Raw genomic sequence first — 111,995 nt, 5'->3', positions numbered from 1 at the left:
GTCCGCGCCGTGTTGAACTGGCTGCAGAGCTGGCGCCAGCGGCAGGAGGAGCGCCTGCTGCAGAACCGCCCGATTCCCGAGCCGCTGTGGCAGTACACGCTGGCGCGTCACCCCTTCCTCGCGCGGCGATCGGACGCCGACGTGAACGAGCTGCGGCGGCTCACGACGCTCTTCCTGGCCCGCAAGGAATTCACCGGTGGGGGCGGTTTTCTCGTGACCGACGAAGTCGCCGTCGCCGTCGCGGCCCAGGCCTGCGTGCCGGTGCTCCGGCTGGGTCTGGCGATGTACGACGGCTTCGTCGGGATCGTGATGCACCATGACGAGGTGGTGGCCCGCCGCGAGGTGCTGGACGAGGACGGCGTGATGCACCACTACGACGAGGTGCTGGCCGGGGAGGCCATGGAGGGCGGGCCGGTCACCTTGTCCTGGCACGACGTGCAGCTGGGCGAGGAAGCGGCCGAGCTGGGCTACAACGTGGTGATCCACGAGTTCGTGCACAAGATCGACATGCTGGACGGCGAGGCCGACGGCATCCCGCCCCTGCCCGCTGCGGCGCGCCAGGCCTGGGCCGACTGCATCGACGCCGACTACGAGCGCTTTTGCGACCGCGTCGACCGCGGCCGCCCTACCTTCCTGGACCCCTACGGGGCCGAAGGCGTGGACGAGTTTTTTGCGGTCGCCGCCGAGGCGTTTTTCGTCGCGCCGATCGCCTTCCGCGACGAACACGCCGCTCTGTATGCCCTGTTCCGGGGCTACTTCGGCCAGGATCCCGCGGCCTTCTGAGCGCCGGCGGTGAAGAAAAAGGCCCCTCGCGAGGGGCCTCGGGGTCGGGGCTGAAAGGCGTCAGGCGGTGGCCGGCTCAGCCTTCGGCTTGTCGCTCTTCTTGCTCGGCTGGATATCCAGCACGACCTCTTCCTTGTCGTCCAGATCCACGGTCAGGCGCCCGCCGTCGACCAGGCGGCCGAACAACAGTTCGTCGGCCAAGGCCCGCCGGATGGTGTCCTGGATCAGGCGTTGCATCGGCCGCGCACCCATCAGCGGATCGAAGCCCTTCTTCGCCAGGTGCTTGCGCAACACGTCGGCGAAGGTGACCTCGACCTTCTTTTCCGCCAGCTGACTTTCAAGCTGCAGCAGGAATTTGTCGACGACCCGCAGGATGATCTCCTCGTCCAGCGCGCGGAAGCTGACCATGGCGTCCAGCCGGTTGCGGAACTCTGGGGTGAACAGGCGCTTGATGTCCGCCATCTCGTCGCCCTGCTCGCGGTGGTTGGTGAACCCGATCACCGACTTCTGCATGGTTTCGGCTCCCGCATTGGTCGTCATGATGATGATGACGTTGCGGAAGTCGGCCTTGCGACCGTTGTTGTCGGTCAAGGTGCCGTGGTCCATCACCTGCAGCAGCACGTTGAAGACATCCGGGTGGGCCTTTTCGATCTCGTCGAGCAGCAGCACCGCGTGCGGCTTTTTGGTCACCGCCTCGGTCAGCAGGCCGCCCTGGTCGAAGCCGACATAGCCCGGAGGCGCACCGATCAGGCGGCTCACCGCATGGCGCTCCATGTACTCGGACATGTCGAAGCGGATCAGCTCGATGCCCAGGATATAGGCCAGCTGCTTGGCCACCTCGGTCTTGCCGACGCCGGTCGGGCCGCTGAAGAGGAAGGAGCCGATGGGCTTGTCCGGTTTGCCGAGGCCCGAACGCGCCATCTTGATCGCGGCCGCCAAGGCGTCGATCGCAACGTCCTGCCCGTACACCACGCTCTTGAGATCGCGGTCCAGGTTCTTCAGCTTCGAGCGATCGTCGTTGGAGACGCTGGCCGGCGGGATGCGGGCGATCTTGGCAACGATCTCCTCGACCTCGAGGCGTGTGATGGTCTTCTTTTGCTTGCTCTTGGGCAGGATGCGCTGAGCCGCACCGGCCTCGTCGATCACATCGATGGCCTTGTCCGGCAGGTGCCTGTCATTGATGAACTTGGCCGACAGCTCTGCCGCCGCCTGCAGCGCGTTGAGGGCGTACTTGACGCTGTGGTGCTCCTCGAAGCGCGACTTGAGGCCTTTCAGGATCTCGACCGTCTGCTCGACCGAGGGCTCGACCACGTCGATCTTCTGGAAGCGCCGGGACAGCGCGGCGTCCTTCTCGAAGATACCGCGGTACTCGGTGAAGGTGGTCGCGCCGATGCACTTCAGGTTGCCGGAGCTGAGCGCCGGCTTGAGCAGGTTGCTCGCGTCCAGCGTGCCGCCCGAGGCAGCGCCCGCGCCGATCAGCGTGTGGATCTCGTCGATGAACAGCACCGCGTTGGGCTGGTCCTTGAGCGCCTTGAGCACACCCTTCAGGCGCTGCTCGAAGTCGCCGCGGTACTTGGTGCCCGCCAGCAGCGCGCCCATGTCGAGCGCGTAGACGGTGGAATCGGCCAGCACCTCGGGCACGTCGCCCTCGGTGATGCGCCAGGCCAGGCCCTCGGCGATGGCGGTCTTGCCAACTCCGGCCTCGCCCACCAGCAGGGGGTTGTTCTTGCGGCGGCGGCACAGCACCTGGATGACACGCTCGACCTCCAGCTCGCGGCCAATCAACGGGTCGATCTTGCCTTCGCGCGCCAGGTGATTGAGGTTCTGCGTGAACTGCTCGAGCGGCGAGCCCTTGCCTTCGCCCTCTTCCTTCTCGCCCTCGCCACTGCTCGTGCCGTCACTTGATTTGGCGGGCTCGGGCGGGTCGGACTTCTTGATACCGTGGGCGATGTAGTTGACGACGTCCAGGCGCGTCACACCCTGCTGGTGCAGGTAGTAGACGGCGTGCGAGTCCTTCTCGCCGAAGATCGCCACCAGCACATTGGCACCGGTAACTTCCTTCTTGCCGCTGCCGGTCGACTGGACGTGCATGATCGCGCGCTGGATCACGCGTTGGAAGCCCAGCGTCGGCTGGGTATCCACCTCGTCGCTGCCGCCGACGGTCGGCGTGTTCTCCTTGATGAAGTGCGTCAAGCTCTTGCGCAGATCATCGATGTTGGCCGAGCAGGCCCGCAGGACCTCGGCGGCCGACGGGTTGTCGAGCAAGGCCAGCAGCAGGTGTTCCACGGTGATGAACTCGTGGCGCTGCTGGCGCGCCTCGACGAACGCCATGTGCAGGCTGACTTCAAGTTCCTGGGCAATCATGCGGCCTCCATAATGCACTGCAAAGGATGCCCCGCGCGGCGCGCGGCGGCAAGCACCATTTCCACCTTGGTCGCGGCAACGTCCTTGGTGTATACGCCACACACCCCCCGGCCCTCATGGTGGATCTTCAGCATGATCTGCGTCGCGGTCTCGAGATCGCGATGGAAGAACTGCTGCAGCACCATCACCACGAATTCCATTGGTGTGTAGTCGTCGTTCAGCATGACCACCTGATACAGCCTCGGTGGCTCCACCTTGGATGACTGTCTTTCTAGGATGACAGTTCCCTCCCCCCCATCAGGCAGCGAAGGCTGGTTGGGCGGCTGCGGGAGCTTCGGGGGAACGGGACTGTCGCTGGGCATGAATCGATTCTATCGAGTTGATCAGTGCCGGTTTCGACTTCGGCAATTGGTGGCAAGTCACAAAAGGTCAAGTGCCATCGTTTCGTCACGAACGCTCACCAGCTGCCTTTTTCCGTCCTTGACATGCCCCCAGGCGGCGCCGAGAATGCTTTGAGAAAAGGAAGTGCCCGGGGAGGAATCAATGGGTATAGGCATCGTCAAGTGGTTCAATGACGCCAAGGGCTTTGGTTTTATTGAACCAGAAGAGGGCGGCGAAGACGTCTTCGCACATTTCTCTGCCATTCAGATGGATGGCTTCAGGACACTGAAACAGGGCTCGAAGGTGACCTTCGACTTGGTGCAGGGTCCCAAAGGCAAGCTCGCTCAGAACATCCAGTTGCTCGAACCCCGAGCACCTCGGGGAGAGCGCGGGACCCGCCCGCCCTCGACTTCGGAGCCCGGAGCTGCAGCTTACGCCGACTGAGCCCGCCGTGTCGTTTCATCCGCGGCGGCCGCCTCGTGCGGCATGAAATAAGCCCGCTTCTCGCGGGCTTTTGATCTCCTCGGGATCCGGTCCGGAGCTGGGTTGCTCCGCGGCGCCGTCGAGCGAGATGGCTCTTTCAGCGTGCCAGCGTCTGTTACAGCATGTCGTTCCTCGACGCCGCAGCTTCGAAGGCTGCTGTTTCTGCCTGAATTCCAGACAGGTTTCACGGCAATGCCTCGAGCACGTCGTGCCCTCGCGGCTTGTGCTGAGCGCGGTGCTTGCTGCGCTGTTTCGCGGGCTCCTGGCGCGCTTGACCTCCGAGCGTAGAAGAAAAAGCCCGCCGGAAGCGGGCTCTTCGGTCGCAGCTGGTCAGCTTGCTTACATGTTGTCAATCATCACTTGACCGAAGCCGGAGCAGCTCACCTGGGTCGCGCCGTCAAGCAGCCGGGCGAAATCATAGGTGACCTTCTTGCTCAGGATGGCCTTTTCCATCGAGCTGATGATGAGGTCGGCCGCCTCGGTCCAGCCCATGTGGCGCAACATCATCTCGGCCGACAGGATTTCGGAACCGGGGTTCACATAGTCCTTGCCGGCGTACTTGGGCGCCGTGCCGTGGGTGGCTTCGAACATCGCGACCGAGTCCGAGAGGTTGGCGCCGGGGGCGATGCCGATGCCACCGACCTGGGCTGCCAGCGCGTCGGAGATGTAGTCGCCATTCAGGTTCAGGGTCGCGATGACCGAGTACTCGGCGGGGCGCAGCAGGATCTGCTGCAGGAAGGCATCAGCGATGGCGTCCTTGATCACGATTTCCTTGCCGGACTTCGGATTCTTGAACTTGCACCACGGGCCGCCGTCGATCAGCTCGGCACCGAACTCCTTCTGGGCCAGGCCGTAACCCCAGTCACGGAAGCCACCCTCCGTGTATTTCATGATGTTGCCCTTGTGCACCAGCGTGACAGAGGGCTTGTCGTTGTCGATCGCGTACTGGATCGCCTTGCGAACCAGGCGCTCGGTGCCTTCGCGCGAGACCGGCTTGATGCCGATGCCCGAGGTCTGCGGGAAGCGGATCTTCTTGACGCCGAACTCCTTGATCAGGAAGTCGATCAGCTTCTTCGCCTTGTCGCTCTCGGCTTCGTACTCGATGCCGGCGTAGATGTCCTCCGAGTTCTCGCGGAAGATCACCATGTCGGTCTTGTGAGGCTCCTTCACCGGCGAGGGCACGCCCTTGAAGTAGCGCACCGGCCGCAGGCAGACATAGAGGTCCAGCTCCTGGCGCAGCGCAACGTTCAGCGAACGGATGCCGCCGCCGACCGGGGTCGTCAGCGGGCCCTTGATCGACACCACGTACTCCTTCAGGACCTGCAGGGTCTCCTCGGGCAGCCACACATCGGGGCCGTAGACCTTGGTCGACTTCTCGCCCGCGTAGATCTCCATCCAGTGGATCTTGCGCTTGCCGCCGTAGGACTTCGCGACCGCGGCGTCCACCACCTTGATCATCACCGGAGTGATGTCGAAGCCGGTGCCGTCCCCCTCGATGTACGGAATGATGGGTTGGTCGGGAACGTTCAGGGAGAAGTCCGAATTGACGGTGATCTTCTGCCCACCCTCGGGCACCTTGATGTGCTGGTACATGTGAGAAAGCTCCGCGCGAACGGGTTAGAGAAATCTTGTAGAACCGGCGATTCTAAGGCAGCGCAGCTGTCGAAGGACTTGCACAACCCCGCTTGCCTAGCGGTGGCGCGGCGGGCAGCCCGGCGACACGGCCGCTTCAGGCGCAGAACTGCGCCAGCGGTCCGGTCATCAGGGTGTGGCCCAGTGCCCAGGCCGAACTGGCCGCCAGCGCCAAGCCGCCGACGCGGATGCCCCAGCCGCCTGCCGCCGCGGCGCGGGCCGGGCCGCCAGCCGTCGTCAGCCGCCGCCACAGCAGCGGCCCGAGTTGCAGCCCGACGCCCGAGCCGAGGCCGAAACCCACCATCACCGCCCCGCCCTCCCAGGGCGTGGACGCCAGCGAAGCCACCATCAACGCCGAATACAGCAGGCCGCAGGGCAGCAGCGCCCACAGCAAGCCGGCGACCACCGGCCAGCGCCGGCTGTCCAGCCCCAAGGTACGGTGCCGCAGCCCTTGCCAGACGCGCCCGGCCAGGGCGTCGAGCCAGGCCGGCTGCCGGCCCAGCCAAAGCAGCGCCAGCCCCAGCAGGACCACGGCGAGGTGGAACATGGCCCAGAACGGCTGCAGCACGACCAGCTCGCGTGCGCCCCAGCGTAAGGCCTCCGAGGACGATGCGATCACCGCACCGAACAGCCCGTACCCGCCCAGCCGGCCGAGCTGGAAAGCCACCGGGCGCGAGGCGCTGCAGCCCAGCGTGGCGCTGGCCGCGCCGCACATCGTGGCGCAGTGCGGGCTGCCCGCGAGGCCCATCAGCAAGCCGGTCATCCACAGGGCGGTCTGCATGCTCGGAGCCTCAGATGACGCGCGAGAAGCGCTCGCGGCAGCGATCGGCCTGCAGCTGCCGGTCGAACACCATCGCAATGGCCCGCACCACATACCAGCCGGCCGGGCTCACGCGCAGCCCATCGGGCTCGATCGAGAGCAGGCCTTGCTCCACCAGCGGCGCGAGCCGCTCCAGCTCGGCGGCGAAATAGGTGCGGAAGTCGATCAGCCAAGCCAGCTCGACCGACTCGAAGGCCACCGCCCCCTGGCACATCAAGGCCATGATGACCGCACGCCGCACCAGGTCATCGCGCTCCAACGCCAGGCCGCGCACCACCGGAAACTGCCCCTGACGCAGGCTGTCGTAGTACTCGTCCAAGGTCTTGGCGTTCTGGCTGTAGGTGGCGCCGATCCGTCCGATCGCCGAAACGCCGAGGCCGATCAGGTCGCAGTCGGGCTGGGTGCTGTAGCCCTGGAAATTGCGGTGCAGCCGGCCCTGGCGCTTCGCCACCGCCAGGCTGTCCTCGTGCAGCGCGAAGTGGTCCATGCCGATGTAGTCGTAGCCGGCCGCCTGGAAGGCCTCGATGGCCGCCCCCAGCATGCCGAGCTTGGCGGGCGCCGGCGGCAGCTCTGACACTTCGATGCGGCGCTGCGGCTTGAAGCGCTGCGGCAGGTGCGCATAGGCATAGAGCGCGATGCGGTCAGGCCGCAGACCGGCCACCTGCTGCAGCGTGCGGGCGAAGGAGGCGGCGTTCTGGCGCGGCAGGCCGTAGATCAGGTCGACATTCAGCGATTCGAAGCCCAGCGCGCGCGCCGAGGCCATCAGCGCCGCCACGCTCTCATACGGTTGGACCCGGTGCACCGCCTTCTGCACCTCGGGATCGAAGTCCTGCACGCCGAAGCTGAGCCGGTTGAAGCCGAGCGCGCGCAGGTGGGCCAGCCGCTCGGGCGTGACGGTGCGCGGGTCGACCTCGATGGAGTATTCGCCACCCGGCGCCAGGCGGAAGGCTCGGCGCAGGCCGTCCATCAGCCGCTGCAGCTCGGCGTCGCTCAGGAAGGTCGGGGTGCCGCCGCCCAGGTGCAGCTGCGACACCGCCTGCCCGCTGCCCAGCACGCCGACATGCAGGGCGATTTCCGCCTCCAGCGCGTCGAGGTAGTCGGCGGCGCGCTCGTGGTGCCGGGTGATGACCTTGTTACAGGCGCAGTAGTAGCAGACCGACTCACAGAAGGGGACGTGGACATAGAGAGACAGCGGCGCCCGGCTGCCGCCGGTGGCGCCGACGCCGGCCGCCCGCTGGGCCAGTGCCTGGCGGTAGTGCCCTGGTGTGAAGGCTTCGACGAAGCGGTCGGCGGTCGGGTAGGAGGTGTAGCGCGGACCGGGCACGTCGAAGCGGGCCAGCAGTTCGGGCGTGAGCAGGGGGGCAGCGGTGTCCATGGGGATCGACTGTGCCCAAGGTGGCCTCGGCCGGCCTTGACGTGGCTCAAGCCCGGTTCAGTCGCCGACGGAAACAATCGATGCCTACCCTGAGGAAGATCAATGGAGTCCGATATCCCCTCCCCCGCCCCTGCCGCCTCCGCTACGACGCTCAAGGTGGCGTGCTCGAGTTGCAATCTGCGTGAACTCTGCCTGCCGGTGGGCATGTCACGGCCCGAGCTGGACCGGCTCGACGCCCTGGTCGCCGCACGCCGGACGGTCAAACGCGGCGAGAGGCTGTTCCAGGCCGGCGAGCCCTTCCAGGCGCTCTACGCGGTGCGCACGGGGTTTTTCAAGACCTGCGTGTCCTCCGAGGACGGCCGCGACCAGGTGACCGGCTTCCAGATGGCCGGCGAGCTGCTGGGGCTGGATGCGATCAGCCAGGACCGCCACACCTGCGACGCGGTCGCGCTGGAGGACTCCCAGGTCTGCCAGATCCCCTACGCGCGGCTGGAGGAGCTGTCGCGTGAGTTCACCGAGCTTCAGCACTCCTTCCACAAGATCATGAGCCGCGAAATCGTGCGCGACCATGGCGTGATGCTGCTGCTGGGCAGCATGCGGGCCGATGAGCGGGTCGCCGCCTTCCTGCTCAACCTGACCCAGCGCCTGCAGGCGCGCGGTTTTTCGCCCACCTCGCTGGTGCTGCGCATGACACGCGAGGAGATCGGCAGCTACCTGGGCCTCAAGCTCGAGACGGTCAGCCGCACCTTCTCCAAACTGCAGGAAGACGGCGTGCTCGAAGTGCGCCAGCGCCACATCCGCATCCTGGATCTGGCCGGCCTGCGCGCGCTGCTCAACAACAGCAGCGCTTGTTGAGCCAAAGCGCCTCGGCACCCGTCAGGGTGCTGAGGCGCCAGGACCTCAAGACGCCGGCGGCCGCGGGCATGCGGCCGGCCGACCATCCACCGGCAACGGGCAGCGGTTCACCTCGAACGGCGACATCGCCAACAGGCAGGTCAGCGCGCTGGACAGCATCGCCGCCCCCCAGAAGACGAAAAAGGCCAGCGTGTAGACCGCGCCGGGCGACAGCTCCAGCGGTCCCTGCGCGAAGCCGTGCAGGTCCTGCGGATCGACCACCGCGAACACCAGCATCTCCAGCACGCCCGCCACCAGGAAGGCCGGCCAGGCGATCCACATCAGGCGCGGGCCGAGGCCGGCGCCCCAGACGGTGCCGCTGCTCATCGCGGCTGCTCCCCGGGCGCCGGCACCGGCGTGGCGGCATGGTTGCGCGCCTGCATCGCCGGGCGCAGCCCCTCGGGCGGCACCGCGGCCGCCTCGCCGGCTGACTGGCGCAAAGTCTGGTTGATCTCGATGCCACGGCGGTAGTAGTCCTCGGCGAGCACCGGATCGGGCCGCGTGACGGCGATGATGGTCGTCGCGACGCCGGCCAGCACCACGGCCGCCGGGCCGCCGGCCACCAGCCACATGGTGGGTTCGCGCCACCACCGGCGTGCGGCAGGGCTGGCAACGATGGCTTGCTGGGTCATGAGCAACTCCTGGGCGCCGTCAACGCGGCACGAGAAAGGTGGACTTCTCCTGGACCGTGCGCGCGGCATGCTGCGCGTCGCCCAGGCGTTCGATGTGGAAGCGGATGGGACTGGATCGGCCCTGCAGGTCGAGCGCCGCCTCGGGCGGCAGCTGCACCCGCACCGCGACCCAGCGCGCCTCCGCCGGGCCGACCTCGACGGTCGGCTGCGAGGCGACCGCCAGGCCCGGCAGGCCCTCGGCCGCGATGCGGTAGCGCTGCGGCGCCTCGGTGCCGTTCATGATCTGCAGGCGGTAGACGTTCTCGACCCGTCCGTCCTCGACCAGTCGAGCCAGCGCGCCGCGGTCGCGGACCACGTCGACCTTGAAAGGCTGGCGCAGCGCGAGGCTGGCGACAAAACCCACCGAGACCGCCAGCAGGATGGCACCGTAGATGAGCACCCGCGGCCGCAGCACCCGGCGCAGCATCTGGGCCCGGCTCCAGCCTCCGGCGATGCCGTTTTCGGTGGAATAGCGGATCAGCCCGCGGGCGTAACCCATCTTGTCCATCACGTCGTCGCAGGCGTCGATGCAGGCGGCGCAGCCGATGCAGTCGTACTGCAGGCCGTTGCGGATGTCGATGCCGGTCGGGCAGACCTGCACGCACATCGTGCAGTCGATGCAGTCGCCCAGGCCGAGCTGGCGCGGATCGGCCTTGCGCGAACGCGAGCCGCGCGCCTCGCCGCGCGCCGTGTCGTAGCTGATGACCATGGTGTCACGGTCGATCATCGCGCTCTGGAAGCGCGCGTAGGGGCACATGTACTTGCACACCTGCTCGCGCATGTAGCCGGCGTTGCCGTAGGTCGCGAAGCCGTAGAACAGCACCCAGAACCACTCCCAGGGCCCGAAACCCAGGGTCAGCGCTTCCTGCGCGAGCGTGCGCACCGGCGTGAAGTAGCCGACGAAGGTGAAGCCGGTCCACAGGCCGATGGCGATCCAGACCGCCTGTTTCGCGCCCTTGCGCCACAGCTTCTCGATCGTCCATCCGCCCTGGTCCAGCCGCATGCGGGCCAGGCGGTCGCCTTCGATGTGGCGCTCGACCCACAGGAAGATCTCGGTGTAGACCGTCTGCGGGCAGGCATAGCCGCACCACAGGCGGCCGGCCACGGCGGTGAAGAAAAACAGGCCCAGGGCCGAGATCACCAGCAGCGCCGTCAGGTAGATGAAGTCCTGCGGATAGAGCACCAGGTCGAAGATGTAGAAGCGCCGCGAGGCCAGCTCGAAGAGCACCGCCTGGCGGTCGTTCCACTGCAGCCAGGGCAGGCCGTAGAACACCAGCTGGGTGATCCACACCAGCGCCCAGCGCCAGGCGGCGAACCAGCCCGACACCGAACGGGGGTAGATCTTCTGCTGCTTCTCGTACAGCGACACCACCTGGGCGCCGCCCTCGCCCGCCACGGCCGCGACGGGCCGGATCGGGATCGTGCGGTGCTTGCCTGCGCTCACAATGGACCTCCCTTGCCTCGCCTTACTTCGACGCGGCCGCGTCGGCCCGCTCGGTCCGGCCGTTCGACATGCCCCAGACGTAGGCCGCCAGCACGCGGATCTGCGGCTCGGTCAGCTTGTCGCCATGAGCCGGCATCTGGTTGGACTTGCCGCTGTTGATGATGTTGACGATGGCCTGCTCGCCCCAGCCGTGCAGCCAGGTGCGGTCGCTCAGGTTGGGTGCACCGAGGGCCGGGTTGCCGCGGCCGCCCGGCCCGTGGCAGGCCGCGCAGGCGCCGAACTTGTCGCGCCCCTTCTGCGCCGCGATGGTGTTGTGCGGGCTGCCCGACAGGCTCAGCACGTAGTGGGCGAGCTGGCGCACCTCTTCAGACGTGCCGACCGCGGCGGCCATCGGCGGCATGTTGCCGTGGCGGCCCTTGGTGATGCTCTCGATGATCTGCTCGTGCGAGCCGCCGTAGAGCCAGTCGCTGTCGGTCAGGTTGGGAAAGCCCTTGCTGCCGCGCGCGTCCGATCCGTGGCACTGCGCGCAGTTGTTGACGAACAGGCGCTCGCCGATGCCCATGGCCTGGGCGTCGCCGGCCAGCTGCCTGGCGTCCTTGGCCTCGAAACGTGCATAAAGGGGCCCGAGCTCCTGGCGGGCGCGCTCGACCTCGGCGCGGTACTGGCCTTCCTGCGACCAGCCGGTCGTGCCCTGGTAGCTGCCCAGGCCCGGGTAGAGCGCGAGGTAGCCGAAGGCGAACACGATGGTCAGCACGAACAGCCCCATCCACCAGCGCGGCAGCGGGTTGTTCAGCTCGCGCAGGTCGCCGTCCCAGACATGGCCGGTGGTGTCGTCGTCGGACATCACCTTGCGCCGGCTCGCCACGATCAGCAGCGCCAGGCAGGCGAGCACGCTGAGCACGGTCACGACGGCGATGTAGACCGACCAGCCGCTGTTGAAAAAATCACTCATGAAAAAACTCCTGCAGTCCTGTCCTACTCGGACTGGAAGGGAAGCGCCGCGGCTTCCTCGAAGCGGCTGCGGTTGCGCAGGGCCCAGGCCCAGGCGCAGATGCCGGCGAAGACGGCCAGCGAGACCAGCGTGACCGCGGTGCGCAGATCGTTGACGTCGAAACTCATGGCTCCAGTGCTCCTCACTTCAGCGCGGTGCCCAGCACCTGCAGGTAGGCGATCACCGCCTCGATCTCGGTCTTGCCCTGCACCGCCTCCGCGGCGCCGGCGATGTCGGCATCGCTGTAGGGCACGCCCACCTTGCGCAGCGCGCGCAGCTTGGGCGCCATCTGCGAGGCGTCTACGGGTTGGCTGGCCAGCCAGGGATAGGCCGGCATGTTGGACTCGGGCACCACGTCGCGCGGGTTCATCAGGTGCACCCGGTGCCACTCGTCGCTGTAGCGGCCGCCGACGCGGTGCAGGTCGGGACCGGTGCGCTTGGAACCCCACTGGAAGGGGTGGTCGTAGACGAACTCGCCGGCCACCGAGTAGTGGCCGTAGCGCAGCGTCTCGGCACGGAAGGGCCGGATCATCTGCGAGTGGCAGTTGTAGCAACCCTCGCGGATGTAGACGTCGCGCCCGGCCAGCTGCAGCGGCGTGTAGGGCTTGAGGCCCACCACCGCCTCGGTGGTCGACTTCTGGAAAAACAGCGGCACGATCTCGACCAGGCCGCCGACCGAGACCACCAGGATGATCAGCACGATCATCAGGAAGTTGTTGGTCTCGATCTTCTCGTGCGAGAAGCCGCCGTCCTTGCCGTGGTGGCTGTTGTTGCTGCTGGGGGTTCCCATCTCGATTCCTTGCTGCTTGTCCGGAGCTTCGCCCTCAGGCACCGACCGCGGCGATCTGCACGCCGGCCGGTTCCTCGCGGCGCTCGCCGCGGGCAGTCATCCAGGTGTTCCAGGCCATGATCAGCATGCCGCCCAGGTAGAGCAGGCCGCCGAGCAGGCGCACGACATAGAAGGGGTAGGTCGCCTTGACGCTCTCGACGAAGCTGTAGGCGAGCGTGCCGTCGGGGTTGACCGCGCGCCACATCAGGCCCTGCATCACGCCGGCGATCCACATCGCGGCGATGTAGAGCACCACGCCCAGGGTCGCGATCCAGAAGTGCAGCTCGATGGCGCGCACGCTGAACATCTGCTTCTGCCCGAACATGCGCGGGATCAGGTAGTAGAGCGAGCCCATCGTGATGAAGCCCACCCAGCCCAGGGCGCCGGCATGCACGTGGCCCACGGTCCAGTCCGTGTAGTGGGACAGCGCGTTGACCGTCTTGATCGACATCATCGGCCCCTCGAAGGTCGACATGCCGTAGAAGGACAGCGAGACGATCAGGAACTTCAGGATCGGGTCGTCGCGCAGCTTGTGCCACGCCCCCGACAAGGTCATGATGCCGTTGATCATGCCGCCCCAGCTGGGCGCCAGCAGGATCAGCGAGAACAACATGCCGACGGACTGGGCCCAGTCGGGCAGCGCGGTGTAGTGCAGGTGGTGGGGGCCCGCCCACATGTAGGTGAAGATCAGGGCCCAGAAGTGCACGATGGAGAGCCGGTAGGAGTACACCGGCCGCTCGGCCTGCTTGGGAATGAAGTAGTACATCATCCCGAGGAAGCCCGCGGTCAGGAAAAAGCCCACCGCGTTGTGGCCGTACCACCACTGCACCATGGCGTCCTGCACGCCGGCATAGGCCGAGTAGCTCTTCCAGAAGCTCACCGGCATCGCCGCGCTGTTGACGATGTGCAGCAGCGCGACCGCCAGGATGAAGCTGCCGAAGAACCAGTTGGCGACGTAGATGTGGCGCACCCGGCGGATGCCGACGGTGCCGAAAAACACGATGGCATAGGACACCCAGACCAGCGCGATCAGGATGTCGATGGGCCACTCCAGCTCGGCGTACTCCTTGCCGCTGGTGTAGCCCAGCGGCAGCGAGATGGCGGCGGCGACGATCACCGCCTGCCAACCCCAGAAGGTGAAGGCCGCCAGCTTGTCGGAAATCAGCCGCACCTGGCAGGTGCGCTGCACGACATAGAAGCTGGTCGCCATCAGCGCGCAGCCGCCGAAGGCGAAGATCACCGCGTTGGTGTGCAGCGGGCGCAAGCGCCCGTAGCTCAGCCAGGGGATGCCGAAGTTCAGCTCGGGCCAGGCCAGCTGGGCGGCGATGAAGGCGCCGACCAGCATGCCGACCACGCCCCAGACCACCGCCGCGATGGACAGCTGACGCACGACCTTGTCGTTGTAGCTCACCGGCACGGGGGTCTTGTTGGATGTCGAGGCACTCATTGAAGACTCTCTCGTTAGCAATAGGGTCATTCTTCGCGAGCGCCCGCGAGGCGGGCTTGATCGGCGTCAACCCGGGCCGGCTCCGGCGCCTTGTCGTCCCAGAGAATGCGCTCTCCTTCACGGTCGACGTTGTCGAACTGCCCGCCCCAGAGGGCCCAGGCGAACAGCGCCAGCAGTGCCAGCACCAGCACCACCGACAGCGGCACCAGCAGAAACAGGATGTCCATGAACGTCAGGCGGCGAGCGCCGCAGGCAGGGCCGCGTCAGGCGCGGCGGGAGCAGAGGTCGGGCCGGTGACGGCGTTTCGGGGGACGCACGCCAGACGGGCGGCGTTGAGCACGACAAACAGCGAACTCGCGGCCATGCCCAGACCGGCCAGCCAGGGCGGTAGCAGCCCGAGCAGCGCCAGCGGCACGCACAGCCCGTTGTAGAGCGCCGCCCAGGCGAGGTTCTGGCGCATCACGCGCAGGCAGCGCCGCGCCAGGCGGCGCGCGGCCACCAGGTCGGCCAGCCGCCCGCTCAGCAGGGTCAGGTCGGCCTGCGCCTGCGCCAGCGGCGCGCCCTGCCCCATCGCGATGGAGACGTCGGCCGCGGCCAGCACCGGCGCGTCGTTGATGCCGTCGCCCACCATTGCGACAGCCTGTCCGCGCGCCTGCACGGCCTGCACGGCGGCCAGCTTGTCCTCGGGGGTCGCGCCGCCCCGGCAGTGCGGAATGCCGAGCGCAGCAGCAACGCGCGAAGCCGCCTGCGGGCGGTCGCCGGACAGCAGCAGCAGTTCCACGCCGTCGGCCCGCAATTCGGCCAGCGCCGCGCGGGCGTCCGGGCGCAGGTGTTCCTCGAAGTCGAAACGCGCCACCGCTTGCCCGTCGACCGAGAGCCAGGCGAGCGGACCGTCGAGGCCCGCCAGAGACACACCGGGGCAGGCGAAGGCTGCCGAGCCCAGGCGCCACTCGCGCCCCCGGGAGTCGCGGCCGGAGAGGCCCTGGCCCGGCATTTCCTCGATCGCATGCAGCGGCAGGTCCGGACGCGCATCGGCGGCGGCGCCGGCCTCGCGCACGGCGCGCGCAACCGGGTGCAGTGAAGCCGATGCCAAGGCTGCCGCCAGCGCCAGCGCCTCGCTACGCGGCCGGCCGTCGAACAGCTCCAGCTGCGCCAGCGACAGCCGGTCCTCGGTGAGCGTGCCGGTCTTGTCGAAAACGAAGCAGCGCGCCCGGGCCAGCACTTCGAGCGCTTGCAGCCGCTGCACCAGCACGCCGCCGCGCGCCAGCGCCCCGGTGGCGGCGAGCAGCGCCGAAGGCGTCGCGAGCGAGAGCGCGCAGGGACAGGTGACGATCAGCACCGACACCATCACCCAGACGGAGCGCGCCGGATCCACCCACCACCAGGCGACACCGGCGGCCAGCGCCAGCAACAGCACCCCCCAGAGGAAGGGAGCGGCGATACGGTCGGCCAGCCGGGCCAGCTCGGGCCGCTGGGTCGCGGCGCGCTGCATCATCGCGACGATCTGCGCGTAGCGGGTGTCTGCCCCGGTGGACACGACCTCGACCAGCACCGGCGAGGACAGGTTGAAGCTGCCCGCCACCACGCCGTCGCCCGCGCCGCGCAGTTGCGGGCGCGATTCGCCGGTGAGCAGGGCCTCATCGACCTGCGCCTGTCCGTCGAGCAGGCGAGCGTCGGCCGGGAAGGCCTGCCCCGGACGCACCCGCACCCGGTCGCCCACGCGCAGACGGTGCGCCGGAACCGGCTCGACGCTGCCGTCGGCCGCCAGACGCTCGACCAGCTCCGGCAGGCGCTGCATCACGCTCTCCAGCACGCCGGCGCTGGCCGCGCGGGCTCGCAACTCCAGCGCCCGGCCGCACAGCAGGAAAAACACGAACATGGTGAGCGAGTCGAAGTAGACCTCGTGCCCGAACACGCCGCCGGGCTCGAAGGTGGCGCCGGTGCTCACGACAAAGGTGACCACAATGCCCAGCGCCACCGGCACGTCCATGCCGATGCGCCGCCGCGCCAGGTCGCGCCAGGCGCCGCGCAGGAAGGGACCCGAGGAAAACAGCAGCACCGGAATGCTCAGCAGCCAGCTGGCCCACTGCAGCAGGCGCACGATGTCGGCACTCATCTCGCCGGGGCCGGCCACGTAGACCGGCACCGCATACATCATCACCTGCATCATGCAGAAGGCGGCGACAAACAGCCGCCACAGGGTGCGGCGCTGCTCGACGCGGCGCTCGCTCTCGGCCTGCAGCGACAGGGCCGGCAGGGCCCGGTAGCCGGCCGCCGCGACCGCCGCGGCGAGCGCCGAGGCGCGGGTCTGCTGCGGGTCCCAGCGCACCCGGGCGCGCCGGCTCGCGGGGTTGACCTCGGCTTGCAGCACGCCGGGCACCCCCAGCAGCGCCTGCTCGATGCTCAGCGAGCAGGCGGCGCAGTACATGCCCTCGATCGCCAGCACCGAGTCGCCCACGCGTGGACTGTCGGTCGGCGCACTCCAGCGGGTGTAGCGCTCCAGTTCGAGCGGGTCGTCCCAGGCGGCGGCCTCGGTCGCGGCCGAAGGATCCGGGGGAAGCTTGGGTGACAATGAGGGCGCAGCGTGCAGTGATGCCATGGTGTTTCCGCGGGACCCGATGACGGGCCTGCGATCAGGACAGGCCGACTCTAGGTGCTCCCTCTTCCAACCGACATGACCTACATCAAGACGCCGATCCCCTTGCCCACCCCGCGACTGCGACGTTTTTCACGCTCGCTCGGCGCGCTCGCGCTGGCGCTCGTCGCAGCCGGCACGGCGGTGGCCGACGGCCGCCCGCAGAAGCTGCCCGCGGTGCCGCTCACGGTCGGCTTCCAGGTGGTGCAGGCCGAGGTCGCGCGCACCCCCGAGCAGCGGGCCACCGGGCTGATGTACCGCAAGAGCCTGGCCCACAACGAAGGCATGCTGTTCGTCTTCGAGGAGCCCGCCACGCAGTGCTTCTGGATGAAAAACACGCTGCTGCCGCTGTCCATCGCCTTCCTGGACGAGGCCGGCCGGGTCGTGAACATCGCCGACATGCAGCCGCAGAGCCTGGATTCGCACTGCTCGGCGCAACCGGTTCGGTTTGCGCTGGAGGTCAATCAGGGCTGGTTCGCCAAGCGCGGCATCAAGGCCGGCTTCCAGATCAAGGGCCAGCCCTTCGCCAAGCCTTGAGCACGGCGGACGGCCGCTTCAGGCCGGCAGGGAGACCGTGAAGCGGGTGCCCTCGATCTCGGGCCGGCTCTGCACGGCCAAGGACCCGCGCATGCCCTGAACCACCTCCTTGACGATGGCCAGCCCCAGCCCGGTGCCGTCGGGCCCCCGCGTGTCGGCCCGGTCGCCGCGCCAGAAGGGCTCGAAGATCAGCTGCCGCTGCGCCGGCTCGATGCCGGCGCCATCGTCCTTCACCTCGATGTCCAGCCCGCCCTCGCGCGGGCGCACCCGCAGCTCGACCGTTGTGCCGCCGTAGCGCAGCGCGTTGTCGAGCAGGTTGGACACCACCTCGGCCAGCCAGACCGGGTGGGCGCGGGCCCAGCACGGGCCGTCGGGGGCATCGAGCGAGACCAGCTTTCCCTCACGCGAGGCGCGCAGCAGCAGCGGCTCGGCCGCGTCGCGGATCACCGGCAGCACGTCGATGGGCTGCAGCTCGCCGGAGGCGAGGTTGCGCAGCGCGGCGTCCGAGCGCGCCAGGTTGAGCAGCTGACCGATCAGCCGGCTCATGCGCTCGGTCGAACCCACCAGGGCCTGCAGCATCGCCAGCGTGCCGGGGTCGGTCCCCGCATTGCCGCCGAGGTCGTGCTGCAGCTCCTGCGACAGCACGCGGATGCCGGCCACCGGCGTGCGCAGCTGGTGCGCGGCGTCGGCGACAAAACGGCGCTGAAGCTCCACCGAGCGGGTCACGTTGGCGAGCAGCTCGTTGATACGCTCGATCAGCGGCACCGCCTCGGCAGGCACCTCTTCGAGCGCCAACGGCCGCAGGTCGTGCGGCGCGCGGCGCGCCACCTCGCCGGCGATGCGGCGCAGCGGCGCCACGCCGCGGCGTATGCCCCAGGCCAGCAACAGGAAGGTCAGCGTCCCGAGCGCCAGCGTCGGCAGCAGGATGGCGACCTGCACCTCGCGCACCAGGTCGGCCCGCTTGCGCTGGGTCTCGACCACCACGACGGTGACGAACTGGTCCAGCATGGGCGAGCGGATCGAGTACATCGCGCCGCGCACCAGCTCGTCGGCATACATCGCGTCGAAGACCTCGGGCCGTTCGAAACTGCCGCTGCGGTCCTGCGGCATCGGCAGCCCGGCGACGCCGGCCAGCACCCGGCCCTCGGCATCGCTGACCATGAAGGCATTGCGATCGGCGCTGTCCCAGGCCAGCATTTCCTGGGTCTGGGTGCTCAGCTCCAGCAGCGGGCCGCGGTCGGTCCAGTGGACCTGGGTGGCGATCGCTCCGGCCTCGTCCTGCAGCGTGCGGTCGTAGGCAGTGCCGCCAGCATAGCTGGCGAGGCGGAAGGCGCCGTAGGCGGCCAGGGTCGAGCCGAGCAGCCAGACCCAGATCAGGGGCACGAACAGCTGGCGCCGCAGGCTCGGGTTCATGGCGGGCAGCGCTGCGGGCGGGACGCGACGACGGGCGCAGCGGCGCCGGTCCTCAGTCCTGCGTGGGGGCCGGGGCCGCCGGGGCGCTGACCTCCATCAGGTAGCCGAAGCCGCGCACCGTCTTGATCGTCACGCCCAGTTCGGCGAAGCGCTTGCGCAGCCGGTGGATGTAGACCTCCACCGAGTTTTCGCTGAAGTCGGTCTCCCAGCTCGACAGCGTGGAGACGATGTGGTCCTTGGGCACCACCCGGCCGGCGCGTGCCATCAGCAGCTCGGTGAGCGCCTGCTCTCGCGGGCTCAGGTGCACACGCTCACCGCGGTGCCGCAGCTCGCGGTGGCGCACGTCCAGCTCCAGTTCGCCCAGCACCAGGCGGTCCTCCGCGCGGCCGGCGGCGCGGCGCTGCAGCGCGCGCAGGCGCGCCAACAGCTCGGGCAGGTCGAAGGGCTTGACCAGGTAGTCGTCGGCGCCGCTGTCCAGGCCCTCGACCCGGTCACTGAGGTCGTCGCGCGCGGTCAGGATCAGCACGGGCAGCCGGGCCCCGCGGCTGCGCCACTGGCGCAGCACCTCCATGCCGTCGCGGCGTGGCAGGCCGAGGTCGAGCACGGCCAGGTCGTACTGGTTGATCAGGCCCTCGGCACTGGCGGCCATCCCGTCGGCCAGCACGTCGACCTGCCAGCCCTCGCGCTGCAGGGCCCGTGCGACGCCAAAACTCAGGGCGGGGTCGTCCTCGACCAACAGGATTCTCATCGTGGTGTGGGGCCCTTGGGGGCCGTGTCTCGCTGGGGCGGTATTGTGCCGCGCGGGGCCGGTGGTGCCGCGCGGGGCCGGTGCGGCGGCCGCCGGGGCCGCCAGTGTGCACCCGAACGGGGCAGACAACAAGGCAAAAGGCCGGCATCAAGCCGGCCTTGCGCCAGGAAAAAACCTGCTCAGGCGAAGTTCGCCTCGGCGAAGTCCCAGTTCACCAGGCTGGCGAAGAAGGTCTCGACGAACTTGGGGCGCAGGTTGCGGAAGTCGATGTAGTAGGCGTGTTCCCACACGTCGACGGTCAGCAGGGCCTTGTCCTGGGAGGTCAGCGGCGTCTGGGCATTGCTGGTGTTGACGATGTCGACCGAGCCATCGGACTTCTTGACCAGCCAGGTCCAGCCGGAGCCGAAGTTGCCGACCGCGCTCTTCGAGAAGGCTTCCTTGAAGGCGGCATAGCTGCCCCACTTCTTGTTGATCGCCTCGGCCAGCGCGCCCTTGGGCTCGCCGCCGCCGTTCGGCTTCATGCAGTTCCAGAAGAAGGTGTGGTTCCACACCTGGGCCGCGTTGTTGAAGACGCCGCCGCTGGAGCTCTTGACGATCTCCTCGAGACTCTTGTCGGCGAACTCGGTCGCGCTGGTCTTGATCAGGTTGTTGAGGTTGACCACGTAGGCGTTGTGATGCTTGCCATAGTGGAACTCGAGCGTCTCCTTGCTCATGTGCGGTTGCAAGGCGTCCATCGGGTACGGCAACGGGGGCAAGGTGTGTTCCATCTCTCTTGTTCCTTTCTGTGGGTGGGGTGGTCTGGGGAGCTGCGATTGTAGGCACAGCCTCATGACCCTGCCACGTGCCGCCGACTTCAGGACGAGGTGCCGCGCACCTCCGCCTGCAGGCGCCCGTCGGCCAGCAGCGCGTGAACCGTATCGCCCGGCTGCACGGCGCGGATGCTGGTGAGGGCCTCGCCGCGCTGGTCCGTCAGCAGCGCGTAGCCGCGCTGCAACACCTGCGCCGGGTTGGCGCTTTCGAGCCGCGCGCCCAGCGCATCGAGCCGGCCGAGCCGCGCCTCCCGGCACACCAGGACGGCGCGCTGCAGCCGCGCCGCGAGCGCGTCCAGCCGCCTCGCCTCGCCCTGCTGGAGCACCGCGCGCGAGCGCTCGAGCCGCCCGGCCAGGTGCTGCTCGCGCTGGCGCGCCAGCTGCAGGCGCTGCCCCGGCGCGGCGGCGAGCGCCTGCTGCAGGCGGTCGATCTCGCGGTGCATGCGCGACAGCACCTGGGCCGGTCGCGCCAGCCGCAAGGTCGCGTGGTCGAGCCGCTGCGATTCGCGCTCGACACGCCGGTCCACCGCGCGCTGCAGGCCCTCGTGCAGCGTCTGCAATGTCGCCAGACAGTCGTCGCGCAGCGGCGCCACCAGCTCCGCGGCGGCCGTCGGGGTCGGCGCACGCAGGTCGGCAACGAAGTCGGCGATGGTGAAGTCGGTCTCGTGACCGACCCCGACCACGACCGGCAGGCGGCAGCCCGCGATGGCGCGCGCCACCGACTCGTCGTTGAAGGCCCACAGATCCTCCAGCGAGCCGCCGCCGCGGCAGACGATCAGCGTATCGACCTCCGCCCGGGCATCGGCCAGCCCGATCGCGCGCACCAGTTCGCCGGGGGCCTCGGTGCCCTGCACGCTGGCCGGGTAGAGCACCACACGCAGGTGCGGTGCGCGGCGCGCCAACGCGCTCAACACATCGCGCAGCGCAGCCGCCTTGAGCGACGTCACCACGCCGACCGAGGCGGGGTGACGCGGCACCGACCGCTTGACGCTGGGGTCGAACAGGCCTTCGGCCTCCAGCCGCGCCTTCAGGCGCAGGAACTGCTCATAGAGCGCGCCCTGCCCGGCCGGTCGCATGGCCTCGGCCACCAACTGCAGGTCGCCACGCGCGTTGTAAACGGCCAGCCGGCCGCGCACCTCGACCAGCAGGCCGTCGCGCGGCTGGAAGTCGAGCATCGCCGCAGCCCGACGGAAGATCGCGCAGCGCACCAGCGCCGGCTCGACAGCGCGGTCGTCCTTCAGCGAAAAGTAGCAATGACCGCTGGGCGCACGGCTGAAACCCGACAACTCGCCCTGCACCGTGACGGCGGCAAAGCGGGCTTGCAGGGCATCGGCGACGGCGTTGAGCAGGGCCGCGACCGTCCAGACCCGGGGGGCGGAACGCAAGCCCGTCGGTGCAGGCGAGCGCAAAGAATCGGAGGGGGAGGTCATCGGGAAAGCAAGCCAGGAGCGGGCTTAGAACTCCACAACCGCGCCAGCACTGGGTTTGCGGGCAGGTTTGGCCGTCACAGACCTGTCATTTACGTGCAAGTTGTTGATTTTATTCAATTTTCTTCTGCTCACTCATGCAGCATTTTATTCCAGGGCCTGAAATGACGGGCGTTTGCGGCCCGTCGAAGCCGGTTGCCCACAAAGTTATCCACAGCAAAAGTGGATGTCTCGGAAGCCCACGTCCCGCCCGCCGGAAGCTCTTCCTGCGCCGACGGCGTGGGCCGTTTGAGAGCTCCGCGCGCTTCGCGCCATAATCGCCCCCACTTGTTTTTTCACCCACGAGGGGACGTGCTTGTTTGAGATCATCTTAGCCGCGGGCTGGCCGATTTATCCCTTGATCCTGTGCTCCGTTGTCGCGCTGGCGCTGATCATCGAACGATTCTCCAGCCTGCGCGAGGCCAAGGTCGCGCCCCCGAAGTTGCTCGACGAAGTGCTCACCGTGACCCGCAGCAACCTGCCCTCACCGGACGTCGTCAACAAGCTGGCCGAGAACTCCGTGCTCGGCCGCGTGCTGGCGACCGGACTGCGCGCCGTGATCAACGAGCCGCGCATCAACGAGGCCAACCTGCGCAATGCCTTCGAGAGCGCCGGCCGGGCCGCCATCCACCGCATGGAGCGCTACCTCAACACGCTGGGCACCATCGCCGCGGCCGCCCCGCTGCTGGGCCTGCTGGGCACCGTGATCGGCATGATCGAGATCTTCGCCTCGCAGGGCGGCGCCGGTTCCGGCAACCCGACCCAGCTGGCGCACGGCATCTCGATCGCGCTGTACAACACCGCCTTCGCGCTGATGATCGCGATCCCCGCGCTGATGTTCTACCGCTACTTCCGCGGCAAGGTCGACGAGTACGTGCTGGACCTGGAGCAGGCGGCCGAGCGCATGGTGCCCCACTTGCTGCGTTTCACCGTGCAGCGCTGAAGCCGCCCGAGGAGCCGCCATGGCGATGAACTTCCACCACCGCCGCAGCGAGGAGCCGGAGATCAACCTGATCCCCTTCATCGACGTGCTGCTGGTGATCCTGATCTTCCTGATGCTGTCGACCACCTACTCCAAGTTCACCGAGCTGAAGGTGAATCTGCCGGTGGCCGATGCGGAGAAGCTGCGCGACCAGCCCAAGGAGATCATTGTCTCGGTCTCCGGCGATGGTCGCTATGCCGTCAACAAACGCCAGGTGGACGGACGCAGCGTCGATAACCTGGCCGCCGAGTTGCGCGCCGCGGCCGGCCAGGCCAAGGACCAGGTCGTGATCGTCTCGGCCGACGCGACCGCCGCGCACCAGAGCGTCATCAACGTGATGGATGCGGCACGCCGGGCCGGCCTCAGCCAGCTCACCTTCGCCACGCAGTCATCTTCGGCCGGCGCTGCGGCGCGATAACCCGGCCTTCCGGTCTTGACCGACACCCCCGGCTGGCAGCAGCGCATCGAGGCCGCCTGGCTCGCACGCGGACCGCTGGCCTGCGCGCTGCTGCCGGTCACAGCGCTGTATGCGGCCCTGGTGCTGCTGCGGCGGGCGCTGTTCGCACTGGGCCTGCTGCACCGCGAAGCGCTGCCGGTGCCGGTGATCGTGGTCGGCAACGTGATCGCCGGCGGCGCCGGCAAGACCCCCACCACGATAGCGGTGGTGCAGCACCTGCGCCGCCGCGGCGAGCACCCGGCCATCGTCTCGCGCGGCTACGGCCGCGAGAGCTTCGACATCACTTTCGTGACGCCACACAGCCGAGTGCGCGAGGTCGGCGACGAGCCGCTGCTGATGTGCCTGCGCACCGGGGTGCCGGTGGCCGTCAGCGCCGACCGTGTCGAAGCCGCACGGGCGCTGCTGACCTGCCACCCGGAGACGACGGTGATCGTCTGCGACGACGGGCTGCAGCACCTGCGCCTGGCGCGCGACATCGAGGTGCTGGTGTTCGACGAGCGCGGCACCGGCAACGGCTGGTGGCTGCCCGCGGGGCCCTTGCGCGAAAGCGCAGGACGCCGCGCCGACCTGGTGCTGTACAACGCGCCGGCCGCATCGACAGCTCGGCCCGGCTACCTCGCCCGGCGCCGGCTCGGCGAGGCGGTGCCACTGGCCCGGTGGCGGCAAGGCGCCGAGCGCGGCCTGCCGCTCGCCTCCCTGGTGGCACGGCGCGTGCTAGCTGTCGCTGCAGTGGCGCACCCGCAGCGCTTTTTCGGCATGCTGAAAGCCGAGGGCCTCGCGATCGAGCGCTGCCCGCTGCCCGACCATCACGACTACGCCAAGCAGCCACCGTGGACCGGTTGGCCCGGCGAAGTGGTGCTGGTCACCGAAAAGGACGCCGTCAAGCTGCGCGACTGCGACGACCCGAGGGTGCATGTCGTCGCGCTAGACTTTGCCCCCGAGGCGGCCTTCTTCGCGGCGCTCGACGCGCTGCTGGCAGGCCGCTCCAACGCATAAGGAAGACTATGGACACCCGCCTGCTAGAACTGCTGGTCTGCCCCGTGTGCAAGGGCCCGCTGGAACATGACCGCCAGGCCCGCGAGCTGATCTGCCGGGCCGATCAGCTCGCCTACCCGGTGCGCGACGGCATCCCGGTGATGCTGGAGAGCGAGGCGCGAGAACTCGATGCGCCGGTGCCTGCCACCGTGGCCGGCGGAGCGGCTGCATGACATTTACCGTACTCGTTCCCGCCCGACTGGCCTCCACCCGCCTGCCCAACAAACCGCTCGCCGACCTCGGCGGCCTGCCGATGGTGGTGCGCGTCGCGCAGCAGGCGCGCAAGAGCCGCGCCGAGCGGGTCGTGGTCGCGGCCGATGACGCGCGCACCGTGGAGGCCTGCAAGGCTCAGGGCATCGAGGTGGTGCTGACGCGCGTCGACCATGCCACCGGCAGCGATCGCCTGGCCGAGGCCTGCGAGCAACTGGGCCTGGACGGCGCCGACGTGGTCGTCAACGTGCAGGGCGACGAGCCGCTGATCGAGCCGTCCCTGATCGATGCCTGCGCCGAGGTGCTGGGCCGTTGCATCGGCTGCGTGATGAGCACCGCCGCGCACCCGATCGACGACATCGCCGAATTCACCAGCACCAATGTCGTGAAGGTGGTGTGCGATGCGAGCAGCCGCGCGCTGTACTTTTCTCGCGCGCCGCTGCCCTGGTGGCGCGACGGCTACCGGGACGGCGTGAACGCGCTCAGCGCCCCGGCGCCGCTGCGCCACATCGGCATCTACGGCTATCACGCCGGCTTCCTGCGGCGTTTCCCCTCGTTGTCCCAAAGTCCGCTCGAAAACGTCGAGTCGCTGGAGCAGCTGCGCGTGCTGTGGCACGGCGAGCGCATCGCCGTGCATGTGACCGACATCCGCCCGGGTCCCGGCGTCGACACACCGGAAGACCTTGCCAGGGTAAGAGCGCACTACGAATCGCTGAACCTGTAAGCGTGCCCAAGGGGGGCCATGGTATCCTCGCCCCCAATCAGACGCGGGGCGTCTACGCGCGGCCTGTCCGCGCGCGACCCTGCCGTTCACCATCATTAAGAGGAACCCATGCGATTGATTCTGTTGGGCGCGCCCGGCGCAGGCAAAGGCACGCAAGCGGCATACATCTGCCAGAAGTTCGGCATTCCGCAAATCTCCACCGGGGACATGCTGCGTGCCGCCGTGAAGGCCGGCACCCCGTTGGGCGTGGCCGCCAAGAAAGTGATGGATGCCGGCGGCCTGGTGAGTGACGACATCATCATCGGCCTGGTCAAGGAACGCATCGCCCAGCCCGATTGCGCCAAGGGTTTCCTCTTCGACGGCTTCCCGCGCACCATCCCGCAGGCGGACGCGATGAAAGCCGCGGGCGTCAAGCTCGACTACGTGCTCGAGATCGACGTGCCCGACGAGGCCATCCTGGAGCGCGCCACCGGCCGCCGCGTGCATGTGGCTTCCGGCCGCACCTACCACGTCAGCTTCAATCCGCCCAAGGTCGCGGGCAAGGACGACGTCACCGGTGAGGACCTGATCCAGCGCGAGGACGACACCGAAGCCACGGTCAAGAAGCGCCTGGACGTCTACCAGAGCCAGACCCGCCCGCTGGTCGACTACTACTCCAAGTGGGCCGCCAGCGGCGACGCCGACGCGCCCAAGTACCGCAAGATCAGCGGGCTGGGCAGCGTCGAGGAGATCACCGCGCGGGCCCTGCAGGCGCTCAGCTGATCGGGTCGCCTCAGCTGTCGACGGCCGCCGCTTCGGGCGGCCGTTTTCATTTCGGCCGGCTGCTTCACGCAGCCGGCGGATGCCGCGCCGCGTAGGCCGCCAGCGCGAGGTGGACATCCTCGGGGATCGCGACGGCCTTCATGCTGTCCAGCGAGGTGCAGACCAGCACCTGCCGGGCGCGCATGCGCGGCTCGTCGCCGCAACGGCAGCCCAGCTCCAGGGTGATCGAGCCGGCGCCGAGGCGCTCCAGCGTCAGGCCCAGCGCGACCCGCTCACCCATGCGGCTGGGTGCGGTGAAGTCGCTGCTCAGCCGCACCGTCGGCAGGCCCAGGCGGCGCGGTCCCAGCAGGTGCGCATAAGGCAGCCCCAGGCCTTCGGTGAACCAGTCCTCCACGAGGTTGTTGAGCATCACGAAGTACTGCGGGAAAAACACGATGCCGGCCGGATCGCAGTGCGCGAAGCGGATCGTGAGTTCCCGCTCGAAGGCATGGCGCGGAGCGGGCCACACCGGGGGTTTCTCGAACACGGGCATGGCAGACCTTCCTTCTCCTCCTGTGGCGATCAGGCCTCGGGCAGGCCCAGCGGCAGCGTCGATGCGGCCGCTCCGGCAGCTGCCGGCCGAGGCTGCGAGACAGAGGCTGCAGGCGGCACCTCGTCCGCGTCGTTCTCGCCCAGGAAACCGCCGCTCTGGTGCGCCCACAGACGCGCATAGAGACCGCCTTGAGCGAGCAGGCTGCGGTGGTCGCCCTGTTCGACGATACGCCCCTGGTCGAGCACGATCAGTCGGTCCATCGCGGCGATGGTGGACAGGCGGTGCGCGATCGCGACCACGGTCTTGCCTTGCATCAGCTGGTAGAGGCTGGACTGGATCGCGGCCTCGACCTCCGAGTCGAGCGCGCTGGTCGCTTCGTCGAGCAGCAGGATGGGCGCGTCCTTGAGCATCACGCGCGCGATCGCGATGCGCTGGCGCTGCCCGCCCGAGAGCTTGACGCCGCGCTCGCCGACGTGGGCCTCGTAGCCGTGCCGGCCCTTGGGATCGTGCAACTGCTGGATGAAGTCGTGCGCCTCGGCGCGCCGCGCTGCGGCCACCATCTGTGCCTCGCTTGCGTCGGGCCGCCCGTAGAGCAGGTTGTCGCGCACCGAGCGGTGCAGCAGCGAGGTGTCCTGCGTCACCATGCCGATCTGGGTGCGCAGGCTCTCCTGCGTGACGGCCGCGATGTCCTGTCCGTCGATCAGGATGCGGCCGCCCTCGATGTCGTAGAAGCGCAGCAACAGGTTGATCACGGTACTTTTGCCGGCGCCCGAGCGCCCCACCAGGCCGATCTTCTCGCCCGGGCGGATGTGCAGGCTCAGGTCGTCGATGACCGGCTTGTCGCCGCCGTAGCCGAAGCTCACGTGCTCGAACCGGATCTCGCCCCGGCTGACCTGCAGCGGCTTCGCGTCGGGCCGGTCCAGCACGGTGTGGGGCCGCGCCAGCGTGCTGATGCCGTCCTCGACGGTGCCGATGTACTCGAACAGCGAGGCCATCTCCCACATCACCCAGTGCGAGATGCCGTTCAGGCGCAGCGCCATCGCGGTGGCCGCCGCGACGGCCCCCACCCCCGCCTGGCCGCGCGACCAGGCCCACAGCGCAACGCCGGCGGTGGCGACGACCAGGCCGATGGTCAGCACGTGGTTGACGATCTCGAAGGCTGTGACCAGGCGCATCTGCCCGTGCACCGTGACCATGAACTCCTGCATCGCGCTGCGCGCGTAGGCCGCCTCGCGCCCGGCGTGCGAGAACAGCTTGACGGTGGCGATGTTGGTGTAGGCGTCGGTGACCCGGCCCGTCATCAGCGAGCGGGCGTCGGCCTGCTCCTTGGCGACCCGGCCCAGGCGCGGCACGAAATAGCACAAGGCCGCGACGTAGCAGGCCAGCCACGCGACGAAGGGCAGCAGCAGCCAGGCATCGAAGCCGCCCAGCACCGCCAGCAGGGTGACGAAGTAGATGATCACGAACACCAGCAGCTCGGCGAACACCATCCAGGTGTCGCGCACCGCCAGTGCGGTCTGCATCACCTTGGCCGCGACCCGTCCGGCGAATTCGTCCTGGTAGAAGGACAGGCTCTGCGTCAGCATCAGGCGGTGAAAGTCCCAGCGCAGCCGCATCGGGAAGTTGCCGGCCAGGGCCTGCTGCTTCAGCATGGCCTGCAGCGCGACCAGCGCGGTGCTCAAGGCCAGCACGCCAGCCAGCGCCAGCAGGGTGCGACCCTCCTCGGCCCACAGGCGCGCGGGCTGCACGCGGGCGAGCCAGTCCACGATGTTGCCCATCATGCTGAACAGCAGCGCCTCGAAGGCGCCGATGCCTGCCGTCAGCAGCGTCATGCCGAACAGAAAGGGCCGCATGCCGCGCGTGCAGGCCCAGATGAAAGCGAAAAACGCCTTGGGAGGCGTCTGCGGCGGTGCATCCGGATAGGGATGCACCATCTTCTCGAAAGCGCTGAACAAGGTGGCTCCGTCGGCAAGGGGGACCCAAAAGGACGCCGGCGCACGCTGAGGGGAATGGCGCGGTCCGGACGGGGCGGCCCGCAAGCGTAGCGGAACTCGGCGCCCTCTGCAGCGCCCGGCCGGCAGGCCCCGACATGAGCAGGCCGCCCGCTGGTCGCCCCGAGCCGCCAAGGATCGGTCACAATTGACGTTTACGTCAACGTCAAGGCCGTCACAGCGACGGCGGTCCAGCACAGCGGAGTTCGAGCATGGAGATTCAAGGCAAGGTATTCATCGTGACCGGGGGCGCCTCGGGACTGGGCGAAGGCACGGCGCGCATGTTCGCGCGCGAGGGCGGCAGCGTGGTCATCGCCGACTTGCAGGCCGACAAGGGCGAGGCCCTGGCGCGCGAGCTGGGCGGCGCCTTCGTGCGCTGCGACGTCTCCAGCGAAGCCGACGGCCGGGCCGTGGTCGCGCGCGCGACCGCGCTCGGCAAGCTGGCCGGGCTGGTCAACTGCGCCGGCCTGGCGCCGGCGGCCAAGACCGTCGGCAAGGACGGCCCGCATCCGCTGGACCTCTTCGCCCAGGTGGTGACGGTCAACCTGATCGGCAGCTTCAACATGATTCGTCTGGCCGCCGAGGCGATGTGCCGCAACGAGCCCGAGCCCACCGGCGAACGGGGCGTGCTCATCTCCACCGCCTCGGTGGCGGCCTACGACGGGCAGATCGGGCAGGCGGCCTACTCGGCCTCCAAGGGCGGCGTGGTGGGCATGACCTTGCCGATCGCGCGCGACCTGGCGCGCAGCGGCATCCGCAACATGACGATCGCCCCGGGCATCTTCGGCACGCCCATGCTGTTCGGCATGCCGCAGGAGGTGCAGGACGCGCTGGCCGCCAGCATCCCCTTCCCGTCCCGCCTCGGCCGTCCCGAGGACTACGCCAAGCTGGTCCACCAGATCGTCACCAACGAGATGCTCAACGGCGAGGTGATCCGCCTGGACGGCGCGATCCGGCTGGCGCCGCGCTGACGCGCCGGCACGCCGGGGTGACCGAGGCGCTGGCGCGCGTAACCCTTGGACACCCCGGCTGGGCAAAGCGTCCTCGTATGATGCCCGCACCCAACGGCGCTCGCGGCATGCCGGGCGGCGCCTTCGATCCACGCACCGAGGACCCCCATGAAGCTGCGCCTGCCGCTCTTTCCCCTGGCCGCCGCCCTCCTCCTGGCCGGCTGCGCCACGACGCCGCGCCCCTTCCAGTACAACGCGCCCGAGCAGCCCGAGGCGGCCTCCGGCTACATCGACAAGCCGGGCTGGGCCACCCGGCGTTTCGCGGTGGCCGCGGCCAACCCGCTCGCCACCGACGCCGGCTACCAGGTGCTGAAGGCCGGCGGCTCGGCCATTGACGCCGCGATCGCGGTGCAGATGGTGCTGACCCTGGTCGAGCCGCAGTCCAGCGGCATCGGCGGCGGTGCCTTTTTGCTGCACTACGACGGCAAGCAGGTCGAGGCCTTCGACGGCCGCGAAACGGCGCCGGCCGCCGCCACGGACCAGCTCTTCGTGGGCCCCGACGGCAAGGCCATGGCCTTCTACGACGCGGTGGTCGGGGGCCGCTCCGTCGGCACGCCGGGCGTGCTACGCATGCTGGAGCTGGCGCACCGAGAGCACGGCAAGCTGCCCTGGGCCCAGCTGTTCCAGCCCGCCATCCAGCTGGCCGAGGGCGGCTTCAAGCTCAGCCCGCGGCTGCACACCCTGCTGAAGGCCGAGCAGCACCTGAAGAAGGACGAGACCGCCGCGCGCTACTTCTACAAGCCCGACGGCGACCCCCGCGACGTCGGCATGATCGTGCGCAACCCGGCATTGGCCGAGGTCCTGCGCGAGGTTGCCCAGCGCGGCGCCGACGCTTTCTACCAAGGCCCGGTGGCGCGCGACATCGCGGCCAAGGTGCAGGGCCACGCCGGCAACCCCGGCCGCCTGACCGAGCAGGACCTGGCCGCCTACCAGCCCAAAAAGCGCGAGGCCCTGTGCTCCGATTGGCAGCAATACCGCCTCTGCGGCTTCCCGCCGCCCTCCTCCGGTCACCTGGCGATCGCGCAGATCCTCGGCGTGATGCAGCAGCTGCCGGCGGTCAAACCGGCGCTGGACGGCGACGTCCCCAGCGCCGAACTGCTGCACCAGTACACCGAGGCCGCCCGCCTGGCCTTCGCCGACCGCGCCCAGTACGTGGCCGACCCCGACTTCGTCGCGCCTCCGGCGGGCTCCTGGCGCAGCCTGATCGATCCTTCCTATCTGAAACAAAGGGCCGCGCTGGTGGGCCCGCAGTCGATGAAAACCGCCCAGCCCGGCCGCCCCGGCGGCGCAGCGCTGTCCTGGGCGCCACAGGCCGAGCAGATCGAGCGCGGCACCTCGCACATCTCCATCGTCGACGCCGAAGGCCGCGCGGTCGCGATGACCACCACCATCGAGGACCAGTTCGGCTCGCGCCAGATGGTGCGCGGCTTCCTGCTCAACAACCAGTTGACCGACTTCTCGCTGGCGCCCACCGACGCCACGGGCCAGCCCATCGCCAACCGCGTACAGCCGGGCAAGCGGCCGCGCTCCAGCATGAGCCCGACCCTGGTCTTCGACAAGGCCAGCGGCCGGCTCCTGATGAGTGCCGGCTCGCCGGGCGGGGCGCAGATCATCCACTACACCGCCAAGACCTTGCTCGCGACCTTGGACTGGGGCCTGAACGCCCAGCAAGCCATCGCGCTGCCCAACTTCGGCTCCACCAACGGGCCCACCCTGCTGGAGGAAAAACGCTTCCCGGCCGCCACGCTGGAGGCGCTGAAGGCACGCGGCCACGAGATCCGCGAGATGCCGATGACCAGCGGCCTGCAAGCCATCCAGCGCACCCCGAGCGGCTGGTTCGGCGGCGCCGACCCCCGCCGCGAGGGGGTCGTGATGGGCGACTGAGAGACGACCGAGGCGCCGATTCGACGCTTGGCGGTGTGCGCCGGGTCGAGAAGCATCTCGGAGTTGCTGGGCAGCTGAAAACCGAAACTACAGGCAAGTAGTTCTACTACATCGTGTGAGAATTTTCGCCTCCCCACAGCAACACGGCTCGTACTTTGACTACATACCCTGCTGATTGACGAGTTGCCCCTGCAAGGCGGCCGCGCTGCGGCGGCGGACGGTCGGTAAACTCCGACGGTGATCCCGCCCGCCTTCAAGCAAGACCTGCTCGCCCGCACCGACATCGTCGAGATCGTCGGCCGCTACGTTCAACTCAAGAAGGCCGGCATCAACTACAAGGGGCTGTGCCCCTTCCACGGCGAAAAAACCCCCAGCTTCATCGTCAGCCCGACCCGCCAGACCTACCACTGCTTTGGCTGCGGCGTGCACGGCAATGCCATCGATTTCATGATCGAGCAGTCGGGCCTGAGCTTCATCGAAGCGCTCAAGGAGCTGGCCCAGCAGCACGGCATGGAGCTGCCCAACGACGACCGCAGCAGCCCGGAGCAGCGCGCCCAGGCGGCGCAGGCGCGCGAACGCCAGCAGACGCTGACCGAGGTGCTGGCCAAGGCCGCCGAGCACTATCGCAAGCAGCTCAAGACCAGCCCCCGGGCGGTCGAGTACCTGAAACGCCGTGGCCTCACCGGCGAGATCGCCGCCCGCTTCGGCCTCGGCTATGCGCCGGAAGGCTGGCGCGCGCTGGCCAGCGCCTTTCCACGTTACGACGACCCCCTGCTGGAGGAGGCCGGGCTGGTCATCGTCCAGGGCGAGGCCGAGGAGGCCAAGCGCTACGACCGCTTCCGCGAGCGCGTGATGTTCCCGATCCGCAACGTCAGGGGCGAAGTCATCGGCTTCGGCGGACGGGTGCTGGACCAGGGCGAACCAAAGTACCTGAACTCGCCGGAAACCGCCGTGTTCTCGAAGGGCCGCGAGCTCTACGGCCTGCATGAAGCCCGCACCGCGCTGCGCCAGAAGGGCTATGCGCTGGTGGTCGAGGGCTACATGGACGTGGTCGCGCTGGCCCAGCTGGGTTTCCCCAATGCGGTCGCGACCCTGGGCACTGCCTGTACCGCCGAGCACGTGCAGAAACTGTTCCGCTTCACCGATTCGGTGGTCTTCAGCTTTGACGGCGACGCGGCCGGCCGCAAGGCCGCCGCACGCGCCCTGGAAGCAGCCCTGCCGCACGCGAGCGACACGCGCAGCGTGCGCTTTTTGTTCCTGCCGCCCGAGCACGACCCGGATTCCTTCGTGCGCGAGCAAGGCGCGGAGGCCTTCGAGCGTCTGGTCGACGAGGCGGTCCCGCTATCGCTCCAGCTGATCGACGCAGCCAGCCAGGGCTGCCGCATGGACAGCCTCGAAGGCCGCTCCCAGATGCTCGCCGCGGCCCGGCCGCTGTGGCAGCTGCTGCCCGACGGCGCGCTGAAGCGCCAGCTGGTGGGCGCGATCGCGAACCGGGCCGAGATGCAGGCGCAGGACGTGCTCGACCTGTGGCAGCAGGCCGGCGAGCGCGGCCGCCCGCGCCGCGAGCCCAACGGCCCGGGGGCCGACGACGGGTTCTTTTCCGCCGGCCAGGAAGCGCCCGACTGGCCCGAACCGCCCCCTCCCCTCGAGGAAGACTGGGCGCCCTCGCCCGCACGCGGCAGCTCGGGCGGCTGGGGCCCGAAGCGCGGCCAGGGCGACTGGGGGGGGGCGCGCCAAGCGCGACTGGCAGCCGCGCGGCCGGGGCGAGCGCTGGCGCGACAAACGCGAGCCCTTCGCCGACGACCCGAGCATGACCGCACCGAAACGCCGTCCGCCCACCCATGCCGACCACGCCGCCCGGCTGGTGCTGGAGCACACGGCCTGGTGGGAGCAGCTGCCGCCCGACGACCACCGGCTGCTGGCCGGCCTGCCGGCCCCGCACGGCCCGCTGTTCTGCTGGATCGAGCAGCAGGCGATGGAGCAAGGGCCTCAGCCCTGGTCGGTGGTGCGCGAGGCCCTGCAGGGACAGGACTTCGCCGCCGTCGCGATCCGCCTGGTCGAGGACGTGATCCCCAGCGAACAGGCCGGCGAGGAGCAGCAGCGCATCGAGCTGCGCATCGCGCTCGAAGAGCTGCACCTCGCCGCCGACCGCGTGGAAGCCGAGCGATTGGCCAAGGACCCGGCTTCGGTCGAGGCCTTGCGCGAGATCCTCGGCCGCCTGGCCGACCGGCGCCGCACCGTCGAGGAGCTGCGCAAATCCCTCAGTCCCCAGGCCGCCCGCTGAGGCGCTGCCGGTCTCACCGCAGGACGACAGCGCCTCGCGCGGCCGTCGCGGCCCTGGACGTCCGGGCAGGAGGTATTTGACTATCTTCTGCAGTGCAACGATAATGGAGAGTTTGTTACACGCGCGGCAAGAGTGACAGCAGCACCTCCGGGCCCCGGCCACCCGCGACACGGGATACATACAGGCCACCCAATTCCCGCAAGGGCTGCCCTCGAAACACGTTCACGCCAGCTTGCCCCAAGGAGCCGACGCTTGACCTCCGACCGGATGACCCCATCTGTTGGATCGAGTGCGATCGGCCCATCCTGCCCGCCAGAAAACCTGCAGCCCGGCTCGAGCCGGGCGCACGCGTTGGCTGACGGCGCCTGAGCCCCTGACCCATCCGAGGAAGTTCATGACCGCGAAGAAAAGCGCCCCCGCCAAGACCGACGCCGTGCCCGCCACCGAAGTGGAAGACAAAAAGAAGAAAGTGACCAAAGCGGCGGCGAAGGACGACAAAGCCAAGGCCACAGCCACGGCCAAGCCGCGCGCCGCCAAGGCCGAAGCGGCGGCGGCGGACGATGGCAAGGTCAAGGCCAAGCGCGGTCGCAAACCCAAGGCCGAGACCACCACAGCCGCCGCCGCGGGCAAGAAGGAAGGTTTTGACGCGGACGAGGATTTCTCGGACGTCGAGGCCGACCTCGAGGGTGAAGGCGGCGACGTCGAAGCCGAGGTGGAGGTGGAGGAAGTCGGCGCCGGCGAGGACAAGCCCAAGGCCAAGCCGCTGCGCATGAAGGTCTCGCGCGCCAAGGAGCGCGCGCTGATGAGGGAATTCGGTCTCGACGAGACGATGCTGACCGATGAAGAGGTCGCCAAGCGTCGCTCCGAGCTGAAGACCCTCATCAAGATGGGCAAGACCCGGGGCTTCCTGACGCACTCGGAAATCAACGACCACATGCCCGAGAAGCTGGTCGAGACCGAGATCATGGACGCCATCGTGTCCATGCTCAACGACATGGGCATCGCGGTCTACGAGCAGGCTCCCGATGCCGCAACCTTGCTGATCGCTGGCGGCAACACCACCACCGCGACCGAGGAAGAGGCCGAGGAAGAAGCCGAAGCCGCGCTGTCGACGGTGGATTCCGAGTTCGGCCGCACCACCGACCCGGTGCGCATGTACATGCGCGAGATGGGCACGGTCGAGCTGCTCACGCGGGAAGGCGAGATCGAGATCGCCAAGCGCATCGAAGGCGGTCTGCAGGCCATGATGCTGGCCATCTCCGCTTCGCCGACGACGATCGCCGAGATCCTGCTGCTGGCCGACAAGATCCGCGCCGGCGAGATGCAGATTTCCGAGGTGGTGGACGGTTTCGTCTCCGAGGACGAGGCCGACGACTACGTCGCCGAGGAGGACGTCGACTTCTTCGACGAGGAAGACGACGACGACGGCAACGGTGGCTCCAAGGCCCTGACCAAAAAGCTCGAGGAGCTGAAGAACGCGGCGCTGAACAAGTTCGACGAGCTGTCGTCGCACTTCGACCGCATGCGCAAGGCCTACGAGAAGGACGGCTACAAGTCGCCTGCCTACAACCGCGCCCAGATGTCGGTCAGCGCCGAGATCATGAGCATCCGCTTCACGGTCAAGATCATCGAGAAGCTGTGCGGCATCCTTCGCTCGCAGGTGGACGACATCCGCCGCTACGAGCGCGAGCTGCGCAAGATCGTGGTCGACAAGTGCGGCATGCCGCAGGAGTACTTCATCAAGACCTTCCCGGCCAACGCACTCAACCTGGAGTGGGCCGAGAAGGAAGTCGCCTCGGGCAAACCTTATAGCCCGGTGATGGGCCGCAACCTGCCGGCCATCCAGGAGTTGCAGCAGAAGCTGATCGACCTGCAGGCGCGCGCCGTCGTTCCCATTGAAGATCTGAAAGAGATCAACAAGAAGATGAACGAAGGCGAGAAGGCCTCGCGCGACGCCAAGAAGGAAATGATCGAGGCCAACCTGCGCCTGGTGATCTCGATCGCGAAGAAGTACACCAACCGCGGCCTGCAGTTCCTCGACCTGATCCAGGAAGGCAATATCGGCCTGATGAAGGCGGTGGACAAGTTCGAATACCGCCGTGGCTACAAGTTCTCGACCTATGCGACCTGGTGGATCCGGCAGGCCATCACCCGCTCGATCGCCGACCAGGCCCGCACCATCCGCATCCCGGTTCACATGATCGAGACGATCAACAAGATGAACCGCATCTCGCGCCAGCACCTGCAGGAGTTCGGCTACGAGCCGGACGCGCCGACCCTGGCCGAGAAGATGGAGATGCCCGAGGACAAGATCCGCAAGATCATGAAGATCGCCAAGGAGCCGATCTCCATGGAAACCCCGATCGGCGATGACGACGATTCGCACCTGGGCGACTTCATCGAGGACACCAACAACACCGCGCCGGTGGAGGCCGCGATGCAGGCCGGCCTGCGCGATGTGGTCAAGGAGATCCTCGACAGCCTGACACCGCGCGAGGCCAAGGTGCTGCGCATGCGTTTCGGCATCGAGATGTCGACCGACCACACGCTGGAGGAAGTCGGCAAGCAATTCGACGTCACCCGCGAGCGTATCCGCCAGATCGAGGCCAAGGCGATCCGCAAGCTCAAGCACCCCAGCCGCTCGGACAAGCTGCGCACCTATCTCGACAACCTGTGAACCGGGGTTGATCGACAACCGGTAACAACTTCGCTTCCGGCACAACGGCTCGCCGTCGAAGACGGCGAGCCGTTATTGCTGGGGCTTGCTGCGAGCTACACTCCTCGCGTTTCGGCCAGCGTTACCCTTTTGCATCGCACAATGACCGCCGCCTCCAGCGACCGTACCGTCATGTTTGCCGACCTGCGTGGCAGCACGGCGCTCTACGGCTCGCTCGGCAATGCCCAGGCGGCGACCATCGTCACCCAGACCATCGCGCTGCTGTGCAACGTCGCGGTCAAAAACGCCGGACGTGTGGTCAAGACCCTGGGCGACGGCCTGATGGCCGTGTTCGACACGCCGCAGCGCGGCGTTGAAGCCGCCTACGAGATGCAGGAGTCGATCAACCGCATCCTGGCCGAGGCCGACACCGACAGCCCGGCGCTCAAGCTCTACATCGGTCTGGCCCACGGCGAGATCGTCGAGGTGGCCGGTGATTGCTTCGGCGATGCGGTCAACGTCTCGGCCCGCCTGCTCGACCACGCCGGTGAGAGCGAGGTGTTGATCACCCACCCGGTGTTCGAAGGACTGCGGGCCCCGGACCGGCAGCGCTTCCGCAGCCTGGAGCGGCTGCACCTGCGCGGTCGCGCCGAGCCCTGCCACGTCTACCGGCTGGAATCGCGCCACGACGACTCCCCCACCTCCACCCTCTTCACCGACTTCACCGACACCTCGTATGCCGACCGCATCCGGCTGAGCTTGGCGGGCGAGTTACCGCGCGGCTTCGGCAGCCAGCAGACGCCGCTGATGCTGGGGCGCAGCCCCGAGTCGACCTTCTGCATCGACGACGCCCGGGTATCGCGCCTGCACGCCCGCATCGAGTGGCACGGCGGCAACTTCCACCTCGCCGACCAGAGCAGCAACGGCAGCTATGTGCGCTTCAGCGGGCGCGCCGAGGTGGTCAGCCTGCGCCGCGGTGTCTGCATGCTGCATGGCAGCGGCGTGATCGGCCTGGGAGCCTCGCCGGCCGAGCCGGGCGCCGCCTGCGTGTACTTCGAGGTGCTGTCGGCCACCAGCCGGTAAGCCGCCGACGGCTTCAAGCACCGAGGCAGTCGGCCAACTGGTTCAGGTCCGCCACCACATGCCGGGTGCCTCCGGGCGCCTCGACCGGCTGGGGATGCACCTCGGGCCGTGCCATCCAGGCCGCCTGCAGCCCGGCGCCCAGCGCCCCGTGCACGTCCAGCAGCAGGTCGTCGCCGACGTGCAGCACCTGGGCCGGCACCGCACCGGCCAGCCGGCAAGCCTCGGAGAAGATGCGGGGATCGGGCTTCGCAATGCCGAAGCCGCGCGCCGTCACCCCGCCCTGGAACCAACGTGCCAGGCCGACACGCTGCAGGTCGGCATTGCCGTTGGTCAGCGCAATCAGCGGGAAGCGCGCTGCCAGCCGGGACAGGCCGGTTTCCACGTCGGGGAACAGCTCGACCCGCTGGCGTTCCTCGAAAAACACTTCAAAAGCGCGCACCGCCAGCGCCGGGTCCTCGCCGGCCTCCGCCAGCGCGCGCGCCAGGCTTTCCTGGCGGATGCGGCTCAGGTCGTGGCGCCATTCGGGATGCTCACGCGCCACGGCATCGCGCAGGCCACGCAGCGCCGTGGTGTCAAAGCGGGCCGCGGTCGCCGGCGCATGGTCGGCGAGCCACTGATGGAGGACCACCTCGGCGCGGGCGATCGCCGGCCAGATCGGCCAGAGCGTGTCGTCGAGGTCCAGGGTCAGGGCGTAGATGGGCGTCAACAAGGGGCATATCCCGAGAGATCAGGCCGCTACCGTACCCGACTTTGAGTCGATTCCTCCGCGGATGGGCAAGAAACCTCGGTCCCGACCCGCCTGACGCAGGGGTGGCTTGACCTATAGTGCGGCGGGGCGCCGCTTGCCCCGCCTCCTGTTGCCCGCATGACCGACGCCGCTCTTCCCGCCGACGAAGCCCAGCGCCTTGCCACGCTGCGCGAACTCCGCATCCTCGATACCGGCCCGGAAGCCTGCTTCGACACCGCCGTGCGCCTCGCAGCCCAGGTGGCGGATTGTCCAGTGGCCCTGTTGACCCTGGTCGATGCCGAGCGGCAATGGTTCAAGGCGACCCACGGCACCAGCTTGCGGGAGACGCCGCGCGCGCAGTCCTGCTGTGCCCGAACCATCCTCTCGGATGCGCCGCTGGTGCTGGAAGACCTGCGCGAGGACGAGCGCTTCGCCGCCAACCCTTTTGTCACCGGCGCGCCCCGCCTGCGCGCCTACGCCGGCGTGCCGGTCAGCGTGGAAGGCCGGCGCATCGGCACCGTCAGCGTGCTGGATACACACGCACGCCGTTTCGACGCCGGCGTGATCGGCCATCTTGCGGACATCGCCCGCCTCGTCAGCGAGATGCTCGAGTCGCGCCTGAAGGAGCAGCGCTGGCGTCTGCAGGAAGCGCGTGTACGCACCGCGAGCCGCGCCGGCAGCGACTGGCTCTGGGAGACCGACGCCGACGGCTGCATCCGCTGGGCCTCGGCGAGCATCGAGGCCCGCACCGGCCAGAAGGCCGAAGAGGAGGTCGGCCGCCCGGCCTCCGAGATCCTGATCCCCCGGTCCGACCCGGACCACCAGGCTTCCTACCAGGCCTACCTGCAGGCCCGCGCCCGGCACGAGCCCTTCTCCAACCTGATCGCCGACCGCAAGACCCCCGCGGGCCTGGTGACGGTGTCGATCAGCGGGCTGCCGGTGTTCGATTCGGCCGGCCACTTCCGCGGCTATCGCGGCGCGACCCGGGTCGTGACCGAGGAGATCCAGGCGCAGCGCAGCGCCCGCGACGCGCAGCAGCTGCGTGAAGCCCAGCTGCGCGATTCGGAAGCACGCACCGCCGCCGTGCTGCAGGCCCTGCCCGACCTCTGGTTCGTGCTCGACGACCAGGGTCGCTACCTGGAATGCGGCGTCACCGAGCGCCAGCAGCACCTGCTCTCGGTGGAGGACGCACGCGGCCGCAAGCTCGACGAAGCGCTGCCCGCCGCGGTGGCCCGCCTGCACCAGGCGGCCCTGCAGCGCGCGCTCGACACCGGCCTGCTGCAGCGGGTGGAGTACGAGCTGACCCCGCTGGACGGTACCCTGCGCACCTTCGAAGGCCGTTTCATGCCGATGTCGGAGCGCCAGGTGCTGCTGCTGGTGCGCGACCTGACCGAGCTGCGCGCGATGGAGCGCGACCTGCAGATCATGCAGCGTGCCATCGAGGCCGAGGCCTCGCTGCCCATGACCGTGGTCGACGCCCTGGCGCCGGGCCAGCCGCTGATCTACGTCAATCCGGCCTTCGAGCGCCTGACCGGCTACCGCCGAGAGGAGATCCTGGGCCGCAACTGCCGCCTGCTGCAGGGCAGCGACACCGACCAGCCCGGGCTGCAGCAGCTGCGGGCCGCCCTGCGCGCCGGCCACTCCAGCACGGTGGTGCTGAACAACTACCGCAAGGACGGCTCGCGTTTCATCAACGAGCTGCACGTCGCACCGGTGCAGGACACACACGGCCGCATCACGCACTTCATCGGCGTGCAGACCGACATCACCCAGCGCAGCATCGCCGCCGACCGGCTGCGCCTGAGCGAGGAGCTGTACCGCTCGGTGGCGCTGTCGATCAGCGACGGTCTGATGGTGGTCACCAGCGCGAGCTTCGTCGTTGCGGTCAACCCGGCGGCCTGCCGCATCCTCGACGCCAGCATGGACGAACTCGTCATGGCCCCCGGCCTGGACCTGCTGACCGAGTCGCTGCACCCGCTGCCGCCCTCGCAGCACCCGGTGACGATGGCACTGCAATCCGGCGAGACGGTGACCGAGCGCGTCTTCGGGCTGCGCCGCCGCGACGGCCAGCTGCGCTGGCTGGGGGTGAGTGCCCAGCCGTTGCGGGTGGCGCCCAACGACAAACCGATGTCGGCCGTGGTGACCTTCCGCGACATCACCCGGCAGCGCGAGGCCGAGCAGGCGCTGTCGTTGAGCGAGCAGCGCTGGAAGTTCGCGCTGGAAGGCAGCGGCGACGGCGTCTGGGACTGGGACGTGAGCAGCGACCGCGTCTATTTCTCGCGCCGCTGGAAAGAGATCCTCGGCTACGCCGAGCATGAGCTGGGTGACGCGCCGCACGAGTGGTCGAGCCGCCTGCACCCCGACGACCTGCCGACCGTGCTGGAGAAGCTCGAGCTGCACATGAAGGACAGCACGCCGGTCTACCAGTCCGAACACCGCATCCGCCACCGCGACGGCCGCTGGCTGTGGGTGTTCGAGCGCGGCAAGGTGGTGCAACGCAACGAGCAGGGCCGGGCGCTGCGCATCGTCGGCACCTATTCCGACATCACCCGACTGAAGTCGGCCGAGCGGGCGCTGCGCGACAAGCAGGCGGTCGAGCTGGCGAGCCGCGCCAAGACCGAGTTCCTGTCGCGCATGAGCCACGAGATGCGCACCCCGCTGAACGCGATGATCGGTTTCTCGCAGCTGCTGAAGTTCGGCGCGGCCGAGGCGCCGGCCTCCCAGGTGCGCCACTATGCCGACCACATGCTGCAGGCCGGGCAGCACCTGCTGGCGCTGATCAATGACGTGCTGGACCTGCAGCGGGTCGAAGCGGGACAGATGTCGATCTCGATCGAGCCGACCTCGCTCCGCAAGACGCTGGCCCAGACGCTGGAGCTGCTGGAGCCCCTGGCGCTCAGCGCCGCCGTCAACTTCGACAACCAGGTCGAGGAGGACGTGACGGTCCTGGTCGATTCCCAGCGCCTGCGCCAGGTACTGATCAACATCATCTCCAACGCCGTCAAGTACAACCGGCCGGACGGCGTGGTGCGGCTCAGCCTGGGCGACCGCCAGGGCGACGCGATCGACATCCGCGTCGAAGACAGCGGCGAGGGCCTGCGGCCGGACCAGCTGGCGCGCCTGTTCCAGCCCTTCGAGCGGCTCGGGCGCGAGACCTCGCCCATCGAAGGCACGGGCCTGGGCCTGATCATCGCCAAGCGCCTGCTGGAGGAAATGGGCGGCAGCATCGAGGTCAGCAGCGAACCCGGCACAGGCACCTGCGTGACCCTGATGGTGCCGCTCGCGGGGCCGGCATCGGCCGGCCCCCCGGCCGATACGCCGGCACCGGCCGAGCAGGCCCAGATGCCGGAGGAAGGAATAGACCACGTGCGCATGCTGTATGTCGAAGACAACCCGATCAACGCACTGCTGTTCGAGGAGGCGATGAAGCTGACCGGCTACATCGACCTGATGATCGCGGAAGACGGCCCGCAGGCCTTCGAGCTGGTGCGCGACTTCCGGCCCGACGTGCTGGTGCTCGACGCCCACCTGCCCGGCATGAGCGGCTTCGACGTGCTCAGGGAACTGCGGGCCCGCCACGGCCTGGCCGACGTGCCGGCCTTCATGTGTTCGGCCGACGCGATGCCCGAGGACATCCAGCGCGCCATGGACGCGGGTTTCCTCGGCTACTGGACCAAACCCATCGAGGTGGCCAAGGTCATCGCCGAGATCGAGCGCGCCTGCCCGCGCCGGCCGCGGGGCGGCTGAAGGGGCCGCCGGCGGCCGCGGTGCCGCTCGGGAATAATTCCTGCTCGCCATCCTGGACTGCCCATGAGATTCCGCCCCGAACCCCCGCATGCCCACGGCCGCGCCGACAGTACCGGTCTGCTGCTGTGCAATCTCGGCACGCCGGACGCCCCGACCGCCCCGGCGCTGCGCCGCTACCTGGCGGAATTCCTGAGCGACCCGCGGGTGGTCGAGATCCCGGCCGCGCTCTGGAAACCCATCCTGCACGGCGTCGTGCTGCGCACCCGGCCGGCCGCCTCGGCCGCCAAATACGCCAGCATCTGGAGCCCCGAAGGCTCGCCCTTGCGGGTCTGGACCGACAAGCAGGCCAAGCTGCTGCAGGGCTACCTGGGCGAGCGCGGCGTCTCGGTGAAGCTGGCTTGTGCGATGCGCTACGGCCAGCCTTCGATCCCGGCCCAGCTCGACGCGCTCAAGGCTCAGGGCGTGACGCGCGTGCTGGTGCTGCCGCTCTACCCGCAGTACTCGGGCACCACCACCGCGAGCGTGATCGATGCCGTCTCGGCCTGGGCAAAACAAGTGCGCCACGTGCCGGAGCTGCGTTTCGTCAACCACTACCACGACCACCCGCTCTACATCGAGGCGCTGGCCCGGCGCATCGGCGCCTACTGGCAGGCGCACGGCCGCCCGGACCGGCTGGTGATGAGCTTCCACGGCGTGCCGCGGCGCACGCTGGCGCTGGGCGACCCCTACCACTGCGAATGCCAGAAGACCGCCCGCCTGGTGGCCGAGCGCCTCAAGTTGGCCGCCGGGCAGTACACGGTGACCTTCCAGAGCCGCTTCGGCAAGGCCGAGTGGCTGCAGCCCTATACCGAGCCGAGCTTGCGCGAGCTGGGCAAGGCGGGCGTGAAGCGGGTCGACGTCGCCTGCCCGGGGTTCGTCAGCGACTGCATCGAGACGCTGGAGGAGATCGCGATGGAGGGCCGCCAGGCCTTCCTGAGCGCCGGCGGCCGGGACTTCCACTACATCCCCTGCCTGAATGACCAGCACGAGTGGATCGTCGCGCTGGCGGCCATCGCGCAGCAGCACCTGGCCGGCTGGCCGACCTCGCCGCCGGACGCGCATGCCTTGGACCAGCAGCGCGAGCGAGCGCGGGCCCTGGGCGCCGCGAACTGAGCCGCGGCGCGCGGATCGTCAGGACGCGAGCGGGGCTGCCGCGCCGGCACGCGCCGCCGCACGGCGCGCCGCCAGGCGGCGCAGCACCCGCGGCATCACCAGCACCAGCACGCAGAGCGCCAGCAGCGTGGCCGACAGCGGACGCTCGACAAACACGCTCCAGCGGCCTTCGCCGATCGACATCGCGTTGCGCAGCTGGGCCTCGGCCATCGGGCCCATGATCATGCCGACGATCACCGGCGCGGCCGGGAAGTCGAAACGCCGCATCAGCACCCCCAGCAGGCCGACGCCGAACAGCAGCACGAGGTCGAAGGCCGATTGGCGCATGCCGTAGACGCCGACCGTCGCGAAGATCAGGATGCCGGCGTACAGCGGCGGCTTGGGGATCTTCAGCAGCTGGGTCCACAGGCCGACCAGCGGCAGGTTGAGCACCAGCAGCATCACGTTGCCGATGTAGAGCGAGGCAATCAGCGCCCAGACCAGCGCCGAAGAGGTCTGGAACAGCGTCGGGCCCGGCTGGATGCCGTAGTTCTGGAAGGCCGACAGCATGATGGCGGCCGTCGTCGAGGTCGGGATGCCCAGCGTCAGCAGCGGCACCAGCGTCCCGGTGACGGCGGCATTGTTGGCCGCCTCGGGGCCCGCCACGCCCTCGATCGCGCCGGTGGTGCCGAACTCCTCCTTGTGGCGCGAGAGCTTCTTCTCCAGCCCGTAGGACAGGAAGGTCGGGATCTCGGTGCCGCCCGCCGGCACCGTGCCGAAGGGAAAGCCCAGCAGCGTGCCGCGCAGCCACGCGGGCAGCGAACGCCGCCAGTCGCTGCCGCTCATCCACAGGCGCGACATGGTGTTGCGGCTCTCGGGCTGGCGGCCCTCGTACAGCACCAGGTACAGCGTCTCGCCGACCGCGAACAGGCCCACCGCGACCAGCACGACCTCGATGCCGTCGACCAGCTCGCCCACGCCCAGCGTGTAGCGGGCCTGGCCCGTGATCTGGTCGAGCCCGATCAGGCCGATCGCCAGACCGAGGAAGAGGCTGCACAGCCCGCGCAAGGTGCTCTTGCCGAGCACCGCAGTGACGGTCGTGAAGGCCAGCATCATCAGCGCGAAGTACTCGGGCGGCCCGAACTGCAAGGCGTAGTCGGCAATGCTCGGCGCGAACAGCGTGACCAGCAGCGTGGCGATCGAGCCGGCCACGAAGGAGCCGATCGCCGCGGTCGCGAGCGCCGCGCCGGCCCGGCCGCTCTTGGCCATCAGGTTGCCTTCCAGCGCGGTCACCATCGTGCCCGTCTCGCCCGGCGTGTTGAGCAGGATGGACGTCGTGGAGCCGCCGTACATCGCGCCGTAGTACACGCCGGCGAACATGATCATCGAGGCGACCGGATCGAGCTGCGAGGTCAAGGGCAGCAGCATCGCCACCGTCAATGCCGGGCCGATGCCGGGCAGCACCCCCACCGCGGTGCCGATGAAACACCCGATGAAGGCCCACAGCAGGTTGACGGGCGTGGCGGCGGTGGCGAAGCCGTTGAGCAGGTTGTGCCAGAGTTCCATGTCAGATCCAGCCGGTGGTCGTGAGGCCCGGCAGGTTCAGGCCCAGCGCCTTGGTGAACAGCCAGTAGGTCGGCGCCGAGATCGCGGCGCCGATGAGCAGGTCGGCCGCACTGCGCGCCAGCGGGGTCGGCTCGCCGCCGGCCCGGCGCAAACCGCGCACCGCCAGCGCGAAAAGCAGCGAGCACGAGACGATAAAACCGAGCCGCGTGACCAGCGCGGCATTCAGCAGCAGGCCGGCTGCCACCCAGGCCAGGCTGGTCCAGTCCGGGCGCGCGGCCTCGTCGTGGCCCTCCAGCATGCGGAAGCCGCCGCTGCGCGCTTCCCAGACCAGCCAGGCGCCGAGGACTGCCAGCGCGACCGCGACGACCCAGGGCAGGAAGTTGGCGCCGACGCCGGAATAGCCGGCTTCCGACGGAATGTGCCTCGCGCCGAGCGCGAGCAGCCCGCCCAGCGCGATGGTGCCGGCGCCGACCAGCTGTTGAGAGAGTTGCTTCATCGATGCAGATCCTGTGGGAGCGGACCGCCCCCGCGGCGCCGAGGCGGCGGGGGCGGCTGCAGGGCCGCGGCCCTGCGGTCTCGTCGAGGCCGGTGGCCTCAGACCATGCCGAGCTTGACCATCAGCGCACGCAGGCGTGCGTGCTCCTCGTCGACGAAGCGGGCGAACTCGTCGCCGGTCAGCAGCGCGGGGCTCCAGTTGTTGGCGGCGGCCGCGTCGGCCCAGGCCTTGGTCTTGGTGGCCCGCGACACCGCGTCGATCAGCTTCTGGCGCTGCGCCGGAGTGATGCCGGGGGCGCCGTAGACACCGCGCCAGTTGCCGATGGCGACGTTGATGCCCTGCTCCACCAGCGTGGGCACGGTGCTGCCGCGCAGGCGGTGCGGCGAGGTCACGGCCAGTGCGCGCATCTTGCCGGCCTTGATGAACTCCTCCAGCTCGGCATAGCCGCTGGTGCCCACCGTGACGTGGCCGCCCAGGATGGCCGCGGTCGCCTCGCCGCCGCCCTTGAAGGGCACGTAGTTCATCTTGGTCACGTCGACGCCCGCCTCGCGGGCGATCATGCCGACGCTGACGTGGTCCACCGAGCCCTTGGAGCCGCCGCCCCACTTGACGCTGGCCGGGTCCTTTTTCATCTGTTCGACGACGTCCTTCATGGTCTTGAAGGGCGAGCTGGCCGGCACCACAAAAACGTTGTACTCGGCAATCAGGCGCGCCACCGGGGTGGCGTTCTCCAGCGTGATGGGCGGCTTGTTCTGCACGATGGCGCCGACCATCACGGCACCGGTGACCACCAGCGCGTTCGGGTCGCCCTTGCTGGCGTTGGCGAACTGGGCCAGGCCGATGGTGCCGCCCGCGCCACCCTTGTTCTCGTAGGTCACCGAACCGGCCGCCTTCGCCTCCTGCAGGGCCTTGCCCAGGCCGCGTCCGGTCTGGTCGTAGCCGCCGCCGGGATTGGCCCCGATCATGATCTTGAAGCTCTCCTGGGCCAGCACCGCAGTCGGCAACAGCGCCAGCACGGAGCCGAGCGCGGCTGCCGAAGCCGTGAGGGCAAGGCGCTGCAGGAAGGTTCGACGCATGGAGATCTCCTTATCGAGTTGTGGACAGAAAGCGGGTGCCACCGGCCGGCATCCCGATTGCGACCTTGGCGCAATGGGCGCATCGTGCGCCCACCTTCGGTGCACCGGGATGAGGGCAAGCCCGGATCCTAGGCCCTGGCCTGTCAGCACGCTGTCGAAACCCTTCGGGCAGCTGTCATTCAGCTGTCAAGGCGCTCCTCGGAAGTGCCGAGGCGGGCCGCGCGGCTTCGTTGCACACTTGCGGAATGAGACTGCTGCTCGTCGAAGACGATGATTCGATGGCGCGCGCGCTGCGCCTCGCGCTGGAGCGCCGCGGCTTCGAGGTGGACCACTGCGGCAACGGCACCGATGCCCTGCAGCGCCTGCGCTTCACCCCGCCCGATTTGACCCTGCTGGACCTCACCATCCCCGGCATGGACGGGCTGGCGGTGCTGCAGAAGGCACGCGCCCAGGGCGTCACCGCGCCCATCCTGGTGCTGACCGCGCGCGGCGCAGTCGGCGACCGCATCCAGGGCCTCAACGCCGGCGCCGACGACTACCTCGCCAAGCCCTTCGACCTCGACGAACTCGAAGCACGCGTGCGCGCCCTGCTGCGGCGCAGCCACGGTGAGACCGAAGCGGCGCTGCAATGCGGGCCGTTGCGGCTGGAGCGCGACTCGGGCGCCTTCTACCTGGGCGACCAGATCCTCGAAGTCACCCCCCGCGAGCAGGCGCTGCTGAAGGCGCTGATGGCCAAGCCCGGGCACGCCTTCCCCAAGGAGCGGCTGTTCCGGCTGGTGTTCCCGATGGAGTCGGCGATCCAGTTCGAGGCCATCGAGGTAGTGGCCTACCGGCTGCGCAAGAAGCTCGCCGGCTCGGGCGTGTCGCTGATCACGCTGCGCGGCCTGGGCTACCTGCTCAAGGCCGACAACAACGGCCGTTGAGGTGCAAGGCGATGCGGCTGCGCCCGCCCCAGTCCTTGCGCCGCTACCTGCTGGCCTGGATCGTCGCGCCGATCGCGTTGTTCGTGGTGGTCGACACCGTCAGCCTCTACCGGCGCGCGCTGCAGTCGATCAACCTGGCCTACGACCGCTCGCTGCTGGCTTCGGCCCGCTCCATCGGCGAGCTGCTGCAGCTGCAGGGCAGCGAGCTGAAGGTGGAGGTGCCCTACGCGGCGCTGGAGATCTTCGAGGCCTCCAACAAGGCCCGCATGTACTACCGCATCGACGGCTTCGAAGGCCAGTTCCTGTCGGGTTTCGAAGACCTGCCGCGCTACCGTGGCCGCATCCCTCAGCAGACCGCCTACCCGGCGCTGGTCGATTTCTACGATGTGCAATTTCGCGGCGAGACCGTGCGCATGGCGGCGCTCTACCAGCCGGTCGCCTCGGCCGAGGCGCGCGGCATGGCGCTGGTGCAGGTGGCGGAAACGCTGGAGGTGCGCGAGAAGCTGGCGCGCGAGATCCTGCTCGACACCCTGCTGCGCCAGGCCTTGCTGATCACCGTCGTGGCGCTGGTGACCTGGACCGTGGTGACGCGGGCCCTGCGCCCGGTGGAGTCGCTGCGCCGCCAGCTGCTGTCCCGCAGCGCCGAGGACCTGTCCCCGCTGCAGGCCGGGGCTGCCCCGCGCGAACTGCGCCCCATGGTCACGGCCCTCAACGACCTGATGCAGCGGCTGCAACGGCTGGTGGGCCACCAGCTGCGTTTCGTGCGCGACGCCTCACACCAGCTGCGCACGCCTCTCGCGGTGCTCAAGATCCAGGTGCAGAACGGTCAGAGCGGCCATGCCGGCGGGGCGGAAACCCTGCAGGCCATCGGACAGACCGTGGACCGTGCCATCGCGCTGGCCAACCAGATGCTCGCGCTGGCCAAGGTCGAGCAGGTGCACGGCGAAGGCCAGAGCGAGCCGCTGGACCTGGCCGAGGTCGTCAGCGAGGTCGCGCTGGAACTCTCGCCGCTGATCGCCGAGAAGCAGCTCGACTTCGAGCTCGATGCCCGGCCCGCGACCGTGCAGGCGCATCACTGGATGCTGCGCGAGCTGAGCCGAAACCTGCTGCACAACGCGATCCGCGAGAGCCCGCCGGGCGGCATGCTGCAGGTGGTGGTTGCCGCCGGAGCGAGTACCGTGCGACTGCTCGTGCGCGACAGCGGCCCGGGCATCGGCGCGGCGCAGCGCGAGCATCTCTTCGAGCCCTTCCACACCGCCCATCCGAACAGCGGCAGCGGCCTGGGCCTGACCATCTGCAGGGAGATCTGTCAGGCACTGGGCGCGCGCATCGAGCTCCTCAACCGCAGCGAGCAGGGTCGTGTCGCCGGTTTGGATGCGGTGGTGGTCTTCCCGGGGGGAGCGACCGCGACACGGGTGCCGGGCTCACAATAGCGCCATGGAAGGTGTTCGACTCGACAAGTGGCTGTGGGCCGCCCGCTTCTACAAGACCCGCTCGCTGGCAGCCGGCGAAATCGAAAAGGGCCGTGTGCAGGTCAATGACCAGGTGGCCAAGGCCTCGCGCGAGGTGCGCGTCGGCGACAGCGTCAGCCTGCGGCAAGGCCATGGCATCCAACGTACCGTGGTGGTGCGGGGACTGAGCCATGTGCGAGGCCCGGCCCCGGTGGCCCAGCAGCTCTACGAAGAAACGCCCGAGAGCCTGCAGTCGCGCGAGCAGGCCGCGAAGAACCGCCGTTTCCTGGCCGACCCTTCGCAGTCCATCGAGCACGGCCGGCCCACCAAACGCGACCGGCGCGAGCTGGCCGACTGGAACCGCTGGAGCGTCAGCGTCGACGACACGGGCGACGCCTGATCCCGAGCGCCGCTCGGGTCGTGCAGCGAAGGGCGGGCGCCTCGTGGCGCCCGCAGCAGATCGTCAGTCTTCGCACTTCAGCCGCGTGGCCCAGACCACCGATCCGGGCCGGCGGCCGGACAGCACCCGTCCCTCGATCTCGACCCGCCGGTCGTTGACCAGCGGCCGCGCTCCGCAGCCTTCGAAGTCCGAGATCCCGCTCGCATCCACCTCGGTGCCCCGCACCAGGAAGGAGGTGAGCCCGGCGAACCGGCTGATGCGCCCTTTCAGGCGCACTTCGCGGAAGTCGGCATCGGCGCTCCGGGAGATGCGGACGCGGCTGGCCTGCAGCACACCCTGCGTGTCGTACACCCCCTCGGCCTGCACATAGGCGCCGTCGGTCAGCGGTCGCTGCGGCGGAACGATTTCCGCCGCGGCGTAGCTGACCGTCACGCCGGCCAGGTCGAAGCGCTTGGCTTGCACGTCGTGCGCACTCACGCTGCCGCCGAGACGAGCCGGCAGCTCGGTGGCGCCGACCATGCGCTCCACGGTGCGCACGCCGGTGGCCGTCAGGACGCCGTCGCGCGGAGCCTCGGACGCCCACACCACCACCCGAGCGCCCGCCGTCGGCTCACGCCCCTGGGGCAACAGGACGGCAGCGCTGCGGTCGACCACCAGGCCGCCCAGCTGGAAGCGGCCGGGGCTCTCGGTGTCGCGCAGGCTGGTGACGACACCCGCGACGCGCAGTGCGGTCGGTGCCGAGCTCAGCTTCTCGATGCGGGTAGCCTGCACGTCGTAGCGCCGTGTCAGGCTGTTGTAGCGGGGCATGCCGTGGACCTCCACGGCGTCGCCTGCGCTCAGCCCGTCCAGACCGGTCACGCCCGCATAGAGGGTAACCGGGCCGCCGTCGGCGTTGTCGTTCTCGAACACCGTCTGGCCCATCACCTCCAGCACCCCTTCAGCCGCCGACACCGCGCTCACATAGCCCACCACGGCCGCATCGAGGCGGATCGAGCGTGCCCGGAACTCGCCGTTCAGACGTTCGAATTCGAGTTCGACGAACTGCCCCAGCTTGGCCTCGGCCGGACGGATGACACCCGGCTCGCGCTCGGCCACCGGCGTGACTTCGTCGTCGTGGAACTCGGTGCCGTCGACGATGACGCTGGCAAAACCGGTCACGGTGCCCGAGCTCTGACTCATCGGTGCGCCTGTGCCGCCCGAGCCCAGCCCCGCACCGCCGCCGCAGGAGGCTGCGGTCAAGGCCAGTACGGATGCCAAGAAAATTGCCCCGAAACGGGGCACGTATTTACTGCTCTTCAACTTCGGTCACCCTTGCTGCGTGCTGTCGTTGCGTGCGGGCTCGCTGTAATAGTAGACCCCGAAACGCATGCGGTGGCTATCGGTTTCCTCCTGGTCGGCCTCGCTGCGCGGCTGGTACTCGCTGGCCATGCGCTGGAAAGCCTGGGCCCAGATGTCGCGTGCGACCTGACCCAGCTCACGCACCGACTGCGCGCTGAGGCCTGCGCCGAAGACGCTCTGCTCCAGGAAACGCGGCTGGTTGGTGGTCAGGTTGTGCACCGCGGCCGACAGGTGGTCGCCGGTGTTGGCCGCCAACAAGGTCGCCAGCTCCTCGTAGTCGGCCGACGGAACGAAGGCCGCCGCGACCAGTTCCACCACATCGCCGTTGATGTTGACGAGGTGCAGCCGGACAAATTCATCGAGCAGGGTGCGAGGGTGGACATCGGAGGAAACCTCACGCGCCAACGCCTCGAAGGACCCCTGCTCGCCGAGGCGGGGCAAGGGCCGCGGGGAACCGTCGTCGTTGCGGTAGCGCGGATCGGTCACCCAGCGGGTGAACACCTGCGATACCAGCGACACCGACTTGGGGCGCAACTCGCGACGCACGTCGCCGGTCAGCGCCCGCACGTCCTTGCGATGGACGCCGGACAGCACGCTCAGCGCGGAATCGGTGGCCCTGCGCCCGCTGCGCTCGATCTCCTCGCGCGCCACCTGCAGGAACACCGACTTCAGCGCGGTCGCAAAAGCGCCGTACTGCACCCCGTTACGGATCAGCCAGCGCGCCACCGGCGCCATCACGGCCATGCTTGCGCGCAGCGCCACGTCCGCATGGCGGTCGCTAGGCGCCACGGTCATCATCGCGCTGGTTGGCGGCCGAGCCGCCTTGTCTGTGCCTATGGACTTGTGCATACCTCTCGTTGGTAACGCCTCCGAAACCAGGTCAAACCCCAGGGCAAACCCGCATTTTCGCCGCTCAGTGTGCCTCAGCCGGCGGCTGCCGCTGGACGGCGGTTGTGACCACCTGAACGGCGATCTTTTCCCACTGCGACAGGCGAATGACAAAGCCGGCAAGATCGCGCAGTTTGCCGGCACAATGCGGTCCCTTCGCCAGCAACTGGCCTTTCGCCGGGGGAATCCGGGACCTCTTGAACTCTCGGACAGTGACCCCATTTCCGGCGTTTTGGTGGGAACGTGTCATGACAGAACCTCAAAATTCTCAAACAAATCAAAGTGCAACGGCGGCCCCGGAAGCCGAGGCGGCCCAGTCCGCACACGGGGTGGCCACGCCCGAGCAGCGCCTGGCCGAACTGGAGATCAAGCACGCCGAGGTGTCCGACGCCTACCTGCGCGCCAAGGCCGAGACGGAGAACATCCGTCGCCGGGCCGAGGAAGAGATCGCCAAGGCGCGCAAGTTTGCCGTCGAGGGCTTCGCCGAGAGCCTGTTGCCCGTCAAGGACAGCCTCGAAGCGGCCCTGGCCGTGCAGGGCGGCACCCCTGAGCAACTGCGTGAGGGCGTGCACGCGACCCTGCGCCAGCTGGTCCAGGCCCTGGAGCGCAACAAGGTGCTGGAGATCAGTCCGGCAGCCGGCGCGAAGTTCGACCCGCACCAGCACCAGGCGATCAGCGTGGTGCCGGCCGATCAGGAGCCGAACACCGTGGTGGCCGTGCTGCAGAAAGGTTACGTGATCGCCGAGCGGGTGCTGCGCCCGGCCCTGGTCACGGTGTCGGGACCGAAGTGATGACGGTGGACGCCGCCCGGCCTGCCGAGGACGACGAGACGCAGGGTTTTTTCGAGCGTTTCGGCATGCGGCCGGTCTCGGCTGTCGGCTTCGATGCCGCGCTGGAGAACGCCGGCGAGGCCTTGGTGGCGGTCTACTTCTGGGGCGAGAACTGCTTCAACTGTGAACAGTTCAAGAAGGCCGCGCTGCTGCGGCACGCGGACATCGCCACGCTGCGGTTGCACTGGCTGCACGCCAACGTCTACAGCGACACCGAACTGGGTCGGCGCTTCAGCCTGCACGGCGTCCCGACCTTCTACTTTTTCCATCGCCGCCGCAAGCTGGGGCGCATCACCAGCTGGCCGGGACTGCCTCGGTTCACCGAGGCAGTCCAGCGCCTGCAAACGCAGCTTTCAAGCGCCGCCGGGGCTTGAAAGCAGGCCGCTTATCCACAACTAGACGACAACCAGATTTTTCAGTTTCAAGGAGTCATCAACATGGCAAAGATCATCGGCATTGACCTGGGCACGACCAACTCGTGCGTCGCCATCATGGAAGGCAACACGCCCAAAGTGATCGAGAACAGCGAAGGTGCCCGCACCACGCCCTCGATCATTGCCTACCAGGAAGACGGCGAGATCCTCGTCGGTGCCTCGGCCAAGCGTCAGGCGGTGACCAACCCCAAGAACACGCTGTACGCCGTCAAGCGCCTGATCGGCCGCAAGTTCACCGAGAAGGAAGTGCAGAAGGACATCGACCTGATGCCCTACAGCATCACCGCGGCGGACAACGGCGACGCCTGGGTGGAAGTGCGGGGCAAGAAGCTGGCACCCCCGCAGGTCAGCGCCGAGGTGCTGCGCAAGATGAAAAAGACCGCCGAGGACTACCTCGGCGAGCCGGTCACCGAAGCGGTGATCACGGTGCCCGCCTACTTCAACGACAGCCAGCGCCAGGCCACCAAGGACGCCGGCCGCATCGCCGGCCTGGAAGTCAAGCGCATCATCAACGAGCCGACCGCAGCCGCGCTCGCCTTCGGCCTGGACAAGACCGACAAGGGCGACCGCAAGATCGCGGTCTATGACCTGGGCGGCGGCACCTTCGACATCTCCATCATCGAGATCGCGGACGTCGACGGCGAAAAGCAGTTCGAAGTGCTGTCGACCAACGGCGACACCTTCCTGGGTGGCGAGGACTTCGACCAGCGCATCATCGACTACATCATCGCCGAGTTCAAGAAGGAACAAGGCGTCGATTTGTCGAAGGACGTGCTGGCCCTGCAGCGCCTGAAGGAAGCCGCCGAGAAGGCCAAGATCGAGCTGTCCAACAGCTCGCAGACCGACATCAACCTGCCCTACATCACGGCCGACGCGTCGGGCCCCAAGCACCTCAACATCAAGCTGACCCGCGCCAAGCTGGAAGCCCTGGTGGAAGAGCTGATCGCCCGCACCATCGAGCCCTGCCGCATCGCGATCAAGGACGCCGGCGTCAAGGTCACCGAGATCGACGACGTGATCCTGGTCGGCGGCATGACCCGCATGCCCAAGGTGCAGGAGAAGGTCAAGGAATTTTTCGGCAAGGAGCCGCGCAAGGACGTCAACCCCGATGAAGCGGTGGCGGTCGGTGCCGCGATCCAGGGCCAGGTGCTGGGCGGCGAGCGCAAGGACGTGCTGCTGCTGGACGTCACCCCGCTGTCGCTGGGCATCGAGACCCTGGGCGGCGTGATGACGAAGATGATCGCGAAAAACACGACCATCCCGACAAAGTTCGCACAGACTTTCTCGACCGCCGACGACAATCAGCCGGCAGTGACGATCAAGGTCTTCCAGGGCGAGCGTGAGATGGCCTCGGGCAACAAGGCACTGGGCGAGTTCAACCTCGAAGGTATTCCGCCCGCGCCGCGCGGTGTGCCGCAGATCGAGGTGACCTTCGACATCGACGCCAACGGCATCCTGCACGTCAGCGCGAAGGACAAGGGCACCGGCAAGGAGAACAAGATCACCATCAAGGCGAACTCCGGCCTGTCCGAGGAAGAGATCCAGAAGATGGTGAAGGACGCCGAGCTCAACGCCGCCGAGGACAAGAAGAAGCTCGAGCTGGTGCAGGCCAAGAACCAGGCCGACGCCACCGTGCACAGCGTGCGCAAGTCGCTGACCGAGTACGGCGACAAGCTCGAAGCCGGCGAGAAGGAGAAGATCGAGGCCGCGATCAAGGACGTCGAGGAGTCGCTCAAGGGTGACGACAAGGCCGACATCGATGCCAAGACCGAAGCCTTGATGACGGCGAGCCAGAAGCTGGGCGAGAAGATGTACGCCGACATGCAGGCCGCCCAGCAGGCGGCGGGCGGTGCGGCAGGCGCCCAGCCGGGCGCGGCACCGGGCGGCGGGCAGGACAGCGGCAAGCCGGCCGACGACAACGTGGTGGACGCGGAATTTACCGAAGTGAAAGACAAGAAGTAATTCAAGCGCCGGCCGTGCGGCCCGACAACGCAAGAGACCGGCGTCGCGACGCCCTCTCTTGCGTTTGTGTTTGCGCGGCCGACAGGCATCGAAGAAAAATCAGGGTCGATATTGATGAGTCAAGCTGTGCCTGCGCGGGTGGTGTTTGCCCCCCGCGCGCCCTTTTTCGAAACCTTGAAGGCCCGCGTACGGGCCCATTTCGCTTCCGAGGGGAAGCGCGAGACGGGGGATTGGCGGCTGCACGCCAAGACGCTGTTTGCCTTCGCACTGTTCGCGGCGAGTTACGTCAGCCTGGTGTGGTGGGTGGAACACGGGTGGTCGGCGGCCCTGGCCGCCCTGGGTGTCGTGCAGGGCTACGTGCTGATCGCCTTCAACGTGATGCACGACGGCGCGCACGGCAGTTATTCGCGCAAGCCCTGGCTGAACCGGCTGATGGGGGCGACCATGGACCTGATGGGCAGCAGCAGCATGCTGTGGCGCCAGAAGCACAATCAGTTGCATCACACCTACACCAACATCGACGGCAAGGACGACGACATCGCGATCGGCGCCCTGCTGCGCCTGAGCCCCAGCCAGCGCTGGTACCCCTGGCACCGGCTGCAGCACTGGTACGCGCCGCTGCTCTACAGCCTGCTGACGCTCTACCTGCTGCTGTTCGGCGACTGGCAGAAGGTGCTGAGCGGGCGCATCGGCACCACCCCGCTGCAGCGCCGCGCCTGGTGGGAGACGCCCTATTTCGTCGCGACCAAGTTGTTCTATGTCGGCTACACGCTGGTGCTGCCGATGTTTTTCCATCCCGCCTGGCAGGTGCTGGTGGTGTTCCTGGGCATCCACTTCGTGTTCGGCCTGACCCTGTCGCTGGTGTTCCAGGTGGCGCACACCGTGGACGGCACCGACTTCCCGCAGCCCGATCCGGCCAGCGGCCGGCTGGAAGACGACTGGGCCACCCACCAGGTCAAAACCACTGCCAACTTCGCTCCCGGCAACCGGCTTGCGTCCTTCTACATGGGGGGTTTGAACTTCCAGGTCGAACACCATCTTCTGCACCATGTGAGCCACGTGCACTACCCGGCCATCAGCCGCATCGTGCGGCAGACCTGCGAGGAGTTCGGCGTGCCCTACAAGAGCTTCCCCTCGGTGCGTTCGGCCGTCGCCGCGCACTTCAGATTCCTGCGCGGGCTGGGCCGATCCCCGGTGGCCGCCTGACTTTCCATTCGATTCCGGACCTGAAACACCATGGCAAAGCGTGACTACTATGAAGTCCTGGGCGTAGCGAAAAACGCCTCCGAGGACGACATCAAGAAGGCCTATCGCAAGCTGGCGATGAAATACCACCCGGATCGCAACCAGGGTGACGCCGCCAAGGAGGCCGAGGAGCGATTCAAGGAGGTCAAGGAGGCCTACGAGATGATCTCCGACCCCAAGAAGCGCGCTGCCTACGACCAGTATGGCCACGCCGGGGTCGATCCCAACATGGGCGGCCGGGGCGGTCCGGAAGGTTTCGGCGGTTTCGCCGAGGCCTTCGGCGACATCTTCGGCGACATCTTCGGCGGTCAGGGCGGCGGCCGCCGCGGCGGCGGCGGCCCGCAGGTCTACCGCGGCGGCGACCTGTCCTACGCGATGGAAATCACGCTGGAGGAAGCCGCCCACGGCAAGGAAGCGCAGCTGCGCATCCCCAGCTGGGAGGAGTGCGACACCTGCAACGGCAGCGGTGCCAAACCCGGCACCAGCGCCAAGACCTGTCCGACCTGCGCCGGCTCGGGCACCGTGCACCTGCGCCAGGGCTTTTTCAGCATCCAGCAGACCTGCCCCCACTGCCACGGCACCGGCAAGATCATTCCCGAGCCCTGCACGGCCTGCAACGGCCAGGGCAAGCTGAAGAAAACCAAGACGCTGGAGGTCAAGATCCCCGCCGGCATCGACGAGGGCATGCGCATCCGCTCCGCCGGCAACGGTGAGCCGGGCACCAACGGCGGCCCCCCGGGCGACCTCTACATCGAAATCCGCCTGAAGAAACACGACATCTTCGAGCGCGACGGCGACGACCTGCACTGCACCGTGCCGGTGAGCGTCGTCACCGCGGCGCTGGGCGGCAGCATCGAGGTGCCGACCCTGGGCGGCGGCGCCGAGATCGAACTGCCCGAGGGCACCCAGCACGGCAAGACTTTCCGCCTGCGAGGCAAGGGCATCAAGGGCGTGCGGTCGGCCTACCCCGGCGACCTCTACTGCCACATCGCGGTGGAGACGCCGGTCAAGCTGACCGAGCACCAGCGCAAGCTGCTGAAGGAGCTCGACGAGTCCTTCAAGAAGGGCGGCGACCGCCACTCGCCCAACGCCAAGAGCTGGACCGACCGGGTCAAGGACCTGTTCAAGTGAGCCGGCGGGTCGACGACCCGCTCCCCGATCTCGAGAGCCGCCGCAAGGCGGCTTTTTCGTTTCCTGCTCATTTCGGCTGGAAAACCGCGGTCGAGCAGAAACCAAGGGTTATGGGGCGGACCCACGCCGGCCTCTCTTCATGAAACCGACACCCGGGCGGCCGACAATCGCCCGCTCCGGGGCAGTGCGGCAGTCGTCCCGGCCCCGGCTGCCGCAGCAGCCGACTTTGCCCAAGGACCGACTTTGCCCAAGGAGATCGACATGCAGAAGAGCTACCTGATCCTCTCGGCCGCCCTGTTCCTGGCGTCCGCCAGCGGGTATGCGCAGGATCCGTCCGATTGCACCATCCACTACACGCGCACCGCCTGCCCCGGCAAGGAAGCCGAGAGCTACAAGAAATGCGATGGTCAGCAGTCCTGCGCCAAGCCGGCGCCGGCCAGCTCGGAAAAAGCCTGCCAGGAGGCGGCGTTGAAAGCCTGTGCCAACGACCGCCTCGACATCACGCACAGCAAGGTCATCACCGCCACCTACAAAGGCAAGCCGATCAAGTCGACCACCGGCAAGGACGATTTCTGCGCCGACTACGCCAAACGCAAGACCGAATTCGACCGCTGCTCGGCCACCAAGTAGCCGCCACGGCGCTTCTCGGACGGGCCAGGCTTCAGAACAGCACGCCCTGCCCGTCCTTCTGCGGCGGCCTGAAAACGCCGGCGTCGAGCGCCTTGACCTGGCGCGTCAGGCCGCAACGGGTCACCGCCTTGTCGATGCGCTGGCGGATCAGTTCGGCCCACAGGCCGGTGCCCTTCATGCGAGAGCCGAAGTCCGCCTTGTAGTCCTGCCCGCCGCGCATCTCCCGCACGCGCGCCATGACGCGGCCGGCGCGCTCGGGAAAATGCTGCTCCAGCCACTGGTGGAACAGCGGATTCACCTCCCAGGGCAGCCGCAGCACCGTGTAGTGGATGGAGCCGGCCCCCGCGTCAGCCGCCGCCTCGACCAGCCGCTCGATCTCAGGCTCGTTGAGGAAGGGGATGATGGGCGCGATGTTGACGCCCACCGGGACGCCCGCGGCCGACAGGCGGCGCACCGTCTCCAGCCGCCGCAGCGGCGAGGCCGCGCGCGGCTCCATGATGCGGCACAAGACGCCGTCGAGCGTCGTGATGCTGATCGACACCCAGGCCCGGCCCGCCTGCGCAGCCGGAGCGATGAGGTCCAGGTCGCGCTCCACGCCCGAGGACTTGGAGATGATGGTGAAAGGATGGGCGCAGCGCGTCAGCACCTCCAGCACTTGGCGCGTCAGCCCGAGCTTGCGCTCGACCGGCTGGTAGGCGTCGGTGGCCGAACCGATGTTGATCGGCGAGGGTCGGTAGCGCGGCCGGGCCAGTTCTTCTTCGAGTCGTTCGGCCGCATTGACCTTGGCGACAATGCGCGTCTCGAAGTCCAGCCCGGGCGACAGGTTCAGATAGCTGTGGGTAGGCCGCGCATAACAGTAGATGCAGCCGTGTTCGCAACCTCGGTACGGGTTGATGGACAGCTCGAAGGGAATGTCGGGCGAATCGTTGGCCGCCAGCAGCGACTTGACGCGCTCTTCGATGATCGTGGTGGCGGGCGGCAGGTGCTCCTCGCGGGCGTCCTGCTCCAGCGTGCCCCAGCCGTCGTCGAAGCCCTCCCGCTCGGCGCGCTCGAAACGATGCGCAATGCGCAGGGCCGTGCCGCGCCCTTTGAAGGCCCCGGGAAGGAGAGGATCGGAGGGCATGGCAGGTTCGAGGACCGGCCCGAAGACCGGGCCGGAGTGTGGGATATGACGGGGCATTGAGAACTGTATTTCCATACAGTATATTCACCCCTCGACGGGCTGCCAAGACAGCCCGCACACGCTGCCGCTCGCCACCCACCGTGGCGCGGCCCGATTGAGACTCAGGGAGGTTTCAACATGACATCACTGCCGTCGCCGCTCAGGCGCGCCCTTCACCCGATGCCCGGCTTCGTCAAGCACGCGCTGGAGCAACGGGATCTGATGGCCGCCTACGAGGCCCGCCCGCCCTACCAGCGCAACGACTACCTCGGCTGGATCCTGCGCGCCAAGACCGACGCGACCCAGCTGAAGCGCCTGGAGCAAATGCTGGACGAACTGGCCGATGGCGCGCTGTACATGCGCACGAAGTGGAAGCCGGCCACTGCGAAACGGCGCTGAGAGGGGCGCGGCTCCGTGAAGGGCCGCCCCTGCCCTTGAGCCGGGCGCTGCCCGGCCTTGGGACTCAGGCCGCGCAGAGCTGCTGGCGCGCAGCCTGGTATTCGCTGCGCAAGCGCTCAATCAGCACGCGGGCGGGCACGACTTGCTTGATCGCGCCGATGCCTTGGCCGCAACCCCAGATGTCCTTCCAGGCCTTCTTGGCGCCTTCGCCGCCGAAGTTCATCGCGCTCGGATCGCTTTCCGGCAGCTTGTCGGGGTCGAGGCCGGCGTTGACGATGGAGCCCTTCAGGTAGTTGCCGTGCACGCCGGTGAAGAGGTTGGAGTAGACGATGTCCTGGCTGCTGCTCTGCGTGATCATCTGCTTGTAGCCCTCGATCGCGCGCGCCTCCTCGGTGGCGATGAAGGCCGAGCCGATGTAGGCGAAGTCCGCGCCCATGGCCTGGGCGGCGAGCACCGAGCGGCCGTGGGCGATCGCACCCGAGAGCGCCAGCGGACCGTCGAACCACTCGCGGATCTCCTGCACCAGCGCGAATGGGCTGGTGGTGCCGGCGTGGCCGCCAGCTCCGGCCGCCACTGCGATCAGGCCGTCGGCGCCCTTCTCGATCGCCTTCTTCGCGAAGGTGTTGTTGATGATGTCGTGCAGCACCACGCCGCCGTAGCTGTGCACCGCCTGGTTGACCTCCGGGCGTGCCCCCAGCGAGGTGATGATGATGGGCACCTTGTACTTCACGCAGAGCTCCAGGTCCTGCTCCAGCCTGTCATTGGACTTGTGCACGATCTGGTTGATCGCGAAAGGTGCCGCGGGCCGCTCGGGGTGCTGCCGGTTGTAGGCTGCCAGCGTCTCGGTGATCTCGGCCAGCCACTCGTCCAGCAGGGAGGCCGGACGGGCATTGAGAGCCGGCATGGAGCCCACCACGCCGGCCTTGCACTGCTCGATGACGAGCTTGGGGTTGCTGATGATGAACAGCGGCGAGCCGATGACGGGCAGCGGCAGGTTCCGCAGGACGGTGGGCAAAGACACGCGAGTCTCCCTGGATGAAGACGGCCGCGGCGCGGCCGGCGGAAACGGCCGCACTGCGGCGGCCCGGGTCGTACAGACCGATGCTCAGAAAGCGTCGAGCGCCAGGGCGGTGACGCTGTCGCCGCCCTCGAGGATGGTGTCGCGCTGGCCCGGCACGCGCGCCAGGATGTGCTCGGCATAAAAGCGCGCGGTGGCGATCTTGGCCTGCATGAAGGGCACGTCCTGACCCGCCTGCAGGCGCTCCTCGGCCACCAGCAGCGCGCGCGCCAGCTGCCAGCCGGCCACCAGGTTGCCGGCGAGCATCAGGTAGGGCACGCTGCCGGCGAACACCGCGTTGGGCCGCGTCTTGGTGTTGGCGACGACGAAGTCCACCACCTGCACGAAGGCCTCGCGCGCTGCGCGCAGCCGCTTCAGCGTGGCCTGAGCGGCGGCGCTGTCGCGGCGCGCCAGCTCGGCTTCGGTCGCTTCGATCTGCGCCGCCACGGCGCGCGCCACCTGGCCGCCGTCGCGGGCGGTCTTGCGCCCCACCAGATCGTTGGCCTGGATCGCCGTGGTGCCCTCGTAGATCGTCAGGATCTTGGCATCACGGTAGTACTGCGCCGCACCGGTTTCCTCGATGAAACCCATGCCGCCGTGCACCTGCACACCCAGGCTGGCGACCTCCAGGCTCATCTCGGTGCTGTAGCCCTTGACCAGCGGCACCAGGAATTCATAGAAGGCCTGGTTCTGCTTGCGCACCGCGGCGTCCGGATGGTGGTGGGCCGCGTCGTAGGCCGCGGCCCCGACCAGGGCCATCGCGCGGCAGCCCTCGGTGCTGGCACGCATGGTCATCAGCATGCGCTTGACGTCGGGGTGATGGATGATGGCGGCGGAGCCGGGCAGCGATCCGTCCACCGGGCGCGACTGCACGCGGTCCTTCGCGTACTGCACGGCCCGCTGGTAGGCGCGCTCGGCCACCGCGATGCCCTGCACGCCGACCGCAAAGCGGGCCGCGTTCATCATGATGAACATGTACTCCAGGCCGCGGTTCTCCTCGCCGACCAGGTAGCCGATCGCACCGGGGCCGACCTCACCCTTGTCGTCGCCGTAGACCAGCACCGCGGTCGGGCTCGCCTTGATGCCCATCTTGTGCTCGATCGAGGCGCACCAGACGTCGTTGCGCTTGCCCAGCGTGCCCTGCGCGTCGACCAGGAACTTGGGCACGATGAACAGGGAGATGCCCTTGACGCCCTCGGGAGCGTCGGGCGTACGGGCCAGCACCAGGTGGACGATGTTGTCCGCCATGTCGTGCTCGCCGAAGGTAATGAAGATCTTCTGGCCGCTGATGCGGTAGCTGCCGTCGCCCTGCGGCACGGCCTTGGTGCGCACCAGCGCCAGGTCCGAGCCGGCCTGGGGCTCGGTCAGATTCATCGTGCCGGTCCACTCGCCCGAGATCATGCGCGGCAGGTAGAGCTTTTGCTGCTCGGGCGTGCCGGCAGTCAGCAGGGCCTCGATCGCGCCGTCGGTCAGCAGCGGGCACAGCGCGAAGCTGAGGTTGGCGCTGTTGAGCATTTCGACGCAGGCCGCGCCGATGGTCTTCGGCAGGCCCTGGCCGTCGAATTCGGCCGGGTGCTGCAGGCCCTGCCAGCCGCCTTCGCCGAACTGGCGGAAGGCCTCCTTGAAGCCGGGGGCGGTGCTGACTTCACCGTTCTTCCACGCGCCGGGGTTCTTGTCGCCTTCGAAGTTCAGCGGCGCGACCACACCTTCGTTGAAACGGGCGCACTCCTCCAGCACGGCCTGGGCGGTTTCCAGCCCGGCATCCTCGAAGCCCGGCAGCCCGGCCACCTGTTCGAGGCCAGCCAGTTCCTTCATGCAGAACAGCATGTCCTTGACGGGGGCTTGGTAACTCATGGGGTCTCCTTGGTCCTGATGTGCAAAAAAGAATGACGGGCGGAAAAAAACCCGTTGCCCACGAGCTGGGGGCGAACGGGTTCCTGACGCTCGCGCCGGCTTACAGCGCTTTGACCAGCTCCGGCACCGCCGTGAAGATGTCGGCTTCCAGGCCGTAGTCGGCCACGCTGAAGATCGGCGCCTCGGGGTCCTTGTTGATCGCGACGATCACCTTGGAGTCCTTCATGCCGGCCAGGTGCTGGATGGCGCCCGAGATGCCCGCGGCAATGTAGAGCTGCGGAGCGACGATCTTGCCGGTCTGGCCGACCTGCCAGTCGTTGGGCGCGTAGCCGGCGTCCACCGCGGCGCGGCTGGCGCCCAGGGCGGCGCCCAGCTTGTCGGCCAGCGGGGTCAGCAGCTCGGTGAACTTGTCGCTGGAGCCCAGCGCCCGGCCGCCGGAGACGATGATCTTGGCGCCGGTCAGTTCGGGCCGGTCGCTCTTGGTCACTTCACGGCCGACGAAGCTGGAAGTGCCGGCGTCGGCCACGGCCGCGACCGACTCGACCGCCGCAGAGCCGCCGGTGGCAGCCGCCGCGTCGAAGCCGGTGGTACGCACCGTGATGACCTTGACCTTGTCGGCGCTCTGCACCGTCGCGATCGCGTTGCCGGCGTAGATCGGACGCTCGAAGGTGTCGGGGCTGTTCACCTTGATGATGTCGGAGATCTGGGCCACGTCCAGCTTGGCCGCCACGCGCGGCGCGACGTTCTTGCCCATCGCGGTGGACGGGAACAGGATGTGGCTGTAGTTGCCGGCGATCGCCAGCACCTGGGCGGCGACGTTCTCGGCCAGGCCTTCGGCCAGCGGCGCGCCGTCGGCGTGCAGCACCTTGGCGACGCCCGCGATCTGGGCTGCGGCTTGAGCGGCGGCGGCGGCATTGGCGCCGGCCACCAGCACGTGCACATCAGCGCCGCAAGCGGCGGCCGCGGTCACGGTGTTGAGCGTGGCGCCCTTGATGGAGTTGTTGTCGTGTTCAGCAATAACCAGTGCAGTCATCATCAACTCCTCAGATCACCTTGGCTTCGTTCTTCAGCTTCGCGACCAGGGTCGCGACGTCGGGCACCTTCACGCCGGCACCGCGCTTGGGCGGCTCGGACACTTTCAGGGTCTTGATGCGCGGGCTCACATCCACGCCCAGGTCGGCCGGCTTGACGGTGTCCAGCGGCTTCTTCTTGGCCTTCATGATGTTGGGCAGCGTGACGTAGCGCGGCTCGTTCAGGCGCAGGTCGGTGGTGATGACCGCCGGCAGCTTGAGCTTGATGGTCTCCAGGCCGCCGTCGACCTCGCGGGTCACCACGGCATGGCCGTCGGCCACCTCGACCTTGGAGGCGAAGGTCGCCTGCGGCAGGTCCAGCAGCGCAGCCAGCATCTGGCCGGTCTGGTTGCAGTCATCGTCGATGGCCTGCTTGCCGAGGATGATGAGGTCGGGCTTTTCCTTGTCGACCAGGGCCTTGAGCAGCTTGGCCACGGCGAGCGGCTGCAGTTCCTCGGCGGTCTCGACCAGGATGCCGCGGTCGGCGCCGATGGCCATTGCCGTACGCAGCGTTTCCTGGCACTGCGTGACGCCGCAGGACACAGCCACCACTTCGGTCAGGGCGCCCTTCTCCTTCAGGCGGGTCGCCTCTTCGACGGCGATCTCGTCGAAGGGGTTCATGCTCATTTTGACGTTGGCGACGTCCACCCCAGTGCCGTCGGACTTCACGCGAACTTTCACGTTGTAGTCCACGACGCGCTTGACCGGAACCAGTGCCTTCATGCGACGATCTCCTTTGATTGACGTAAACGTAACTCGGGATTCTATGTTGCGGTGCACTCGTCGGGCTGCCGCACAGGTGACTCGGAAACCCGGTACGGGAAACCTCGCCGAAAAACGAACGATCGTTCTATTCTAGCGGAAGCCGGGGGGCTTCCGTCCACCCCCTTCAGGCTTTTGTAGGGAAGCCGCCTCAGGCCGGTTTTTCTCGACGCTCATCGTGTCCGGGCAACGGCGATGCCAGGCTGGCCGCTGCTAGACTGCCGCGACTTCGTCCTGGAACCTGAGCCGATGTCCCTGCCCTCCGCCTCTTCGCCGGTTGTCGGCGTCTTCGACGCCGGCGTCGGCGGGCTCTCGGTGCTGCGCGCGATCCGCCGCCAGCTGCCGGGCGCCGGTCTGCTGTATGTCGCCGACTCGGGTCACGCGCCCTATGGCGAACGCGAAGCGGCCTATGTGCTGGAGCGTTCGCGCCGCATCAGCGACTTTCTGCGCTCGCAGGGCGCACGAGTGGTCGTCATCGCCTGCAACACCGCCACCGTGGCCGCCATCAAGACCCTGCGCGAGCTGAGTCCGGACACCGCCTTCGTCGGCGTCGAGCCGGGGCTCAAGCCGGCCGTGGCCTTGAGCCGCACGGGCCGGGTGGGCGTGGTGGCGACCACCGGCACCTTGAAAAGCGAGAAGTTCCAGGCCCTGCTTGCGACCTACCGCCAGCAGGCCGAGGTCCACCTGCAGCCCTGCCCCGGCCTCGCGCACGCGATCGAGCAGGGCGACCTGGACTCGCCGCAGGTCCGCGAGCTGGTGCAGCGCTACAGCAGCCCGCTGCGCGAGGCCGGCGTCGATACCGTCGTACTGGGCTGCACCCACTACCCCTTCGTCGCGCCGCTGTTCCAGGCGGCGCTCGGGCCCGGGGTGCAGCTGGTCGACACCGCCGAGCCGGTGGCCCGGCAGACCGTCACCCAATACCTGAAGATGCACGGCGACCTGCCCGATCCCGCCGTGCCGGCCCCGGTGCACCTCTACACCAGCGGCGATGAGGCGACGCTGAGGCAGATCGCCGCGCAGTGGCTGGACTTTCCGGTCACGGTGCAAGCCCTGCCCGGCTGAGGCGCCCGGGAGCCTCAGCCCGTCAGCGCCGCGGCGCGGCCGCGCTCGACGTTCACCGGGCGCAGCATCGCCAGACCGGCCGCGAAAAAGACCGCCGTCACGCCGAAGGCCAGCCGGTGGTTGCCGGCGGTGGCCCACGACACCAGGCCATAGGTGAGCGGCCCGACCACCGCCGCCAGCCGCACCGAGAAGGTCCACAGCCCGTAGAACTCGGCCAGCCGGGCCCGCGGCGCGAACACCCCCACCAGGGCCCGGCCGGCCGACTGGCTGGCGCCCATGCACAGCCCGGCGATCACCGCGGCGACCCAGAACAGCGCTGCCGAGGTGGCCAGCACCGCCAGCACCGTCATCACGATCCAGCCGACCAGCGTGCAGGCCAGCGACGTCTTGTGGCCGACCCGGTCCTGCAGGTAGCCGAAACCGAAGGCACCCAGCGCGGACGCGATGTTGACGAGGAACACCAGGGCCATGGTCTGCGCCTGCTTGAAACCGAGCACCTGCTCCGCATAGACCGCCGCCAGCGCAATGACCACCGCGATGCCGGCCTGGTAGCTCGCCGTGCAAGCCAGCAGCCAGCTGAAGTCGGGCAGGTGGCGGGCGCCGCGCAAGGTGCTTGCGAGCTGGCGCAACGAAGCCCGCACGCCGCCGCTGCCGGGGGCGGCGCCTGGCTGCGGCAGCGCGCGCTCCTTCAGCAGCGTGAAGGTGACGAGCGAGGCCGTCCCGTAGACCACCGCGGTGATGACCATGGTGACCGGCACGAAGTCGCTGGCCGGCAGGCCGCGCGACTGGGCCCACAGCACATAGGCCAGGCTCAGGCCGAGCGCGAGCATGCCGCCGCAATAGCCGAAGGCCCAGCCCCAGCCCGACACGCGGCCGAGCGCCTCGCCGCGCGCGAGCTCGGGCAGGAAGGCGGCGATCAGCGATTCGCCGTAAGCGTAAAAGCAGTTCGACAGCACGACCGCGACCACCGTCCAGCCGACCTCGCCCGGCCCCGCGAATGCCAGGGCCAGGGTGGAGACGACGCAGCCGGCGGTCGTGAAGGCCAGCAGCCGCTTTTTCGCGGCGCGCAGGTCGGCCCACGCCCCCAGTGCCGGCATCGTCACCATCACGATCAGGCAGGACAGGGCCAGCGAGGCGGTCCAGGCAAAGGTGCCCCAGCCTGCATTGCCGGTCACGACACCGACGAAATAGGCGTTGAAGACGGCTGTCAGCACCACCGTCGTGTAGCCGGAGTTGGCGAAGTCGTACATCGCCCAGGCAAACACCTCGCGCTTGCGCACCCCCTCGTTGAGCGCGGCTTGGGGGAACCAGGACATGGTTGTTGTCTCCTCCCCCGAAGCGGTGGGGGCGCAGCCAATCATGCCAGAGCACCAGCACGGCCCGGCCGGCAGCCACGCGGCCGCAAAGCTCAGGGTTATCCGCTGGTCATTTTTGGGGATGTACGCGGCCGGGCCGGGCTTCGACACTGCGTCGGAAGGAGGAAGGCCATGAACCCGATCGCCTTTTGCGTGGCGGCAGCCGCCCTGCTCTGCGCCGCAGAGACGGCGGCGCAGACCGCCCCGCACGCCCACGCTGCAGCGTCTACGCCCCGCATCGAGCGCCTGCGCCAGTCGCCCCCGCCACCAGGGGCGCCCGCCGAAACCCTGCGCGACCCCGCCCGCGAACGGAGCCGCGGTCCTGCCGCAGTGCCGTCCGTCGACGTCAACCAGCTGCAGGACCGCCGCATGGCCCCCGGCGGCGCGTCGCCGGCACACCCCGACGACACGCTGGCCGAGGAAAACCGCCGGCTGCGTCAACTCAACGAGTTGCTGGAGCGCAAGGTGGTGCTGCTGGAAGCCGAACTCAAGCTGCGGCACCGCGGCGCGGGGAGCGGGCCTTGACGCGCGCCTACTCCGAGCTGCAGGCCGCGTCGGAACTGCAGTCGCTCGACGCGCGCATCGCCGAGATCAAGCAGGGGCTGCCCGCACCGGCCGCGCCGCCACCCGACAACACTATGCCCGGCTGGTGGAGCACCACCGAGGCGATGACGATGAGCGCCTCGGTGCTGGTCTTCGGCAGCTTCGTCATCTGCGTCGCGGCGCTGCTGGTCAAGCGGGGCAAGACCGCGGAGTCGGTGCTTCGCATGTTCGGCACCATCCTGATCATCGTCGCGGCGCTTTTCCTGGTCGTGGCCGGTTACAGCGACCAGCAGGTCGCCCCCGTGATGGGCCTGCTCGGCACCATCGCGGGCTACCTGCTGGGCAAGGACAGCGGCGAGGGCGGCACCCGCCGCAAGGAGCCCTCCGACCCGGCCTGAGACGGCGGCCTCGGGAAGCGCCGGCTGCGTCGTGTCCTGTATGCTTCGGGTCGGGCCCGAGTGGTGAAATCGGTAGACACAGCGGACTTAAAATCCGCCGCCCCTCATCGGGCGTGGCAGTTCGAGTCTGCTCTCGGGCACCATCTCTTCAAGTCGCCCCCGCTCCACCCCTCCCCTTCCGCCCTCGCTCGAAAAGCGCGAGCGGCTTCCCGACCGCCCGCACCCGGTCGCTGGCTCAGTAGCTCTTGTAGGGCAGGAACTTGCCCGACATCGTGATGTGGACCCGGTCTCCCGCCGGGTCAGGCTCACGCTGCAGATCCATGCGGAAGTCGATCGCGCTCATGATGCCGTCGCCGAACTCCTCGTGGATCAGCTCCTTGAAGGTGGTGCCGTAGACGTTGACGAGTTCGTAAAAGCGGTAGATCAGCGGATCGGTCGGCACGCTGGTCGGCAGCGAGCCCTTGTAGGGCACCACGGTGAGCCACTGCGCCTCGGCCTCGGTGAGGCCGAAGATCTCGGCGACCACCTGGGCCTGCTCGGGCGTCAGCGTCATCTGGCCCAGCAGCGCGGCGGTCGTCCACTCCTTGCTGCGGCCGACACGTTCGGCGACGTCGGCCCACTTCAGGCCCTTGGCGACCTTGACGGCGATGATCTTTTCGGTGACATCCAGACGGTTCATGGAGACAGCTCCTTGTTGGCAAGTGAAAGGCCGCAGGGCCGACGGGCCGGGGGCCCTCAACCCTGCAGGGCCGCCCGGGCTTCGGGGCTCAGTTCGAGGTCGAGCCCGGGCCGGACCTCGGGCGGCCGCGCCGGCGCCCGCCCATGCGAGAAGCGTGCCGAGCGGTCGACGAGGAAGTCCAGCAGGTGGTTGCGGATGCGGTAGTACTGCGGGTCGTGATGCAGGCCGGCGCGCTGGCGCCCGCGCGGCATGGTGTTGCGCACCACCTCGACGATGCGCGCCTGCGGACCGTTGCCCATCAGCAGGATGGTGTCGGCCAGCAGGATGGCTTCGTCGACGTCGTGCGTGATCATGAAAACCGTCTGCCGCGTTTCGGCGCAGATGCGCAGCAGCTCGTCCTGGATGGTTCCGCGGGTCAGCGCGTCCAGCGCACCGAAGGGTTCGTCGAGCAGCAGCATCTTCGGTTCGATCGCGAAAGCCCGCGCGATGCCGACGCGCTGTTTCATGCCACCCGACAGCGCCGCCGGCCTCTTGTCGATGGCGCTGCCCAGGCCGACCATCTCGACGTAGCGGGTCACCTGGGCATCCACCTCACGGGGCGACCAGCCGGGCCAGCGGCTGCGCACCGCGAAGGCGATGTTCTGGCGCACCGACAGCCAGGGCATCAGCGCATGCCCCTGGAACACCACCCCGCGGTCGAGTCCCGGCCCGCCGACCGGGCGCCCCTCGATCAGCACCCGGCCGGCGCTGGGCCGCTCCAGCCCGGCCAGGACTTGCAGGATGGTGGTCTTGCCGCAGCCCGAATGGCCGATCAGGCAGACGAACTCGCCGCGGTGAACCTCGAAGTTGATCTGGTCGAACACCGTCGGGCCCGGCCGGCCGTCGGCCCCCGCATAGGCCTTCGCCAGCCCCTCGACACGCAGGAAGTCCGGGCCCGGCTGGGACGTCATGCTCTCCTCACTCAACATAGGTCACCGCCTTCTGCAGGCGCGCAAAGCCCAGATCGAGCAGCATGCCCACCACGCCGATGACCAGGATCGCGAAGATCACGTTGGCCAGCGAGAGGTTGTTCCACTCGTTCCAGACGAAGTAGCCGATGCCGGTGCTGCCCACCAGCATCTCGGCCGCGACGATCACCAGCCAGGCGATGCCCATGCTGATGCGCATGCCGGTCAGGATGGTCGGCGCCGCGGCCGGCAGGATCACCTCGAGCGCCAGGCGGCGCGGCGGCACTTCCAGGGTGCGTGCGACGGCCAGCCACTCGCGCCGCACGCCGGCGACGCCGAAGGCCGTGTTGATCAGCAGGGGCCAGATCGAGCAGATGAAGATCACGAACACGCCGGAGATCGAAGAGTCCTTGATGGTGTAGAGCGCCAGCGGCATCCACGCCAGCGGCGAGACCGGCTTGAGCACCTGGATGTAGGGCTGCAGCGCCCGGTAGGCCAGCGGGCTGGTGCCGATCAGGAAACCCAGTGGCACCGCGACCAGCACGGCGATGCCGAAGCCCAGCCCGACACGCAGCAGCGAATGTCCGAGTTGCACGCCGATGCCCTTGTCGTTCGGCCCGGCGTCGCGCCAGGGGTCGGACAGGTGGGCGAGCATGGCCCGCCCCAGTTCGGCCGGTTGCGGGAAACCCGCTTCTCGGCGCTGCCCGGGCTCCTGGCCCATCAGGCGGGCGTACTCGATCTGCTCGGGTGTGAGCCCGGCCTGGCCGTCGGCTCCCGGCAGCGTGGCCCACTGCCAGACCGCCAGCAGCGCCGCCAGCAGCAACAGCGACAGCAGGCCCGCGTGCAGCGGGAGCCGCGAGCTGCGGCGTACCGTCGCCGCGGGTACCGTCGCCGCGGGGGGCAGCGACTCGGACACGGCCTCCCTCATGCCACCACCTTCCGGATCGCGAAGCTCTTGAGGTATTCCTCCGGCTGCTCCGGGTCGAACACCTTGCCCATGATGCGGGCCTTGCGGTAAGCCCCCTCCGGGGGGCGCCAGCCGGCCATGCCCATCTGCTTTTTCGCGTCCGTCAGCATGAACACCTTCTCGGCGATCTGGCTGTAGTCGACGTCGCCCTTCAGGAAACCCCAGCGTTTCATCTGCGTCAGCATCCACACCGCCATGCTCTGCCAGGGCACCGGATCGAAGAGCGCGCGGTCGGGCACCCGCCGGACATGGCCCAGCCCGTCCGGGAACTCGCCCGTGAGCACCTGGGCCACCACCTCCTCCGGCTGGTTGAGGTAGGCCGCCGGCGCGATCAGCCGTGCCATGCGGGCCCGGTCGGTCGAGACGCTGGCGATGAAGGACGCACCGATGATGGCGCGGAACATCGCGGCAAAGCTGTTGGGGTGCTCACGGATGAACTCGTCGCTCATCCCGAAGGCGCAGCAGGGATGGCCGTCCCAGATGTCTTTCGAGAGCACGTGGATGAAACCGATCTGGTCGTAGACGGCACGCTGGTTGTAGGGGTCCGGACCGAGGAAGCCGTCGATGTCCCCGGCCCTGAGCCGGCCCACCATTTCAGGCGGCGGCACGACGTGGATCTCGACCTCAGTATCGGGATTGAGGCCGTGCTCCGCGAGGTAGTAGCGCAACAAGAAGTTGTGCATGCTGTAGACGAAGGGCACGGCGAACTTGAAGCCCTTCCAGGCCTTGGGATCGCGACGCCCCTTGTGCCGCACGTGCAGGGTGATCGCCTGGCCGTTGATGTTCTGTATCGTCGCCACCGAGGTCGCTACCTTGTCCGAGCCCAGGCCCAGGCTCATCGCCAGCGGCATCGGCGACAGAAAATGCGAGGCGTCGTGCTCGCGGCTGATGACGCGGTCGCGGATGGCGGCCCACCCCGGCGTCTTGACCAGCTTCACGGCGATGCCCTGGTCGCGGTAGAAGCCCAGCGGCTCGGCCATCAGCAAGGGTGTCGCGCAGGTGATGCTGATGAAGCCGATCTTCAGGTCGCGCTTCTCGGGCGCGCCGCGTTGCTGGGCCAGCGCCTGCAAGGGCGCGATGGGCAGCAGGCTGGCGATCGCCGCCATCGCGGTGCGCCGGCCCACGGCGCGCAGGAACTGCCGCCGGACCTCGTCGCGAGGAAACAGGGCCTTCACCAACGCAGCCTCGACAAACCGGTTCACCGCCTGCTCAGCCGTGGCCGGGCTGCAGGCTGTCGCCGGCTCCTCGTTCAGGCCCGCGCCGCGCGCCTGGCCGCAGGCACAGCGCATCAGCAGCGGACGGTCGGCATCGTAAGGGTCGTGGCCCGGTATCGCTGAATCGGTCATCGAAGTTCCAGAAAGACTAAGCCGCCTTGCGAATCGCAAAGCTCTTCACGTACTCTTCGGGCCGTGCCGGATCGAAGTCGCGGCCCATCACGCGGATCTGCTGCCGGCGCTCGTCGGGCTCGGCCTGATCGAGCAGCTTCATCTGACGCCGTGCGTCGGTCAGCAGGAACACCTTCTCGGCGATCTGCCGGTAGTTCACCTCGCCCTTCAGATAACCCCAGCGTTTCATCTGCGTCAGCATCCACACTGCCATCGCCTGCCACGGCATCGGGTCGAAGTCGGTGCGGTCGGGCACGTTGCGCACGCTGCCCAGGCCATCGGCGAAGCGGCCGGTAAGCACCTGCCGGACCACCGTCTCGGGCTGGTTCAGGTAGGCCGACGGCGAGATCGCGCGGGCGATCTCCTCCCGGTTGGACGGATCGCGGGCCATCGCCGCCGCGTTGAGCACCGAGCGGTAGAGCGCCGCGAAGGTGTTCGGGTGGCTGCGGATGAACTCCTCGCTGACGCCAAAGGCACAGCAGGGATGCCCGTCCCAGATTTCCTTGGACAGCAGGTGGATGAAGCCGGCACCGTCGTAGACGGCACGCTGGTTGAAGGGGTCGGGCCCGAGGAAACCGTCGATGTTGCCGGCATGCAGGTTGGCCACCATCTCGGCCGGCGGCGTGACGCGGATCTGCAGGTCGCGATCCGGGTCCAGGCCATGCTCGGCGACGTAGTAGCGCAGCAGGAAGTTGTGCATCGAATACTCGAAGGGCACCGCGAACTTCATGCCCTTCCACTGCTTCGGGTCGCGCTTGTCCTTGTGCTTGACATGCAGCGTGATGGCCTGGCCGTTGACGTTCTGGATCGTGGCCACGCTGGTTGGCGCCCGTGTCGAGCCCAGGCCCATGGACATGGCCAAGGGCATCGGCGACAGGAAGTGCGAGGCGTCGTGCTCGCGGTTGATCATCTTGTCGCGAATCAGCGCCCAGCCCGCGGTCTTGTTGAGCTGCACGTTCAAGCCCTCGCGCTGGTACATGCCCAGCGGGTGGGCCATGATCAGCGGCGTCGCGCAGGTGATGGCGATGAAGCCGATCTGCAGGTCCTTCTTCTCCAGCGGCGCCTTGTCCTGGGCCATGGCTTCGAGCGCCGACATCGGCAGCAGCGAGGCGATCGCCGCCCGGGCGGTGCCGCTGCCGACCGCCTGCAGGAAGCGGCGCCGCAGCCGCTCCTCGGGCAGCAGCGCCTTGACCAGGGCGGCCTCGATGAAGTCGCGCGTGTAGCCCTCGGTGCACTGCGGCGAGGCAGCTGCACCGTCCTCGTGCACGCTGCCGCAGCGGCAACGCAAGCCCAGAGGTCGGTCGGCGGCATAGGGATCGAAGCGCTTCGTCTCAGGGCGGCGGGATGTATCGCGCATGCTGGCCTCCTCGCGTTGCATGTCAGGGCTGCCGTCGCGCCCGAGCGCCGGCAGCCTGGCGGGCAGGTGCCGTCTCAAAGACGGTCCTGCGCCTTGTCGGTGGGTCTTCGTGTGATCGTGTGAGCGATCGCCGTCGCTTGCGCCGGGGCGGCCCGGCTCGGCACTACCGGCCGGCCGCAGCCCGGCCCAAAGGAGTGATGCGCGGGAGTGCGGTGATGCCCACGAGGGCCCACCTGCTGTCTGCCACTGCTGCTGTCACAGCCGGGATCATCAGACAACGTACCGATACAAAGCGACTGTCAGAGTTATCAGTGATGAGACAGAAATGCTGGTGGAGTGTGAGCTTTGTCGCCAGCTGTTCGCCCGCCCGCCCCCCCGCCGTTGAAGCCCGACGTCGCCTCGTTCAAGGCGCCACCTCACCGCCAGGCCGGCACAGCGGCGAGGCCGCGCTGCCCCGGCAGGACCACTCCAAGGCCGGCCGCAGGTCCAGCCGGGTCGAAGCGCCTCGCCCCGGCAACCAGACCTCCAATTCGTCGGGGCGTGTCGTCACCGGCAGGTAACCGGTGATCACCCGCTGCCGAAGCACCACCAGGCCGCGCCCCTCCTGCACGTTGACGCGTGCATCGGGCAGGCGTGCCGCGCCCACCTCGCGCCCCGCGGTGCGGGCCACCAGACGCAGCGTTTCGCCTTCGGTCGAAACCCGCTTGTCGCGCGGCACCAGCAGCAGGCGCGCGTCGGCCAGGCGCACGCTGCGGCCGTCGATCTGCAGCACGAGCGCGAGGCCGGGGGTCAGCTGCTGCAGCACCGGCGCGTTGTCGAGCCCCGGATCGACCGAGCGCTCCGGACTGGTCGATTCGCTCACCTGGCCCCAGGCCGTGCCCAGGAGCAAGGCGAGCAGACCGGCCCAGGGGTTCATGCGGCGGTGCGACATCGCTCTCATCGTCAGCTCCTTTCGCGGGCAGCCTCGGTCGGGTGGGCTCAGTAGCAGGTGCTCCTTGCACAGCGCGAGAGCCGCCGCTCGACGCAGACGCGGCTGTTGTCGAGCCACTGGCTCTCGAAGGTGCGGTCGGCCATGGTTTCGTAGCCGCCACCACTGTCGTTGCGCCAGCTGCCGGTATTCCCGATCGTGACGCAAGCTCCCGGGTCCACGCCCTGCGCGAGTGAAGCGCTGCGGCAGGCCGCGGACGAGGAGAACACGTTGCCGCAGTCGCCCGCATAGCCGTAGCCGCCGTCGCAGCAGTACTCGTCGCCCTGTCCGAACAGGAAGTGGGCGCTCTCGTGCATGAAGACCCAGGCCGCGTCGGTCAGCTTGCCCCAGACGCTGCCCGCGCCGCCCAGCGACAGCGAAGCGCAGTCGCGGAACTCGTTGCGGTGCACGATGACCTGGCCGTCGAGCACCGCGGCGACTTGTGCCGCATCACCGTCGACGCGGCGCAAGCACCCTTCCGCATCGGCGCCCGCCGGTCCGGCCCAGAGGTTGAAGCTGCGGCGCCGTGCGGTGTAGGTCTGGGCGAAGGACTGCCCGTCATTGAAGAAGGCCCCGAGCAGCACGGTCTGCAGGTCGCGGGTGAAGTCGTGGTAGTCGCTCCCGTAGTCGGCGTCCGGGAACAGGCCGACGTCGATGCGGCGGCCCGCATTCGCCATGCGCTCCCACACCACCGGGCGGGCCAGCGGCGCCGCCGGGGGGGTGCCGCCGGCATAGCTCACTTCCTCGGAGGACACCGGAGTGCCGAACACGGGCCGCAGCACGGCCCGGTAGCTGACCAGCCGCCGGGCCGTGAGCACCTGAGAGTAGCTACAGGTCGCCTGACGCGGCCAGCCGAGATAGCTGCAGCGGTGTACCACCGTGGTGGCGCCGCGCCGACAGGGCAACACGCTGGTGCCCATGCCGAGTTCGGAGCAGTCGGTCATCTCGCCGGTGGTCACCGTGATCTCGATGGCGACCACGCCGTAGGGCTGGTCGACGGCGCTTGCGGTGATGGTGGAGGTGTGGGTGGTGGCCTGATAGAGCGGGTCGTGCACCACGCTGAAGCGGGCCTGGGCAGTCGCCGCCAGGCCCAGGGCCGCGAGCGCCAGCAGGCAGCGCAGCGACCGGAACAGGGCGGACCGGTACGGACGGGACAGGTTCATGCGCACTCCTCGGATCCCCGGCGGGACAGGCCCCCTCCGCCAGCCGGCGAGAGCCGCTTGCAAAGATAGAGCGCGCCGGTGACCGCGTCACCTCGTTTGTGCGCCAGGGGACCTGTCCCCTCCGGCCGGTGACTTGCGTGTGCGCGGCGGCTCAGCCGGCGGCTGCCTTCGTCACGCCGTCGGCCTTGAACATCGCCTTGATGCCGCGCACCGCCTGACGGATGCGGGCCTCGTTCTCGATCAAGGCGAAACGCACGTGGTCGTCGCCATGATCGCCGAAGCCGATGCCCGGCGACACCGACACCTTGGCGCGCGCCAGCAGCTCGGTGGCGAACGCCAGTGAGCCCATCGCCCGGTAGCGCTCGGGAATGCGAGCCCAGACGTACATCGACGCCTTGGGGCAGTCGACCAGCCAGCCGGCCTCGTGCAGGCCCTTGACCAGCACGTCGCGGCGGCTGCGGTACTGCGCGGCGATGTCGCGCACGCATTGCTGGTCGCCCTCGAGCGCCGCGATGGCGGCCACCTGCAGCGGCGTGAAGCTGCCGTAGTCGTGGTAGCTCTTGATGCGTGCCAGCGCCGCGCACAGGTCGGCATTGCCGACCATGAAGCCGATGCGCCAGCCGGCCATGTTGTAGCTCTTGGAGAGCGTGAAGAACTCGACCGCGACGTCCTTGGCGCCAGGCACCTGCAGGATGGAGGGCGCCTTCCAGCCGTCGAACACGATGTCGGCGTAGGCCAGGTCGTGCACCACCAGGATCTCGTGCTTGCGCGCCAGCGCCACGACACGCTCGAAGAAGTCCAGCTCGACACACTGCGCGGTGGGGTTGGACGGGAAGCCCAGCACCATCATCTTGGGCTTCGGATAGCTGCCGCGGATGGCCTTCTCCAGCTCGCCGAAGAAGTCCACCTCGGGCGTCAGCGGCACCGAGCGGATGTCGGCGCCAGCGATCACGGCGCCGTAGATGTGGATGGGGTAGCTGGGGTCGGGCACCAGCACGGTGTCACCGCGGTCCAGGGTCGCGAGCATCAGGTGGGCCAGCCCTTCCTTGGAGCCGATCGTGACGATGGCCTCGCTGTCGGGGTCGATCTCCACCTCATAGCGCTCGCGGTACCAGTGCGAGATCGCGCGACGCAGCCGCGGGATGCCCTTGGACGAGGAGTAGCCGTGGGTGTCGGGCCGCTGCGCGACCTCGGTGAGCTTGGCGACGATGTGGTCCGGCGTGGCGCCGTCGGGGTTGCCCATGCTCATGTCGATGATGTCTTCGCCCCGACGCCGGGCCGCCATGCGGAGTTCGGCCGTGATGTTGAAGACGTAGGGGGGAAGGCGGTCGATGCGCGCGAAGCGGCGCTTGCCGGTGGAAGCGGACATGTGGAGTCTTTCACGTGAGCGCCCGGAACCGTCCGAGCGACGTGAGCCGCGCATGAGGGCGGCCCGCAGGCATCGTAGCTGAAACGGCAGCGGCCGCGGCGGCGGCACGCAGGTGACTGCGGCGTGAAAACGACACGCACTGCGGCCGCTCGTCGGGGCCGCAGCGCCCCCGGAAGGCGCCCTGCCCGCGAGTGCGTGGACAATCGTGGGTTTTGCCCGGCGCCGCAGTGCCCCGGGGCACTCCCGCATAGCAAGGAAGACAGTTCGTGTTCAAGAACCTGACGGTGTATCGCATCGGCCCCGACTGGGCCGCGACCCTGGAGCAGATCGAAGAAAGCCTGGACAAGGCCCGTTTTGTCCCCTGCGGCACCACCCAGCCCAAGTCCTTCGGCTGGGTGGAGCCACGCGGCATCCCGCACGCGCCGCTGGTCGAGTCGGTCGGCGGGCAGTTGCTGCTCAAGCTGATGATCGAGGCCAAGGTGCTGCCCGGCTCGGTGGTGAAGCGCCGCACCGAGGAACTGGCCGCTCACATCGAGCAGACCAGCGGCCGCAAGCCGGGCAAGAAGCAGATGAAGGAGATCAAGGAGCAGGCGGTGCTGGAGCTGCTGCCGATGGCCTTCACCAAGCAGGCCTCGGTGCATGTCTGGATCGACCCGAAGGCGCGGCTGCTGGTGATCGACTCCGGCAGCCAGGCGCGCGCCGAGGAGGTCGTCACCGCGCTGGTGAAGGACCTGGACGGCTTCGCCGTCAGCCCGCTGCAGACCCAGGAGTCGGCCGCCGTGGCGATGTCGGAGTGGCTGGTCGCCGGCGAGCCACCGGCCGGCTTTTCGGTGGACCGCGAGTGCGAGCTCAAGTCGGCCGACGAGATGAAGTCGGTGGTGCGCTACTCGCGCCACCCGCTGGACATCGAGGAGGTGCGCCAGCACATCGCCGGCGGCAAGGTTCCCACCAAGCTCGCGATGACCTGGAGCGACCGCGTCTCCTTCGTGTTGACCGACACCATGCTGGTGAAAAAGCTGAGCTTCCTCGATGTCGTGTTCGAAGGCCAGTCCAGCGACAAGGACGACAACTTCGACGCCGACGCAGCCATCGCCACCGGCGAACTGTGCAAGCTGATCCCCGACCTCGTCGACGCGCTCGGCGGTGAGTTGACCTTGGGTTGAGCGAGCGGGGCGCGTGCCCCGGGGACCAACACCAGCGCCGGGATGGCTCGACCCTGCCCTTTCGGGCAGGCGGGCGTGCCTGCCCCCCCATTTTTCACAGCAGCCTGCCTAGCATCGCGGCGCCGGTCGAGTGGCGGGCGGCCGCCCGACGCGAGGACCGGTGTCAATGCCAACAAGAAGGTTCTGCTGTGATGAAATTCCGTCCCCCCTCTCGCGCCCTCCCTCGCTCCTTGTCCAGCCTGGCTCTGACCCTGCTGCTCGCCGCGTGCGGCGGCAGTGGGGGCAGCGACGGCGCTGATCCGACCGGTGCCGCGCACGCCTCCCGGTTGCGCGAACGAGGCAGCACCTTGTCGGTCGTCGCGGTCACGACCCAGGACCGCCCGGCCATCTCGGCCGCCATCGACCGGCTCGACATCCGGGAGCTGAGCGGCGACCCGCTGTGCGCGGTGCGGATCTGGCGACTGAGCTACGCCACCCGCACCCCGGACGGCCGCGACGCCCACGCCTCGGAGGCGCTGATGGTGCCAACCGGGCTCGACCCCGCTTGCCGCGGGCCGCGTCCCGTGGTGCTCTACGCGCACGGCACCTCGACCGACCTCGCCAAGAACATGAGCGACGTGAAGCACGACAACGAGGCCGCGATCGTGATGGCCATGTTCGCTGCACGCGGCTACATCGTCGTCGCGCCGAACTACCTGGGCTACGACGGTTCCTCGCTCGACTTCCACCCCTACCTGCATGCCGACTCGCAGTCGGCCGACATGCTTGACGGACTGCGGGCCGCACTCGCCCACCCCTACCCGTCCGGCACGGCAAGCCCCGCGCGCAGGCTCTACGTCACCGGCTATTCGCAGGGCGGCCACGTCGCGATGGCGACGCTGCGCCGCCTGCAGGTCGAGCCGGTCGAGGGCCTGCAGGCGACCGCGGGCGGTCCGATGTCCGGCCCTTACGACCTCGCCGGCATGGGCGATCAGGTGGTGGCCGGCACGCCGGTGATCGGCGGCACCTTGTTCATGCCCATGGTGCTGACCAGCTTCCAGCGCATCTACCGCGACATCTACCAGCATCCGTCCGAGGTCTACCAGCCGCCCTTCGACCTCTTCATGGACAACCTGCTGCCCCATCTCATGCCCCGCGAAGAGCTGGCGCGGCGCGGTCTGTTGCCGGCCGATGATCCGGGCTACTCCCGCGTGTTCGGCCCCGGCGGCCTGCTGACCGACAGCCTGCGGCACAGCTACGCCGGCTCGCGGCTGCAGGCGGCGCTCAGGGCCAACAGCCTGCTTGAGTGGACCCCGGCCCGACCGATGGCGCTGTGCGGTGCACGCAACGATCCGACGGTCGCCTTCGCCAACACGGTGGCGGCACGGGCCGCCTTCGCCGCGCGCGGCGTGACGGTGCCGGCCTGGGATCTGGAAGACGTCGACAGCCTGCCCGAGGACCCGCTGCTGCGCAAGACCATCCACGCGGGCTTCCAGGCACTGGCGCGCGCCAACGACCAGCCGCTGGGGTATCACGAGAGCGCCCTGCCCTTCTGTGCTGCGCTGATGCGACGCTTCTTCGAGAAGACGCCGGCCTGAGCGGCGCGCGTCGAGCCGTCGCACGCGTCCCTGTCCGCCCCTCAGTCGGGCGACAGGACCGCGATGCGGTACTCGAACAGGAAACCCTCCAAGGCTGCCGCGACCGCCTGCACCAGCGGCGGGTCGTCATGCCGCAGCAGCACCGTCACTTCCATGCCCTGGGCGCCGCCGGCGCTGACCTGCAGGCCGGGCTGTTCCGTCAGCTGCCAGTCGCGCAGGCTGTCGGCGAGCAGCTCGCTCAGCACGCGCCGCGCCGCGTCGCAGCGCAGCTCCGGCTTGTAGACCTTGCCCACCTCGGTGAGCGGCAGGGCATCGACGATGTAGATGTGGCGCGGCCAGGCCGGGCGCTCGGCGATCAGCGGCTCGACGAAGGCACGCAAGACCTCGGCGTCGACGTCCTCGGTGCCCGGGCGCAGGCAGACGTAGCAGACCGGCACCTCGCCCGCGTAGCGGTCCGGCTGCCCCACCGCGGCTGCCTGCACCACCGCGGGGTGAGCGAGGAAGGCGTTCTCGATCATCGCCGGGTCGATGTTGTGGCCGCTGCGGATGATGAGGTCCTTGAGCCGGCCCGTGATGTAGAGCCGGCCCAGCCGGTCGGTGCAGGCCAGGTCGCCGGTGTGCAGCCACCCGTCGACGAAAACGCCCTCGTTGCGGCTCGGGTCGCGGTAGCCCGGCGAGATGGTGGGGCCGCGAACGGTCAGCATGCCGATCTCGCGCGGCTCGCAGGGCGGCCCGAGGCGGCCGTCGGCCTCCACGCGGCGCACGCAGACCTCGGTATACGGCAGGCGCCAACCCGCGCAGCCGATGACCGGCTCAGCCTGGGCCGACAACATGGCGGTGAGCCCCCCGCTCTCGGTCATGCCCAGCACGTCGAGCAAAGGCTTGCCCGTCACCTGCCCGAACCGTTCGGCCACCGCCACCGGCGTGCTCGCCGCGCCCACCACGCCGCAGCGCAGCGAACTGATGTCGGCGTCCACCGGCACATCGAGCACCGCCGCCAGCGCGGTCGGCACCGCCCCCATCACGGTGACCCGGTAGCGCTCGACGATACGCCAGAACTGCCGGATCATGGCCCGGTTGCGCAGGCCCTCGGGCGACATCATCAGCACCCGCGCCCCCACCAGGAAGGGCGCCAGCGAGCCCGCGATGCAGGCGCCGACGTGAAACAGCGGCGCGCCATTGGTCGTGACATCCTCCGGCCCCAGCCCGGTCAACACCGCCCCGCCGAAGGCGGCTGCCAGCTGGTTGCGATGCGTCTGGGCCACCAGCTTGGGCTCACCGGTGGTGCCGCCAGTGTGGAACCAGGCCGCCACCGTGTCGCCGCCGTTGGGCCGCCCCTGCAACAGTTGCCGGCCCGGCTGCTCCATCAGCACGGTCCAGAAGCCCCGCGCGCCGTCGACCACCGGGACGTCAGGCGGCGACACCTGCACCAGCACCAGCCACGGCAACAAGGCCTGCACGGCCAGCGCCTTGCTCCAGATGTCCGAGCCGGCATGCGGCCCGAGCGCGACCAGGATGCGCGCACCGGAGGCGCGTACCAGTTGGGCGAGGGCCTCGGGGCGCATCATGAAGTTGAGCGGCACCGCCTGGCCGGCGATCTCGGCGCCCCACAGGGTGAGCTGGGTCTCGAGCAGGTTGGGCAGCAGGAAGGCGACCACCGGATCGCGGCCGCCCAGGACGGTGAACAGGTTCGCGGCGCGTGTCACGCCGTCGAGCAGCGAGCGATAGCTCATGCAACGTGGCGACTCCCCGGCCTCGCCAGTCATCAGCATCGTGAGCGCAATATGTTCGGGGTAGGCAGCTGCGGCATCGACGAACACGTCATGCACGCTGGTGGCCCGCAGCCTTTGTTCCAACGGCGCCTCGGCCTCGAAACGCTGCAGGTCCTGCAACGTGCGGATGGGGGTGCTGCGATAGGCGGCCATGCGTGATTCCTCCCTGAAGACAATGGCAGCGCGCTGCATACCAAGCGGCAGCGCCAGGGCATCGTTTCACGTCGGCGCGCAGAAGTCTTGAAGGAAACCGCTACGACGCAACCGCGACGGCGAGACGCCGAAGAAGCCCACAAAGGTGCGTGTCATGTGGGCGGCGTCGGAGAAGCCACAGCGGTTGGCCAGCTCGGTGAGGCTGGGGCAGCGCGGCAGCTGGATCAGCGCCGCACGGTAGCGCTGCCACAGCATGTAGGAGCGCAGCGGCATGCCCATCGTCTCCACGAACAGGTGAGACAGGCGGTCGGCGGACAACCCGACCGAGCGGGCCAGGGCTGCCAGCGGGGGCCGCTCGGGCAGGTCGGCCTGCAGGGTGGCGAGCACGTGCTGCACGCGGCGGTCGCGCTCGGTGGCGGGCTGGGGCCGGCCGGCCGCCATGTCGAGCAAGGTTTCGATGGCGCCGAGGATCGCGGCTGCACCGCGGCGGGCTTCGTAGCCCAGCCGCAGGGCGTCGCCCCCGCCGTCGAAATGCCGGGGCGCGAAGACGCGTGCCCGACGCCCTGCCAGGCTCTCGGCCAGCGAACGAAAACGCGGGTGGCCCGGTTCGATGTTGAGGCTCAGCAGCTCGGACTCCGGCGCCTGCAGGCTGCGCACCTGGCCGGGTGCGATCAAGGCCGACGTGCCGCGCAGCGCCTGCAGCCCCGGCATATGGAGTGTGAAGGGCTGCCCGTTGGCCGAAAGCAGCAAGGTCGCCGCGGGTCGCCGCGTGACGCCGGTGACGGCGCCCCGCGTCGCGACCGCCAGCAGCTCGGGAACGCACAAGCCGCGGGGATCGCAGCACCAGGCAGAGTTGGACTGCAGCCGCATGGTGGAACTCCTGAGGCATAGAGGGCCGGCGCAAAGAGGCGCCATTCCACTTCAAGCACGCGCCCTTGTCGAGCCTTGACCCCATGTCGTCCCGGGGACTGGACGCGTGGCGCTGGACCTGCCATCCAAGGTCGCGATCCCGTGTGCCATGCTTCGAGCCTCTGCTGCCGCACTGCTGTCGATGACCGCGCGGCTTGCCTCGGCCGCGCGCGGCGCTCAGTCGTTGGACGAGCTGGAGTCGGAGTCGGAGTCAGAGTCGGAGTCCGACTCCGAGGACGAGTCGGAGGACGAAGAGCTGTCGCTGCGGCGGCCATCGTCCTGACCCGGGCCCTCACGGGTGTCGTCGTCGACGCAGGCGTCCGCCACGCGCTCGCCGTCCTGCTCCTGCGGTTCGGTCAAGGAGCCGCTCCAGTTGAGGAACTCGCCGCTGTCGCTGCGCCCATCGCTGCCGAAGCCGGACGAGGCGCTGCCCTCGTTCACGTCCAGGTTGCGCGCGAAGCGCAGCACCGCGACGACTCCGTAGATCAACAGCGCAAAGCCCGCCAGGGCCAATGCCAGGTGCGCTGCTTCGGCCAGCCAAAGCAGAGCCGCCAGCCCCAACGCAGCGGCCAGTATCTTGTGTCTCATTGTGCTTGTCCCTTTCCCCGCGCCGGGCTGTACCCGACGCCTCACCATCCCGGGACAGCTTAGTCGCCGTCGACCCGGAGCAACATCGCTCACTCAGGTGGGTAGACAGCCCACCATCACCGAGCCATCCCTGCATACATCAAGGAGTTTTCTCACCCTTGCGGCTTTCGCTTGCGTGCGACAGCTTCGCCGGGAAAGGCCCGAACGCGAGGCGCCATCACTCGTGGCCCCAACGAACGGGAGCGCAGGTGACCGGCCTTCCTCAGCGTTTCCACGATGGCGCCATCCTGGACATGCAGGTGCACGGCAGGCACTTGATGATGGGGTGGGCCACCGGCTTGTGAGGCAGCGGATCCTCTGCTCGCAGGCCGCGATGAGCCCTCCCGCGCTCTGGCCGCTTCGGAGAAGTCCATGCGTGCCGGAGCGTCCAAGTGTTTCCTCCGAGGAGATCTTCGATGACGAACACGAGACCTTCCCTGCGGCGCCGCCTGCTGCTGCTCGCGGCTGCGATGCTCTGCGGCACGGCTGCATCCGCCGAACCGGACCTGGCGCAGGTGCGCACCGAGACAGGACTGCTGCGCGGCGTGGTGAGCAGCGGTCACCGCGCCTTCCTTGGCGTCCCCTATGCACAGCCGCCGCTGGGTGAACTGCGCTGGCGTGCACCGCGCCCGGCCCAGCCCTGGGAGGGCGTGCGCGATGCCACCCGCCTGGCCAGCCCTTGCGTGCAGGCGCCGACGCAGCTGCCCCTGCCGCGCGGCAGCGAGGACTGCCTCTACCTCAACGTCTACACGCCGCCTGCCCGCGCCACCCTGATGCACCGGCCGGTGATGGTGTGGATCCACGGCGGCGGTTTCGTGATCGGCACCGGCAACTCCTACGACGGCAGCGCCATTGCGGCGCGGGAGGACGCCGTCGTGGTCACGATCAACTACCGGCTGGGGCCGCTCGGTTTCCTGGGCCTGCCCGAGCTGGCCGAGGAGTCGCGAGACGGGTCGCGCGGCAACTACGGGCTGCAGGACCAGCAGGCGGCGTTGCGCTGGGTCCAGCGCAACATCGCGGCCTTCGGCGGCGACCCCGATCGCGTCACCATCTTCGGCGAATCGGCCGGCGGCGCGAGCGTGTTGCTGCACCTGGTCTCACCGCAGTCGCGCGGCTTGTTCCACCGCGGCGTGGTGCAGAGCTCGCCCGGCGCGAACGGGATCAGTGTGGCGAGCCGCGAGGCTGCGCGCACCGGCGACGTGCTGGCGGAAAGACTGGCCTGCACCGAACCCGCCGGACGGCTGGCCTGTCTGCGCGCAAAGCCGGCCGAGGCTGTTTCGCAGGCGGGGGGCGCCTACGCCGTCGAGCTCTTCGTTGACAGCGAAAGCTGGGCGCCGGTGGCCGATGGCCGGGTGGTGCCGGTGTCGCCAGACCACGCGCTGAAAAGCGGCCGGCTGCAGCACGTGCCCGTGATGATCGGCACCACACGCGACGAAGGACGGCTGTTCGTGGCCCTGATGGAGCTGCGCCAGCAGGCAGCGCTGAGCGAGGCGCAATACCGGGAGGTGCTGGAGCGTTTCGCCGGAGAGACAGGCGCGCAGCGGGTCATGTCGCGCTACCCGTCGTCGGCCTATGGAGGTCATGCGAATCTCGCCTTGTCCGCCATGCTGACCGATGCGCTGTTCGCCTGCCCCAACCTCGAGACGTACGAGACCTTGTCGCGATGGGTACCGACCTGGGCCTATGAATTCGACGACCCTCAGGCCCCAGCGGTGCTGGTCGAGTCGCCCTACATGCCGTCCGGTTCAGCACATGGCACGGAAATTCCTTACATCTTCCAGATCAATATAAGCACTGGCCTACCGCCCCAGTTCGCGCCGGCACAGCAGGTGTTGTCGGATCAGATGCGGGCGTACTGGGCCGCGTTGGCGCGCATCGGCGCGCCGAAGGTGTCCGGGGCTGCGAAGTGGCCGACGTTCCGGGTGCCGACGAAGGCCGTACAGCATCTGTCACCGGACGGGATCGGGACCTTGAAGTGGGGGACGTTCGAGCAGATCCATCAGTGCGACTTCTGGGGGGCACTGCCGGGGGCGAAGCAGGGGCTGCGCTGAGAGGTGGGGGGCAGCAACGGCGCGCTCTTCGCCCTCCGATCGAAGCACAAGGGTTCAGGCGCGAAGCGCGCAGGCAGAGGGCCGTTGGCCCTCTGAATGAGGGTCAACGGCGACAGCGATAGCCGGCAGAATCCCGAGCGATGAAAGTAGAACTGCTAGCACGGGCTGCGCACGGCGTGTCGAGCATGCTGCGCGCGCTGTTCGCCGTGTGCCTCTTTGCGCTTGCCCTGGTGATGTTCGTCAACAGCCTCAAGTCGTCGGCGGAGGCATTGAACATGCTCTTCGCCTACGACGAAGTGACGGGTGTCGTGGTGAGTGTCGACAGGACTCAGCGACGCGCCCGCGTCACGTATCTCGACTCGTACGGAGAACAGAAGTGGCTTGCCACTTCGGACGGCGGCAAGCGGTTTCACCGGGAGGTCGGGACCAAGGTCGCCGTGCTCGTTCCTGCCTACGGTGCAGGTCTCTATGACGGCACCGAAGGCAAGCTGAAGGACGACTTGTCCGTTGCAGGGACAGGATTCATGATCACGGTCCTCGCCGTGTTCGGCGGGATGCTCGTCTGGCCCCGGTCTCCCGCCCCCGCTGATACCCCGCCCTCCTCCTTCAATCGTTGGGAGAAACACGGCATTGTCGGTGATCGCAAATCTCCACCACAGGACCCGGCACGCCAGGCGCAACTGCAAGCATCGATCGAACTGGAGATCGCTGAAAGACTGGCGGCCAAGAAGAGCAAGGGGCGCAAACGGCCGGTCTCATCCGACTGACACCTTGCTGCTGACGGCAGAGTCGCCGCGCTCCGGGAGCGCCGCAGCCGCTCCAACGCTACTTGGCCGAGCTTTTTGCGAGGCCTGTCGCGATCAGCATGCAAACACCCGCCGCAAGGCCGAACAGCATGCCGCTCTGGCCGGTAAAGGCGCGGTAGGCGGCAATGAAGGAACACACCGAGGCGCTGAGAAAGGCAGCCACGATGAAAAAGGTCATGACGCCGCTGGGAGCGTCCCCTTGAGCGGGCGAGTCGGGCGGGAGCCGCGGTAGAGATTCAGCGGATGGCTTCGGTTCGGACGGGTTGGACATGGACGACACCTCCCTGGTGTGTTGTTGTGAATATCGGAGCGATGCACGACGCCTTGGGCGTCAGGCGGCTCTGTCGGCGGGCATGATGGTCGGCCAGGGGCAAGGGGCAATCCCTTGAAACAGGCCCTCCTCCCGCAGCAGCCGCTGCACGAAGGCCGGATCGCTCTCCTGGTAGCGGATGCAGGGCGAGCGCCTGGAAGGTCCGGCTGTCCTGCCGCCAGCCCAGGACAGCGAGCCAGGCTGCCGCGCCAGTGCATCACGCGCCAGCCCGCCGTCCGCGCTCAGCAGCGAAAGGACGTGACGCAATCCAGCGGCCCTGAAGGGATCAGCCCACCTTGTACTTGAAGCCCCCGTCCTTGCCCGCGCCGACCTTGATCTTGGCCAGCGCCGCGCCTTCGGCCATGCGCGTCAGCACGGTCTCGGCGATCTCGGGCAGCAGGGTGCCGTTGAGAATGTGGTCGACGTTGCGGGCGCCGGTGTCCACCTCGGTGCAGCGCGCCAGCACGGCCTCCACCAGGGCGTCGTCGTATTCGAACTTCGCCTTGTGGTTGGCTTGCACGCGCTGCGCCACGCGGTCGAGCTTGAGGCGGATGATGCGCTCCAGCATCTCGTCCGACAGCGGGTAGTAGGGCACCACCTTCATGCGCCCCAGGAAAGCCGGCTTGAAGGCCTTGTAGAGCACCGGCCGCAGCGCCTCGGCCAGCGCGTCGGCGGCGGGGATCTCCTCGGCCGGCTTGTTGAGGCAGGCCTGCATGATCTGCGACGAGCCGATGTTGCTGGTCAGGATGATGATGGTGTTGCGGAAGTCGATCTCGCGGCCTTCGGCATCGTCCATCACGCCCTTGTCAAACACCTGGAAGAACAGCTCCAGCACGTCGGGGTGGGCCTTCTCGACCTCGTCGAGCAGCACCACGCTGTAGGGCTTGCGGCGCACCGCCTCGGTCAGCACCCCGCCCTCGCCGTAGCCGACATAACCCGGGGGCGAGCCCTTGAGCGCGGAGACGGTATGGGCCTCCTGGTACTCGCTCATGTTGATCGTGATGATGTTGCGCTCGCCGCCGTAGAGGATGTCGGCCAGCGCCAGCGCGGTCTCGGTCTTGCCGACCCCGCTCGGCCCGACGAACAGGAACACGCCCTTGGGCTTGTTCGGATCCTCCAGCTGCGCGCGCGCGGTGCGCACCCGCTGGGCCACCGCGTGCAGCGCGTGGTCCTGGCCGATCACACGCTCCTCGAGCGCGGGCTGCAGGCGCAGCACGGTCTTGATCTCGTCCTTGACCATCTTGCCCAGCGGAATGCCAGTCCAGGCGGCCACGATCTCGGCCACGACATGCGCGTCGACCTGCATGGGCACCAGCGGGCTCTCGCCCTGCAGCGCGGCCAGCTGGTCGAGCTTGGCCTGCAGCTCGGGCGGCACGCTGGAGGCGGCGCTCGCGGCCGTCGATTTTTTCTTCGGCTTGGCCACCACGGGCTTGGCCTCGCCGGCCGGCTCGCCCTCGGTCGCGACGGGAGTCGACGCGCCCTGCTGCTCCAGTCGGCTGCGCAGCTCGACGATCTCGCGCACCAGCGTCTTCTCCTGCTCCCAGCGCGCCTCGTCGGCGCTCAGCTGGGCCTGGACGGCCTCGCGCTGGCAACGCAGCTCCTCGAGACGCGCGGCATTGCCGGTGCCCACCGCGGCCTCGCGTTCGAGAGCCGCCGTCTCCAGTGCCATCTGCTCCAGCTGGCGACGTGCGTCCTCGATGGCCGCCGGCGTCGAGCTCTGTCCCAGCGCCACCTTGGCGCAGGCGGTGTCGAGCACGCTGATGGCCTTGTCGGGCAGCTGGCGGCCGCTGATGTAGCGGTGCGAGAGGCGCACCGCCTCGGTGATGGCCTCTTCGAAGATGCGCACGTTGAAGTGCTTTTCCATCAGCGGGCCCATCGCGCGCAGCATCGCCGCGGCCACCGGCTCGCTGGGCTCGTCGACCTTGACGACCTGGAAGCGGCGCGCCAGCGCGGCGTCCTTCTCGAAGTACTTCTTGTACTCGCCCCAGGTGGTCGCCGCGATGGTGCGCAGCTCGCCGCGCGCCAGGGCCGGCTTGAGCAGGTTGGCGGCGTCGTTCTGGCCGGCCTGGCCGCCGGCGCCGATCATCGTGTGGGCTTCGTCGATGAACAGGATGATGGGGTGCGGGCTGCGCTTGACCTCGTCGATGACGTTTTTCAGGCGGCTCTCGAACTCGCCTTTCACCGAGGCGCCGGCCTGCAGCAGGCCCATGTCCAGCACGTGCAGCGCCACACCCTTGAGCGGCGGCGGCACATCGTCCTGCGCGATGCGCAGCGCCAGGCCTTCGACCACCGCAGTCTTGCCCACCCCCGGCTCGCCGGTGATGATGGGGTTGTTCTGGCGGCGCCGCATCAGGATGTCGATCATCTGGCGGATCTCGGTGTCGCGGCCGATCACCGGGTCCACCTTGCCGTCGCGGGCGCGCTGGGTCAGGTTGGTGGTGAACTGGTCCAGCGCGGGCGTCTTGCCGGCGGGGCCGGAGGTCGGCACGGGCTCGGCCGCTTCCGCAGCGTCCGCCGCATCGGGGCTGGCGGTCGCGGCGGCTTCCACGCTCTCGTCCGAGCCGGTGGTCAGCTCGGGCAGGCGGTGCTTGAGTTCGTCCTGGGCGAACTTGGCGAACAGGCGCGAGTCGCGCTGGGCGAGTTGGCTCAGGCCCGGTTCGGTGAGCAGGGCCAGCAGCAGGTGGCCGCTGCGCACCCGCATCGTGTGCGACTCCAGCGAGGCGATCAGCCAGGCGTGCTCGAACAGCACCGGCAGGTGGGCCGAGAACACCGGCGTGCGCGTGTTGCCGGTCTTGAACTGCGACAGCTCCCGCTCCAGGTCGCTCTGCAGCTGCGTGGTCGAGACCTCGAAGCGACGGCACAGCAACGAGAAGTCGGAACGCGGGTCTTCGAGCAGGGCCAGGAAGAGGTGCTCCAGGTCCACCTCGTAATGCCCGCGCGACAGGCACAGGTTGGCGGCGCGTTCGGCAGCGCGTCGCGTGGTGTGGTTCAGCTTGGAGATCAGGGTCTTGAGTTGCGTGGACATGGAGGATTCGGGTGAAAAGTAGCCCTGTGAAGGTCTGGGATGCGGTGTCTGTGTCGCTGCTGCTGCGCTGGCCGGGTGACGCGCTCAGGCCGAGGCGTGGATTTCGTAGCCCACGTCGTCGCGGTCGCGGGCCGACGGACGGGTCTGCAGGAAGGAGTCCCAGCCCAGCCGCCCCTGGGCACCACGACGCTCGTCAAAGCCGCGGCTGCTGAGGGTCACGCCCGCGACGTCTTCCTTGCGCAGGGTCAGGCGCACCTCGTATTCGAGGCAGACGCCGGTCAGCAAGGTCAGCAGCTTCTGCAGCGCCCGCGCGCCGCCGGCGCCGGGCAAAAAGCGCTGGAAGGCGCGGCTGTCGAGCGGACCCAGCACGATACGCAGGCGAAGGTCGCGCTGCCAGACCCGCTCGCCCATCACGGCGCTCTGCCCCAGCACGCCGTTGGCGCTGCCCAGCAGCGTGGTGGCGCCGGGCGGCAGCGTGTACCAGCGCCCGATGAACTGCTCGACCTGGGCCGGCACATGGAAGTACTCGGCCAGCACCTGCCGGATCTGCCGCGCCGACATGGGGCGTTGCTGCAGGGTGCCCGCGAAGTAGGCCAGCGACTCGTCGTGCACGCCGTCGCCGTCCTCGCGCAGGCGGTCGCGCAATGCGGTCTGGCCCAGCCCGCCGAGGGCCAGCACCGCCGGCAGGAAGCGGTTGCGCCGGTCGTTTTCGTACTGCAGGGCCAGGCGGTGTTTTTTCCAGCCCTGGTAGAACAAGGCCACCGCGCGGTGATGAAAGATGTCGAAGAAGGCGCGCGCGGCCTTGTCCTTCTGGAACAGCTCGCGCCGCGCCAATGTCTCGGTGTAGTAGAGCGGCAGGGTGCCGCTGCCACCCAGCAGGCCCATGAAGGCCGGCGTGATCTCGATGCGCTCGACGGCCGGCGCGCCGGCGCGCCGTTCGGGGTCGCCGGCGCCATCGGCCACCTGGGTCTCGCGACGCAGCACCTGCAGCTGCTCGATCTCGCTGGCGGGAAAGGACAGCGAGACCGAATTGCGGAACTGCAGCCGCGTGCCGATCGCGTGCGAGGCCGACTCCGGGTGTTGCTGGGCGAACCAGCGCTCCAGCAGCCGGACGGCCTGGAAAAACTGGAAGCGGTGTGGATCGGCCAGCAGCCGATCGACTACACCAGTAGCAGGTCGCCGTTGCGGGGCGGGCATTTGAAGATCTCTTCCTGGGTACGCGCCGAGATCACGGTCAGCTGGGTGAAGCTGTTGGCGTGCACATACAAGGCGAAAAAGTGGTCCAGCAAGGCGGCGAACAGGCGCAGGCCGGTGCCGACGAAACTCTCTTCGTCGACCGTCAGGCGCACCTCGCTACCGCGCACGAAGGTGGCGAAGGGATTGCCTTGCAGCCAGGCCGTGGCCGGCCGGTAGTCGACCGCGACGATGCCGTCGATCTGGCGCTGGTTCACGGCGCTGTGCGGCAGATCGTAGAGGCGCAGCATCTCCTTCAGCGCATCCAGGCCGCCGCCCGTCAATGACAGGTGGTTGAGCGAGAGGTGGGAGATCAGCCGCCACAAAGCCCCCCTGCCCCGCTCGAAGCGCTGCGGCAGCGTGGGCTTGCGCAGCAGGCGGATCTCGCGCGCCAGGCTGCCGCCTTCGAGGAACAGGTCGCCCCCGGCGTTGCCGATGGACAAGAGCGTGGGCAGGTCGCGGTTGGTCGCCACGACCTCGATCGACAGCGTGTCGGTCTGCGGCGCGGCCGGGTTGAAGTCGACGTCGACGATGGACAGCTCCAGCTCGTAGCCCGGGCTGTGCTCGGCGACCACCGCATCACGGTGGGTGTACCAGTAGCGGCCGCCCGGGCCACTGTCGCCCTGCTCACGGCCAAGGTCGTCGTGACGCAATGAATAAAAAGGCCGGAACTCCTCGACCGACTCACCCTGCGGGGTTTGGCTGACCCGGTAGACCTTCTTCACGGCCGACACCTCGTAGGCATAGGCACGGCGGCCGTCGGTCAGCAGGGGGTAGCTGGCGCTGGTGTGGGTGACACGGATGGGGTCGGCGTTCTGCTCGAACAGGTTGACCACCGGGGTGCAGCCGAGCTGGAAGTTCTGCGGGCCCACGGTCTCGAGCAGGCGCGCCTCGTCGCTGTCGGAGCGCACGCCGCTGAGCATCAGGTGCAGCGTGATCGAGCGGGCTGCGCCCACCGTGCCGAGCGCGGCCGGCAGCGGCAGGTCGACGAAGTTGAACTTCTCGGGGAAGGCGAAGTACTCGGTCAGCAGGCGGTAGGCCTGGTGGGAGCGGGCGTCGAAGTCGATCAAGGACTGCTCGTCGTCGAAGCCGGCCAGCGCGATGGGCTCGCGGTAAGGGCCGCTCCAGGGCCCGTGCGCGGTGCTCTGGACCAGCATGCCGACCACGCGGGTGCACAGCGCTTCGCGCAAAACACTCACCTGCGAGGCTTCGCCGTCGAGGTAGATGCGCAAGGTCTTGCCGATCAGCGCATTGAAGCTGTACTGCGGCGACAGCAGCTCGAACTGCAGCGAAAGCATCGAGGTCGCCTTCGGCGGCACGCGGGTGCCCTCGGGCGCGGCGACGGCCATGCGGAAGCCGGCACTCGACAGGCGCAGCGGCAGCAGCTCGACGTCGTAGGCGGTGCGGAACTTGCAGGCCACCCCGCGCACCGGGCGGGTGGTCAGCACCGAGTGGCGCTCGATGCGGCCGGCCGCGCTCATCTGCCCGGCGCTGCTGCCGAGGCTGAACTGTGCGACCGAGCAGGAGGGGAAAGGCCGCAGGTAGTGCGGGTAGAGCACTTCCAGCAGCGTCTCGGTGAAAAGCGGGAAATCGTCGTCCAGGCGCTTGTGCACCCGTGCTGCGAGCAGCGCGAAGGATTCGATCAGGCGCTCGACATGCGGGTCCTCCGAGACGTCGCCGGCCATCATCAAGCGGCCGGCGATCTTGGGATAACGCGCGGCGAAGTCCTTGGCGTGACTTCTCAGGAAAGCGAGCTCGCGCTCGAAATGGGGCAGCAATTCATCCATGGTCGGCCTCTCACGCCGTCGCCGGCGCGCGGCGCGCCCGGCGGACGGAGTACTGCTGAGTGGTGGGTTGGAGCATGGCGTCGAAGCTCACCGGCTCACGGGCCAGGTCGACGACCAGCAGGGCATGGATGGAAAAGTGAAGCTTGTTCACGGACTCGCCCTTGAGCTCGAGCGACACGCGCGCATCGCGCAGGCGTGGCTCGTGGGCCCGGATGGCGGTCTCGATGGAGTGGCAGATGTGCTCGCGGTCCTTGGGGTTGGCCAGGCTCAGGCCGGCGAAGTCGATCATGCCGAAGGACAGGATCGAGGAACGGGCGTTCGGGTAGGGCTGCAAGTCCTCGTCGGGCAGGCCGCAGCGCGTGTTCAGCAATGCCTCCACGTCGCGGGCGACGCTGTCTTTCATCTGCTCGATGGACATCTGCACGATGGCGTACTCCGAGGGGATCTCGGGCTCGTCGTCCAGCAGCTTCTCGAACAGGCTCGGGTTGTAGCGCGACATGGGCAGCGGGAAGGGGGCAGGCAAAGGGCGAGAGACCTGAGGCTCGAAAAAAAAGGCGGACGAGTCCGCCTTCCTTGCCTCAGAGGCGGGCCGATCAGCCGAAGCTGGGCGTGTTGGTCGCCAGGTTCCAGGCGCCCTTGATCTTCTGGCGGGCACCCTTGTCGCCAGTGACGTTCAGCTCGTCGTACATCCACTGCACCGAGGAGTACTTGAGGGTGAAGGTCTCGGTGGGCAGGCCTTCGCTGGAGACGGTCGGAGCGACAGAAGCCACCACGACGTTCTTCAGCTCGATCTGCAGGTACAGGTGACGCAGCTGGTTGCCGGCGGTGTCGCCGACGTTGTTCTTGCCGCCGTGGGCGCGGTAGAAGGAGATCACGACGTCGTTGATGACGGTGCCGGCCGAGCAAGCCTGCAGCAGCTTGGGCGTCGCGCCGTCGATGTCTTTCGTGAACACCATTTCGCCATGCTCGCAACGCTCGGAGGTGTGACCACCGGAGGTCGAGGAGGTCGCGGACTTCGGCTGGCGAACCAGGTGGCTCCACGAGTACACCTCGACGGTGTCCTTGTGCGCCTTGTCACGGGAGTCGCCCTTGATGTCGCTGCTCTTGAAGTCGACGTAGATGTCTTTTGCCATTGTTTATAAGCCTCCGCTATTGCTGTTACTAGGAATTAGCCTTTGCTACCGGTCGGCAGTTCAGCGACCAGGCGCAAAGACACAGAAAGCTCGTCCAACTGGAAGTGAGGACGAACGAACGAAACCGCCCGGTAGACACCCGGACGGCCCGGTACTTCGGACACCTGCACGGAGGCGTCGCGCAAAGGATGCTGAGCCTTGGTCGCCTGAGACGCGGAATCGTCCGAGGTGACGTATTGGGAGATCCAGCGATTGAGGAACTCCTCGACATTGGCGGCCGACGCGAAGCTGCCGATCTTGTCGCGCATCATCGCCTTCATGTAGTGGGCGATGCGGCAGACCGCGAACATGTACTGGAGCTGGGCCGACAGCGAGGCGTTGGCGTTGGCGGAGTCCAGGTCGTACTTCTTGGGCTTCTGGGTCGACTGGGCGCCGAAAAAGGCTGCATAGTCGGTGTTCTTGCAGTGCACCAGCGGGATGAAACCCAGGTCGCTCAACTCCTTCTCGCGACGGTCGGTGATCGAGATCTCGGTGGGGCACTTCAGCGCCACTTCGCCGTCGTCGGTCTTGAAGGTGTGGGTGGGCAGGTCTTCGACCAGGCCACCGCCCTCGACGCCGCGGATCGCGGCGCACCAGCCGTAGTTCTCGAAGGCGGAGGTCAGGCGGGCGCCCATGGCGTAGGCCGTGTTGACCCACAGGTAGCTGCCGTGGTTGCTGCCGTCCACGTCCTCGACGAAGTTGAAACCTTCGACCGTCGTGCCGTCCTTGGGGTTGTAGGGCAGGCGGCCGAGAAAACGCGGCAGGGTCAGGCCGACGTAGCGCGAGTCCTCCGATTCGCGGAAGGACTTCCACTTTGCGTACTCGACCGTGTCGAACACCTTGGACAGGTCGCGCGGCTTGCCGAGGTCGGTGAAGGAGTCGAGGCCGAACAGCTCGGGCGAGGCCGCCGAGATGAAGGGCGCGTGGGCCGCGGCCGCGACGTGCGACATCTGCTCGACGAAGTACATGTCCTCGGGCTGGCGGCTGATGTCGTAGTCGCCAATCAGTGCGCCGAAGGGCGAGCCGCCGAAGGTGCCGAACTCTTCCTCGTAGACCTTCTTGAACAGCGCGCTCTGGTCGAAGTCGATGGCGGTGTTGAAATCCTTGACGAGATCCTTCTTGGTGGCGTTGAGCACCTTGATCTTCATCATGGAGTTGGTCGAGGTGTGCTTGCACAGGTAGTGCAGGCCGCGCCAGGACGACTCCAGCTTCTGGAAGGGCTCGGCGTGCATCACCTCGCTGAGCTGCTTGGAGATCAGCTCGTCGAGCTCGGCGACGCGCGCATCGATGGTGGCCGAGAGGTTCTCGGACACGACCACGGTGCCCTGCAGCACCTCCTTGACCAACTCGCCGATGATGTCCTTGGCGCGCGCATGCTCGGTGGCCGAACGCGCGACCTTGCTCTGGCCGACGATCTGATCCAGCAGGCTGGTTTCGCCTTCCAGCACCTGGGGCGCCGATGCCTGCGCCGCAACTTGCCCGTTCATGGCTTACTCCTTGTCCTTCGGCTGGGTTTCGGCGCCCAGCTGCTGCAGGCGCTCGGTGTTGCTCAACACCTCGCCCAGCAGGTCTTCCAGCTTTTCGTTGCCGGCCAGCTTGTTGCGCAGGTCGGCCAGCTTGGTGCGCGCCTCCATCAGCTTGCGCAGCGGCTCGACCTGCTCGACCACCGCCTCGGGGCGGAAGTCTTCGAGCTTGTTGAACTCCAGGTTGACCGCGAACTCGCCGCCCTCGGGGCTCAGCTGGTTCTTGACCCGGTAGCTGGCGGTGGGCGACAGGCCCGACATCACTTCGTCGAAGTTGTCGAGGTCGACGTTGACGAACTTGCGGTCCTTCAGACGCGGCTGCGGCTTGTCAGGATTGGGCTGACCGGTGAAGTCGCCCATCACGCCGACGACGAAAGGAATCTCCTTCTGCTCGATCGCATCGCCGATCTCGACGTCGTAGGTCAGCTGCACGCGCGGCGGGCGGACTTTCTCGAGCCGCTTCTGGACACTTTCTCTCTTGGCCATGTTGGTCTTCCTTCAGGTCGAAGTCATTGCAGGGCGCCGAAGGGGTTGCGCCCTCCGGTGCTGGGTGGCTGCTGCTGTGCGGGGGGCTGTGCGGGCGGCTCGGCCCTCTCGGCGGCCACCGGGGGGCGCACCCCACGCCTGCGGTTTGAGGTGGTGTTGGCGCCATCGCGCGCCGGCGGCGGCACGAGCACCGGCTCGCCGATCGCTTCGCGGATGGTGCGGGCCAGGCCTTCAGCCTCGACGCGGGTCGAGCCGCTGACGGAGTTGACCTGGCGCAGGTGCGCCAGCGCGGCGGCCGAGGCACGCAGGCCGCTGACGGCGATGATGCTGCGTGCGGTCAGGTCGGCGGTGTCGCGGGTCAGCACTTCCTGGGCCGCGACGATGGCGGCGCCGTAGTTCATCGCGTCGAACTGGACCTGGGCGGTGCGCAGCCAGGGCTCCTTGCTGCCGGGGTGGGCGCGCGCCGCATCGCTGAGCAAGGTCAGCGAGCGGGCCACGTCGCCGCGCTGCTGCGCGGCCGCCGCTTCATCGAGCGTTTGATTGAGATCGACCACCGGGGCCTTCTCGACCTTGGGACTGGTACTGCAGCCGCCGAGAAAACCCGACAAAAGAAGCGTAGTAACTGCGAAACGCCTGAGTTTTTGCTGGTCTAGCAAGGAGAACCCCCACCCTATACACATGTTGCTCTTGGCCGGGACATGGAAACACAGCACATGTCATCCGAATTGCTGCGGATTAGAACGCAGTTCGAAGGGACCCCGCACCCCCCTCTTTGGGTGTGTTACAACCGATTTCCTGTTGCTACGCGGTGTCACGGGAACCCATCAAATGGAGGGGATGCGCCAGGCAGGAGCGGCCGTTACACTGCGCCGCCAATCGCTTCTTGCGAACGAACAAAAGTGCATCGGGAAGGTCGCTTCATGCCGTCATCACGCACGGACCCCTCATACGCGGGTCCTTCACGCACCCGCGTGCTCGTGTCCTGCCTGCTGGCCTCGGCCCTGCTGACGCTGGCGGGATGCGAGACGGCGGGCAAGGCCGTGGAGGCGGTCGGCTCGCTCAAGGACAAGGCCCTGGAGGCCACCGGCCTGAAGAAGCCCGCGGTGCCCGAGGTGCCGGAACTGCCCGAGAGCGCCCTGCCCGCACGCCGCGTGGCCCTGCGTATCCAGGCCAGCGAATCGCTCAATGTGGACCCCGACGGCCGCTCGCTGTCGCTGGTCACGCGGGTCTACAAGCTGAAGAGCGCCGAGGCCTTCCTGAACACGCCCTACGACGCCTTCGGCAACCCCACGCGCGAGAAGGAACACCTGGGCGAGGACGTCGTCGAGGTGCGCGACCTGCAGCTCATTCCCGGCCAGCGCTATGAGGTGCAGGACAAGGTCATGCGCGAGGCCAACTACATCGGCGTGGTGGCGCTGTTCCGCGCTCCGGCACCGCAGCGCTGGAAGTACGCCTTCGCGGCCGATGCCGCGCAGAAAACCGGCATCACGATGGGCGCCCATGCCTGCAGCCTGAGCGTCTCGATCGGCGCCCCGGTCAACACGGCGACCAGTGTCGCCGCCATGGGCCCCGGCCTTTGCCCCTGAGACGCGAGGCCACAGCCTGCGTACCGAGAGAGTCAACTTGATCCATTCATCCAAGCTTCTGTGGGGCGAAGGCCTCTTCCTGCGGCCTCAGCACTTCCAGCGCCAGGACGCCTACCACGAATGGCGGCTGGCCCAGTTCGCCCGCGTGCTGCATCCCTATGCCTGGGGGGTGCGCCACCTCAAGCTCGACAACGATGCGCTGCAGGCCGGCGTGCTGCGCCTGCTCGAGCTGCAGGTGGTCTTCCCCGACGGCGAGCTCTACAGCGCGCCGGCCGAAGACGACCTGCCGCCGCCGGTGTCCCTCGAGTCGCTGGGCAATGCCGGCAGCGAGGTCGTCTTCCACCTCGCGATGGCGCCCTTGCGCAGCGTGGGCGCCAACTTCGTCGGCCCCCAGCAGACCCCCGACACCAGCGTGCGCTATTTCCAGCGCAACGAGTCGGCCGCCGACTGGTACACCGACGCGGTCGACGCCGAGGTCGCGGTGCTGAAAAAATCGGCCCGCCTGCTGGCCGACCACGAACCGCGCGACCACCTGGTGAGCCTGCCCGCGCTGCGCGTGCGCCGTACCTCCACCGGCGGCTTCGAGGCCGACGGGCGCTTCGTGCCGCCCTGCGTCTCGGTGCAGTCGGCGCCGGCGCTGCACCTGATGCTGCGCCGCCTGCTCGACGTGCTGCAGGCCAAGGTCGACGCGCTCTATGGCTTCCACCGCGAGCCGTCCAAGAACATCATCGAGTTCCGCTCCGGCGACGTGGCCTCGTTCTGGCTGCTGCACACCGCCAGTTCGAGCTTCGCCTCGCTCTCGCACCTGCTGCGCCACCCCGGGCTGCACCCCGAGCGGCTGTTCCAGGGCCTGCTGGAGCTGGCCGGCGCCCTGCTGACCTTCTCGAAGGGCTTCACGCTGGCGGACCTGCCGGCCTACGACCACGCCAATCCCGGCCCGGCCTTCGCGCGGCTTGACCACATCATCCGCGAGTTGCTCGAGACCGTGATTTCGACGCGCTACTTCTCGATCGCACTGAACGAGACCAAGCCCTCCTTCCACCTCGGTCGCCTGGACTCGGAGCAGGTCACGCCGGCCACCAGCCTGTTCCTCGGCGTCACGGCCGCGATGCCGCCGGCCGAGCTGGTGGAGTCGGTGCCGCTGCGCTTCAAGCTCGGCGCGCCGGAGGACGTCGACAAGCTGGTGCTCTCGGCGATGCCCGGCGTGCGCGTCACGCACGCGCCCCAGGTGCCGGCCGCCATTCCCGTCCGCCCCGGCAGCTACTACTTCGCGGTCGAGGCGCGTGGCGCCTTGTACGAACGCATGATGCAGGCCCAGGCCATTTCCATCTATGTGCCGCAGGGCTGGTCCGAACTCAAGCTTGAACTGATCGCCGTCAACGCATGAGACATTCCGTGTCAACCCATCTTTACACGGCCGCCGCGCCGGGCCGCCCCAAGCAAGGCCCCACCCTCTCGGAGGGTCGCTGGACGTACTCGGACAGCGGGGTGCAGACATGAACCCGAACGCCACCATGCCGCCCTCGTTGTTCGCTCATGGCAGTGCACCGCCGGCACGCGCCGGCGGAGCGCCGATCGAAGCGCGCACTTTGCTCGACCTGATGTACGACGGCTTCTACATGCTGTTCCTGCTGAAGAACAAGCATGCGCCGCTCGACGCCGAGTCCTTTCGGGAACGTCTGAAGGACTTCCTGAGGGAGTTCGAGCGCGGTGCCGACCGGCTCAAGACGCCCAGCGAGGACGTCTACCTGGCCAAGTACGCCTTCTGCGCGCTGGTCGACGAGGCCGTGCTGATGTCTCAGTTCAAGGTGCGCGAGGCCTGGGAGCGCCAGCCGCTGCAGCTGCAGTTTTTCGGCGAGCAGCTGGCCGGCGAGAACTTCTTCGAGCGGCTCGAGGAGCTGCGCCGCCAGGGCGCGGCACGGGTGCAGACATTGGAAGTGTTCCACATGTGCCTGCTGCTGGGCTTCCAGGGCAAGTACCTGCTCGAAGGCACCGAGAAGCTCAACTACCTGACGGCCCGCCTGGGCGACGAGATCGCCCATCTTAAGGGTCAGCGCGCCGGCTTCGCGCCGCACTGGGCGCCGCCCGACCAGGTGGCCCACAGCTTGAAAAACGAGGTGCCGCTGTGGGTGATCGGGTCGGTGTTCGCGCTACTGGGGCTGGTGGCCTTCATCGGCCTGCGCTGGACCCTGGACCGTGCCACCCGGAGCGACCTGGCCCCCTACCAGGCCCTGATCAAGCTGCCGCCCAAGGCCGCGAACCTGACCATCACCTTGCCCTGAGGCGACGGAACGCGACGATGAAGCCCAGCAGTACCCGGGCAAGGCCACCCCACCCTGCGCGGCGCCGCATGCAACTGCGGCGCAGGCCTCAGCGCAACATCTCGGTGTCCCGTTGCGCCGTCGGGCAGGCCGCGTCCTGGCCCCACTGCCCCGAGCAGATGCGCGCCCGGCACAGCTGCGATTCCAGCCAGCCCAAGGTCATGCAGCGCCGCACCAGCTCGCCGGTGGGCACCGGCGGTTCCTGCTGCAGCACCACGTCGCGCTGCAGCGCGGCAGCGCTGGCCGGCGCTGCGGCCACGGCCTGGCCCCGGCCGGCCGCCTGGCGGCGTCCCGCCATGTGCGACACCATCGCTTCGAGCAGATCGATGTCGGCGTCGATGCGCGAGGACGCGGCGCCTGCGCGGCCCGGCCCCTTGTTCGTCGAGGCCGAGGCGACTTCGCCGTTGTGCCGCGACGCCGCGGGGCGTGCCGCGGTGGTGCCCCCCGCAGGGGCCCGCGGCTTCGCCAGCGCGATCCGGGCCCGCTCGGTGTGCGCGGCGGGGGCCGCCGATGCCTTCGGTGCAGCGGGCGCGGCCTTGTCGGCGAGCGAGGCATCGGCCGAGGCGGCCTGCGAGGCCGGCGCGGCCACCGGTGCGGCCGCGACGTTCTCGATGCTCGCCGTCTGCGGTGTCGGCACGTCGACGGCCGGAGCTGCCTCCTGGGAGGCCGCCGCCGGCCGGGCCGCGGGAACAGCCGGCGCGACGACCGGCGGCTCGTATCGCGCGACGGTCTGCGGGAGCTCGGACGAACCGAAATCGAGATATGCCACCGTCAAGGCGCCGATCACGGCCAGTGAGCCGACCGCCAGCACGGCGGGCCAGCGTGAGCCGGCATGGCCGGAGGTGCGCCGCGGGCGTGCCGCCGCGGAACTGCCGTCTATGCTCGAAAGAATCTTGACCGGTGTGTGGCCTTTGGCCGCGCTGTCGCTCGGCTCGCTGTCCGCGCCGCCGATCAGGGTCGGGCGGGTCGATGTCCCGAAATCGGGCGGTGTTGTGTTGTGGTTCAAGCCACGCTCTCCCTCGATGCCGGCCGGTCCGGATGCCAACCTGGCAAGCGCTGGGGATTCTATCGATCCGCGCTCCGCGGGCACATTGCGGAAAACCTTGGTTACATGGCCATGCTTCCCGCACTGCTGATTTATTTCGTGCTCGCCTGCGGGCTGCTCGGGCTGGTTTTCCTGCCTGAGCCGCGCGCCTGGGTGGCCTCGCGCTTGATGTCGCTGGCCGGCCAGACGCGCGAGGTGTGGTCCCAGTCGGCGCGGCGCTGGCAACGCGGCTGCGAAGAGACCACGCAGCAGGCCGCCGCGGCTACCGGCGCCGGCCTGTCGTGGATGAAACAGCGCTGGCCCTTGTGCGCCGGCGCGCTGGCGTTGCTGCTGCTGCCGCCGGCCGTCGTCTACCTGCTGCGCGACCACCACCAGCCGGGCGGTTATGCCGACACCGTCGACGACTCCGCAACCCTGGTGGCTCAGCTGCTGCATGGCGAGCAGCTGGTGCCTCCGCCGCCGCTGCCGCCCGAGGTCTTCACGACCGCCGAGGTGCAGCAGGCGCTGCCGATGATCGCAAGCGCCGATCGCAAGTGGGCCCCGCTGGATGCCGACTTCCGCCAGCGCCTGCTGCTGGTCTTCAAGATCATGAAGGAAGAACACGGCTACGAGATGGCCCTGCTTGAGGGGTACCGCAGCCCCGAACGGCAGGCGATGCTTGCGGCCCTGGGTCCTCATGTGACCCAGGCGGGCGCCTTCAAGAGCTATCACCAGTATGGCCTCGCCGCCGACTGCGCCTTCTATCGCGATGGCCGGCTGGTCATCAGCGAACGGGATCCCTGGGCGATGCGCGGCTACCAGCTGTACGGCGAAGTCGCCGCACGGGTGGGCCTGACCTGGGGCGGCGTCTGGAAGATGCGCGACTACGGGCACGTCGAATTGCGGCGTGCAGGTGTGAAACCTGGAAAACGACAGTAACACGGGTTTCGAGAACATGGATAGACTGCAGCGCACTCAAAAAAATGGTGCGCAGGGAGAGAGCGAGATGGCACGACCCTTCATCGTCCTGGGGGACACCACCAGCCATGGCGGCACCGTGATCGAGGCCTCCGGCATGACCGATACCCACGGCAAGCGCATCGCGCGTGTGGGCGACAAGGTCACCTGCCCGAAAAAGGGCCACGGCCGCGTCACGACCATCGCCACCGGCGACCCCACCATGCTCATCGACGGCCAGCCCGCCGCGCGCGACGGCGACAAGACCGCCTGCGGCGCGACCCTGATCGCCGGGCAGAGCCTCAGCACCGGCATCTGACCGCGCGCATGAGCAAGGGCTTCAAACTGGCGGCCGGCCTGGCCGTTTTCACGGTGCTGCTGTGGGCGGCGATGATCTGGCACTGGAGCGCCTCCCGGCGTGTCGTCAGCACCGCCGACATCCTGGTCTACCTGCTGCTGCTTCCGGCACTCGGCATTGCCGCGGTGCTGCTGGTGCGCAAGGCCGTCGCTGCATCAGCCGCAATGCCGGCGGCCCGCTCCGCCGCCGGCGCTGCCGGAGCGAGCACGGCCGGCGGCACCACCGCCCAGCCGGCCGCCGAGGCGGCAGCGCCGAAGCCGCCCGTGGTGCTGGCCTCGGCCCTGCATCTGGCGATAGGCAACGACGCGGCCGCCGCACTGCAGGTGCTGGCCGAGGGCAGCACACTGCCCCAGCTGGATCCCGAGCTGCGCGACGACAACGGCTATCCGATCCAGAGCGGGCGCGTGCCGGAGCTCGACACGGCGACCATCGACGAGGCGCTGCAGGAGCTGCTGCCCGCACTGGCGGCGCGCCAGCCCCAGTGGCAAGGCCTGGAGCCGACGCCCGCCTTCGTGCGCGCGCTGGCCTTGCTGGCCGCGCCGCTGGACCAGCTGATCGAGCAGTGCGCCACCGAGTGGGAGCAACGGCCCGAAGCCACCCAGGCCGGCCAGCTGCAGGCCGGGCTGAGCTTGCTGTGGGGCGTGCCGGCCGCATGGAGCGAGCATGAATGCATGCTGGCCCGCGTCTGGCTGCACCGCTTGCTCAAGAACAGCGCGCTGCCGCGCGATCTGCTGCAGGTGCAGCTGCATCCGCTCGCCAGCGCCGAGGCCTTGTTCGTCCACCTCGACCAACAGCTGGCCGCCTGGGGCCGCGAGCAGCGGCCCGGCCTGCTGGCCGTGCTGGCCTGTGACTCCTGGGTCGACGAGCGACAGGTGCAGCGGCTGCAGCAGCAGGGCCTGCTCTTCACGAGCCGCAATGCCAAGGGTTGCATGCCGGGCGAAGCGGCCGCTGGCGTTCTGCTCGCGACCGCTGACTGGCCCTCGGCGGGTCCGGCCGCGACGCAGCTGCACCGGGCCGCGATCGTGCGGCGCGACAAGCCGGCCGACGCCGCGGGCCGCATCGACGCCGCCGTCTTGAAGCAGGCCGCCGAAGCTGCGTTGCGCGGCAGCGCGATCGAGCCCGCCGCCTGCGGCTTTCTGGTCAGCGACGCCGACCTGCGGGCCAGCCGCGGCGGCGAAGTGGCCGATACCGCGCTGCAGTTGCTGCCCGAGCTCGATCCCGCGGAGCAGGCCGTGCGCCTGGGCCTGGCCTGCGGCGACCTGGGCGTTGCCCGTGCCCTCGCCTGCCTGGTGCTGGGCGCCGCACGTCAGCAGGCCGACGCCAGGCCGGTGCTGGTGATGACCGTGATGCACGCGCACGACCGCGCGGCCTTCGTGCTGACTTCCGGCGCGCCGCCGGCCCCCGCTGCCGGCGCCCCGGCCTGAGCCGCACCCCCACCGATTTCCTCTGTTCTGACCATGCGACGATTCTGGGACTTTCTACTTCGCCCCCGCACGCTCGGCGTGATCGGCCTCCTCGCCCTGGCGGCCTTCCTGCTGCTGGGCGCCAATGAACTGCAGCTGGCCCTGGTCTGGGTCGGCGCGATCCTGGTGCTCGTCCTGCTCGTCTGGGGCATCGTCTGGTGGGTACGCCGGCGCCGCGCGCAGAAGGCCGCCGCAGGTCTGGAGCAGGCGCTCACCGAGCAGGCCGACCGGGCCGTCAAGGCCACCCCGGCGCCTCAGCGCGCCGAGACCGAGGCGCTGCGCGAGCGCATGCTCGAAGCGGTCAAGACCATCAAGACCTCCAAGCTCGGCCAGACCTCGGGCACCGCGGCGCTCTACGAGCTGCCCTGGTACATCGTGATCGGCAACCCGGCCGCGGGCAAGAGCTCGGCGATCGCCAAGTCGGGCCTGCACTTCCCCTTCGCCGACAACAGCGGCGCCATCATCCAGGGCATCGGCGGCACCCGCAACTGCGACTGGTTTTTCACCAACGAAGGCATCCTGCTCGACACTGCCGGCCGCTACTCGGTGCACGAGGAAGACCGCGAGGAATGGCGCGGCTTCCTGAGCCTGCTGAAAAAGCATCGTCCGAAGGCGCCGATCAACGGCATCATGATCGCCGCCAGCCTCGCCGAGCTGGCCGGCAACAAGCCGGAGTTCTCGATCCAGCTCGCCAAGCAGCTGCGCCAACGTGTGCAGGAGCTGACCGAGCAGCTGGAGGTGTTCGCGCCGGTCTACGTGGTCTTCACCAAGGCCGACCTGGTGGCCGGCTTCGCCGAGTTTTTCGAGGACCGCGACCGCGGCGAGCGCGACCGCGCCTGGGGCGCCACCCTGCCCTACGACGCCGACGGCAAGCTCGACGCAGTGGGCCAGTTCGAGCGTCATTTCGAGGAGCTCTACGAAGGCCTGAAGGCTTCCTCGGTGGCACGCATGTCGCTGCACCGCGGCGAGAAGCTGCCGCCGGGGGTGCTCACCTTCCCGCTCGAATTCGCCTCGCTCAAGCCGGTGCTGCGCACCTTCCTGACCACGCTGTTCGAAGAGAACCCCTTCCAGTTCCGGCCCATCTTCCGCGGCTTCTACTTCACCAGCGCGGTGCAGCAGGGTGCCTCGACCAGCCGTTCCAGCGAGCGGGTGGCGCAGCGTTTCGCGCTGCAGCTGCAGCCCGGCACGACGGCCGAGGTCTATTCGCAGACCGGCTTTTTCCTGAAGGACCTGTTCTCCAAGGTCGTGTTCGCCGACCGCAACCTGGTCAAGCAGTACAACAGCCGCGACAAGCTGCGCTGGCGTTATGCGGCCTTTTTCGGCGGCGTCGCGGCGCTGGGCGTTGCGCTCGCGGCCTGGACCTGGTCCTATGCCGGCAACCGCCAGCTGGTCGAGAACGTGCAGGCCGACCTGAACCAGGTCGTCAAGCTGCAGGCCAATCGCACTGACCTGCAGTCCCGACTGGAGGCGCTCGAAGTGCTGCGAGACCGTCTGGTGCAGCTGCAGTCCTATCGCGAGCGGCGGCCCTGGTCGCTGAGCCTGGGCCTCTACCAGGGCAAGGCGGTCGAGGAACAGCTCAAGCGCGAGTACTTCGCCGGCATCCAGGAGGTGCTGCTGCAGCCCGTGGCCACCAGCATCGAAAGCTACCTGGCCGAGGTCAACGCCAACCCCGGCCAGCTGCAGCCGGTCTCGCCCGCCTCGGCGGGTGCCAGCTCCGCGCCGCAGGCCGCGGCGGCGGCCGCCAATGCGCAGGCCTCTGTCGTGCGCGCGCAGCCCTTGCCGACCCACTACAGCGCCGCCTCGCCCACCGACGTCACCGATGCGTACAACGCGCTCAAGAGCTACCTGATGCTGGCCGACCGCAGCCGTGCCGAGCCGGGCCACCTGAGCGACCAGCTGACCCGCTTCTGGCGCGGCTGGCTGGAGACCAACCGCGGCACCATGCCACGCGAGCAGATGATCCGCAGCGCCGAGAGCCTGATCTCCTTCACGGTCACCCAGCTCGCCGACGCGCAGTTCCCGGTGGTGCAGAACAACCTCGCGCTGCTGGACCAGACGCGTGAGAACCTGCGCCGCGTGATCAAAGGCATGCCGGCCCGCGAGCGGGTCTACTCCGAGATCAAGGCCAAGGCTTCGACGCAGTTCCCGCCCGTCACCGTCGCCAACCTGGTCGGCGAGCTGGACAAGGACGTCATCGCCGGCAGCTACGCGATCTCGGGCGCCTTCACCCGCCGCGCCTGGGACGAGTTCGTCGAGAACGCGATCAAGGACGCCGCCTACAAGGAACTGCAGAGCGACGACTGGGTGCTCAAGACCACCGTGGTCGACGACCTCAGCCTGGAAGGCAGCCCCGAGCAGATCCAGAAGGCCCTGGTGCACATGTACAAGACCGAGTACGTGCGCGAGTGGCAGAAGTTCATGCAGGGCGTGAGCGTGCAGGAGTTCGCGAGCTTCGACCAGGCGGTGGGGCGCATGAACCGCCTCGGCGACCCGGCCACCTCGCCCATCGGCCGCCTGATGCAGGCGCTCTACGACGAGACCTCCTGGGACAACCCCTCGCTGCTCAACCACAAGCTCGAGCAGAGCCAACGCGGTTTTGTCGACTGGTTCAAGCAGACCGTGCTGCGCCAGTCGGTGCCGGGCGTGCAGGTCAACGTCGACCTCAAGCCGGGCCAGGGGGCGGCGGTCCCGATGGGCCCGATCGGCAAGGAGTTTGCCGGGCTGGCGCGCGTGATGCTGCCGCCGGAGAACCAGCCGCCGCTGATCCGCCGCTACCTCGACGCGCTGTCCAAGGTGCGCACGCGCTTCAACCAGATGAAAACCCAGGGCGACCCCGGCCCGGCCAGCCGTGAGCTGATGAAGCAGACGCTGGAGAACAACGGCTCGGAGCTGGCCGATGCGCTGCGCCTGGTCGACGAGCAGATGCTGGTCGGCATGAGCGACACCGCCAAGCTGACCCTGCGCCCGCTGCTGGTGCGCCCGCTGATGCAGGCCTACGGCGTGGTCGTGCGCCCGGCCGAGAACGAGATCAACCGGCTCTGGAACGCCGAGGTCTACGAACTCTTCCAGAAGACGCTGGCGCCCAAGTACCCCTTCACCCGCAGCGCCTCGATCGAGGCCGCGCCGGCCGATATCGCCAAGGTGTTCGGCCCGGAAGGTGCGATCGCCAAGTTCTCGGAGAAGACCCTGGGCCCGCTGGTGCACCGTGCCGGCGACGACCTCAAGCCGCGCACCTGGGCCGACATGGGGGTGCGGCTGGCGCCGGAGTTCACCACCCAGTTCGGTGCCTGGGTCGCGCCGCTGTCGGGCGCGAGCTCCGGCGGCGGCTCGGGCGGCGCCGCTGCGCCCGCGGCCGAGCAGACGGTGTTCCAGCTGCTGCCGCAGCCCGCGCCCGGACTGATGGAGTACACGGTCGAGATCGACGGCCAGGTCATGCGTTACCGCAACACGACGGCCAGCTGGACTCACTTCGTCTGGCCCGGGCCCCAGGGCACGCCGGGGGTGCGCATCACCGGCCAGACCTTCGACGGCAGGACCATCGAGTTCATCAACCACCCGGGCCGCTTCGGGCTGGAGAGGATGGTCAACTCCGCCCAGCGGCGCAGGCTGCCCAACGGCCACGAGCTGAAGTGGACCGCCAACAACCTGACGGTCGCCGTGCACCTGAAGATCATCAGCACGCCGGGCGCCGCGCCGGCCGCCAATGCCGCGCCCACACCGGCCCAGGGGTCGGCCGCGGGCTTGCGCGGCGCCGTGCTGCCCCGCGTGATCGCCGGCGAATCGGCTGCCGCCGGCACGCCGGCGGTGACCACCACCGCCTCCAGCACCTCCTCCGCCACCGGGAGCGCCCAATGAACTCGCCCAGCGTTCCCGTGAATCTGGTCTATTTCGGCAAGGTGCCCTCCAGAGGCGACTTCATCCGCAGTGCCAACAGCACCACGCTGATCCAGACCCTGGACCACTGGCTGTCGCAGACCATGGAGCTGCTGGCCACCGACCCGCGCTGGAAGCTGATCTACGACGCCGCCCCGCCGGTGCAGTTCGCCTTCCTCGGCTCGCGCACGCAGGTCGGGCTGGCCGGTCACATGATCCCCAGCCAGGACAGCTCGGGCCGGCGTTTCCCCTTCATCACGGCCGGCTCCTTCGAGGTGCAGGAGCCGCTGGAATTCATGGCGCGCAGCCCGCTCGCCCTGACCCGGCTGTGGACCCGCTTCGAGAACTCGACCCGCCTGGCGCACAGCGCCGAGGATGTCGCCGAGGTGCAGCAGCAACTGGCCCACACCCGTGTCGATCTGGAGGTGGTGCCACGCGCCTACCAGGCCAACTTCGTCGACTTCCTAGAGATCCAGACCCTGGGCGGCCTGGAGGCGATGCTGGAGCAGGCCGGCCAGCGCATCTCGGTGCGCCAGACCCTGCTGGCGCTCGGCATGCTGCTGCAGCCGGTGCTGGCACAAGGCAGCGTGCGGCTGGACAAGGGCCTGCTGCTGCCGCTGGTCAACGACCCGCTCTACCGCCCCTTCGTCGCCACCCTGTGGCTGGAGCTGGTGTCGCGTTTCCTCAAGCGCGGGGATTTCGAGCTGGCCGTTTTCGTCACCCGCGTGGACGGCCGCCCGGCCCTGGTGATCGGCTTCAACGGCGCCTCGCCGCGCACCTTGCGCGCGGTGCTGGACCCGCAGTCCTGCGCCACCGACAACGTCGAGTTCACCCAGAGCCAGTGGGTCGAGGACTACATCGACGAAGACTACGGCGTGAAAAAACTGTCGAGCTACCTGCGCGAGCCGCAGCTCTCGCTGCGCCAGGCGCTGGACACCTACCGCGAGGCCTTCCTCGGCGAATGAAGCGTATGAAAGCACTCCCTTCCCTGCCCGTGCGCGCCCTGCTGGCCGCCGCCCTGCTGCCGCTGGCCTGCGCCGCGCAGCAAGCCGCCCCCGGCAACGGCGCCGCCAACTCCGCGCCGGCCCATATCACCAGCGCCACCGCGGCCCCCAACCAGGTGGTCGTGAGCGGCACGGTGCCCGACGAAGCGACCCGCGCCCAGGTGCTGACGCGGCTGCGTGAGGTGTATGGCGCCGACCGTGTGGTCGACCAGATCTCGGTGGGCGCGGTGGTGGCGCCGCCCAACTGGTCCAACTACGTGCAGAAGATGCTGAGCCCCGACCTCAAGCAGGTCACCCGGGGGCAGCTCTCCATCCAGGGCAACAGCATCGACATCAAGGGTGAGGTGGCCAACGAGGCGCAGCGCCAGCAGATCGCCAGCAACATGGCGACCCACCTGAACCCGACCTACAACATCCGCAACGCGCTGCGCGTGGCGGCCAGCGAGCAGAACCTGGTGGACGACGCGCTCGCCAACCGCATCATCGAGTTCGAGGCCGGCAGCTCGGTGATCAAGCCCGAGGGCCAGCGCATCCTTGACGAGATGGTGCCGGCGCTGAAGAAGGTCGCCGCGCGCAAGATCGAGATCATCGGCCACACCGATGCGCTGGGCGCCCGCGACGCCAACATCGCGCTGTCGCTCGCGCGCGCCGACTCGGTGCGCGAGTACCTGCGCGGCAAAGGCATCGACTCGGCCCGCATCGGCATCTCCGGCGCCGGCCCGGATCGCCCGGTCGCGAGCAACCAGAGTGCCGACGGGCGGGCGCGCAATCGGCGCATCGAGTTCCGCGTGAGTCAGTAGCTGCCGTAGACGAATTAGGAGCCGGTTCACCGCGTCAGAAGTGCGCCGGGTACCGGTTCGGGGGAAGTGCAAACACCGAGCCTCTCGCCCCGATCGCCCGCCGTCCGCAGACCGGCGCTGCCGGCCGATGCAGGGCTGCCGACGGGCCGGCCTAGAAGGCTCCGTAGACGAAGTCGGCGGCATCGAGGCGGCCGGCGGCCTCGTCGCACAGCCGGGCGAGCCGCAGCTCGTCGCCGATCTCAGAGGAGGTCGGGTTGTACCAGACGGTGCCGTCGCGTGTGTCGACGTAGATCCCGCCCGCGCTCCCCGCCTGTTGGCCGGTGACACCGCGCCCCTTGAAGAAGCAGTCCCCGGACAGGCGCCCCGTCTCGAAGGACAAGCCGGCGATGCCGTTGGCGACCTTGCCCGGCAAAAGCGCGTCCAGCTCGTCGAGCAGCACCATCGTGTCTTCGCCCTGCCGGAAGTCCGCCACGCTATCGCCTCGGCCCGCCTCGGGCGTGCCGAACACCAGGCGGTCCTGTCCTTCCCCTCCGCGCAGAAAGTCCTCGCCCGGCCCTCCGCGCAGTTCATCATTGCCGCGGTCCCCGACGAGCAGGTCGCGGCCTTCCGCACCGTACAGCGTGTCGTTGCCGCCTTGCCCGAACAAGCGGTTGTCCAGGTCGTTGCCGCTGAGGGTGTTGTCGCCGGCATTGCCCCCGCCCTTGACGGCCGAGGGAGCCCCGTAAAGAAGTACCAGGTGCTCGACGTGCTCGTTCAGCGTGGTGCTCACGTAGCTCCAGGCCGTGTCGACGCCGCCGTCGGCCGCTTCCACGATGGTTTCGTCGCCGCGGATCACATAGATGTCGTGGTCTGCACCGCCCGACAAGCGGTCGCGCCCGTCGCAGGCGCCGCCTCCGTCCAGCAGGTCGTTGCCGGCCCCGCCGAGCAGCACGTCCTCGCCGGCGCTGCCCGCAAGCTCGTCGTCGCCAGAGCCTCCGTCGAGCCGGTCGTTGCCGTCGCCGCCGTCGAGGTAGTCCTGGCCCTCACCGCCCGCCAGGCGGTCCCGGCCGCCCAGGCCGACCAAGACATCATCGCCGCCCACACCGTCGAGCCGGTTGTCGCCCTGCGTGCCGGCCATGGCGTTGTCGAGCGCATTGCCCACGCCGTCCTGGGCGGCGCCAGCGCCCCGACCCGCATCGTCCAGCGTCAGGCTCTCGACGGTGTCGCCGAGGCGGTAGAACGACAACCTCGAGTACACCGTGTCATACCCTCCGTCGACCGACTCGATCACACGATCGCCCTCCGAGTTGACGCGGTAGTCATCGTCGCCGTCCCCCCCGGCCATCGTGTCGTCGCCACCCGACCAGTTGGCGTTGAGGATGGAGTGGTTGTTGCCGGAACGGTCGATCAGGACATCATCGCCATCGGTGCCATAGATCTCGGCCATGGGGACCTCCAGGGACGGAAGGAAGGGAAAATCAAGCGGCGCCAAGATCGGCCCGAGGCGTCGCACCGGGCGAGCAGAAGCCGCGCTCGCCCAGAGAAAGATAGGGCGAGGTTCACCGCCTCAGTCGCCAGAGGGGCACCGGTTTGCGGGGGGAGCACCCACAGGGGCGCTTGCGCGCCCCGAACACGTCAGCGTTCCTGGTCCTGACCCTCGAGCCCCAGCAGCTCCTCGAGGTGCGCGAGCGAGCCCTGGTCCTTGAGCACGGTCTTGAGCCACAGGTGCAGCGGCATCTCGCCCCAGCGGGCTGCCTTGTCGGCCAGGTAGGCGACCGGGCTGTGCGGCTCGGTGCGGCGGAAGTAGTCGGCCACCTCGCGCAGCTGGTTGAGCGCCTGGGCGCGGCTGCGGATCGGGCCGCCGATCGTGGCCGGGCCGGAGGGCGTTTCCGCCGCTTGGGCTGCACTGCCGGAGTCGGCAGTCACATCGGCGGTGGCGGTGCCGCTCGGGCTGCTCATCGCGCCCGATTCGCGCGCCATGCGCTCGACCTCGTGCAAGGTGGACGCCAGCGCCTCGCGGGCTGCAACGAAGCTGGGGCCCTCGTCGCCCAGGCGCTCGTCCGCCACCCGCTGCAGCTCGGCCAACGCCGCCACGCTCGCGCGGATGGAGGCCACGCAAGCGAGCAGCCACGCCTGCGGCGTCTCGCGCTGGGCGCGCAGGAAGGCATCCAGCGTCACCTTGCCTTCGGACAGCTGATCGGCCTCGTGCGGCGACTTCTCGATCTGCGTCTGCAAGGCCCGGGCCGCCGCATGGTCGCGCAGGCTGAAGCTGCCCGATTTGGCCTGGGTCACCGGCAGCATGGGCGCCAGGAAAACCACCCGCTGCAGCAGCCAGCCCAGGTTGCCGATGCGCTGGTCCCACTCACCGTCCTCGCCCTCGGGGTACAGGTCGGCCCAATAGCGCTCGCACAGCCGGCCACACAACTCCAGCCCCTCCGCGAGACCCGCATAACCCCGGTTGCGCGCCGCCGCGTCGCACCACCACATCGCCAGGCGCAGGTCCTTGGTGCGGGTGGCCAGCAGCTTGCCGGCCAGCGCTTCCACGCCGCGCCAGTCGGCCACCTTCAAGGTGGTCACCCACTCCCCCTGGTCCAGGCTGGGATCGTCCTCGCGGCGCATCTCCTGGATGGCGTCGAACTCCGAGGAGAAGGCGAGGTTGTCGCCGCAGGGGGCGGTGTCGGAGATCGGTTCCAGCAGCTGGGGGTCCATGGGCGGCACGGTAGAGAAAAGTCGCGGAAGGATAACGAAGCGCCCCCTGCCCTGCCACTACTAACTGCGTCGTGGGCCTCCCTCACTTGAGGGTCGGCCGGCGCTCGCGCCATCGACTCGGCCGCTGCCATCAGCTCCCACGCAGGTTTTTCCCTAAGCGGCTCACCCGGGCTTAAGACCGGTCGTTGAGCGGTCGCACTGATCGCTTGCAGCCCCTTGTCTGCCCGCTGTCGGAGGGCGGACCAAGCTGCAAAAGCGGAGCGTGTGGTTTCGCACGCTTCTTCGAGGTCCGCAGGGCCGCCGCCGGAAAACCGCGATCGCGCCGATCAAGTTTGCCGACTGCCCGTCGATATGCCGTTCATACCGTAAAGGTTTCAGTTAGTAACAAATGAGGGCCGGACTTCGGGACTGCAGGCAAGGGCCTGCCGAACCGACGACCGGCTGGTGCCGCCGAGGGCCAGAGCCCCGGAGCGCACAAGAAGCGTTTGCCCAGAAACAGAGGATTGCCACATGGCCTCGTTGATCCCGTCCCTGTCGACCGCCCAGATCGCGGCTCTTTCGACCACTTCCATCAAGAGCCTTACCACAGCCGATTGGGCACTTTTGTCGACGGCCCAGGCCGCTGCGCTGACGACGGCTCAGATCGTGGCCCTCGAGACCGTGGACCTGAGTGTCCTGTCGACGGCGAACGTGGCGGCCCTGAGCACGGCTCAGATCGTCGCCCTGGGTACCCACCAGGTTGCAGCCCTCGGCACCAACCAGGTCGCGGCGCTGACCACCACGCAGGTGGCGGCCGTGGAGACCGCCGATATCAAGGCCTTGACCACCGCCCAGGCCGCTGCCCTCACCAGCGCCCAGGTGGCCGCCCTGACCACCGCCCAGCTGGTCGCGGTCGAGACCGCCGACCTGCGCGCCCTCAGCACCGCCAACATCGCCTCGCTGGCCACCGGTGACATCGCCGCGCTGACCACCCAGCAAGCCGCCGCGCTGACCACCCAGCAGGTCGTCGCCCTGACCACCGCGCAGACCGCGGCGCTCACCGCGGGTCAGGTCGCCGCGCTGACCACCGCGCAGGTCGCCTCCATGGAGACCGCCGACATCGCCGCGCTGAGCACCGCCCAGGTGGTGGCCCTCACCACCGGCCAGGTGGCGGCCCTGAAGACCGCCCAGCTCGCCGCGCTGAGCACGACCCAGGTCGCCGCGCTGCAGACCGCTGACGTCCGCGCCCTCACCACCACGCAGGCGGCCGCCCTCAGCAGTGCCCAGCTGACCGCCCTGAGCACCGCCCAGCTGGCCGCGATCGAGACCGCCGACCTGCGCGCGATCTCCACGGCCAACATTGCCGCGCTCGCCACCGGCGACCTCACCGCCTTCACGACCGCGCAGATCGCCGCGCTGACGACCGGCCAGGTGGTGGCCCTGACGACTGCCCAGGCCGCCGCCCTCACGGCGATCCAGGTCGCCGCATTGACCACGGCCCAGGTCGTCTCGATGCAGACGCCGACCTCGCCGCGCTGAGCACGG

General features: G+C 68.6%; 100 protein-coding genes, 1 tRNA gene and 1 pseudogene (1 of these 102 running past the window's edge). 46 read left to right on the top strand and 56 right to left on the bottom strand.

Features of this window, described 5'->3' with window-relative positions:
* Together OOT46_RS07990 and OOT46_RS07985 are read left to right on the top strand one after the other, a co-directional pair.
* A protein-coding gene (locus tag OOT46_RS07990; protein WP_322114242.1) for a UDP-2,3-diacylglucosamine diphosphatase crosses the window boundary here: on the top strand, nt 1-16 show its 3' end. Its footprint begins 815 nt before the window's first position; 16 of the gene's 831 nt are visible here — the last part of the coding sequence; its start codon lies off the left edge, out of view; the stop codon is at nt 14-16.
* Nucleotides 10-783 carry a zinc-dependent peptidase gene (locus tag OOT46_RS07985; RefSeq protein ID WP_416136166.1) on the top strand — a complete coding sequence of 258 codons (774 nt, stop codon included), beginning with the start codon at nt 10-12 and terminating at the stop codon, nt 781-783. The genes OOT46_RS07990 and OOT46_RS07985 overlap by 7 nt, the downstream gene beginning before the upstream one ends.
* Before the next feature lie 60 nt (nt 784-843).
* Here OOT46_RS07985 and clpA read toward each other — a convergent pair whose 3' ends face one another.
* Complete coding sequence (gene clpA / locus OOT46_RS07980; RefSeq protein WP_265403065.1) at nt 844-3,147, bottom strand: ATP-dependent Clp protease ATP-binding subunit ClpA; 2,304 nt, start codon at nt 3,145-3,147, stop codon at nt 844-846.
* Nucleotides 3,144-3,509 (bottom strand): ATP-dependent Clp protease adapter ClpS, encoded by a 366-nt coding sequence (clpS, locus tag OOT46_RS07975; protein WP_265403064.1) that lies wholly within the window; start codon nt 3,507-3,509, stop codon nt 3,144-3,146. Before clpS ends, clpA begins: the two co-directional genes overlap by 4 nt.
* A 181-nt stretch (nt 3,510-3,690) precedes the next feature.
* Between clpS and OOT46_RS07970 the strand changes: the two genes are divergently transcribed.
* A complete protein-coding gene (locus OOT46_RS07970) occupies nt 3,691-3,972 on the top strand; it encodes a cold-shock protein (protein WP_265403063.1) in 282 nt (93 codons plus the stop codon).
* 378 nt (nt 3,973-4,350) lie between these two features.
* Here the strand turns inward: OOT46_RS07970 and icd are convergent, their stop codons facing one another.
* From icd to hemN, 3 genes are all read right to left on the bottom strand, one after another.
* Nucleotides 4,351-5,604, bottom strand: coding sequence for an NADP-dependent isocitrate dehydrogenase (gene icd, locus OOT46_RS07965; RefSeq protein WP_265403061.1), 1,254 nt, complete (start codon nt 5,602-5,604; stop codon nt 4,351-4,353).
* A gap of 136 nt (nt 5,605-5,740) precedes the next feature.
* Entirely contained in the window at nt 5,741-6,424 is a 684-nt protein-coding gene (locus OOT46_RS07960) for a sulfite exporter TauE/SafE family protein (protein WP_265403060.1), read from the bottom strand.
* Between the two features lie 10 nt (nt 6,425-6,434).
* Entirely contained in the window at nt 6,435-7,838 is a 1,404-nt protein-coding gene (gene hemN / locus OOT46_RS07955) for an oxygen-independent coproporphyrinogen III oxidase (protein WP_265403059.1), read from the bottom strand.
* A 102-nt stretch (nt 7,839-7,940) separates the two neighbouring features.
* Between hemN and fnr the strand changes: the two genes are divergently transcribed.
* Nucleotides 7,941-8,693, top strand: coding sequence for a fumarate/nitrate reduction transcriptional regulator Fnr (gene fnr, locus OOT46_RS07950; protein ID WP_265403058.1), 753 nt, complete (start codon nt 7,941-7,943; stop codon nt 8,691-8,693).
* 45 nt (nt 8,694-8,738) lie between these two features.
* Here the strand turns inward: fnr and OOT46_RS07945 are convergent, their stop codons facing one another.
* From OOT46_RS07945 to OOT46_RS07905, 9 genes are read right to left on the bottom strand one after another with little or no spacing between them, the layout of a single operon-like run.
* A complete protein-coding gene (locus tag OOT46_RS07945; RefSeq protein ID WP_265403057.1) occupies nt 8,739-9,059 on the bottom strand; it encodes a hypothetical protein in 321 nt (106 codons plus the stop codon).
* Nucleotides 9,056-9,364: a FixH family protein gene (locus OOT46_RS07940; protein ID WP_265403056.1), complete on the bottom strand. Its 309-nt coding sequence runs from the start codon at nt 9,362-9,364 to the stop codon at nt 9,056-9,058. Before OOT46_RS07940 ends, OOT46_RS07945 begins: the two co-directional genes overlap by 4 nt.
* 19 nt (nt 9,365-9,383) lie before the next feature.
* Entirely contained in the window at nt 9,384-10,847 is a 1,464-nt protein-coding gene (gene ccoG, locus OOT46_RS07935; protein ID WP_416136165.1) for a cytochrome c oxidase accessory protein CcoG, read from the bottom strand.
* A 22-nt stretch (nt 10,848-10,869) separates the two neighbouring features.
* Nucleotides 10,870-11,799 carry a cytochrome-c oxidase, cbb3-type subunit III gene (gene ccoP / locus OOT46_RS07930; protein WP_265403055.1) on the bottom strand — a complete coding sequence of 310 codons (930 nt, stop codon included), beginning with the start codon at nt 11,797-11,799 and terminating at the stop codon, nt 10,870-10,872.
* Nucleotides 11,800-11,822: 23 nt separating this feature from the next.
* Nucleotides 11,823-11,966 carry a cbb3-type cytochrome oxidase subunit 3 gene (locus OOT46_RS07925; RefSeq protein WP_265403054.1) on the bottom strand — a complete coding sequence of 48 codons (144 nt, stop codon included), beginning with the start codon at nt 11,964-11,966 and terminating at the stop codon, nt 11,823-11,825.
* A 14-nt stretch (nt 11,967-11,980) separates the two neighbouring features.
* Complete coding sequence (gene ccoO, locus OOT46_RS07920; protein ID WP_265403053.1) at nt 11,981-12,628, bottom strand: cytochrome-c oxidase, cbb3-type subunit II; 648 nt, start codon at nt 12,626-12,628, stop codon at nt 11,981-11,983.
* Between the two features lie 34 nt (nt 12,629-12,662).
* The gene (gene ccoN / locus OOT46_RS07915; RefSeq protein ID WP_265403052.1) at nt 12,663-14,114 is read right to left on the bottom strand and encodes a cytochrome-c oxidase, cbb3-type subunit I; all 1,452 of its coding nucleotides are present in this window, start codon (nt 14,112-14,114) and stop codon (nt 12,663-12,665) included.
* A 26-nt stretch (nt 14,115-14,140) separates the two neighbouring features.
* Nucleotides 14,141-14,341 (bottom strand): cbb3-type cytochrome oxidase assembly protein CcoS, encoded by a 201-nt coding sequence (ccoS, locus tag OOT46_RS07910; RefSeq protein ID WP_265403051.1) that lies wholly within the window; start codon nt 14,339-14,341, stop codon nt 14,141-14,143.
* 5 nt (nt 14,342-14,346) lie between these two features.
* The gene (locus OOT46_RS07905; protein WP_265403050.1) at nt 14,347-16,713 is read right to left on the bottom strand and encodes a heavy metal translocating P-type ATPase; all 2,367 of its coding nucleotides are present in this window, start codon (nt 16,711-16,713) and stop codon (nt 14,347-14,349) included.
* A gap of 75 nt (nt 16,714-16,788) precedes the next feature.
* Here OOT46_RS07905 and OOT46_RS07900 point away from each other — a divergent pair, with 75 nt between their 5' ends.
* Complete coding sequence (locus tag OOT46_RS07900) at nt 16,789-17,286, top strand: DUF192 domain-containing protein (protein ID WP_265403049.1); 498 nt, start codon at nt 16,789-16,791, stop codon at nt 17,284-17,286.
* 18 nt (nt 17,287-17,304) lie between these two features.
* On the opposite strand, the gene OOT46_RS07895 is transcribed toward OOT46_RS07900, so the two are convergent.
* The 4 genes from OOT46_RS07895 to xseA all read right to left on the bottom strand — a co-directional run bounded on the left by OOT46_RS07895 (nt 17,305) and on the right by xseA (nt 21,686).
* On the bottom strand, nt 17,305-18,699 hold the full coding sequence (locus tag OOT46_RS07895) for a sensor histidine kinase (RefSeq protein WP_265403048.1): 1,395 nt from the start codon (nt 18,697-18,699) through the stop codon (nt 17,305-17,307).
* A gap of 52 nt (nt 18,700-18,751) precedes the next feature.
* Nucleotides 18,752-19,447 carry a response regulator transcription factor gene (locus OOT46_RS07890; protein WP_265403047.1) on the bottom strand — a complete coding sequence of 232 codons (696 nt, stop codon included), beginning with the start codon at nt 19,445-19,447 and terminating at the stop codon, nt 18,752-18,754.
* Between the two features lie 179 nt (nt 19,448-19,626).
* Nucleotides 19,627-20,214 carry a superoxide dismutase gene (locus tag OOT46_RS07885; protein WP_265403046.1) on the bottom strand — a complete coding sequence of 196 codons (588 nt, stop codon included), beginning with the start codon at nt 20,212-20,214 and terminating at the stop codon, nt 19,627-19,629.
* 86 nt (nt 20,215-20,300) lie between these two features.
* Nucleotides 20,301-21,686, bottom strand: coding sequence for an exodeoxyribonuclease VII large subunit (xseA, locus tag OOT46_RS07880; protein ID WP_416136164.1), 1,386 nt, complete (start codon nt 21,684-21,686; stop codon nt 20,301-20,303).
* Nucleotides 21,687-22,038: 352 nt separating this feature from the next.
* On the opposite strand from xseA, the gene OOT46_RS07875 reads away from it, so the two are divergent.
* The 6 genes from OOT46_RS07875 (at nt 22,039) to adk (ending at nt 25,892) form a co-directional block, all read left to right on the top strand.
* Entirely contained in the window at nt 22,039-22,665 is a 627-nt protein-coding gene (locus tag OOT46_RS07875; protein ID WP_265403044.1) for a MotA/TolQ/ExbB proton channel family protein, read from the top strand.
* Nucleotides 22,666-22,690: 25 nt separating this feature from the next.
* Complete coding sequence (locus OOT46_RS07870; RefSeq protein WP_265403183.1) at nt 22,691-23,122, top strand: ExbD/TolR family protein; 432 nt, start codon at nt 22,691-22,693, stop codon at nt 23,120-23,122.
* Nucleotides 23,123-23,137: 15 nt separating this feature from the next.
* Nucleotides 23,138-24,157: a tetraacyldisaccharide 4'-kinase gene (gene lpxK, locus OOT46_RS07865; RefSeq protein WP_265403043.1), complete on the top strand. Its 1,020-nt coding sequence runs from the start codon at nt 23,138-23,140 to the stop codon at nt 24,155-24,157.
* An 8-nt stretch (nt 24,158-24,165) separates the two neighbouring features.
* Complete coding sequence (locus tag OOT46_RS07860) at nt 24,166-24,369, top strand: Trm112 family protein (protein WP_265403042.1); 204 nt, start codon at nt 24,166-24,168, stop codon at nt 24,367-24,369.
* Entirely contained in the window at nt 24,366-25,130 is a 765-nt protein-coding gene (kdsB, locus tag OOT46_RS07855; protein WP_265403041.1) for a 3-deoxy-manno-octulosonate cytidylyltransferase, read from the top strand. The genes OOT46_RS07860 and kdsB overlap by 4 nt, the downstream gene beginning before the upstream one ends.
* Before the next feature lie 108 nt (nt 25,131-25,238).
* Nucleotides 25,239-25,892, top strand: a complete 654-nt coding sequence (gene adk / locus OOT46_RS07850) for an adenylate kinase (protein ID WP_265403040.1) — start codon at nt 25,239-25,241, stop codon at nt 25,890-25,892.
* Between the two features lie 64 nt (nt 25,893-25,956).
* On the opposite strand, the gene OOT46_RS07845 is transcribed toward adk, so the two are convergent.
* Nucleotides 25,957-26,424 carry an acyl-CoA thioesterase gene (locus OOT46_RS07845; RefSeq protein WP_265403039.1) on the bottom strand — a complete coding sequence of 156 codons (468 nt, stop codon included), beginning with the start codon at nt 26,422-26,424 and terminating at the stop codon, nt 25,957-25,959.
* Between the two features lie 29 nt (nt 26,425-26,453).
* Complete coding sequence (locus tag OOT46_RS07840; RefSeq protein WP_322114241.1) at nt 26,454-28,379, bottom strand: ABC transporter ATP-binding protein; 1,926 nt, start codon at nt 28,377-28,379, stop codon at nt 26,454-26,456.
* Nucleotides 28,380-28,627: 248 nt separating this feature from the next.
* Between OOT46_RS07840 and OOT46_RS07835 the strand changes: the two genes are divergently transcribed.
* The 5 genes and pseudogenes from OOT46_RS07835 to OOT46_RS07810 all read left to right on the top strand — a co-directional run bounded on the left by OOT46_RS07835 (nt 28,628) and on the right by OOT46_RS07810 (nt 37,332).
* Complete coding sequence (locus OOT46_RS07835) at nt 28,628-29,386, top strand: 3-hydroxyacyl-CoA dehydrogenase (RefSeq protein WP_265403038.1); 759 nt, start codon at nt 28,628-28,630, stop codon at nt 29,384-29,386.
* A gap of 147 nt (nt 29,387-29,533) precedes the next feature.
* Nucleotides 29,534-31,309, top strand: coding sequence for a gamma-glutamyltransferase (gene ggt, locus OOT46_RS07830; protein WP_265403037.1), 1,776 nt, complete (start codon nt 29,534-29,536; stop codon nt 31,307-31,309).
* A 237-nt stretch (nt 31,310-31,546) separates the two neighbouring features.
* Nucleotides 31,547-33,593, top strand: a pseudogene (gene dnaG / locus OOT46_RS30920) (DNA primase).
* Between the two features lie 394 nt (nt 33,594-33,987).
* Nucleotides 33,988-36,270 (top strand): RNA polymerase sigma factor RpoD, encoded by a 2,283-nt coding sequence (rpoD, locus tag OOT46_RS07815; RefSeq protein ID WP_265403036.1) that lies wholly within the window; start codon nt 33,988-33,990, stop codon nt 36,268-36,270.
* Between the two features lie 141 nt (nt 36,271-36,411).
* Nucleotides 36,412-37,332 (top strand): adenylate/guanylate cyclase domain-containing protein, encoded by a 921-nt coding sequence (locus OOT46_RS07810; RefSeq protein WP_265403035.1) that lies wholly within the window; start codon nt 36,412-36,414, stop codon nt 37,330-37,332.
* Between the two features lie 13 nt (nt 37,333-37,345).
* Here OOT46_RS07810 and OOT46_RS07805 read toward each other — a convergent pair whose 3' ends face one another.
* Nucleotides 37,346-38,041, bottom strand: coding sequence for an HAD family hydrolase (locus OOT46_RS07805; protein WP_265403034.1), 696 nt, complete (start codon nt 38,039-38,041; stop codon nt 37,346-37,348).
* A 156-nt stretch (nt 38,042-38,197) separates the two neighbouring features.
* Here OOT46_RS07805 and OOT46_RS07800 point away from each other — a divergent pair, with 156 nt between their 5' ends.
* Together OOT46_RS07800 and hemH are read left to right on the top strand one after the other, a co-directional pair.
* The gene (locus tag OOT46_RS07800) at nt 38,198-41,806 is read left to right on the top strand and encodes a PAS domain S-box protein (RefSeq protein WP_265403033.1); all 3,609 of its coding nucleotides are present in this window, start codon (nt 38,198-38,200) and stop codon (nt 41,804-41,806) included.
* 63 nt (nt 41,807-41,869) lie between these two features.
* A complete protein-coding gene (hemH, locus tag OOT46_RS07795; RefSeq protein WP_265403032.1) occupies nt 41,870-42,958 on the top strand; it encodes a ferrochelatase in 1,089 nt (362 codons plus the stop codon).
* Nucleotides 42,959-42,976: 18 nt separating this feature from the next.
* Here hemH and OOT46_RS07790 read toward each other — a convergent pair whose 3' ends face one another.
* The 3 genes from OOT46_RS07790 to OOT46_RS07780 all read right to left on the bottom strand — a co-directional run bounded on the left by OOT46_RS07790 (nt 42,977) and on the right by OOT46_RS07780 (nt 46,075).
* Nucleotides 42,977-44,503, bottom strand: coding sequence for a tripartite tricarboxylate transporter permease (locus tag OOT46_RS07790; protein ID WP_265403031.1), 1,527 nt, complete (start codon nt 44,501-44,503; stop codon nt 42,977-42,979).
* A gap of 1 nt (nt 44,504) precedes the next feature.
* Complete coding sequence (locus OOT46_RS07785) at nt 44,505-44,999, bottom strand: tripartite tricarboxylate transporter TctB family protein (RefSeq protein ID WP_265403030.1); 495 nt, start codon at nt 44,997-44,999, stop codon at nt 44,505-44,507.
* Between the two features lie 98 nt (nt 45,000-45,097).
* Nucleotides 45,098-46,075 (bottom strand): Bug family tripartite tricarboxylate transporter substrate binding protein, encoded by a 978-nt coding sequence (locus OOT46_RS07780; RefSeq protein WP_265403029.1) that lies wholly within the window; start codon nt 46,073-46,075, stop codon nt 45,098-45,100.
* A gap of 245 nt (nt 46,076-46,320) precedes the next feature.
* On the opposite strand from OOT46_RS07780, the gene OOT46_RS07775 reads away from it, so the two are divergent.
* Genes OOT46_RS07775 through OOT46_RS07765 form a run of 3 tightly spaced genes read left to right on the top strand, consistent with a single transcriptional unit; the run spans nt 46,321 to nt 48,849 of the window.
* Nucleotides 46,321-46,998: a response regulator gene (locus tag OOT46_RS07775; RefSeq protein WP_265403028.1), complete on the top strand. Its 678-nt coding sequence runs from the start codon at nt 46,321-46,323 to the stop codon at nt 46,996-46,998.
* An 11-nt stretch (nt 46,999-47,009) separates the two neighbouring features.
* Entirely contained in the window at nt 47,010-48,431 is a 1,422-nt protein-coding gene (locus OOT46_RS07770; RefSeq protein ID WP_265403027.1) for a sensor histidine kinase, read from the top strand.
* 4 nt (nt 48,432-48,435) lie between these two features.
* Nucleotides 48,436-48,849, top strand: coding sequence for an RNA-binding S4 domain-containing protein (locus tag OOT46_RS07765; RefSeq protein WP_265403026.1), 414 nt, complete (start codon nt 48,436-48,438; stop codon nt 48,847-48,849).
* Nucleotides 48,850-48,912: 63 nt separating this feature from the next.
* Here OOT46_RS07765 and OOT46_RS07760 read toward each other — a convergent pair whose 3' ends face one another.
* From OOT46_RS07760 to OOT46_RS07750, 3 genes are all read right to left on the bottom strand, one after another.
* On the bottom strand, nt 48,913-50,028 hold the full coding sequence (locus OOT46_RS07760) for a DUF5666 domain-containing protein (protein WP_265403025.1): 1,116 nt from the start codon (nt 50,026-50,028) through the stop codon (nt 48,913-48,915).
* A gap of 126 nt (nt 50,029-50,154) precedes the next feature.
* On the bottom strand, nt 50,155-50,982 hold the full coding sequence (locus OOT46_RS07755; protein ID WP_265403024.1) for a DUF6502 family protein: 828 nt from the start codon (nt 50,980-50,982) through the stop codon (nt 50,155-50,157).
* Nucleotides 50,983-51,100: 118 nt separating this feature from the next.
* Nucleotides 51,101-51,325, bottom strand: a complete 225-nt coding sequence (locus tag OOT46_RS07750) for a hypothetical protein (protein ID WP_265403023.1) — start codon at nt 51,323-51,325, stop codon at nt 51,101-51,103.
* Here OOT46_RS07750 and grpE point away from each other — a divergent pair.
* The 6 genes from grpE (at nt 51,324) to OOT46_RS07720 (ending at nt 57,307) form a co-directional block, all read left to right on the top strand.
* Nucleotides 51,324-51,866 (top strand): nucleotide exchange factor GrpE, encoded by a 543-nt coding sequence (gene grpE / locus OOT46_RS07745; RefSeq protein WP_265403022.1) that lies wholly within the window; start codon nt 51,324-51,326, stop codon nt 51,864-51,866. The two genes, OOT46_RS07750 and grpE, sit on opposite strands and share 2 nt — an antisense overlap.
* Nucleotides 51,866-52,279 (top strand): thioredoxin family protein, encoded by a 414-nt coding sequence (locus tag OOT46_RS07740; protein ID WP_265403021.1) that lies wholly within the window; start codon nt 51,866-51,868, stop codon nt 52,277-52,279. The genes grpE and OOT46_RS07740 overlap by 1 nt, the downstream gene beginning before the upstream one ends.
* Before the next feature lie 63 nt (nt 52,280-52,342).
* Nucleotides 52,343-54,301, top strand: a complete 1,959-nt coding sequence (gene dnaK / locus OOT46_RS07735) for a molecular chaperone DnaK (RefSeq protein ID WP_265403020.1) — start codon at nt 52,343-52,345, stop codon at nt 54,299-54,301.
* Between the two features lie 114 nt (nt 54,302-54,415).
* Nucleotides 54,416-55,507, top strand: coding sequence for a fatty acid desaturase family protein (locus OOT46_RS07730; RefSeq protein ID WP_265403019.1), 1,092 nt, complete (start codon nt 54,416-54,418; stop codon nt 55,505-55,507).
* 30 nt (nt 55,508-55,537) lie between these two features.
* The gene (gene dnaJ / locus OOT46_RS07725) at nt 55,538-56,677 is read left to right on the top strand and encodes a molecular chaperone DnaJ (protein ID WP_265403018.1); all 1,140 of its coding nucleotides are present in this window, start codon (nt 55,538-55,540) and stop codon (nt 56,675-56,677) included.
* 261 nt (nt 56,678-56,938) lie between these two features.
* Nucleotides 56,939-57,307 (top strand): hypothetical protein, encoded by a 369-nt coding sequence (locus tag OOT46_RS07720; RefSeq protein ID WP_265403017.1) that lies wholly within the window; start codon nt 56,939-56,941, stop codon nt 57,305-57,307.
* Nucleotides 57,308-57,338: 31 nt separating this feature from the next.
* On the opposite strand, the gene OOT46_RS07715 is transcribed toward OOT46_RS07720, so the two are convergent.
* Nucleotides 57,339-58,430 (bottom strand): PA0069 family radical SAM protein, encoded by a 1,092-nt coding sequence (locus OOT46_RS07715; RefSeq protein WP_265403016.1) that lies wholly within the window; start codon nt 58,428-58,430, stop codon nt 57,339-57,341.
* A 177-nt stretch (nt 58,431-58,607) separates the two neighbouring features.
* On the opposite strand from OOT46_RS07715, the gene OOT46_RS07710 reads away from it, so the two are divergent.
* Nucleotides 58,608-58,868, top strand: a complete 261-nt coding sequence (locus tag OOT46_RS07710; RefSeq protein ID WP_265403015.1) for a YdeI/OmpD-associated family protein — start codon at nt 58,608-58,610, stop codon at nt 58,866-58,868.
* 64 nt (nt 58,869-58,932) lie between these two features.
* On the opposite strand, the gene OOT46_RS07705 is transcribed toward OOT46_RS07710, so the two are convergent.
* The 4 genes from OOT46_RS07705 to OOT46_RS07690 all read right to left on the bottom strand — a co-directional run bounded on the left by OOT46_RS07705 (nt 58,933) and on the right by OOT46_RS07690 (nt 63,572).
* Nucleotides 58,933-59,889: an NAD(P)H-dependent flavin oxidoreductase gene (locus tag OOT46_RS07705; RefSeq protein WP_265403014.1), complete on the bottom strand. Its 957-nt coding sequence runs from the start codon at nt 59,887-59,889 to the stop codon at nt 58,933-58,935.
* 84 nt (nt 59,890-59,973) lie between these two features.
* On the bottom strand, nt 59,974-61,779 hold the full coding sequence (locus tag OOT46_RS07700) for an acyl-CoA dehydrogenase (RefSeq protein ID WP_265403013.1): 1,806 nt from the start codon (nt 61,777-61,779) through the stop codon (nt 59,974-59,976).
* Between the two features lie 100 nt (nt 61,780-61,879).
* Nucleotides 61,880-62,812 carry an electron transfer flavoprotein subunit alpha/FixB family protein gene (locus tag OOT46_RS07695; RefSeq protein ID WP_265403012.1) on the bottom strand — a complete coding sequence of 311 codons (933 nt, stop codon included), beginning with the start codon at nt 62,810-62,812 and terminating at the stop codon, nt 61,880-61,882.
* Between the two features lie 10 nt (nt 62,813-62,822).
* On the bottom strand, nt 62,823-63,572 hold the full coding sequence (locus OOT46_RS07690) for an electron transfer flavoprotein subunit beta/FixA family protein (protein WP_265403011.1): 750 nt from the start codon (nt 63,570-63,572) through the stop codon (nt 62,823-62,825).
* A 288-nt stretch (nt 63,573-63,860) separates the two neighbouring features.
* Here OOT46_RS07690 and murI point away from each other — a divergent pair, with 288 nt between their 5' ends.
* The gene (gene murI, locus OOT46_RS07685) at nt 63,861-64,673 is read left to right on the top strand and encodes a glutamate racemase (protein ID WP_265403010.1); all 813 of its coding nucleotides are present in this window, start codon (nt 63,861-63,863) and stop codon (nt 64,671-64,673) included.
* 14 nt (nt 64,674-64,687) lie between these two features.
* On the opposite strand, the gene OOT46_RS07680 is transcribed toward murI, so the two are convergent.
* On the bottom strand, nt 64,688-65,989 hold the full coding sequence (locus OOT46_RS07680) for an MFS transporter (protein ID WP_265403009.1): 1,302 nt from the start codon (nt 65,987-65,989) through the stop codon (nt 64,688-64,690).
* Between the two features lie 171 nt (nt 65,990-66,160).
* Here OOT46_RS07680 and OOT46_RS07675 point away from each other — a divergent pair, with 171 nt between their 5' ends.
* The 3 genes from OOT46_RS07675 (at nt 66,161) to OOT46_RS07665 (ending at nt 67,112) form a co-directional block, all read left to right on the top strand.
* Complete coding sequence (locus OOT46_RS07675; RefSeq protein WP_265403008.1) at nt 66,161-66,553, top strand: hypothetical protein; 393 nt, start codon at nt 66,161-66,163, stop codon at nt 66,551-66,553.
* Nucleotides 66,550-66,969 carry a hypothetical protein gene (locus tag OOT46_RS07670; RefSeq protein ID WP_265403007.1) on the top strand — a complete coding sequence of 140 codons (420 nt, stop codon included), beginning with the start codon at nt 66,550-66,552 and terminating at the stop codon, nt 66,967-66,969. The genes OOT46_RS07675 and OOT46_RS07670 overlap by 4 nt, the downstream gene beginning before the upstream one ends.
* 54 nt (nt 66,970-67,023) lie before the next feature.
* Nucleotides 67,024-67,112, top strand: a tRNA-Leu gene (locus OOT46_RS07665).
* 92 nt (nt 67,113-67,204) lie between these two features.
* Here OOT46_RS07665 and cynS read toward each other — a convergent pair.
* The 8 genes from cynS to alaC all read right to left on the bottom strand — a co-directional run bounded on the left by cynS (nt 67,205) and on the right by alaC (nt 75,803).
* Nucleotides 67,205-67,648: a cyanase gene (cynS, locus tag OOT46_RS07660; RefSeq protein WP_265403006.1), complete on the bottom strand. Its 444-nt coding sequence runs from the start codon at nt 67,646-67,648 to the stop codon at nt 67,205-67,207.
* Between the two features lie 56 nt (nt 67,649-67,704).
* Nucleotides 67,705-68,598, bottom strand: a complete 894-nt coding sequence (locus OOT46_RS07655; RefSeq protein WP_265403005.1) for an ABC transporter ATP-binding protein — start codon at nt 68,596-68,598, stop codon at nt 67,705-67,707.
* 7 nt (nt 68,599-68,605) lie between these two features.
* Entirely contained in the window at nt 68,606-69,523 is a 918-nt protein-coding gene (locus OOT46_RS07650) for an ABC transporter permease (protein WP_265403004.1), read from the bottom strand.
* Nucleotides 69,520-70,908, bottom strand: a complete 1,389-nt coding sequence (locus OOT46_RS07645) for a CmpA/NrtA family ABC transporter substrate-binding protein (RefSeq protein ID WP_265403003.1) — start codon at nt 70,906-70,908, stop codon at nt 69,520-69,522. The genes OOT46_RS07650 and OOT46_RS07645 overlap by 4 nt, the downstream gene beginning before the upstream one ends.
* Before the next feature lie 16 nt (nt 70,909-70,924).
* A complete protein-coding gene (locus OOT46_RS07640; protein ID WP_265403002.1) occupies nt 70,925-72,304 on the bottom strand; it encodes a CmpA/NrtA family ABC transporter substrate-binding protein in 1,380 nt (459 codons plus the stop codon).
* 403 nt (nt 72,305-72,707) lie between these two features.
* Nucleotides 72,708-73,244 (bottom strand): hypothetical protein, encoded by a 537-nt coding sequence (locus tag OOT46_RS07635; RefSeq protein WP_265403001.1) that lies wholly within the window; start codon nt 73,242-73,244, stop codon nt 72,708-72,710.
* Between the two features lie 38 nt (nt 73,245-73,282).
* A complete protein-coding gene (locus OOT46_RS07630; RefSeq protein WP_265403000.1) occupies nt 73,283-74,434 on the bottom strand; it encodes a hypothetical protein in 1,152 nt (383 codons plus the stop codon).
* Between the two features lie 151 nt (nt 74,435-74,585).
* Nucleotides 74,586-75,803, bottom strand: coding sequence for an alanine transaminase (gene alaC / locus OOT46_RS07625; RefSeq protein WP_265402999.1), 1,218 nt, complete (start codon nt 75,801-75,803; stop codon nt 74,586-74,588).
* 266 nt (nt 75,804-76,069) lie between these two features.
* On the opposite strand from alaC, the gene OOT46_RS07620 reads away from it, so the two are divergent.
* Both OOT46_RS07620 and OOT46_RS07615 read left to right on the top strand, forming a co-directional pair.
* The gene (locus tag OOT46_RS07620; RefSeq protein WP_265402998.1) at nt 76,070-76,966 is read left to right on the top strand and encodes a recombination-associated protein RdgC; all 897 of its coding nucleotides are present in this window, start codon (nt 76,070-76,072) and stop codon (nt 76,964-76,966) included.
* A gap of 191 nt (nt 76,967-77,157) precedes the next feature.
* The gene (locus OOT46_RS07615) at nt 77,158-78,543 is read left to right on the top strand and encodes an alpha/beta hydrolase family protein (RefSeq protein WP_265402997.1); all 1,386 of its coding nucleotides are present in this window, start codon (nt 77,158-77,160) and stop codon (nt 78,541-78,543) included.
* A 41-nt stretch (nt 78,544-78,584) separates the two neighbouring features.
* On the opposite strand, the gene OOT46_RS07610 is transcribed toward OOT46_RS07615, so the two are convergent.
* The 3 genes from OOT46_RS07610 to OOT46_RS07600 all read right to left on the bottom strand — a co-directional run bounded on the left by OOT46_RS07610 (nt 78,585) and on the right by OOT46_RS07600 (nt 81,965).
* Nucleotides 78,585-80,468 (bottom strand): AMP-binding protein, encoded by a 1,884-nt coding sequence (locus OOT46_RS07610; protein ID WP_265402996.1) that lies wholly within the window; start codon nt 80,466-80,468, stop codon nt 78,585-78,587.
* Between the two features lie 66 nt (nt 80,469-80,534).
* Entirely contained in the window at nt 80,535-81,338 is an 804-nt protein-coding gene (locus tag OOT46_RS07605; protein WP_265402995.1) for an AraC family transcriptional regulator, read from the bottom strand.
* Nucleotides 81,339-81,554: 216 nt separating this feature from the next.
* On the bottom strand, nt 81,555-81,965 hold the full coding sequence (locus OOT46_RS07600) for a hypothetical protein (protein ID WP_265402994.1): 411 nt from the start codon (nt 81,963-81,965) through the stop codon (nt 81,555-81,557).
* A 455-nt stretch (nt 81,966-82,420) separates the two neighbouring features.
* Between OOT46_RS07600 and OOT46_RS07595 the strand changes: the two genes are divergently transcribed.
* Entirely contained in the window at nt 82,421-84,055 is a 1,635-nt protein-coding gene (locus OOT46_RS07595) for a carboxylesterase/lipase family protein (RefSeq protein ID WP_265402993.1), read from the top strand.
* A gap of 140 nt (nt 84,056-84,195) precedes the next feature.
* Nucleotides 84,196-84,822, top strand: coding sequence for a hypothetical protein (locus OOT46_RS07590; protein WP_265402992.1), 627 nt, complete (start codon nt 84,196-84,198; stop codon nt 84,820-84,822).
* Between the two features lie 58 nt (nt 84,823-84,880).
* Here the strand turns inward: OOT46_RS07590 and OOT46_RS07585 are convergent, their stop codons facing one another.
* The 9 genes from OOT46_RS07585 to OOT46_RS07545 form a co-directional block, all read right to left on the bottom strand.
* Nucleotides 84,881-85,039, bottom strand: coding sequence for a hypothetical protein (locus OOT46_RS07585; protein WP_265402991.1), 159 nt, complete (start codon nt 85,037-85,039; stop codon nt 84,881-84,883).
* Nucleotides 85,040-85,457: 418 nt separating this feature from the next.
* Complete coding sequence (tssH, locus tag OOT46_RS07580) at nt 85,458-88,196, bottom strand: type VI secretion system ATPase TssH (protein WP_265402990.1); 2,739 nt, start codon at nt 88,194-88,196, stop codon at nt 85,458-85,460.
* A gap of 84 nt (nt 88,197-88,280) precedes the next feature.
* Nucleotides 88,281-89,393: a type VI secretion system baseplate subunit TssG gene (gene tssG, locus OOT46_RS07575; RefSeq protein WP_265402989.1), complete on the bottom strand. Its 1,113-nt coding sequence runs from the start codon at nt 89,391-89,393 to the stop codon at nt 88,281-88,283.
* Entirely contained in the window at nt 89,357-91,216 is a 1,860-nt protein-coding gene (tssF, locus tag OOT46_RS07570) for a type VI secretion system baseplate subunit TssF (RefSeq protein ID WP_265402988.1), read from the bottom strand. The genes tssG and tssF overlap by 37 nt, the downstream gene beginning before the upstream one ends.
* A 10-nt stretch (nt 91,217-91,226) precedes the next feature.
* Entirely contained in the window at nt 91,227-91,715 is a 489-nt protein-coding gene (tssE, locus tag OOT46_RS07565) for a type VI secretion system baseplate subunit TssE (RefSeq protein ID WP_265402987.1), read from the bottom strand.
* 94 nt (nt 91,716-91,809) lie between these two features.
* Nucleotides 91,810-92,349, bottom strand: coding sequence for an Hcp family type VI secretion system effector (locus OOT46_RS07560; RefSeq protein ID WP_265402986.1), 540 nt, complete (start codon nt 92,347-92,349; stop codon nt 91,810-91,812).
* Nucleotides 92,350-92,384: 35 nt separating this feature from the next.
* A complete protein-coding gene (gene tssC, locus OOT46_RS07555; RefSeq protein WP_265402985.1) occupies nt 92,385-93,875 on the bottom strand; it encodes a type VI secretion system contractile sheath large subunit in 1,491 nt (496 codons plus the stop codon).
* 3 nt (nt 93,876-93,878) lie between these two features.
* Nucleotides 93,879-94,397 carry a type VI secretion system contractile sheath small subunit gene (gene tssB, locus OOT46_RS07550; RefSeq protein WP_265402984.1) on the bottom strand — a complete coding sequence of 173 codons (519 nt, stop codon included), beginning with the start codon at nt 94,395-94,397 and terminating at the stop codon, nt 93,879-93,881.
* Nucleotides 94,398-94,420: 23 nt separating this feature from the next.
* On the bottom strand, nt 94,421-95,005 hold the full coding sequence (locus OOT46_RS07545; RefSeq protein WP_265402983.1) for a hypothetical protein: 585 nt from the start codon (nt 95,003-95,005) through the stop codon (nt 94,421-94,423).
* A 363-nt stretch (nt 95,006-95,368) separates the two neighbouring features.
* Between OOT46_RS07545 and tssJ the strand changes: the two genes are divergently transcribed.
* The 3 genes from tssJ to icmH all read left to right on the top strand — a co-directional run bounded on the left by tssJ (nt 95,369) and on the right by icmH (nt 98,265).
* The gene (tssJ, locus tag OOT46_RS07540; protein WP_265402982.1) at nt 95,369-95,983 is read left to right on the top strand and encodes a type VI secretion system lipoprotein TssJ; all 615 of its coding nucleotides are present in this window, start codon (nt 95,369-95,371) and stop codon (nt 95,981-95,983) included.
* A gap of 37 nt (nt 95,984-96,020) precedes the next feature.
* On the top strand, nt 96,021-97,370 hold the full coding sequence (tssK, locus tag OOT46_RS07535; protein WP_265402981.1) for a type VI secretion system baseplate subunit TssK: 1,350 nt from the start codon (nt 96,021-96,023) through the stop codon (nt 97,368-97,370).
* Between the two features lie 109 nt (nt 97,371-97,479).
* Nucleotides 97,480-98,265, top strand: coding sequence for a type IVB secretion system protein IcmH/DotU (gene icmH, locus OOT46_RS07530; protein WP_265402980.1), 786 nt, complete (start codon nt 97,480-97,482; stop codon nt 98,263-98,265).
* An 88-nt stretch (nt 98,266-98,353) separates the two neighbouring features.
* Here the strand turns inward: icmH and OOT46_RS07525 are convergent, their stop codons facing one another.
* Nucleotides 98,354-99,310, bottom strand: a complete 957-nt coding sequence (locus OOT46_RS07525) for a hypothetical protein (protein ID WP_265402979.1) — start codon at nt 99,308-99,310, stop codon at nt 98,354-98,356.
* A 111-nt stretch (nt 99,311-99,421) separates the two neighbouring features.
* On the opposite strand from OOT46_RS07525, the gene OOT46_RS07520 reads away from it, so the two are divergent.
* From OOT46_RS07520 to OOT46_RS07495, 6 genes are all read left to right on the top strand, one after another.
* On the top strand, nt 99,422-100,267 hold the full coding sequence (locus OOT46_RS07520; RefSeq protein ID WP_265403181.1) for a M15 family metallopeptidase: 846 nt from the start codon (nt 99,422-99,424) through the stop codon (nt 100,265-100,267).
* Between the two features lie 67 nt (nt 100,268-100,334).
* Nucleotides 100,335-100,604, top strand: a complete 270-nt coding sequence (locus OOT46_RS07515; protein ID WP_265402978.1) for a PAAR domain-containing protein — start codon at nt 100,335-100,337, stop codon at nt 100,602-100,604.
* An 8-nt stretch (nt 100,605-100,612) separates the two neighbouring features.
* A complete protein-coding gene (locus tag OOT46_RS07510; RefSeq protein WP_265402977.1) occupies nt 100,613-102,067 on the top strand; it encodes a hypothetical protein in 1,455 nt (484 codons plus the stop codon).
* Between the two features lie 33 nt (nt 102,068-102,100).
* A complete protein-coding gene (tssM, locus tag OOT46_RS07505) occupies nt 102,101-105,961 on the top strand; it encodes a type VI secretion system membrane subunit TssM (protein WP_265402976.1) in 3,861 nt (1,286 codons plus the stop codon).
* A complete protein-coding gene (gene tagF, locus OOT46_RS07500) occupies nt 105,958-106,944 on the top strand; it encodes a type VI secretion system-associated protein TagF (RefSeq protein ID WP_265402975.1) in 987 nt (328 codons plus the stop codon). The genes tssM and tagF overlap by 4 nt, the downstream gene beginning before the upstream one ends.
* Nucleotides 106,941-107,783 carry an OmpA family protein gene (locus OOT46_RS07495; RefSeq protein WP_416136163.1) on the top strand — a complete coding sequence of 281 codons (843 nt, stop codon included), beginning with the start codon at nt 106,941-106,943 and terminating at the stop codon, nt 107,781-107,783. Before tagF ends, OOT46_RS07495 begins: the two co-directional genes overlap by 4 nt.
* Nucleotides 107,784-107,934: 151 nt before the next feature.
* On the opposite strand, the gene OOT46_RS07490 is transcribed toward OOT46_RS07495, so the two are convergent.
* Nucleotides 107,935-109,209 carry a calcium-binding protein gene (locus tag OOT46_RS07490; RefSeq protein WP_265402973.1) on the bottom strand — a complete coding sequence of 425 codons (1,275 nt, stop codon included), beginning with the start codon at nt 109,207-109,209 and terminating at the stop codon, nt 107,935-107,937.
* 188 nt (nt 109,210-109,397) lie between these two features.
* Nucleotides 109,398-110,471, bottom strand: a complete 1,074-nt coding sequence (gene tssA, locus OOT46_RS07485) for a type VI secretion system protein TssA (protein ID WP_265402972.1) — start codon at nt 110,469-110,471, stop codon at nt 109,398-109,400.
* Nucleotides 110,472-110,981: 510 nt separating this feature from the next.
* On the opposite strand from tssA, the gene OOT46_RS07480 reads away from it, so the two are divergent.
* Nucleotides 110,982-111,989, top strand: a complete 1,008-nt coding sequence (locus tag OOT46_RS07480; protein ID WP_265402971.1) for a hypothetical protein — start codon at nt 110,982-110,984, stop codon at nt 111,987-111,989.
* The last annotated feature ends 6 nt before the right edge of the window (nt 111,990-111,995 follow it).

Origin of the sequence: Aquabacterium sp. A7-Y, from assembly GCF_026153205.1 — a bacterium.
Classification (GTDB): Bacteria; Pseudomonadota; Gammaproteobacteria; order Burkholderiales; family Burkholderiaceae_C; genus Caldimonas.
The sequence above is the reverse complement of the archived record's forward strand: the minus strand, read 5'-3'. Positions and strand labels throughout refer to the sequence as shown.

Excerpts from the sequence above, each read along its gene's own strand:
- clpA (WP_265403065.1), bottom strand. The coding sequence starts at position 3,147 with ATGATTGCCCAGGAACTTGAAGTCAGCCTGCACATGGCGTTCGTCGAG.
- clpS (WP_265403064.1), bottom strand. The coding sequence starts at position 3,509 with ATGCCCAGCGACAGTCCCGTTCCCCCGAAGCTCCCGCAGCCGCCCAAC.
- OOT46_RS07970 (WP_265403063.1), top strand. The coding sequence starts at position 3,691 with ATGGGTATAGGCATCGTCAAGTGGTTCAATGACGCCAAGGGCTTTGGT.
- icd (WP_265403061.1), bottom strand. The coding sequence starts at position 5,604 with ATGTACCAGCACATCAAGGTGCCCGAGGGTGGGCAGAAGATCACCGTC.
- OOT46_RS07960 (WP_265403060.1), bottom strand. The coding sequence starts at position 6,424 with ATGCAGACCGCCCTGTGGATGACCGGCTTGCTGATGGGCCTCGCGGGC.
- hemN (WP_265403059.1), bottom strand. The coding sequence starts at position 7,838 with ATGGACACCGCTGCCCCCCTGCTCACGCCCGAACTGCTGGCCCGCTTC.
- fnr (WP_265403058.1), top strand. The coding sequence starts at position 7,941 with ATGGAGTCCGATATCCCCTCCCCCGCCCCTGCCGCCTCCGCTACGACG.
- OOT46_RS07945 (WP_265403057.1), bottom strand. The coding sequence starts at position 9,059 with ATGAGCAGCGGCACCGTCTGGGGCGCCGGCCTCGGCCCGCGCCTGATG.
- OOT46_RS07940 (WP_265403056.1), bottom strand. The coding sequence starts at position 9,364 with ATGACCCAGCAAGCCATCGTTGCCAGCCCTGCCGCACGCCGGTGGTGG.
- ccoP (WP_265403055.1), bottom strand. The coding sequence starts at position 11,799 with ATGAGTGATTTTTTCAACAGCGGCTGGTCGGTCTACATCGCCGTCGTG.
- OOT46_RS07925 (WP_265403054.1), bottom strand. The coding sequence starts at position 11,966 with ATGAGTTTCGACGTCAACGATCTGCGCACCGCGGTCACGCTGGTCTCG.
- ccoO (WP_265403053.1), bottom strand. The coding sequence starts at position 12,628 with ATGGGAACCCCCAGCAGCAACAACAGCCACCACGGCAAGGACGGCGGC.
- ccoN (WP_265403052.1), bottom strand. The coding sequence starts at position 14,114 with ATGAGTGCCTCGACATCCAACAAGACCCCCGTGCCGGTGAGCTACAAC.
- ccoS (WP_265403051.1), bottom strand. The coding sequence starts at position 14,341 with ATGGACATCCTGTTTCTGCTGGTGCCGCTGTCGGTGGTGCTGGTGCTG.
- OOT46_RS07905 (WP_265403050.1), bottom strand. The coding sequence starts at position 16,713 with ATGGCATCACTGCACGCTGCGCCCTCATTGTCACCCAAGCTTCCCCCG.
- OOT46_RS07900 (WP_265403049.1), top strand. The coding sequence starts at position 16,789 with ATGACCTACATCAAGACGCCGATCCCCTTGCCCACCCCGCGACTGCGA.
- OOT46_RS07895 (WP_265403048.1), bottom strand. The coding sequence starts at position 18,699 with ATGAACCCGAGCCTGCGGCGCCAGCTGTTCGTGCCCCTGATCTGGGTC.
- OOT46_RS07890 (WP_265403047.1), bottom strand. The coding sequence starts at position 19,447 with ATGAGAATCCTGTTGGTCGAGGACGACCCCGCCCTGAGTTTTGGCGTC.
- OOT46_RS07885 (WP_265403046.1), bottom strand. The coding sequence starts at position 20,214 with ATGGAACACACCTTGCCCCCGTTGCCGTACCCGATGGACGCCTTGCAA.
- xseA (WP_416136164.1), bottom strand. The coding sequence starts at position 21,686 with ATGACCTCCCCCTCCGATTCTTTGCGCTCGCCTGCACCGACGGGCTTG.
- OOT46_RS07870 (WP_265403183.1), top strand. The coding sequence starts at position 22,691 with ATGAACTTCCACCACCGCCGCAGCGAGGAGCCGGAGATCAACCTGATC.
- OOT46_RS07860 (WP_265403042.1), top strand. The coding sequence starts at position 24,166 with ATGGACACCCGCCTGCTAGAACTGCTGGTCTGCCCCGTGTGCAAGGGC.
- kdsB (WP_265403041.1), top strand. The coding sequence starts at position 24,366 with ATGACATTTACCGTACTCGTTCCCGCCCGACTGGCCTCCACCCGCCTG.
- adk (WP_265403040.1), top strand. The coding sequence starts at position 25,239 with ATGCGATTGATTCTGTTGGGCGCGCCCGGCGCAGGCAAAGGCACGCAA.
- OOT46_RS07845 (WP_265403039.1), bottom strand. The coding sequence starts at position 26,424 with ATGCCCGTGTTCGAGAAACCCCCGGTGTGGCCCGCTCCGCGCCATGCC.
- OOT46_RS07835 (WP_265403038.1), top strand. The coding sequence starts at position 28,628 with ATGGAGATTCAAGGCAAGGTATTCATCGTGACCGGGGGCGCCTCGGGA.
- ggt (WP_265403037.1), top strand. The coding sequence starts at position 29,534 with ATGAAGCTGCGCCTGCCGCTCTTTCCCCTGGCCGCCGCCCTCCTCCTG.
- rpoD (WP_265403036.1), top strand. The coding sequence starts at position 33,988 with ATGACCGCGAAGAAAAGCGCCCCCGCCAAGACCGACGCCGTGCCCGCC.
- OOT46_RS07810 (WP_265403035.1), top strand. The coding sequence starts at position 36,412 with ATGACCGCCGCCTCCAGCGACCGTACCGTCATGTTTGCCGACCTGCGT.
- OOT46_RS07800 (WP_265403033.1), top strand. The coding sequence starts at position 38,198 with ATGACCGACGCCGCTCTTCCCGCCGACGAAGCCCAGCGCCTTGCCACG.
- hemH (WP_265403032.1), top strand. The coding sequence starts at position 41,870 with ATGAGATTCCGCCCCGAACCCCCGCATGCCCACGGCCGCGCCGACAGT.
- OOT46_RS07790 (WP_265403031.1), bottom strand. The coding sequence starts at position 44,503 with ATGGAACTCTGGCACAACCTGCTCAACGGCTTCGCCACCGCCGCCACG.
- OOT46_RS07785 (WP_265403030.1), bottom strand. The coding sequence starts at position 44,999 with ATGAAGCAACTCTCTCAACAGCTGGTCGGCGCCGGCACCATCGCGCTG.
- OOT46_RS07780 (WP_265403029.1), bottom strand. The coding sequence starts at position 46,075 with ATGCGTCGAACCTTCCTGCAGCGCCTTGCCCTCACGGCTTCGGCAGCC.
- OOT46_RS07775 (WP_265403028.1), top strand. The coding sequence starts at position 46,321 with ATGAGACTGCTGCTCGTCGAAGACGATGATTCGATGGCGCGCGCGCTG.
- OOT46_RS07770 (WP_265403027.1), top strand. The coding sequence starts at position 47,010 with ATGCGGCTGCGCCCGCCCCAGTCCTTGCGCCGCTACCTGCTGGCCTGG.
- OOT46_RS07765 (WP_265403026.1), top strand. The coding sequence starts at position 48,436 with ATGGAAGGTGTTCGACTCGACAAGTGGCTGTGGGCCGCCCGCTTCTAC.
- OOT46_RS07760 (WP_265403025.1), bottom strand. The coding sequence starts at position 50,028 with ATGAGTCAGAGCTCGGGCACCGTGACCGGTTTTGCCAGCGTCATCGTC.
- OOT46_RS07755 (WP_265403024.1), bottom strand. The coding sequence starts at position 50,982 with ATGACCGTGGCGCCTAGCGACCGCCATGCGGACGTGGCGCTGCGCGCA.
- grpE (WP_265403022.1), top strand. The coding sequence starts at position 51,324 with ATGACAGAACCTCAAAATTCTCAAACAAATCAAAGTGCAACGGCGGCC.
- OOT46_RS07750 (WP_265403023.1), bottom strand. The coding sequence starts at position 51,325 with ATGACACGTTCCCACCAAAACGCCGGAAATGGGGTCACTGTCCGAGAG.
- OOT46_RS07740 (WP_265403021.1), top strand. The coding sequence starts at position 51,866 with ATGACGGTGGACGCCGCCCGGCCTGCCGAGGACGACGAGACGCAGGGT.
- dnaK (WP_265403020.1), top strand. The coding sequence starts at position 52,343 with ATGGCAAAGATCATCGGCATTGACCTGGGCACGACCAACTCGTGCGTC.
- OOT46_RS07730 (WP_265403019.1), top strand. The coding sequence starts at position 54,416 with ATGAGTCAAGCTGTGCCTGCGCGGGTGGTGTTTGCCCCCCGCGCGCCC.
- dnaJ (WP_265403018.1), top strand. The coding sequence starts at position 55,538 with ATGGCAAAGCGTGACTACTATGAAGTCCTGGGCGTAGCGAAAAACGCC.
- OOT46_RS07720 (WP_265403017.1), top strand. The coding sequence starts at position 56,939 with ATGCAGAAGAGCTACCTGATCCTCTCGGCCGCCCTGTTCCTGGCGTCC.
- OOT46_RS07715 (WP_265403016.1), bottom strand. The coding sequence starts at position 58,430 with ATGCCCTCCGATCCTCTCCTTCCCGGGGCCTTCAAAGGGCGCGGCACG.
- OOT46_RS07710 (WP_265403015.1), top strand. The coding sequence starts at position 58,608 with ATGACATCACTGCCGTCGCCGCTCAGGCGCGCCCTTCACCCGATGCCC.
- OOT46_RS07700 (WP_265403013.1), bottom strand. The coding sequence starts at position 61,779 with ATGAGTTACCAAGCCCCCGTCAAGGACATGCTGTTCTGCATGAAGGAA.
- OOT46_RS07695 (WP_265403012.1), bottom strand. The coding sequence starts at position 62,812 with ATGACTGCACTGGTTATTGCTGAACACGACAACAACTCCATCAAGGGC.
- OOT46_RS07690 (WP_265403011.1), bottom strand. The coding sequence starts at position 63,572 with ATGAAGGCACTGGTTCCGGTCAAGCGCGTCGTGGACTACAACGTGAAA.
- murI (WP_265403010.1), top strand. The coding sequence starts at position 63,861 with ATGTCCCTGCCCTCCGCCTCTTCGCCGGTTGTCGGCGTCTTCGACGCC.
- OOT46_RS07680 (WP_265403009.1), bottom strand. The coding sequence starts at position 65,989 with ATGTCCTGGTTCCCCCAAGCCGCGCTCAACGAGGGGGTGCGCAAGCGC.
- OOT46_RS07675 (WP_265403008.1), top strand. The coding sequence starts at position 66,161 with ATGAACCCGATCGCCTTTTGCGTGGCGGCAGCCGCCCTGCTCTGCGCC.
- cynS (WP_265403006.1), bottom strand. The coding sequence starts at position 67,648 with ATGAACCGTCTGGATGTCACCGAAAAGATCATCGCCGTCAAGGTCGCC.
- OOT46_RS07655 (WP_265403005.1), bottom strand. The coding sequence starts at position 68,598 with ATGACGTCCCAGCCGGGCCCGGACTTCCTGCGTGTCGAGGGGCTGGCG.
- OOT46_RS07650 (WP_265403004.1), bottom strand. The coding sequence starts at position 69,523 with ATGAGGGAGGCCGTGTCCGAGTCGCTGCCCCCCGCGGCGACGGTACCC.
- OOT46_RS07645 (WP_265403003.1), bottom strand. The coding sequence starts at position 70,908 with ATGACCGATTCAGCGATACCGGGCCACGACCCTTACGATGCCGACCGT.
- OOT46_RS07640 (WP_265403002.1), bottom strand. The coding sequence starts at position 72,304 with ATGCGCGATACATCCCGCCGCCCTGAGACGAAGCGCTTCGATCCCTAT.
- OOT46_RS07635 (WP_265403001.1), bottom strand. The coding sequence starts at position 73,244 with ATGAGAGCGATGTCGCACCGCCGCATGAACCCCTGGGCCGGTCTGCTC.
- OOT46_RS07630 (WP_265403000.1), bottom strand. The coding sequence starts at position 74,434 with ATGAACCTGTCCCGTCCGTACCGGTCCGCCCTGTTCCGGTCGCTGCGC.
- alaC (WP_265402999.1), bottom strand. The coding sequence starts at position 75,803 with ATGTCCGCTTCCACCGGCAAGCGCCGCTTCGCGCGCATCGACCGCCTT.
- OOT46_RS07615 (WP_265402997.1), top strand. The coding sequence starts at position 77,158 with ATGAAATTCCGTCCCCCCTCTCGCGCCCTCCCTCGCTCCTTGTCCAGC.
- OOT46_RS07610 (WP_265402996.1), bottom strand. The coding sequence starts at position 80,468 with ATGGCCGCCTATCGCAGCACCCCCATCCGCACGTTGCAGGACCTGCAG.
- OOT46_RS07605 (WP_265402995.1), bottom strand. The coding sequence starts at position 81,338 with ATGCGGCTGCAGTCCAACTCTGCCTGGTGCTGCGATCCCCGCGGCTTG.
- OOT46_RS07600 (WP_265402994.1), bottom strand. The coding sequence starts at position 81,965 with ATGAGACACAAGATACTGGCCGCTGCGTTGGGGCTGGCGGCTCTGCTT.
- OOT46_RS07595 (WP_265402993.1), top strand. The coding sequence starts at position 82,421 with ATGACGAACACGAGACCTTCCCTGCGGCGCCGCCTGCTGCTGCTCGCG.
- OOT46_RS07590 (WP_265402992.1), top strand. The coding sequence starts at position 84,196 with ATGAAAGTAGAACTGCTAGCACGGGCTGCGCACGGCGTGTCGAGCATG.
- OOT46_RS07585 (WP_265402991.1), bottom strand. The coding sequence starts at position 85,039 with ATGACCTTTTTCATCGTGGCTGCCTTTCTCAGCGCCTCGGTGTGTTCC.
- tssH (WP_265402990.1), bottom strand. The coding sequence starts at position 88,196 with ATGTCCACGCAACTCAAGACCCTGATCTCCAAGCTGAACCACACCACG.
- tssG (WP_265402989.1), bottom strand. The coding sequence starts at position 89,393 with ATGCCCGCCCCGCAACGGCGACCTGCTACTGGTGTAGTCGATCGGCTG.
- tssF (WP_265402988.1), bottom strand. The coding sequence starts at position 91,216 with ATGGATGAATTGCTGCCCCATTTCGAGCGCGAGCTCGCTTTCCTGAGA.
- tssE (WP_265402987.1), bottom strand. The coding sequence starts at position 91,715 with ATGTCGCGCTACAACCCGAGCCTGTTCGAGAAGCTGCTGGACGACGAG.
- OOT46_RS07560 (WP_265402986.1), bottom strand. The coding sequence starts at position 92,349 with ATGGCAAAAGACATCTACGTCGACTTCAAGAGCAGCGACATCAAGGGC.
- tssC (WP_265402985.1), bottom strand. The coding sequence starts at position 93,875 with ATGAACGGGCAAGTTGCGGCGCAGGCATCGGCGCCCCAGGTGCTGGAA.
- tssB (WP_265402984.1), bottom strand. The coding sequence starts at position 94,397 with ATGGCCAAGAGAGAAAGTGTCCAGAAGCGGCTCGAGAAAGTCCGCCCG.
- icmH (WP_265402980.1), top strand. The coding sequence starts at position 97,480 with ATGAACCCGAACGCCACCATGCCGCCCTCGTTGTTCGCTCATGGCAGT.
- OOT46_RS07520 (WP_265403181.1), top strand. The coding sequence starts at position 99,422 with ATGCTTCCCGCACTGCTGATTTATTTCGTGCTCGCCTGCGGGCTGCTC.
- OOT46_RS07515 (WP_265402978.1), top strand. The coding sequence starts at position 100,335 with ATGGCACGACCCTTCATCGTCCTGGGGGACACCACCAGCCATGGCGGC.
- OOT46_RS07510 (WP_265402977.1), top strand. The coding sequence starts at position 100,613 with ATGAGCAAGGGCTTCAAACTGGCGGCCGGCCTGGCCGTTTTCACGGTG.
- tssM (WP_265402976.1), top strand. The coding sequence starts at position 102,101 with ATGCGACGATTCTGGGACTTTCTACTTCGCCCCCGCACGCTCGGCGTG.
- tagF (WP_265402975.1), top strand. The coding sequence starts at position 105,958 with ATGAACTCGCCCAGCGTTCCCGTGAATCTGGTCTATTTCGGCAAGGTG.
- OOT46_RS07495 (WP_416136163.1), top strand. The coding sequence starts at position 106,941 with ATGAAGCGTATGAAAGCACTCCCTTCCCTGCCCGTGCGCGCCCTGCTG.
- OOT46_RS07490 (WP_265402973.1), bottom strand. The coding sequence starts at position 109,209 with ATGGCCGAGATCTATGGCACCGATGGCGATGATGTCCTGATCGACCGT.
- tssA (WP_265402972.1), bottom strand. The coding sequence starts at position 110,471 with ATGGACCCCCAGCTGCTGGAACCGATCTCCGACACCGCCCCCTGCGGC.
- OOT46_RS07480 (WP_265402971.1), top strand. The coding sequence starts at position 110,982 with ATGGCCTCGTTGATCCCGTCCCTGTCGACCGCCCAGATCGCGGCTCTT.